The following is a 115,343-nucleotide window of genomic DNA, read 5'->3' on the forward strand; positions in this document are numbered from 1 at the left end:
GGTAGTGCAGAGTTAGTTTCAGATTTAGCGGCAACGGCACTAAGCGCTGAATTACTGGGGAAATTGTCAGGCCGTGCAGCGCAAGGGCTAAGTGCCGGTATTTTTACTGCGCGTATAGGGTATAAAGCGATGGAGCTTAGTCGCCCGTTACCTCGCTTAGAGCATAAGCGCAGCTTGCTAAAAGAAACCGCCAATAGTATTGCCCGAAAAATAGCCTCACGTACGAGCGACAAAGAGACCGAAAATACAAAATGACAACTTTTGTGTACAGTTAATAAAAACGGCTGAGTGATATTTAGCCATCTGAGCATCCGGCATGCTTGTGCATTGTGGGTATCTACGTTTTATTTATGAGTATGAAGTACTGATAATAAAAACGAGAACGCACAATGACTAAGCATCACTTACATACACAATGTATTCACGGTCCAGAAAAACCAAATGACCCACATGGCGCACTGAGTGCGCCACTTTACCAAACCTCTACCTTCTCTTTTGCTAATGCAGCCCAAGGTGCAGCCCGATTTGCTGGTGAAGAGCAGGGCTTTATCTATACCCGTTTAGGTAATCCGACAACCCAAGAGTTAGAACAAAAAGTGGCTCAGTTAGAAAACTGTGAAGCAGCGGCTGCCACAGCGACCGGTATGGGGGCTGTGTCTGCGTCTGTGCTTAGCTTTTTACAACAAGGTGACCACCTAGTGGCATCAAGCGCGTTATACGGTTGTACCTTTGCATTTTTTGCTCACATGTTGCCGCGCTTTGGTATCGAAGTTACTTTTGTTGATATGACCAACGAGGCTGAACTTCGCGGCGCGGTTAAAGCCAATTCAAAAATGATTTTTGCTGAAACGCCAATTAATCCGACCATGGCGGTGCTTGATCTAAGTTTAATTGCCGATGTTGCCAAGCAGCATCAACTGATAAGCGTTATCGACAATACCTTCTTAACGCCTCTGCTACAGCAACCTACCTCGTTTGGTATTGATATTGTGGTACACAGCGCAACTAAATACCTAAATGGCCATGGTGATGTGGTGGCAGGGCTTGTATGCGGCACAGAGGAGCATATCAACCTGATAAAAATGACGGTGCTAAAAGATATTGGTGCAACGATTAGCCCTCATGATGCATGGTTAATTAATCGCGGTTTAAAAACCCTTGCTGTACGCATGGAGCGCCACTGTGCAAGTGCCCAAGTAGTTGCTGAATATTTAGAGCAACACCCGTTGGTAAGCCAAGTTTATTACCCTGGGCTTAAATCACATCCGGGTCATCAATTTATTGGCTCACAGATGAAAGCCGCTGGTGGTGTTATTGCCTTTGAAATAAAAGGCAGCCTTGAAGATGGCGAAACATTTATAAATAACACCCAGCTTTGCACGCTTGCTGTGAGTTTAGGGGATGCTGAAACCCTCATTCAACATCCTGCATCGATGACACATTCGCCTTATACACCTGAAGAAAGAGCAGCTGCTGGGATCAGTGATGGCTTAATTCGATTATCAGTTGGTCTAGAAGATGTTAACGACATCATTAACGATCTTAAAACCGCATTTACATTCATTGGTTAGGTTGTAATTTTAGGTTTACGCTTGCGAATGCTTTTGCCCCTTTAAAAATATGGTGTGTAAACTTTTCGATCTTTTGGTGTAATTTTATCTTTACGTTAAAGCTGTTTCTGCAAACCTTAGAAACAGCCTTAACTATTAAAATTTCGCTTACTTTTACATAGTATCGGCTTAACAAGTTAATGAGATTCTGATCAATGCTGATCAAGATTTAACGAAGAAGGTTATTATGGCTAAAGCAAGTAATTACACCTCCAAGCAACCTGATGAAAATGGGGTTATCCATTGGAGCGAAGAAGAAAATAAAATATGGTCTGAGCTAGTTGCTCGCCAACTCGCTTGCATAGAAGGTAAAGCCTGTGATGAATATTTAGCAGGTCTTAAGAAAATTAATTTACCAACAGATCGTATTCCACAACTTAGTGAACTCAACGAAGTGTTACTCGAAACAACGGGCTGGCAAGTTGCGCCTGTTCCGGCACTGATCGATTTTGATGAGTTCTTTCGATTATTAGCAAACAAGCAGTTCCCAGTAGCGACCTTTATTCGCAGCCGTGAAGAGTTTGACTACTTACAAGAGCCAGATATCTTCCACGAGATTTTTGGTCATTGTGCGATGCTTACCAACCCAGCATTTGCTGAGTTTACACACAAATATGGTCAGTTAGGTTATGCCGCTGAAAAGAAAGATCGTGTTTATTTAGCACGCCTTTACTGGTTTACCGTTGAGTTCGGTTTAATGCAAACCGAACAAGGTCTGCGTATTTATGGTGGTGGTATTTTATCAAGCCCAGGCGAAACACAGTATGTGTATTCAGATAAGCCAGAAATCAATGCGATGAATGTGCTTGATGTATTACGTACACCTTATCGTATTGATATTATGCAGCCTGTGTACTACACCATTAACTCAATCAATGACTTATTTGATATTTCACAAATGGATATCATGTCGCTGGTGAGTAAAGCAAAAGAATTAGGGCTACATGAGCCAAAGTTTCCTCCTAAAGAAAAATTAGCAAGTTAAGGATTTATAATGTCTTCATTAAGCACACAAAAGTGTGAAGCGTGTCGTGCGGATGCGCCTAAAGTATCTGATGCTGAATTAGCAGAATTGATCAAAATGATCCCAGACTGGGTTCCTGAAGTGCGCGACGGCATTATGCAATTAGAGCGTGTTTACAAGTTTAAAAACTTCAAGCAAGCACTTGAGTTCACTAATAAAGTGGGCGATATGGCTGAAGAAGAAGGTCACCACCCAGGCCTGTTAACCGAGTGGGGCAAAGTAACCGTTACTTGGTGGAGCCACTCTATCAAAGGGTTACACAAAAATGATTTTATCTGTGCTGCTAAAACAGACGATGTATTCGCTGCACTGTAAATTTTAAGTTCTGCCCAGAACGATAAAAGGCGTAACCTCAGGTTGCGCCTTTTTGCTTTTTTAGAGCCCAAGAATTAACATTAGGCTCTTATCTATGCGAGAACACTAGAAAAGTAAATAATGAAAAACAAAGCGCTTATTCTGCCATTCCTACTCATTTTGCTGCCCTTAATTGATAGCTTGTTTATCCCGCAAACATTTGGCATTCAATGGCATAGCCCTAAGCTGATGTATCAAATAGGCGTAGCACTGATGATTGTAAAGCTCACTATGGTTGCCATTGGGCTTTGGTTATTACTCAAAGCAAAGCGCCTTTATATGGAAGCTAGTAAATCGACTCGTATTGTTAAATTTTCAGTATTTTTACTCGGCGGCTTACAAGTGGTGATAATGACAGCAATATGCTTTTGGTTTTTAGTAGCGGGCACGCAAGCGAAACATTTTATGCTGCAAGACAAAATTGCTGTATTTACCGCTGATTATGGCGTATTTGCTCCGGTACATCATGAGTTCTCATTTATATGCTTTGATGCCAATGGTTTTTACCACATGCAACCAATTGCTCAGCTTCCTTGGCTCGGAACCTTTACCTTTACTAGCCAAGATTCACGTTTGATCATTCAACATAAAAACCAAAGTGGCGCGAATACTCAAGAAATTTCATTAAAAGGGTTTAGCTGTTTGCAGTGAGAGGTGTTGGCTTTGTGAAAGGAGGCTGCAATTATAAGTGGTTTTCAGGAAGCTGAGATTGGCTTAGTACGGCAACAATCATTATAAAACCATCTTCTTTAATAAAATAAGCGGTATGTTTACCAACAGAAAAGTAAAAACCATTTGGATAAATGTCATACAGCTACGCCTAATTTCTGGATTTTTTGAAAGTGTTTTATAAAGTATCCAAGAAGTCTTTACCATCAACTACATTACCTTGAGCTAAGTCTCTTGTTGCGTTTTCAAAGCAATGCTTAATATAGTCGACTTTCTTATTTTTTAATTCTTCATAATCCTTTATAGACATAAACTCTACGGCGTCCTCGTTGTTTTTACTAATTTTAATAGGTTCACGCTGGGCGTTTAAAAGTCGCTCAGCAAAATTACGTTTTGCATCATTTGCTGTTAGTGTATTCATGGCTGACCTCTAAAATAAAGTGATAGGGGAATTATAGTAAAAAGCATGAAATGGTCGAAATAATTAAATCGCGCGATTAGTTTGGGTTCTGTAGTTTTACTTACAAGGCACTGATTATATAAGGCACGTAACATATATAAAAGAATTATGAAATTTATATTAGATGACATAGTAATCGAGCATATTGAAAACTCTGATCCTATTTCAATAAAAGTAGGAAAGGTTGGCTGTAGCCATGGTTATATTGACTTAGAAGTAAATATGCTATCTATCTCTCAAGCAAATGAAGCACTTACAACAGGTGGAAGGCCAAAAAGCTTAAAATTTGGTTCAGCCCTCAAAGGATGTAAGTTTAAATTTAGTAAGCAAGAGACAAAATTTTACACAGGTTCAATGCTTTGGTGGTGTTTGCCACTAAGCTTTCGCTGGGAACCTCTTTATTGCTATGAAATAAAAGAGGTTATTAGAATGATTCACTATTTTAAAGCATTATAAGGCGAGTATTTTAAACGCGAATCGTAGCTGTAAACTTAGTTCTGCGTTTTTCTTTCATAAGGCAGAAGCAAAATCTAACCCAATAGATTGAAAAAATTAAAGGTTATAGATAAATGTCAGGTACAAAGTTGTATACATTTTTAATGGATTGGAATGGCGGTACTTTCATATCTCAGTCTAGGGGTGACAATATTCAAGAAGCAACTAAGGGTTGGTTAAATCAATTAAGTATTGAAGAAATAAAAAAAACTGAAAGAAGTCTTTCTTTGTTTAAGAGTAGCTTACAGGACGATTTACAGCCAATTGCAATAGAGGGTAATACATCTGTTTGGTGTCTTTCTGAATTCATAAGTGGTGAGTTAGCAATCATTAATATAATCGCCACTCTCGAAAAATAAAATTACTCTACTGGTTAGAGCAAATGGAGGGTGGAGCTACCTTTCGGCTGCTAAAAAGTCAAAAAACATGACCTGACCCTTTTAGTTTCAATAGTTTTAAAATGCATTTCTATGGAATATTTTAGTGTTCAAGGTAAACACCACTGGCAGAATATAGGAGCATAGAACATTAATATCACGCCTCTCAATTTAATTAAAAATCTGCGCGAAACCGATTACTACATACAAGTTATTTTTACTCAGGGCGGATGTTACAAGTTTCATTTGTTCCTAAAATCCATTTATCCAAATGCAACCCCTCTAATCGATGAAGACAAAGGGCATATTGTCACTTTAATCGACGGCACAATGTATGACATTACGGGGAAAGTGAATGGCCAATTCCAGCCATTAAGCAATGAGGATATTAAGCTAGCGGAAACTTGGTCATTTGCAGAAAACAAGTACATTTCATTAGGCGAATGCCCTAATTGCGAAGAACCACTCTTAGTCGTTCAATAGAAACCAAAAAGCCTTGAACGTCTGTGATATTAAGAAGTGCGCGCTAAAAAGCACAAGGCCTGTTAAATAAGACTCCAACAGGCCTTAAAAACTTAACTAAGTCCTACAGCGCTGAAACATTAATAGTGCATTTTGCAACATCATTTTTCGTCACCCATTGCGCAATCGACACTCGACGATAGCTAAAGTTAAATGAATAATCGTCCTGATAGTGCCTATAAGGAAAATTACCGTAGAAAAATCCGTCCTCGAAAAGGTTGAACTGCTTATTCCAAGTCACCTTCATATTTCTGTCGTTTATCACCTCAACATGACCGCTATAATTACCGTTATAAGAGCAAACACTATCGCCAGGCAAGTAAGAATGGGTATGCCTGTCCCTCCAGTGGCCTTCAAACTCTTTCATTGTTTTACGGAAATGAGCGTATTTTTTCCTCTCTGCGTCTTCTTTTTGTTTTTGTTCTAACTGTTTTCTTTCGTACGCCTCCAACAAATAAGGAAGCTTCTTTTCATAAGACCCACCCAGATCCTTCATATAAGTCACTATCTGCTTATCATCAAAGTAAACAATAATTGAGTGGCGCTCATACTCATCACCTTGCTGCAAGACGGCAGAGCCAAAATATACCGCGCTTTCAATATCACCATCTACCAAGCAGAAATATGATTTTGTATGTCGAGGAGATTCAATCCGAATATACTTATCGCTTCCAATCGAATTTGACGTTAACCCCTCTAAACCACCAACAAACGCCGAATATTCTATTAGCGCTTTGTACTCTTTGTGAGACAACCCCATCTGCTCTCTTACGCTAGGAAACTCATGAGCAAGATCAGTAAACTCACTCCCCTCACTGAAAGCCTTAACCTCACCACTACAAGAACGCTTAAAGGCTGTATCCATGTTATAGCCAATCCTCACGTTATTACCACTAGAGGCCACTTTCCGCTTGAAGGACGCCCAACTGACATCACCGTATTCGGCCGAACCAGCGTATGTTTTTATTTCCTCATCGTGCGCTTTCACGACTTTCGAGAACATCTCAGATAGGTTTTCTTCACCAGAGTATGTAATATCATCATGAATTAATTTTCCACTCGAAGTGCAACCTGACAGCGCTAAGACACCCACTAGAATTGATAACTTTCTCATCATTTGTTTATTTATTATTCCATTGTAAGTTAATGATATACAGGCAATATATCACGCTAGAACGAATCGGCAAAAACAACCTGCAATTAAATATTTGCGCACAACAGAGTAATCTGAACAAGGCACTCTTAGCCAGATTGCTACCAGTGAAGGAACCACAGGTAACTTCATTTTTGACTGTTCTTCCTACCATGGAAGAAGAAATAAAGGGGTCAGGTCTTGCTTTTTGCTTCCTAGAAAGTCAAAAAACAAGCGCAACTCTTAATAATCATTACTACCCTTTATTAGAACTGCCAGCTCTTAAAATATTAAATAGCTGGCAGTCATCTCAAGCCTTGCAGTTATTGCTTTACCTGAACTTCGACTTCTTGCCCAGTTTGCAACTGCTCGGCGCCGCGTACTGCCACTTTATCGCCCGCATTTAAAGCGATGTTAGAAGTCGGGGTGACTTCAACAAGTTTATCTTTGCCATTACCTACTTTTACGGGAATTTGCAGGGCTTTGTTGTCGTTGTCGATTTTGACGATATGGGTGCCTTTTTTGCGTAAGATTAGTGCATCGCGACTCACCAGTAGTACATCCCCTTTGCTTTTTAGTGGCACGGCTACATCAACCAGTTGGCCAATTGCCCATGTTTGCTCAGCATCATTTGGCAGTAGGGCGCGTACTTCTACAGTTTGTGAACGCGGATCGGTTGATGGGATCACCGCTGTTACGGTGGCTGTTGTCATATCTGGGGCTGATAAGTCGCCGGCTTGAATCGGTAACTCTATGCCTTTGTGTAAAAACTTTAAGTATTTAACAGGCACGTACAAACGCACTTCTAAGTTATTAATATCGAGCAGGGTGACCAGTTCATCAGCACGATTTATTTCGCGACCAGCGCGTTTAAAACGCTCGCTGATCACGCCGTCAAATGGGGCGCGAACGGTTGCACGCGAAAGCTGATCGTCTATTACTTTTAATTCAACCTTAGCCAGTGCGATATCAGATAACGCAAGGTCATGCTTATTTTGCATATCATCGACTTGGCTTGCTGCAGCACTGCTGGCTTTGGCGAGTTTTTGTAAACGAGCGAGCTCTTGTTGATATAAGCGTAGGTTTATTTTGGCGCGATTGAGCATTTCTTGCTGGCGTGCTTTTTCAAGTTCAAGCGGTAAGGTGTCCATACGAACTAGGGTGTCGCCACTTTTAACCAGAGTACCTGGCTCAACAACATATAATAAACGGCCGCTAACGCCCGCTGTTAGGGTTACATCATCTTTGCCATACAAAGTGCCGCTTACTTCAATTTCGCTTGTTAGCGGGGCTTGTGTGACAGTTTCTACTGTAACCGGTACGACTGCAAAGGCGTTAAATGCGATAAGACTTAATAGCGCACAAAAGCGAGCGGTTAATTTACGAAAAGGTGTGTTCATTGTTTTAATACTCATTGATTCGATACCAAGCTTAAAGGCGTTTTTTCTGGTTGCTGTTTGTTATTAACGGGCGGCAGTTGTCTGCCAAGTTGCAATAAACTTGGCATTAATATCAGGGTGAATAGGGCGCTAATAGCCATGCCGCCGACAATCACAGTGGCAAGACCACGGTAAATTTCTGATCCTACCCCCGGCATTAGCATCAGTGGCAGCATGCCAAATAAGCTGGTTAAAGTACTTAAGTAAACGGGTCTTGCGCGCAGTAGTACAGCTTGACGAACTGCGTCTTCTCGACTGAGTCCTGCGGCCATCGCAACGCGGGTTTGGTCAACCAATAAAATGGCATTATTTACCACCAGACCCAGCAAGATAATAAAGCCAATCATGGTCAGTAAGTCGAGCGATTGAAAGGTAAATAAGTTAAGTACAAATAAAGCCAGTACACCGCCTGCAATTGCCAGTGGCATAACCAGTAAAACTAACGCGCTGTCTTTGGCTGACTTAAACAATGCGGTCATTAGCAAGAATAAAATAAACAGAGCCAAGATAAAGTTGATTGTCATTTCTTGCATGGCCGAATTCATCTTTTGTGCGTTACCCGCCAAAATCGCGCCAGAGCTGTCAGGCAAGCTTGCACGAACTTTTGGCATAACTTGCTCTGAGAGAATAGTTTGCGCTTGTTGCAAGCTCATGTCTGCTGGTGGCGTGACAACAATACTCACGGTACGGCGGCCATTAACACGTCGAAGCTGTGTTGGGCCTACGGTGCGCTCAATATTGGCAAGCTCACCTAAGGTTTGAATACCTGATTGCGGGGTCACAATGGGCAGTGCTTTAAGCTCCTCTGGAGTTTGCCACGGTATGCCGCGCAAAATCACGTTCATGCGTTCGTTGCCATCAAAGTATTCATTAACAAATAACCCACCTGTATAGGCTTGCACTGCTTGAGATACATCACGACGAGTTAGCCCAGCTTGGGTTATACGGCGGTCATTGGGTGTGAGCCTAAGTTCTGGCTCTGCCATATCGAGTCGTGGTTGTGGCCTTGCGGTGGCATTCGGCATTGCTTCGGTGACAGCTTGCAGCGCCACATTAGCACCGGCGATTAGCTCGTCCATATTCGGGCCAGTCAAATCGATATTGATATTGCGACCATCACCGCCATTAGCAACTTGGATCATCGACCCTCTAAAGAAAAATACTTGGGTGTCGGGCAAATCAATGAAGATTTCTTCTCGGGCTACCTTCATTAATTCTTCAACACGTTGTGGATCAGCAGAATAAATAAAGCCGCCAGCATTCGAACCAAAAGCATAAAAGTTAAAATCTTTTATCCCCGGCTCTTTTTCACCTGTGTAATAAGGCATTAAGCGCTTTTTGATGCGCATCAGCAGCTCTTCTTCCATAAACTGCACATTGCCGCCAGGCGGGGTGTTCAAGTTAAAGAAAAAGCCATCGGTTGGTGCGCGCGGCATAAAATCAGTTTTCGGGAGCATGGTCATGGTCGCGACGAGTGAGCCTCCTAATAACGACACTATCCATACTATTTGTTTTACGCGGGTATTGGTAAGCGCCATGATGAAGTTAGTCAGCTTCTGCCAATATTCACGATAAGGATCCGCTTTGAGCTCTTTGTCTGGCCAAAAGTGGTTAGCTAACGGAATAAGTGTAATTGCGCAAATCATAGAGGCAATTACAGCAATTGATAAGGTGAGCGCCAAGTCAGAGAATAACTGCCCCTCAATACCTGCCATAAATAAAATTGGCAAAAAGATAGCAACGCTGGTGGTGGTTGAGGCAAATAAAGCGCCTGTTACTTGAGCTGCACCTTTTAGCGCGGCTTTTTTACTATCAAAGCCTTCGCTTCTGAGCCTTGCGATGTTTTCTTGCACTATGATGGCGGCATCAAGTACTAAGCCAACCGCAAAGGCAAGGCCTGCCAGTGAAATAACATTTAAGCTGCGGTCAAAAATATTTAACGTTAAAAACGCGACTAACAAAGAGACAGGAATCGTCGCTGCAATCACAAATGTGGCCTTTAAACCTCTAAAGAACAGCCACAAGATTAAACACGATAGCAGAACACCTAGGCCTAAGTTACTTTTAACCAACGACAAGGCATTACGAATATGCACAGAGGCATCAAAACTTAATTCAATCGATAAGCCATTCTCAGCCAGCGGCCCTTCGTTTAGCTCTTTAATGGCAAGGTTAATTTCGTCGAGTAGGGCAACGGTATTGGCTTCGTTAGCGCGCGAAATACGAATGTAATACGCGGGTTTACCATTTCGACCACTCATCCCTAAACGGTCAGAAAAAGTGCGCTCTACACTTGCAATATCGCCAAGGTAAATGGGTCTATCGCCTGAATAACCAACGCGCATTTGTGCCATGCTCGATAAATCATATTGCCCAGTAAAACGTACGGTGTATTGACGACGGCCAACATTGGCAAGGCCACCAGAGGTATCGCGTGAGCTGGCTAATACGTTACTAATTTGGTCAAGGCTGACGCCAAGTGCAGCGGCTTTGTGAGGGTCAAAGGTAATACGTAATTCTTTTGGTCGCTCACTGGCTAAATCAACGCGGGCAACACCAGGAATACGTGCCAAACGGGGCTCAACAAATTCATCGATTTGTTTTTGGAACTGCGCCATGTCTAAATCTAGGCTGTCGCTATTAAAATCTTTTGGGGTGACCAGTAATGTTGCTGCGGCCTCCCCATTATTACCGCCAGCAAAAACCACAGGATCAAATGCATCTAACGGCAGAGGCGGCGCTTGGTTAAGGCTAGTTAACACATCAAGCATGGCCTGTTGCATGTTTTGCCCAACAGCAAAAGTCAACGTGATCGAGCCATTGCCACGGTTAATGTAAGTATTAACCTCTAGCGCACCCGGGGTGTTTTTTACTGCGTTCTCGAGCGGCTCAATGATCACCGATTCAATCTCTTCAGGTGCAGCTTGGCGCCAGCCAGAGAAAATAGTGATCTGTGGTTGCTCAATATCTGGTGTGAGCTGAATTGGCAGCTTAAAAATACTCAACATGCCAAACAACATAATCAACACCAAGATGACAATAACACTCGCAGGGTTTTTCAGCGAACTACGTGTCAGGTTCATTGTGTGTGTTCCAAAATCAGTTTGTGTGCATTGTAGTGCGATGTAAAAAAAGTGCCAGTGAGGTAAATGAAATGTGTTTCAGAAGTAACGCTGAATAGCCGTAATTAAGCGATAAAGTGTGTATTTGAAATAAGATGTAACAATTTAGCTGAGGCGCTTTAAGTTTTAAGCATTAAGTAATAGCGCCTGAAACTAGTGAGTAGTATCTTTTCGGCTAAGGGAAGCCACATTTTGCTCAAACACACGTTTTACTTCTGCACTGTAGTGATTGTGGTCGTTAATGGTGATAAACGGGTTCGTAAAACTAACATCACAGAAAACCGTATAACACTGGATTGTAACTGCAACTCGATCTGGGGTTGCAAGGCCATCTAAGGTTGTTTGCAATGCTTCAAAAACATAATCTTTATTAACGTGCGATGTTAAAGCAACTTCAAGTTCTTTAACTTCTATGCGATGTGAATTCATATCAGTTACAAAAAATTCGTATAGGTAACTACGTGATACAAACAGCAAGATTGCCACAAGGTAGAATAACCCTGTGTAATAAAATAACTCCGTGTGGGTAAAACTCCGAAAAGACTTAAACATTTTTACTATTATTTTTGTTTGTTTTTTATACTAAAACATATTTGTGAGTATATCTCAACAAACTAGCTAAAAATCATTGCATTACAGATAATAAAAAGCGCGAAACTAGTTAGCATCGCGCTTCTTATCTCAAACTTAAGCTGACGGCTGACGGCTGACGGCTGACGGCTGACGGCTGACGGCTTAAAGCTCCGCTTTATTATTCATCAATCGAGCGAAGTAGGGCATTAATACCTACTTTTTCGCGAGTTTGCTGGTCAACTTTTTTCACGATGATGGCAGCATATAGGCTGTGCGAACCGTCTTTTGACGGAAGTGAACCTGGAACAACGACTGCACCAGCTGGTACTCGGCCGTAATGGATTTCGCCAGTTTCACGGTCATAGATACGTGTGCTTTGGCTGATGTAAACACCCATCGAGATAACGGCGCCTTCTTCAACTACAACGCCTTCAACAATCTCAGAACGTGCGCCAATGAAGCAGTTGTCTTCGATAATAGTTGGGTTAGCTTGTAGTGGCTCAAGCACACCACCAATGCCTACACCGCCCGACAAGTGAACATTTTTACCAATTTGTGCACATGAGCCAACCGTTGCCCATGTATCAACCATGGTACCTTCATCAACGTAGGCGCCAATGTTGACATAAGATGGCATTAACACCACGTTTTTACCTACGAAGCTGCCTTTACGTGCCACAGCATTAGGCACAACACGCATGCCGCCTTGTTGGAATTGCTCTGGTGTATAGTCGCTAAATTTAAGTGGTACTTTGTCGTAAAACTGATTAACACCATCGCTCATTGGTTGGTTATCACGAATACGGAAAGACAGTAGCACCGCTTTTTTTAACCATTGATGTACAACCCACTCACCACTGATTTTTTCAGCAACACGTGCAGCGCCACTATCAAGTAATTCAAGCGCGTCGATAATAGCTTGTTTAACTTCACTTGATACCGTGCTTGGGCTGATGCTATCGCGGTTGTCCCAGGCGTTTTCGATCATGGTTTTTAAATCTGACATAAGATCCTCTTATTCGGTTTCTGCGTTGAGTTTTTTACGCAATGCTTGATGAATTTTAGCCTGTTCTTCGTCTGTTAATGCTTGGTATTCGTTATTTGATACCACGAAGAAATCTTCTGCACGTTCACCAACTGTGGTGATCCGTGCGGCATGAATATGTAATAAGTGCGCTTGAAATACTTCCGCAATTTTTGTTAATAGACCCGGAATATCCACCGCCTGAATTTCAATTAAGCTGCGGTCTTTACGGGCATGCGGTCTAAGCACAATTTTTGGTTTGATATTAAAGTCTTTGAAGCGCTGAGAGCGATTCTTTTTAAGGCGAATTTTCTTTTTCGGGTCGCTAATTGCAAGATCTAAAGCACGTTTAATGCCTTGCGAACGGTTACTCGCAATCGGGTCACCATTGACTTCTAAAATAACAAAGCTAAATAGCACGTAGCCATCTTTTGTGGTCAGTACCTGCGCATGTTGAATCTGTGCTTTTTTCGAACCAATCACACTAACTAAACGTGAGAATAAACTGCCCGAGTAAGGGCTATAAGCAAATACTTGTGTACCACCATGCATTGCGGTGTTAGACACGGCAACGCTAGGCTGGCTTAAATCGTCACAGCTTAGTAAGTGCTCTGTGTGCCACGAAATCTGTTGCTCGCTAAAAGCAGTAAAATAATTGGCTTTAAAGCGACTCCAAATTAAGTCGATTTGATCTTCGTTACAACCGTGATTCAGTAAGCGCTGTTTGGCTTGCTGTTTTTTATCACGTATTTGATCACGTTGGTCCATTGGGTTTTCAAGCCCTAAACGAAGCGCGCGCTGGGTGTGTAAATACAACTCACGTAGTAGGGTATTTTTCCAATCGTTCCACAGGTTATCGTTAGTTGCGCGAATATCGGCCAAGGTTAAGCAGTATAAGTAGTCAAGCTGGCGCTCATTTTTCACCTTACTTGCAAAGTCTTTAATCACATCTGGGTCATTAATATCTTTACGCTGCGCTGTAACCGACATAAGTAAGTGATTAGCCACTAACCACGAAATAAGCTTGCCATCTGAGGCTGGGAAGCGGTGTAGCTTAGCAAACGCGATTGCATCAACTGAGCCAAGCTCAGAGTGATCGCCACCACGGCCTTTAGCAATATCGTGGAAAATACCGGCTAAATAAAGTAACTCAGGCTTGTCCATGCGAGTGACAATTTCACTACATAACGGAAATTCGCTGACTTTTGATTTATCAAAGTACTTATAAATATTGTTGATGAGTTTATGGGTATGTTCATCCACGGTGTAGGCATGAAATAAATCAAACTGCATTTGCCCAAAAATATTACGCCACTGTGGTAAGTAGGCAGCAATAATGCCGTGCTTGTGCATCAGCGTAAATGCGCGGCCCATACCATTAGGGTGTTTGATTAAACGCAAAAATGCTTCGCGACAGGCGGCGTAATCTTGTAAATCCCCCAATAAACGACGGCGAACTTGGCGCATTGTACGTATGGTACTTGGGTAAATATGGGTGATCTCTGGGTTATCAGCAATATGCTCGAACAACACAAATAGCTGATCACGGCGGAAGAACACCGATGGATTCTTAACACGAATTTGATGACCAATACGCTCAAAGTTACGGTCAAGCTCAATCACAGGTAACTCACCGGCACCCGGTAAAATGCTTTGCTCAAAGTATGAAAGCAGCATCTGGTTAAGCTCACGTACGCGGCTCATGATCCTAAATAAGCGTTTCATCATGCGCTCGACCGAGGCTTTACCGTCACTACCAAAGCCGAGAATTTCTGCGGCATGAGGTTGATGATCGAACAATAAGCGGTTTTCAGAGCGACCCGCAGCGATGTGCAGCGCAAAACGAATGTTCCATAGGTTTTCTAAACACTCAGACAGCTCTTGGTATTCTTCGTGAGTAAGATAGCCGTGATTTATAAGTTCTTGTAATGTTTCGGCTCTAAAGTGTTTTTTAGCAACCCAAATAATGGTCTGTAGGTCGCGCAGGCCACCCGGATTTTCTTTGATATTGGGTTCAAGGTTATAAGCTGTACCATGGCATTTTTTATGGCGTAAGCTTTGTTCTTGTACTTTTGCCAAAAAGAATTCGTCTGAGCGCCAAATAGGCGTATCTATTAAATGATTTTTTAATTTTTCGAATTCGATATGGTTACCGAAAATTAATCGGCTTTCGAGTAAGCTGGTGGCAAATGTCACATCTTCGCGTTTTTGTTCTAATGCTTGTTCTATAGTGCGAACGCTGTGACCAATTTCTAAATTTAGATCCCAAAGCATGGTAACGAACTGGCCAATTTTTTCGCACACGGCTTCACTTGGCTGCTCGCTTACTAGCAACATAAAGTCGATATCGGAATAGGGGTGTAGTTCGCCACGACCATAACCACCCACAGCAATCAGGGCAAGATCACTTTCGTGAGCAAGGTCGTAATCGTGAAACAGTTTAATTAATAAGCGGTCGATAAACTCAGCGCGGGCATTAATTAAGTTGCTAACGGGTTGTTTTGAGAATTCGTTCTGTAGCCATTTATAAAAATAACTAGAACAGTCGCGATAATCGCTAAGTTGCTCAGCTTGGCTGAGCAACTTTTTTACTTTATTGGGTAATGCCACTGGGGCTGGCTCCTAGTGTTCGATGATCCTGTCAATAGTATCATCTGATCGGAGCGTTAAAATTTCAACACCATTTTCAGTCACTAACAGTGTATGTTCCCACTGTGCAGACAATGAACGGTCTTTAGTTACGACAGTCCAGTTGTCTTTAAGTAGCTTACATTGGCGTTTACCAGCATTAACCATAGGCTCGATTGTTAAGCACATACCTGCTTTTAATACTTCGCCAGTACCTGCTTTACCATAGTGCATTACTTGTGGCTCTTCGTGGAACTCAGCACCAATGCCGTGACCACAATATTCACGAACGATTGAATAGCTAAAGCTTTCTGCGTATTTTTGAATTGCAGCACCAATATCACCCAAGCGTACGCCTGGTTTTACCATTTTAATTGCAAGGTATAGGCTTTCTTGTGTGATATCAGCAAGGCGCTTGCCTTGAATGTTAGGTGTACCAACGTGGAACATCTTAGATGTATCACCGTGATAGCCATCTTTGATCACAGTCACGTCGATATTTACGCTATCGCCTTCTTTAAGTGGTTTGTCATTTGGAATACCGTGACAAATTACATGGTTCACTGAGGTGCAAATTGATTTTGGGAAACCGTGGTAATTAAGCGGTGCTGGAATAGCATCTTGAACATTAACAATATAATCATGACAAATTGTATTTAGTTCATCTGTGGTTACACCTGGCACCACATGCGGTTCTATCATTTCTAGTACCTCGGCGGCTAAGCGCCCGGCAACACGCATTTTTTCGATTTCTTCAGGGGTCTTGATCACAGCACTCATTGAGGCTCCAAAGTTGTTTTTCAGGTCAGTTTTCAGTGCACAAATTTTGCACTAGACGTTGAGTTTTCAATTTTAATATGGTATAAAGCGCGCCGTCTTTTTACAAATAAATTCTTAACTGATTTTTTGTATTTAAGGCAAACACAATTTTATTTTAACACACACACGTATCGTCACATACACTTGGGTGCACTTAAGTTACAAATTAACTGCGGTGTTGGTGCTATGGGATATGTGGAGGCCTAACCCTAAATTATAGAGGATTATACAAATGGCAAACGTTTCAATGCGCGATATGCTTCAAGCTGGTGTTCACTTTGGTCACCAGGCACGTTACTGGAACCCTAAGATGAAGCCTTTCATCTTCGGCGCTCGTAACCGTGTTCATATCATCAACCTAGAGCAAACTGTACCAATGTTCAACGAAGCACTTAAGTTCTTATCGAACGCAGCTTCTAACAAAGGTAAAGTACTTTTCGTTGGTACTAAGCGCGCAGCAAGCGAAGCAGTTAAAGAAGCAGCGATCCAAAGCGAGCAGTTCTACGTAAACCACCGTTGGTTAGGTGGTATGTTGACTAACTGGAAAACAGTTCGTCAATCAATCAAGCGTCTTAAAGACCTTGAAGCGCAAAGCCAAGACGGTACTTTCGAGAAATTAACTAAGAAAGAAGCGTTAATGCTTACTCGTGAAATGGAAAAGCTTGAAAAGAGCCTTGGTGGTATCAAAGACATGGGCGGTCTTCCAGACGCGCTTTTCGTTATCGATGCAGACCACGAGCACATCGCCATCCGTGAAGCTAACAACCTAGGTATTCCAGTTGTTGCTATCGTTGATACTAACTCTAACCCAGACGGTGTTGATTACATCGTACCTGGTAACGACGATGCGATCCGTGCTATCCAACTTTACACAGGCGCTGTATCAGCTGCGATCACTGAAGGTCGTGAGAACAACATCGTTGCTCAAGCTGAGAAAGACGACTTCGTAGAAGCTGAATAATTAGCTGTCATCAAGTCTTCATCTAATTAAGGTGAAGACTTGTTATTCTTGTTAAGCGGCCTATACCGCTTCCCTATAACAGAATTCAATTGAGGATATTCTAATGGCTGTAACTGCTGCCCTAGTTAAAGAATTACGCGAGCGTACTGGCGCTGGCATGATGGATTGTAAAAAAGCGTTAACTGAAACTAACGGTGACATCGAGTTAGCGATCGAAAACATGCGTAAGAGCGGTGCTGCAAAGGCTGCTAAAAAAGCAGGTAACATCGCTGCTGAAGGTACAATCTTAATCAAAGAAGGTAACGGTTTCGCTGCACTTCTTGAAGTTAACTGTCAAACTGACTTCGTTGCTAAAGACGCTAACTTCCTTGGTTTCGCTAACCAAGTTCTTGACGCTGCTGCAGAATCTAAAGCAGACATCGAAGCACTTAAAGCACAATTCGAAGAAACTCGTGTTGCTCTAGTTGCTAAAATCGGTGAAAACATCAACGTTCGTCGCGTTGAGTACATCGACGGTGACAAGCTTTCTTCTTACCGCCACGGCGACCGTATCGGTGTTGTTGTAGTTGGTGAAGCTGACGAAGAAACACTTAAGCAAGTTGCTATGCACGTAGCTGCGTCTAAGCCTGAGTTCGTAAACCCAGAAGACGTACCAGCTGACGTTGTTGAAAAAGAAAAAGCAGTTCAAATCGATATCGCGATGAACGAAGGCAAGCCTGCTGAAATCGCTGAGAAAATGGTTATCGGTCGTATGAAGAAATTCACTGGTGAGATCTCTCTTACTGGTCAAGCTTTCATCATGGAACCTAAAAAATCAGTTGGCGAAATTCTTAAAGAGAAAGGCGCAACTGTTTCTAACTTCATCCGTTTAGAAGTTGGTGAAGGTATCGAGCGTAAAGAAGAAGACTTTGCTGCTGAAGTAGCTGCTCAAATCGCTGCTGCAAAAGGCGAGTAATTTTCTAACTTAGTGACGTAGGGCAATAAGATGAAATTAATCTGCTATTAGCTTTTGCGTCACTGATGAAAATTCTTTAAAATAACCGCGTTTTATGTGTAACCATAGCGCGGTTATTTTTTATCTCATTACTAAGGCTGGCCCAAATATTATGACTATCAATCGTAAACCTATTTTTAGACGTGTTCTTCTTAAACTTAGCGGTGAAGCATTAATGGGAGACGAAGGCTTCGGCATCGACCCAAAAGTACTTGACCGTATGGCTCAAGAAATTAAAGAACTTGTAGAGCTCGACGTAGAAGTAGGTTTAGTTATCGGTGGCGGTAACTTCTTGCGTGGTGGTTCATTAGCAGAAGCGGGTATGAACCGCGTAGTTGGCGACCACATGGGTATGCTTGCGACTGTAATGAATGGTTTAGCAATGCGTGATGCACTGCACCGCGCATTTGTAAATTGTCGTTTAATGTCTGCTATCCCACTAAACGGTGTGTGTGATGCTTACAACTGGGCAGAAGCTATCAGCCTATTAAAATCTGGCCGCGTTGTAATTTTCTCAGCGGGTACAGGTAACCCATTCTTCACGACTGACTCAGCAGCGTGTTTACGTGGTATTGAAATTGAAGCAGATACTGTAATCAAAGCGACTAAAGTGGATGGTGTTTACTCTGATGATCCAGTGAAAAACCCAGACGCTACACTATATCGCCACTTAAGCTACAATGAAATCATTGATAAAGAGCTTAAGGTTATGGATTTAGCTGCATTTACGCTGGCGCGTGACCACAACATGCCATTAAGCGTATTTAACATGAATAAATCAGGCGCGCTTAAGCGTGTTATTATGGGCGAAGATGAAGGAACGCTTATCTCTTCACAAGCCTCAGATGAAACTAGCAAATAGATTAGGATTGAACCGTGATTAACGATATCAAAAAAGATGCGTCAGAACGTATGCAAAAAAGTGTTGCGGCACTAGGCAGTCAATTATCTAAAATTCGCACAGGCCGTGCGCACCCAGCATTACTTGACGGTATTCAAGTGTCTTACTACGGTGCTGACACGCCATTAAACCAAGTTGCTAACGTAACAATTGAAGACTCTCGTACACTTGCAATTAGCGTGTTCGATAAGTCACTAGCGCAAGCAGTAGAAAAAGCGATCATGGCTTCAGATTTAGGTTTAAACCCAATGTCTGCAGGTACTGTTATTCGTGTTCCACTTCCTCCACTTACAGAAGAGCGTCGTAAAGACCTTATCAAAATCGTACGTGGCGAAGTTGAAAGCGGTCGTGTTGCGGTACGTAACATCCGTCGTGATGCAAATGGCGACATTAAGAGCTTATTGAAAGAAAAAGATATTTCTGAAGATGAAGCACGTCAAGCAGAAGACGAGATCCAAAAGCTTACTGATAAGTTCATCAAAGAGATGGACGCGCAACTAGCTGCTAAAGAAGCTGAGCTAATGGAAATTTAATAACCGCTGTTTATCTTTCAGACATTGATTCTGCAAGTAAACAGGCGAAACTAAATTTATTAGTTTTGAAACGCCGTCTAGGGTATACTAGACGGCGTTTTTTTATGGAATACTCGATATTTATGGTTCTTAACGCTGATAAAATTTCCCAGCAAAGTTTGCCTAAGCATGTCGCTATAATCATGGATGGCAACGGACGTTGGGCACAAGCGAAAAATCGCCCACGTGTTTATGGGCACAAAAAAGGCGTTGATGCGGTTCGTCAATCAGTGCAATTTTGTACTCGCTTAGGTATACAGTCGTTAACACTATTCGCATTTAGTAGCGAAAATTGGCGACGTCCAGAGGACGAAGTAAATACGCTTATGGAGCTATTTTTATTCGTACTGGGCAAAGAAGTTAAAAAACTTCATAAAAATAATGTAAAGCTAAACATAATTGGTGATTTATCACGCTTTTCAGAAGGCCTGCGTGAGAAAGTTGATGCAGCCCATGAATTAACTCGTAATAATACGGGTCTACAGTTAAACGTGGCAGCTAATTATGGTGGTCGTTGGGATATTACTAACGCCGCAACAACGCTTGCGAAAAAAGTTGCAGCCGGTGAAATGGCCGCAGAAGATATTACTGAAGAGCTAATGGCTGAACAAGTGAGTATGGCCGACCAAGGTGAGCTTGATTTAATGATCCGCACCGGTGGAGATCTACGCATCAGTAACTTCCTTTTATGGCAAGCGGCTTATGCAGAGCTTTACTTTACCGATACGCTTTGGCCAGACTTCAATGAAGCTGCATTTGCTGACGCTATCGCATGTTACGTTGCCAGAGAGCGACGATTTGGTTGTACAGGCGAACAAATAAAACAATTACTCGCCGAGACCTAATTACTAGTTGAAGGTACACACATTGCTAAAACAACGAATTTTAACCTCGCTCGTGTTGGCACCACTTGCACTTATTTTGGTTTTTTATACCCCATTAACACTATTTAGTTATATCGCCGCCGGTATTGTTTTACTCGGTGCATGGGAATGGTCTGCATTTATGGGCCTATGCGATAAAGTTAAACGATTTGGATTTGTTGCAGCAACGGCTGCATTTTTGGCATTACTTAACTGGCATTGGCCAATTGAATCACTTTGGCAAAATGGTCAATTAGTTGGTGATGCAAACTACCTATTTACCTTATCATTTGCATGGTGGATTGTGGCAACTTACTTAGTTTGGCGCTACCCAGCTATGGCAAAGGCTTGGAATGAAGGCATTGTAATGCGTGCCATTGCTGGTTTTTTAACGTTAGTGCCACTTTGGCTTGCACTAAATACACTACGTAGCGCAGGGTATGGCGAATCTACTCACTTTGGTTCAATGTTAATTTTAGTTGTACTTGGTATTGTGTGGAGTGCAGATATTGGTGCTTACTTTACTGGTAAGAACTTAGGTAAACGTAAACTAATGCCAAAGGTAAGTCCTAATAAAACGATTGAAGGTTTATTAGGTGGTGTAGTGGCTTCGGTTGTTTTTGTTTTAGCATTTTGCCATTTCACTAATGTTGATATGAGTGTTTGGCCAATCTATGCCGTGATGACTGCATTTATCGCGTTATTCTCAGCTGTAGGCGATTTACTCGAAAGTATGTTTAAACGTGAAGTTGGCTTGAAAGACAGCGGTTCATGTTTACCAGGTCATGGCGGTATTTTAGATCGTATCGATAGCTTAACCGCAGCTGCGCCAATTTTTGTACTTTGCTACGCATGGACACTGAGTTTATGAGCAAAGTAGAGCAACTTGTCGTGCTGGGCGCAACTGGTTCAATTGGTTTAAGCACCTTAGATGTTGTTTCTAGAAACCCGGAGCGCTTTGCGGTTTTTGCATTAGCGGCGGGTAAAAATGCCGAGCAAATGGCTGAGTTGTGTATCGCACATCAGCCTAAATTTGCTGTTATGGCTGATCAACAAGCCGCTAGTGCGCTATCGAATTTACTTGCAAATAGCTCGTGTAACACACAGGTGCTAGCAGGTGTTGATGCGATGTGTGAGCTTGCTGCACACACAGATGTTGATGCAGTGATGTCGGCGATAGTAGGTGCAGCGGGTCTACTGCCGACTTTAAGTGCAGTTGAAGCTGGCAAAAAAGTGTTGCTAGCGAATAAAGAGTCGCTAGTTATGTCGGGTCAGTTGTTTATTGATAAAGTAAAACAACATGGCGCCACTTTACTGCCTATCGACAGCGAACATAATGCGATTTTCCAATGTATGCCAGCATCATTACAAAGTGCATCTGGCCTACTAGCTGATAATGGTGTAAGCAAGATCTTGCTTACAGGTTCTGGCGGTCCTTTCTTAAAGCGTGATTTAGCGACATTACCATCAGTGACTGTTGCAGAAGCAGTGGCACATCCAAACTGGTCAATGGGACAAAAGATTTCTGTTGATTCAGCAACAATGATGAACAAAGGCCTAGAGTTTATAGAAGCCAAGTGGCTGTTTAACTGCTGTGCCAGTGATATTGAAGTGGTGATCCACCCACAAAGTATTATTCACTCTATGGTGCAATATCAAGATGGCTCAGTGCTTGCGCAAATGGGTAATCCAGATATGCGCACACCAATTGCTCATGCTTTAGCTTTTCCTGAGCGTGTCGATGCGGGTGTAAAACCGCTCGATTTTTCACAAATGGCAGACTTTACCTTCACTAAGCCAGACTATGCTCGTTACCCTAATTTAAAACTTGCCATTGATGCGTGTGAAATGGGGCAAGGTGCAACCACCACAGTAAATGCGGCGAATGAAATAGCGGTTGCAGCATTTCTAAATGGTCAAATCGGCTTTACAGATATTTATCGAATTAACGCTGAAACGCTCAATGCAACACAAAACATCAACGTGCAGACCCTCGATGAGATTTTAGCTTGCGACCAAGCTGCACGTGTAAAAGCGACTGAGTTTGTAAAAAGAGGCATCAACTAGCATGTTTGATTTTTTCTGGAATCTTGGCTCATTTATTCTTGCTCTGGGTATTTTAGTGACTGTGCATGAATATGGTCATTTCTGGGTTGCGCGAAAAGCCGGCGTGAAAGTGCTGCGTTTTTCAATTGGCTTTGGTAAGCCATTAGTCAAGTGGTACGACAAACAGCAAACCGAATATGTGATTGCAGCAATCCCACTAGGTGGTTATGTCAAAATGCTTGACGAGCGTGTTGACGAAGTCCCGCCAGAGCAGCGACATTTATCATTTAATGCTAAATCAGTAAAAGCACGTATTGCGATTGTGGCTGCTGGCCCGATGGCAAACTTTTTATTCGCTATTTTTGCCCTTGCTGTAATGTATATGGTCGGCGTTCAGTCATTAAAACCTGTGGTGGGTGAAGTGACTCAAGGTAGCCGTGCTGCTGCGGCCAATATTGAGCCAAACCAGCAAATTATTAAAATTGGTGAAGACGACATTAACACTTGGCAAGATGCCACATTCTCGTTAATGAGCCGCTTAGGTGAGCAAAGTGTTGTGGTAACGCTTCGCGATCAGAATTATCAAAAGCATGTGCGTACTCTTAACTTAGATGGTTGGAAATTAGATCAACAAGACGTACCACCATTAACCTCGATAGGCATTGTGCCATTTCGTCCTAAAGCACTTTTAGAAGTAGCGATGATCAGCAAAGGCTCGGCGGCAGAAGCTGCAGGGTTACAGGTTAACGACAAAATTCTTGCTGTAAATGGTGAAAATATCAGCAGTTGGAGCCAGTTAGTTTCACTAATTCAGCAATCACCTAACAAATCCTTACAATTTAGTGTACAAAGGCAAGATAGTATAAAAGAGCTGTCAGTGACGCCACAAAGCAGAACCAATGATGCGGGCGTTGCTCAGGGCTTTTTAGGTGTGTCTCCGGTGGTTGAGCCATGGCCAGAAAACTATATTGAAACTAGACATTATGGCCCTGTCGATAGTATTGTGCTGGGCATACAAGAAACATGGCGTTTAATTACCCTTAGTTTTGACATGATTGGTAATTTAATTACCGGTCAGGTGTCGGTTAAAAATTTAAGTGGCCCGGTGGGCATTGCAGTTGGCGCGGGAACTAGCGTAAGCTATGGCTTGGTTGCATTTTTAAGCTTTTTAGCATTGATTAGTGTAAACCTTGGCGTATTTAACTTATTACCGCTGCCAGTGCTAGATGGTGGGCACTTAATGTATTACATAATTGAACTTTTTCGCAAAAAACCGGTCTCTGAAAAGACGCAAGAATTTGGTTTTAAAGTGGGGGCCTTGCTGCTTCTGTTTTTAACATGTTTCGCTTTGTTCAATGATGTATCGCGTTTATAACAAGTAAGCGAAAAATTCCAATTTGAACACGATTGTAAAACACCGCAAAAGTTAAATTTATAAGGTGTTGAGCGGTAATACAGTTGTAAAGGATAAAGATAACAAAATGGCTATAAAAAAACATTTGGCAGTTTCAAGTTTATTAGGTGCTAGCTTTGCAGCCCTAGGCCAAAACTCCTTTATTGTAGATGATTTAAAAGTTGAAGGTTTACAGCGTGTTGCACTGGGTGCAGCGTTAACGCATATCCCTATCAACGTGGGCGATAATATTGATGAGTACACAATTTCTAGAACCATAAAGGCTCTCTATCGTTCAGGTCACTTTGACAATATTAAAGCATTACGTGATGGCAACAGTGTTATCTTCCGAGTGACTGAACGCCCAACGATCAGCATGATCGAATTTGATGGCAATAAAGACATCAAAGATGAGCAACTTAATGAGTCGCTAGACCAGCAAGATATCCGTACTGGTGAGCCGCTTGATAAAACGGTTCTTGATAACATTGAAAAAGGCTTAGTTGAATTCTTCCACAGTATTGGTAAGTACAATGCAAAAGTGGATGTAAGCATTACTAAGTTACCGCGTAACCGTGTAAAACTTTTATTCACATTTGATGAAGGTGACGCAGCGTCAATTCGTCAAATCAACTTAGTTGGTAATGAACTTTTCTCTGATGAAGAGCTTCTTAAATTAGCTGAATCTCAACAAGATTTGCCGTGGTGGCAGTTCATGTCGAGCGACCGTTATCAAAAGCAAACCATCGAAGGTGATTTAGAGAAAATTCGTAGTTACTACTTAGACCGTGGTTACCTGCGTTTTAATATCGATTCGACACAGGTATCAGTCAGTCCTGAACGTGATTCTGTTTATGTAACAGCGAACATCACCGAAGGTGTTAAGTACAAAGTGAAAGGCTTTGACTTTATTGGTGACTTATTAGGCCGTGAAGAACTCATTAAGAGCGTTATTCCCCTAAAGACTGGCGAGCTTTATAACGGCTCTGTGGTGACATCATCTGAAGAGTTTATCAAAAGCTACTTAGCGCGTTTTGGTTATGCCAATGCTGAAGTTCGTACAATCCCAGAGATTGATGACGAAAACAAAGAAGTACAATTAACGCTTTCAGTTAATCCGGGCAAACGTGTTTATGTTCGTCGTATCATTGTGGGGGGTAACCAAAATACCTCTGATGAAGTGGTACGTCGTGAAATGACACAGCTTGAAGGTGCGTGGTTATCAAATCAAAGCCTTGAGCGCTCTAAGCTGCAAATTCAGCGTTTACCATACATGGAAAGCGTTGATTTTAATGTCGTGCCGGTACCAGGTGTAGATGACCAAGTTGATGTAGATTTTACTGTTAAAGAACAGTCTGCAGGTAGCTTTAACGCAGGTCTTGCTTATGGTTCTTACTTGGGTCTGCAATTTAACATTGGTGTTAGTGAGTCAAACTTCTTAGGTACCGGTAACCAAATTGGTTTTAACATCAATACGTCTCGTGGTTCTGAGCGTATTAGTGTGTCTTATACTGACCCTTACTTTACGCCAGATGGTGTATCGCAAGGTAGTAGCATTTTCTACAGTAACTATGATGCAAGTAAATTCAGCCTAATCGACTATAAATCTAAGAGTTATGGTCTTGGTACAAACATTGGTTTCCCAATCGATGCAGTAAACCGTATTAACTTTGGTGTTCGTTGGGTGCAAGAAGAACTGTCTGATATTGCAGAATATGAGCAAACACGTGTTATTCGTGAAACCTTCTTAGACCCAGATAACCCAGATGCAGGTTTTGACTTTACTAAGTACGAGCTAAGTGCGGGTTGGTCTCGTGTAACTGTTAACCGTGGTTTATTCCCAACAGCAGGTTCGCGCCAATCTCTTAACTTAACAGCGACAACGCCGAACTCAGATTTACAGTACTTTAAACTAAACTATGACTCGCGTTTCTACTGGCCAATCAGTAACGACCATAGCTGGGTGTTCTCAACGCGTGCTGCCCTTGCATATGGTAATGGTTATGGTACTACGAATGGATTTGACCAAACGTTACCATTCCAAGAGTTTTTCAGAATTACAGAGATGGAATTGCGAGGTTTTGATAGAAATACAATTCTACCACGAGCTGTTGCAAGGAGTCCTCAGACTATTCCAGGTACGCCGTCTGATGATGGAAATAGTACAGGGAATATTGGTGGCGCATCAGAATTTGACCAATTACAAACAGCAGGCCGAATTGGTGGTAATGCCAAAGCGGTAGCGGGGATGGAGCTTATTGTTCCAACACCTTTCTTAGATGAAGAAAACACCAGCTCTGTACGTACTAGCTTCTTCGTAGATGCTGCAAACGTATGGGATACAGAGTTTAATATTGACCGTTATCAAGATCTTCCTGCAGCGCAACGTGATAAGTTGGATGATTACTCAGATCCTATGCGTTTTAGGGTTTCAACCGGTCTTTCTCTACAATGGATCTCTCCGATGGGTCCAATGCTGATCAGTTTTGCGTATCCATTGCAAAAAGAAGAAGATGACGATACGAAGACCATCAGCTTTAACATTAGTAATACATTCTAAAGGAGTTTTTTCGTGAATAAATCAATTAAATCAACAGCTTTTGCACTGCTTGCTACTTTATCTATGGGCCTATCTACTAACGCATTCGCGCACAAAGTAGGTATCGTTGATATGCAAGAAATCTACAAGCAAATCCCACAAATGGCGAAAGTAGAGCAAACTTTAGAAGCTGAATTCTCTGAGCGTCGTCAAGAGCTAGAAAAACTTCAAGGTGATATCCGTTTTGAAGCTGAAAAGTTCAAGCGTGAAGCAACAACGATGAGCGACAAGCAAAAAGAAGAATTACGTACTAAGATCCAAGGTATGCAGCAACAACTTGCTGAAAAAGGTCGTCCTTTAGAGCAAGAAATCAAAATGCGTCAAAACCAAGAATTAGCAAAAGTTCAAAAGCTAATCTTAGGTGCAATCGAAGAAGTAGCGAAAGCTGGCAAATTCGATGAAGTTAAAGTTAAAGAAACAACGATTTATGTTAACCCTAAAACTGTCGATGACTTATCAAGCAAAGTTGTTGAAAAAGTAAGTAAGCAATAGAAATCATATATGCAAAACTACACGCTTTCGCAGATAGCGGATCTTCTGGGCGCTGACCTTCACGGTGACGGCGCCACAGAAGTTAAAAAAATATCTACACTTGCAAATGCCCAACATGGGCATATTGCATTTTTAGCGAACAAGAAATATCGCTCGCAATTAGATGATACTCAAGCAAGTGCAGTGATTTTATCACCAGCAGATGCTGAGTACTTTTCGGGTAATAAGCTCATTGTTGCTAATCCTTATGTTTGTTACGCCAAACTTGCTCAGCTAATGGATACCACACCGCGCTCAGCAGTGACCGGTATTCACCCAAGTGCAGTCATTCACGATTCAGCCTCTATTGGCGATAATGTCGCGATCGCCGCCAATGTGGTGATCGAAGCGGGCGCTGTAATTGCAAACGATGTGCAGATTGGCCCAGGCTGTTTTATTGGTGAGCACGCAAAAATTGGCCAAGGCACTAAGCTTTGGGCAAATGTAAGCGTTTACCATGAAGTAGAGATTGGCAGCGACTGTTTATTCCAAGCGAATACGGTAGTGGGCAGTGATGGTTTTGGTTACGCTAACGAGCGTGGCGAATGGGTGAAAATACCTCAACTTGGCCGAGTAATCATCGGTGATAAGGTTGAGGTAGGCGCGTCTACTACGATTGACCGTGGTGCGCTAGACGATACTATCATCCATAGTAATGTAATTATCGATAATCAATGTCAAATAGCGCATAATGTCGAGATCGGTTCGGGTACAGCGGTTGCTGGTTGCACGGTATTTGCTGGCAGCACAGTGATCGGTAAGAATTGTCAGATTGGCGGTATGGTTGCAATTAATGGTCACATTAGCGTATGCGATGGTGCTATAATCACCGGCATGAGTATGGTGACTAAGGCAATCACAGAACCTGGAATTTATTCTTCTGGCTTGCCACATCTAACCAACAAAGAATGGCGACGTAGTATTGCCCATATCCGTAACCTTGGCGATATGAAAGACCGCATTAAAGCACTTGAGTCACTGACTAAGTCACTCAATATTGAAGACAAATAAGGATGCTATTTTGGCAAATGAATTAAATAGTCTTGATATCCAGGATATCTTGAGTTTACTTCCGCATCGTTACCCGATGCTACTTGTTGATCGTGTACTTGATTACACGCCAGGCGAGTCGTTACATGCTATTAAAAATGTAACAGTGAACGAACCTATTTTTACGGGTCATTTTCCTAATCAACCTATCTTTCCAGGTGTGTTGATTTTAGAAGCAATGGCTCAAGCAACTGGCTTACTTGGTTTTAAGACAGTTGAAAATCGTAGCGATAACGAACTATATTTATTCGCAGCGATCGACAATGCGCGATTCAAACAGCCGGTATTACCTGGCGATACTATGCATTTGCATGTAGAGTTTGTAAAAGAGCGCCGCAATATATGGAAATTTGCAGCAGAAGCAAAAGTTGACGGCAAAGTAGTGTGTACTGCCGAAATCATGTGTGCGAGAAGAGAGTTTTAATAGTGATCCATCCTACGGCGATAATCGAACCAGGTGCAAAACTTGGAAATAACGTATCAGTTGGCCCTTACAGCTATATCGGTAACGATGTAACTATTGGTGATAACTGTATCATCGAATCTCATGTGGTTGTAAAAGGCCCATCGACGATTGGCTCTGGTAACCATATTTTCCAATTTGCTTCGGTCGGTGAAGCTTGCCAAGACAAAAAGTACGCGAATGAGCCAACGACTCTGATCATTGGTGACAACAACGTGATCCGTGAGTGTGCAACAATTCACCGTGGTACGATTCAAGACCAAGGTGTAACAAAAATTGGTAGCAATAACTTATTTATGGCTTACACACACGTTGCACATGATGCAGTAGTGGGCGATAACGTTATTTTTGCTAACAATGCCTCTGTTGCTGGCCACGTACACGTAGGTGATTGGGTGATCCTTGCAGGTAATTCAGGTGTTCACCAGTTTTGTAAAATTGGTTCACATGCCTTTGTAGGTATGTACTCAGGCGTTAATAAAGATGTACCGCCATTTGTAACTACCATTGGTACGCCGGCTGGCCCTGTAGCAATCAATACTGAAGGCATGAAACGCCGTGGCTTTGAAAGCGATGAAATCATGGCAACACGCCGTGCATACAAAACGCTTTATCGTAAGAGCTTAGGTGTTGAAGAAGCAATCGCTGAGCTAAGTGAAGATGCTGCGAAGTACCCAGCTGTTCAGCTGATGATAGACTTCGTGAAAAGCTCTGAGCGCGGAATTATTCGCTAATCATAAGCGAACTTCTATAAAAGCCACCGTAAGGTGGCTTTTTTGTTGTTATAGTTCAGGTTTTGCTAAGTTAGTGCTTGCTATCTTCACGGCAAAAAAGGATCTACTAATATGAACAAACTCATCATCTTTGCATTATTAAGCTTAATTATAACTGGTTGTAGTAGTGCGCCTTCAGTATCAAAAGGAGCAATAGAAAAAGGCAAAGCCAGTTATTACGCTGATAAATATCATGGCCGAACGACAGCAAGTGGTGAGGTGTTTAATCAACAGGCATTGAGCGCGGCTCATCAAACGCTTGGTTTTGGCAGCAGAGTAAAAGTTACTAATCTTAGTAATAATAAAAGCGTGATTGTTACCATTAATGACCGCGGCCCATTTATCCGCGGTCGTATTATCGACTTATCAAAAAAGGCGTTTTCACAAATTGCCTCAGTCAAGCAAGGTGTGATTGACGTCACCGTTGAGCAGCTCGATTAAAAACGGGTAATAAGCTCTACGTAGTCGGCTTCATTAGCCATTAATTCAGCATGACTTGCAAGGGCTCTTACTTGCCCTTGCTCAAGCCAAATAACCTTATCAACACGGCTTAGCATTGCTGGGTCGTGAGTAATGGTCAACATGGTTTTATCTGCCCATATTTTCTCAAGTGTAGTCAGCAAGTTTTGCTTAGTGTGATTATCTAGGCTCTCTGTTGGCTCGTCCAGAATAATTAAATTACCTTGCCTTAATAGAGCTTGGGCAATGGCAATACGACGTGACTGACCATGAGAAAGCTTTCTGCCTGCTGTTCCTAAGCGGGTATTAAGGCCTGCTTTTAAGTTCTTAAGCCAAGAGCCAAGTTCAGCTTGTTCACAGGCCTCAATAAGCATTTCATCTGTCGCATCAAAAGCTGCATAGCGAAGATTTTCACGTAGCGTGCCATCAAAAATATGATGCTGTTGGGCAACTATCGTTAGCTGCTTAAAGCGTGTTGCAGTGCTCAAGCTTTCAAGTTCAAAGTTATCTTGCTTGGTGGTGAGCTTTAATGAGCCTGATTGCAGCGGCCAAAGGCCCGTGAGTAAGTTAACTAGAGTGGTTTTGCCACTGCCACTGGCACCGACTAGGGCAACTTTACTGCCGGGTGTAATCGCAAAATTGATATTGCTAAGGGCTTTACTTTTTGCCCTCGAGTATTGGTAATTGACCTCGCTTAGCTCAAGACCAAGCCCTGGTTTGTCAGCTAATTGGTTTGCTAGCTGATCATCTAAGTTGTTTGGCTTTTCGGCTAAGCTGCTGTGTTTATCTTCAAGATCGAAGAGTCGCTTTGCGGCACTTAAAGTAAGCGGCAATTCAATAAATGCCGTAGGCAGGGTGAGCACGGTTTCAAAGCTTGCTAATACAAATAACGCGAGCATCGCCAGTTCAACGTTTTTCATAGTCCCCATTGCAACCAGTGGAATTATCATAAATACACTGGCCAGCATGGTGAGTTGGATCACCAAAGTGCTTAAACCATTACTGTTTGCCACGGCTTTGTGGCGATTATAGAGCTGGTTGTTGTATTGTTTACTGAGTGAGTCACAATGCGCTAATTGCGCCGCCTGTGCTTGATAGACAGCAAGCTCTCTGGCACCTGATAGTGTATCGGCAAGTTCAGCTCTTAACTCGGCTGAAAGTTGGGTTTCGGTATCCGCTTGTTGGTGTAGCTTATGGCTTAACAATGCGGGAAGCAGCACGCCAATAATCATCAGTGAAGTAAAGCAAACTAATGCAACCTCAGCGTTATACATGGCCATGAAGGCCATTACGATAGGAATGCTGATCAAGGCGACAATAATCGGCAGCAGCACATTGAGGTAGAATTTATCCAGCGCATCTACATCATTCTGTAGCCGGTTAAATAAATCGCTACTACGACTCATTGCCAAGTCAACGTTGTTTAGTTGGCTCAGAGTCTTGAACATGTTTACGCGAATTTCGCTCAGCAATAAAAAGGTAGCATTATGGGTTATCATCCGCTCACCGTAACGAGACGCTGTGCGCACGATAGCTAAAAAGCGGATCACCCCCGCAGGGGTAAAGTAATTCATCTGCACACCCGCAATGCCCGCCGCTGCCATGGCTGCTAAAAACCACCCAGATATAGCGAGCAAGCCCACATTAGCGAGTACCGTTAAGCTTGCTAAAAAAGCCCCTAAAAGCAACATGCCAGTATGAGGTTTGCACAGTTTTAATAGACGTATAAAGTTATGCATGGGCGTCACCTTGGCTCACAAGTTTAGCAAATAGGCCTGCTTGCTCAGTCAGTTGCTGGTACTGACCAGATTCAACAATGTGACCTTGCTGCATAACGTAAATATTATCGGCGTGTTTAACCGTATTCAGTCGGTGAGCAATAACCAGCACTAAATGGTCTTTTGCATACTCTCGGATAGCTTGATTGATTAAATGCTCTGTTTGGCTGTCTAAGTGAGCGGTAGGCTCATCTAACATCAGCACTGGGGCATTCTTCAAAAATGCACGGGCAAGGGCTATGCGCTGCTTTTGCCCTCCAGAGAGGCCTTCGCCTTGTTCACCTAGCAAGCTATCAAAGCCATCAGGTAAGGCAGTAATAAACTCAAGAGCTCCAGCTTTACTTGCTGCTCCATCGAGCTCTGTTTGGCTTGCATCTGGTTTTGCTAATCGTAGGTTATCTGCAACGGTTCGATAAAATAATGTGGCTTGTTGTGGGATCCATGCCAGCTGTGCTTGCCAATCAGCTAATACCGTATCACTCAGTGGTTGCCCGTTAATGCTAATGGCACTATTAGCCTGATGATGAAAACCTAATAGGCAATCAAACAAGGTACTTTTACCCGAGCCACTTTCACCCACAAAGGCAATTAAGCCTGTGCTTGGCAAGCTTAAGTTGATATCAGTTACCCCTTCGCTTGTTTCAGGGTAGTGAAAGGTAAGTGCTTTCAGTTGTATGTCTTTTAGCGGTAACTCAAGTTTAGATGAGCCTTCATGTTCATCAGCGTCGCTTTGATTGATTATGTCAACCATATCAGCAGCGGCGCTGATACCTTCAAGTTTTGCATGATAGTGAGTACCCATTTGTCGAAGTGGTAAGTAAAACTCAGGGGCCAGTAGTAACACCACAAATCCAGTGGCAAAATCGAGCGTACCAAAAAATAATCTAAAGCCAATGATCACAGCAATAAGGGCAACACTTATGGTGGCTAAAAACTCAAGGGCGAAAGACGATAAAAAGGCGACTTTTAACACTCCCATGGTTGCACCACGGTAATCATCAGAAATCTGACTGATGCTATCTAGCTCACGCTTGGTTGCATTAAAGAGCTTGAGTTGAGTCAGGCCTTGTAACCGGTCAAAAAAGTAATTACCAAGTACCGCCAGTTGTTGCCAGCGTTCTTGGTTTAATTGCTCAGCTTTATGGCCCACTAATATCATGAAAAAGGGGATAAGTGGCGCTGTTAAAAGGAAGATGAGGCCTGCTTTGTAATCGGTTGGAAAAATCACCACCAATATCGCTAATGGAATAAGCGCGCTGTAAGCCACACTCGGAATGTAGTTGGCGTAATACTGATGTAGAGCTTCCACCCCATTATGTAAGGTGTTAAGTGTTGCGCCGTGACCTTTTTGTTCACTGTAGGCTGGCCCAAGTTTGCTGAGCTTTTCTAGCAGTGTATTACGCATCACGTTTTTTATCTTTAACGCGGCGAGGTTACTCACCCGTTCACTTAGCGCAACCAACAAAGCACGAACTAAAATTAGCCCTGCCAGCGGCCATAATATTGGGCTTACGGCTTGCAAGTTTGCTTGTTCAAACATGACTTGATGAGCCGCGTTTGCAAGAAGATAACAAGAGGCAATCATTAATAGGGCGTTGAGTGTGCCCAGACTAATGCTTAATTTAAGAAGCCCTGAAGCGGACTGGCTATACTGCTTTAAAAAAGCGCGCAGCGTTTGCTGCTGCGCGCGATTTGGTCGGGGTTTAGTCGTCATCGGTGTTTTTGAGTCTCGCGTACAGCTCTAGCTCATCATCAGCAATCGAATCTTTATGTTGGTGAAATTCGTACCACATTACGTTGATCACCCCAAGTGTACAGGCTAATAGAACACCTAAAATCCAGGCAAAATACCACATATTTAAATCTCCTTAATAGCTACCGTGAGTGTTGTTTTCAATTTCACTAATCGTTACTTTGCGCCACATCTTCACATAACACCATGTTGTGTAGATAAGAATAAGTGGTACAAAAATAACCGCAGCGATAAACATCACGTTAAGTGTCATATGGCTCGAAACCGCATCCCACATAGTTAAACTAATATTTGGGTTGTTGCTCGAAGGCATCACAAACGGGAACATTGACATACCCGCTGTTAAAATCACACCTGCGAGCATTAAGCTTGACGCTATCAGGGCCATCGCTGGTTTTTGTAATTTAGATAATACAATTGCCAGTGCCGCCATCACGAATGCAAGGGCAGGAAACAGCATGGTTAATGGCATTTTTGTATAGTTATCAAGCCATGCCCCCGGTGCCTGCGTGACTGTTTTAGCCAGTGGGTTTGCAAAGCCTTGGGTATCTCCCATGCTAACGATTTTATAACCGTCAATTTGCGATACCCACACACCTGCTAAGGCAAACAATACAATAAACGCCATCAGTGCATATTGACCATATTGTGCTGAGCGTTTAGCAACCTCTGCATCAGTACGAAGTTGTAACCACATACCTGCGTGACCAACCAGCATCAGTACACTCACTAAGCCAACTACAATGGCAAATGGGTTTAATAACGCAAAGAATGAACCTTGATAACTGACACGCAGTAGGTCGTCGATATGATAAGGCACGCCCAGTAATAAGTTACCAAATGCTACACCAAATACTAAAGCGGGAATAAAGCTGCCAGCAAATAGGCCCCAATCCCAGTTGTTTCGCCAGCGCGGTGAATCTATTTTTGAGCGATAATCAAAACCAAGCGGTCTGAAAAATAACGCAAATAACACCAGCATCATAGCAAAGTAAAAGCCAGAGAAAGCGGCCGCGTATACCATAGGCCAAGCAGCAAACAGTGCACCCCCAGCGGTGATGAACCAAACTTGGTTACCATCCCAGTGAGCGCCAATGGTGTTAATAACTGTACGGCGCTCAACATCTGTTTTACCAACTAGGCGAAGCAAAATTGCCACACCCATATCCATACCATCGGTCACTGCAAAGCCAATCAGTAAGACACCAATTAACAGCCACCAGATTAGTTTTAGTGTTTCGTAATCAAAAATCATGACTGAGCTCCTTGGCTTGCAAGTGAATCCGCTTTAGCAAGTTCATGGTGATATTTACCGGTATGAAGTGAGCTTGGGCCTTGTTTAATAAAGCGCAGCATCAGCCAGCCTTCTACAGCAGCAAGACCTGTATAGAAAACTAAGAAACCAGTAATACTAATCAATAAGTCATTCACCGTGAGTGACGAGGTTGCCAAGAAGGTCGGTAAAATTTCCGAAATTGCCCACGGTTGGCGGCCGTACTCCGCAACAATCCAACCAAACTCAATGGCAATCCAAGGCAGAGGAATACTCCATACCGCAGCCCATAATAACCAGCGCTTTTGCTCAATAATGCGGTGTGCGTTGTAATAAAATGCGAGGACGAAAACACCAAGCATGATCACGCCACAGCCAACCATGATTCTAAATGACCAGAACATAGGGCCGACTTGGGGAATTGAGTCTTTCACTGCTTTTTGAATGTGCTCTTCAGTTGCATCTACCACGTTAGGGGTGTATCGCTTAAGTAGCAAGCCATAGCCAAGGTCGTCTTTTAAGGTATCGAACTTTGCAATGTTTTCTGGGGTGTCTTCACCACCGCGAAGCTTTTCTAAGTATTCGTATGCAATCATGCCATTGCGAATACGTACTTCGTGCTGCTCTTCAAGGTCTTTAATACCTGTTACTTGCTCGTCAATAGAGCGAGTAGCAATGATGCCAAGTGCATAAGGGATTTTTACAGCGGCATGGGTGACTTGCTCTTCTGAGTCAGGAATACCAACCAAAGTAAATGCGGCTGGGGCTTCTTCGGTGTGCCACTCAGCTTCAATTGTTGCGAGTTTGACTTTTTGCACTTCGCCAACTTCGTAGCCAGATTCATCACCAAGTAAAATAACACAAAGAATAGACGCTAAACCAAACCCTGAAGCAACCGAGAACGAACGCTTAGCAAAAGCAAGGTCGCGACCTTTTAAGATGTACCAGCTACTAATACCAAGTACAAACATAGATGCTGCAACATAACCTGCTGATACGGTATGAATAAACTTAACTTGTGCGACTGGGTTAAATACCAATTCAGCAAAGCTAGTCATTTCCATGCGCATGGTTTGGTAGTTAAATTCAGCACCTACTGGATTTTGCATCCAACCATTTGCTACTAAAATCCATAACGCGGATAAGTTAGTCCCTAATGCCATTAAGAAGGTAGCACCTAGATGCTGACGTTTACTCAAACGCTCCCAGCCTAAAAAGAACATACCGACAAAGGTTGATTCTAAGAAGAAAGCCATTAAGCCTTCAATCGCTAGCGGTGCGCCAAATATATCGCCCACATAGTGAGAGTAATAAGACCAGTTGGTACCAAACTCAAACTCCATGGTTAGACCTGTCGCCACACCAATCGCAAAGTTAATACCAAACAACTTACCCCAGAACTTAGTCATATCACGATAAATTTCGCGACCTGTCATCACGTAAACGGATTCCATGATCACTAAAATCCACGTCATACCTAAGGTAAGGGGAACAAATAGGAAGTGAAATAGGGCAGTGATTGCAAATTGCAATCGCGATAGATCCACAAATGTTTCATCTATCATTGTTTAGCTCCTTGTTAGCGGGTGCGGTAGACACGACAAATATTTATTATAAAGTTTCAGTAATTATTGAAACTTTGTGAATATTAAACCTGTATTCATTTTAGTCAATAGGAAAATACGAAATAAAGATGAATTAATCCTGCTCACCTTTTCTACAGATTAGAGATAAAGCTCTAAATTTTCAAATATTTAATCGTTATAAAAAACCGTTTTGCTATGGCTTATTTTATTCTTTTTTAAGCTCTTTTTAGATAGTAGCTAGTAAACCTGCAGGCTACACACGCAAATAAATGCTCAACCAATGAGCAAGTAGGCAGGCTAATTTCGATTTCTAGTATTTATTAACTCTGTGACATTTATCCGACTGCTAAAACACGGTAAACTCGTTTTTATTAGTGCCAAAAGTTGCGAATTATCAACGAATGAAAGAACAAACAAAGCCGTTACGTATTGCCTTGGTGGCAGGTGAGTTATCAGGTGATATTTTAGGTGAAGGGCTAGTAAAAGCACTTAAACGCCGTTTTCCAGATGCCATATTTGAGGGGATTGCAGGCCCGCGTATGCAAGCGGCTGGTTGTAAAACATTATTCGATATGGACGAATTATCTGTAATGGGCCTAGTTGAAGTACTTGGCCGATTACCGCGCCTACTAAAAATACGCAAACAATTGGTGCAGCATTTTATCGACAACCCACCAGATGTATTTATTGGTATCGATGCCCCTGACTTTAACTTACGTGTCGAAAAGCCGCTAAAAGAGGCGGGCATCAAAACAGTACAATATGTTAGCCCGTCAGTGTGGGCGTGGCGCGAAAAACGTATTCATAAAATCAGTGCCGCCACTAATTTAGTGCTGGCACTTTTACCGTTCGAAAAAGCCTTTTACGATAAGCACGATGTACCTTGTACCTTTGTGGGTCATACTTTGGCTGATGATATTGCCCTTGAGCACGACCAAACCGAGGCTCGTAACCAACTAGGTTTAGCACAAACTGATAAAGTACTTGCGTTGTTACCAGGCAGCCGAGGTTCTGAAGTAGGGCTTTTAAGCGAAACCTACATTGAAACAGCGGCAAAATTGCAAGCGCAAAACCCTGACCTTAAAATTTTGGTGCCATTAGTCAATGAAAAACGAAAAGCTCAGTTTTGTGAGATTTTAGAAAAAACAGCCCCTGAACTAAAACTGCAATTATTAGATGGTCAGTCAAATCTTGCAATGCAAGCCGCTGATGCCATTTTACTTGCCTCAGGAACCGCAACGCTTGAAGGTATGCTGTATAAAAAGCCGATGGTTGTGGGTTATAAAATTAAGCCACTGAGTTACTGGATTTTCAAAACCTTATTCACTTTTAACATTAAGTATTTCTCGTTGCCTAATTTATTAGCCGATGAAGAACTCGTTCCAGAATACTTACAAACTGAGTGTAATGTTGAAAACTTATCAGCAGCGCTAACGCCTATGCTTAATAGCGATAATAGCGAACTAAAAGCGCGCTTTTTAGCCATACATAAAAACATTAGATTAAATGCCAATGAACAAGCTGCAGCAGCAGTCGCGGAGTTACTAAATGCAAATTGAACGACCGAATGTTAATTATATTGCTGGTGTAGATGAAGTTGGCCGTGGCCCATTAGTGGGTGATGTTGTTACCGCTGCGGTAATACTTGATCCGAATAAGCCTATTGCAGGGTTAGCAGATTCTAAAAAGTTATCAGACAAAAAACGTCAATTATTAGCTGCAGAAATAAAAGAAAAAGCCCTTTGTTATGCTATTGGCCGTTGCAGCCCAACTGAAATTGACGAGTTAAATATTCTTCATGCCACTATGCTTGCAATGAGCCGCGCGGTTGAAGGCTTAAGCGTAAAGCCTGAGTTTGTCTTTATTGATGGTAACCGTGTGCCTAGTCAATTAACTGTGCCAGCACAGGCGGTAGTAAAAGGCGATAGCCTCGTTGAAGAGATTTCTGCGGCATCTATTTTAGCGAAAGTTGCTCGTGACGAAGAAATGATTGAGCTTGATAAGCGTTACCCTGACTATGGTTTTGCAGGCCATAAAGGCTATCCGACTAAGGCACACTTTGCAGCACTTGAACAATACGGTGCTATTGCAGAGCATCGTAAAAGCTTTAAACCTGTTCAGCGCATTTTGGCGTTAAAAGGAGAGCAACTGTAATGCCTGCGCCGCAATTTGTTCACTTACGTGTTCACTCAGATTTCTCAATGGTGGATGGCCTAGCTAAAACTAAGCCAATTGTCGCTAAAGCAGAAGAGCTGCAAATGCCTGCATTGGCTATCACCGATCAGATGAACTTATGTGGTTTGGTGCGTTTTTATGGCGCTGCCCATGGCGCTGGAATTAAGCCTATTGTTGGCGCAGACTTTTGGTTAAGAAGCCCTGAATTTGAAGATGAACCTAGCCGAATTACCATCTTAGCGAAAGATAACGAAGGTTATAAAAACCTTACTTTATTGATCTCTAAAGCGTACCAGCGTGGACATCTATTTCACCGCCCGGTGGTTGACCGTGAATGGCTGGTGGAGCACAAAAACGGCCTTATTTTATTATCTGGTGCTAAAGATGGCGACTTAGGTAAAGCCCTATTAAAAGGTAACCCCGGGCTTATTGAATCGGTTGTTAGTTTTTATAAGCAACATTTTAGCGATCATTATTACATTGAGCTTATTCGTACGGAACGTGCGTTAGAAGAAGACTATTTACACCTAGCTGTTGAGCTTGCTACAAAAGAGCAGTTACCTGTAGTGGCAACTAACGAAGTGGTGTTTTTAAAACCAGAAAACTTTGAAGCCCATGAAATCCGCGTGGCAATCCATGACGGTTACACCTTAGAAGATAAACGTAGACCAAAACGTTTTTCTGAGCAGCAATATCTTAAAACAGCAGAGCAAATGGCTGAGCTATTTAGCGATATTCCTGAAGCGTTAGAAAACACCGTTGAAATTGCTAAGCGTTGTAATGTGACCGTACAATTAGGAACTTACTTCTTACCAGATTACCCAACCGGTTCACTGAAAATTGAAGACTTCTTGGTTAAGGTTTCTGAAGATGGCCTTGAAGAGCGTTTACAGTTTTTATTCCCAGATGAGCAAGAGCGTAAAGAGAAACGTGGCGAGTATGATGAGCGTCTGAAAATCGAGCTCGACGTAATCAACCAAATGGGTTTCCCAGGTTACTTCTTGATCGTAATGGAGTTCATCCAGTGGAGTAAAGATAACAATATTCCGGTAGGTCCAGGGCGTGGTTCTGGTGCTGGTTCATTGGTTGCTTATGCACTGAAGATCACCGACCTCGATCCACTCGAATTTGACTTACTATTCGAACGTTTCTTGAACCCAGAACGTATCTCAATGCCCGATTTCGACGTCGATTTCTGTATGGATAGGCGTGATGAGGTAATTGATCACGTAGCGGCGCTTTATGGCCGTGATGCGGTATCTCAGATCATTACCTTTGGTACCATGGCTGCAAAAGCGGTTATCCGAGACGTAGGCCGTGTACTTGGTCACCCTTACGGCTTTGTTGATCGTATTTCTAAACTAGTACCGGGCGATCCGGGCATGACCTTGGCTAAAGCGTTTGATGTTGAGCCGCGTTTACAAGAAGCCTACGACGGTGATGAAGAGGTCAAAGAGCTTATTGATATGTGTCGCATCCTTGAAGGCTGTACACGTAACGCCGGTAAGCATGCTGGTGGTGTTGTAATATCACCAACCACCATCACTGACTTTGCTGCTCTTTATTGTGATGATGAGGGTAAATTCCCGGTAACGCAATTTGATAAAAACGACGTTGAGACGGCGGGTTTAGTTAAGTTTGACTTTCTAGGTCTTAGAACACTTACCATCTTGCAGTGGGCAATTGATATGACTAACGAGCGCTTAGCCCGAGAGGGTAAAGAGCCGATTGATATCAACGCTATTCCACTTGATGATAAGCCAAGTATTGAGTTACTGCTACGCGCCGAAACCACCGCGGTATTCCAGCTCGAATCTCGTGGTATGAAAGACCTTATTCGTCGTCTAAAACCCGATTGCTTCGAAGATATGATCGCACTGGTAGCACTATTCCGCCCTGGTCCATTGCAATCAGGCATGGTAGATAACTTTATCGACCGTAAGCATGGCCGCGAAGAGCTATCTTATCCTGATGTGCAGTGGCAACACGATAGCTTGATACCCATTCTAGAACCGACCTACGGTATCATTCTTTATCAAGAACAAGTAATGCAAATTGCGCAGGTACTGGCTGGTTATACGCTAGGTGGCGCTGACATGCTGCGTCGTGCGATGGGTAAGAAAAAGCCAGAGGAGATGGCAAAGCAACGTTCAACCTTCGAAGAGGGAGCTGTTAATAACGGAGTTGACGGCGAACTTGCAATGAAAATCTTCGACTTGGTAGAGAAATTCGCAGGTTATGGTTTTAACAAATCTCACTCAGCTGCTTATGCCTTAGTATCTTACCAAACGTTGTGGATGAAAACCCACTACCCAGCAGAGTTTATGGCTGCGGTAATGTCGGCGGATATGGATAACACCGATAAAATTGTTACCTTGGTAGATGAATGTGAAAACATGAAACTGACCTTGTTACCGCCGGATGTAAATGCCGGTGAGTACAAGTTTACGGTTAATCTACAAGGTGAAATTGTTTACGGTATCGGTGCCATTAAAGGGGTTGGTGAGGCGCCTGTTGAAGCTATTCTAGAAGCCCGTAGCGAAGGTGGCCCGTTTAAGGACTTATTTGATTTTTGTGCTCGTGTTGACTTAAAGCGTTTAAACAAGCGAGTTGTTGAAAAGCTTATTTATGCCGGAGCGCTCGATCAACTTGGTCCAGATAAAACACAGCCTGGCCGAGCAACTTTATTAGCAAGTTTAAAAGATGCCATGCGAGCAGCCGATCAGCATCATAAGGCTGAGTCATTAGGGCAGGCAGATTTATTTGGATTACTTGCTACAGAGCCAGATGAAGTTGAACAAGCATTTATCAAAGCCACAGATTTAACCGACAATGAGTGGCTAGATGGTGAGAAAGAAACTTTAGGTCTGTATTTAACTGGCCACCCAATTAATCAGTATCGTAAAGAGTTAAAGCATTATACATCAGGAAGGCTGGTCGATTTACAACCCACTAACCGCGATGTGCAGTCAACGGCCGCAGGCTTAGTAATTTCTGCCCGTACCTTAATAAACAAAAAGGGAAATCGATGGGGTCTTGTAACTTTAGATGACAAGAGTGCCCGTATTGATGTACGCTTATTCCCAGAACAGTTTGAAATGTACCAAGATTTGCTGCAAGTAAACAATATCTTGGTAATATCTGGACAGGTCAGCTTTGATAACTTCTCTGGTGGCATTACAATGACCGCTAGAGACATATGCACCATCGCTGAGGCGCGAGAAAAACGTATAAAAGCGATTAAAATGACCTTGAATATGGTGCAGATCGAGGCGAACTTCTTCGATAATTTACAAAAAGTACTGGAACCTTATAAGTTTGGTACTTGTCCTATTAAAGTATTCTATCAACGTCCGGATGCGTTGGCTGAGATTACCTTAGGAACCGAATGGTGTGTTACGCCGAGTGATGACTTGCTTCATAAGTTATCGCTGATGGCGGCGCAAGATGTAGAACTAGAATTTAATTAATTAGGTAGTTTAGAGCATGAGCCTCAATTATCTTGATTTTGAGCTTCCAATCGCAGAATTAGAAGCAAAAATTGAAGAATTACAAAATGTAAGCCGCGCTGGCGAATTAGACCTTGGATTAGAAGAGGAAGTCAGTCGATTAAAAGAGAAAAGTGCTGAAATGAAAGAGAAAATTTTCTCTGAATTAGGTGCTTGGCAGGTTTCTCAGTTAGCCCGTCATCCGTTGCGTCCTTATACTCGTGATTACATCGAGCGCATTTTCACGGAATTTGACGAACTAGCAGGCGACCGTACTTTTGCTAACGACCCAGCTATTTTAGGTGGTGTTGCACGTTTTGAAGGTCAACCAGTGATGGTTATCGGCCAACAAAAAGGGCGTGACACGGCTGAAAAAATTAAACGCAACTTTGGTATGCCAAAGCCAGAAGGTTACCGTAAAGCTTTACGCTTAATGGAAATGGCTGAGCGTTTCAAAATGCCGATCATGACATTTATCGACACCCCAGGTGCATACCCAGGTGTTGGCGCTGAAGAGCGTGGTCAAAGTGAAGCAATTGCGCGTAACCTTAAAGTTATGGCCGCGTTAAAAGTACCAACTATCTGTACTGTTATCGGTGAAGGTGGTTCTGGTGGTGCATTAGCAATTGGTGTGGGCGACCGCGTTAACATGTTGCAATACAGCACTTACTCTGTAATTTCGCCAGAAGGTTGTGCATCAATCTTATGGAAAAGTGCAGATAAAGCACCATTAGCAGCAGAAGCCATGGGTGTAACAGCTGCACGTGTTAAAGAGCTTGATTTAATCAACAACGTAATTGATGAGCCACTTGGTGGCGCACATCGTAATTACGATGCGATGGCGCGTAACCTTAAAAACCAACTTAAGCGTGACCTAGCTGACTTACAAGGCCTTTCACTAGATGAAATGCTTGATCAGCGTTACAAACGTTTAATGTCGTTTGGCTATTGCTAAACACAGCTTAAAATTGAAAAAAGCCGCTTTTGCGGCTTTTTTTGTTTTATAATGCCGATAACAAAGACGCTTGTATACTCATTGGTTTTAAATGCAAACATCAGATTTATACCACCATTTTTTAGCACAATTGCAGCCTTTACTGAACGCTCAGCAAAGTAGCTTTAGCGTTGCCTTATCTGGTGGTGTTGATTCGGTTGTATTGTTACATTTAATGAAGCAAGCTCAACAGCAACACTCAGAACTTAAACTTGAAGCTGTGTATGTTAATCATGGTTTGAGCAAGTATGCCGATGAGTGGCAAGGGTTTTGCCAATCGCTATGTGAAGAGCTCGATGTCGCATTTAAAGCGGTACACGTTGAAATTTATGAGCGCTCGCGTACATCACTTGAGGCACAAGCGCGAGAGGCGCGGTACCAAGCACTCGACGAAAACTGTATATCAGGTAGTGTGATAATGCTTGGTCAGCACTTAAATGATCAACTTGAGACCTTCTTACTTCGGCTAAAGCGGGGCTCTGGCTTGCAAGGCTTAGCATCAATGCCACAAACGCGATTGTTAGCGTCTAGGCGTGTATGTTTTAGACCGCTGATTAATATCACTCGTGAGCAAATTGAACAATTTGCCAGTGAATTTGCTATTACTCATATCACCGATGATTCAAATATTGATGAACGCTTTGACCGTAATTTTTTACGTCATCAGGTTCTACCCATTTTAACGGAGCGTTTTCAAGGGTTTGAAAAAAGTGCAGCGCGCAGTATTCGGCTGTTACAAAAGCAGCAATCGCTGCTCGATGAATATACTCAAAACGACCTTACACACTGTCAAAATAAGCAGGGTGGTTTAAGCTGCGAGGCAATTGCGGGGTTTAGTAAGCCCAGACAAGCAAACCTTATACGTGCGTGGCTGAATCAGTTTACCCATCAATTACCTTCAGAGAATCAGCTACAGCAAATTATTGAGCAAGGTTTAACGGCAAAAGCCGATGCCCAGATAAAAATTTGTTTGCAAAGCGGCGATGTTCGTCGACATCAGCAGCATTGGTATTTTGTGAAAGAGCAGGCAATACCTGAGGCGATGGATATTGCTTTGCAAAGCGTTGAACTGATTGGTGGCCGAAAACTAATACTGAAAGCGGGCAAGGGTATTAGAAAACCAAAGCCCGATGAGCAAGTAAGGGTTGAATTTAATAAGCCACAAGCGCGTATAAAGCCTTTGCATAAACCCGGTTCAAATACTTTAAAGCATTGGTTTAAAGATGCCAAAGTAGCTCCTTGGTTACGTGCGCAGACACCACTTATTTTTTATAACGATCAACTTGTGCAAGTAGTTGGCTACTTTATTAGTGAGCAGCACAGTGTTGAAGATGGAATTCTTTGGGAGACAATCTATGAGTGAACAACCACATGTTGGTTTATCACTAGTTAATAAGGCACCACTTGGCTTTGCGTTGTCGGTGCTAGTGGCTGTAATTGCTGGTTTTGCTTATGCAGAGCTGACAATAAATACACTTTTTTATGCACTAGCTGGCGGCTTAGTTTGCTCATTATTGCTGCTAGGTTACTGGTCAGGCAAAGGCGGTATTTTCTTTATTCTAGGCGTACTTACGCCACTGGCTTTAGTGATGGTATCGCCCCTTACCACCATGGCTGCCTTGCTTTACTTATTAAGCGGCTTCTTCGCTGGTTTTTGGTTAGTATTACTGGGTTATAAATTTATAAACAAAAAAGCCTAGCGGGGGATGCTAGGCTTTTACTCAATTAGTAAGCTCTTGCGCAGTTTCTTCCTGCAGCTTTTGCCTTATAAAGACCCTTGTCAGCACGGGCAAACACTTCGTTTTCGCAGTCTTGGTTATTGGCGAGTGTATAACCAATACTTGATGTTACATCATATTGAGCCATCAACCCTGAGCTAGCAACCAAACTCATAATACGATCAGCAATTACCTTATTAGTGGTGAATTCAGGGTCGTCGATTAATAATGCAAATTCATCTCCACCAAAGCGGAAAATTGAGTCAGTGCCACGCACGCTAGTGCGTAATACATTAGCAAATTCTTGCAGTACATCATCGCCAATTTTATGACCAAAGTTATCGTTCACTTGTTTAAAGTTATCTAAATCAAGCAGCATTAAACTAAATGGACGATGTTGACGGCGGCAACGTTCTAGCTTTTGTGCCAAGCTGTCATTAAATTGACTACGGTTGTTTAAGCCTGTTAGCGCATCTTTAGTCGCTAAACGTAATACGCGGGTGTACATAAGCGCATTACGCAATGGGTAAACGAGTGCTGTATGAAGTAGCTTTAATTTTGCTTCTATCGCTTTACCCATAGGGAACTGGCTAAAGTAAATTAGCTGCCCTAAGCGTTCACTTTCGATATCTAAATCAAAAGAGTACGGTGTTTGACTGGTATCGCTGCCAGCACTTTGTGACACTCCGAGTGCAGATTGGAACTGTAATCCAGATAAATTGATCAGTTGTTTTGCGTGTTCGGCAAAAATTGTCAAAATTTCTTCGATTGATAACGTAGTTTGTAACCTTGCGACCAAATCGTGTGGACTATTTGTTTCATTTATTCGGTAATGCTCTGCCGAAAACGGCAGAAACTCGCCTCGCGCAGACACCCGCTGCGTCAAAATATGGACATTTTCCATGATAATTCTCCCCCCGGAGTGTTTAGATACTCATACTTAGCGAGATTTGTGCCACATTTTTAAACTGGCTGAAAAACAGATGGTTGCTATATTTAAGGTAGGGTACAGCTTTATCATCAAGTAGAAGGGAGTTTATTGCTTGCAAAATGTGCTGATTCAAGTGTTTGGCTTGCTCGTCGCTGCCGTATTATTTGTTTGGTTCTTCAAACGAATTGGTTTACCACCTATTCTTGCTTATCTTGCCACCGGCGTGTTGGCGGGGAGTCATGGTATTGGCTGGATGGCGCAAAGCCACGAAATGCACTTTGTTGCCGAACTCGGCATTGTATTTTTACTGTTTAGTTTAGGGCTTGAGTTTTCATTGCCGCGTTTAATGGCAATGCGCAATATTGTATTTGGTCTTGGCTCCTTACAGGTCGTGGTGACTAGCATTGTATTTATGCTGATTTTACTGCTGTTAGAGCACAGCCTTTTAAATAGTTTTACCATCGCCAGTTTAATGGCACTGTCTTCTACGGCGGTGGTGGTCAAGTTACTTAAAGAGTCTGGAGATTTAAACCAGCGCCGCGGCCAGTTGGCAATAGGGGTGTTGCTATTTCAAGATATTGCTGTTGTCCCTCTACTCATTGTTTACCCTTTACTAGCACAAAGTGGCTCTGAAGAAATTGCTGGAGCATTGGCTTTTGCACTCACTAAAGGCGCTTTAGTGTGTATTTTATTGTTCGGCATAGGTAAATGGATTTTGCCTAAAGTGTTTAGCGAAATAGCGCTGGTAAGAACCGATGAGCTATTTATGCTAACGACTTTATTGGTTGCCTTGTTTGCCGCAGGCCTGACTTACCTATTTGGTTTATCGATGGCGTTAGGCGCCTTTTTAGCCGGCATGATGTTAGGAGAAAGCCATTATCGTCACCAACTAGAAGCCGATATTAGACCGTTTCGCGATATTTTGATGGGACTCTTTTTTGTTACCGTCGGTATGCAGTTAGATGTGCTCTATGTACTTAATAGTTGGTACTGGATCATCGCAGTATTAATTGGCTTATTGCTATTCAAAATTGCGGTGCTCGCAATTTCTGCGCAAGTGATAGGGGAGCGTAAGCAAGATGCGGTATCGGCGGGTATTATGCTTTGGCAAATGGGAGAATTTGGCTTTGTATTAATTGCACTTGCTTCGCAGCACTTGTTAATAAGCTCAGAGCAAGCTTCATTTTTAATTGCAGTTGGCGTGCTTTCAATGGCGCTAACGCCTTACCTTATTGAAAAAACACCGCTTATTCTTAAAAAACTTGGCCTTTTAAGCCATGCAGGGCAGTACTGGCAACAGCCCGCGACAAGTAGCCCTTTGTATCAAAATCATATTGTGATCTGTGGCTTTTCTCGTGTTGGGCAAACCGTTGCGCGTTTTTTAAAGCCCGAAGCAATTGAATACGTAGCGGTTGAGAGCAACCCCATCTTATTGCAAGAAGCAAAAGCGGCTGGTGAGCCAGTTATTTTTGGCCATGTAAATCAAAAAGATATTTTAAAATCAGCGGGTGTAGAGCGGGCAAGGCTAGTCATTATTACTTTTACTGATTTTGAGCAAACGCAAATTGTTGTTGATGCCATCAAGCAAATAGCTCCTGACGTGAAAATACTGGTACGAATGCGCGATGATACCGAAATGGAAACGCTTAAAGAGCTTGGTGTTACTGAGGTAGTGCCTGAAACACTCGAAGCAAGCCTAATGTTGGTTTCGCATGTGCTTTATATGTCTGGCGTGCCGATGACACGGATCATACGCCGAGTAAGTAAAGAGCGGCGTAATCGTTATAAGTTTTTAAATGGCTTTTTCACTGGCGATAAACTCGATGGCGAAGAGGCAAGTTCAGATAGGCTTGAGTATTTACATGTTATAGCTCTGCCAGAACACGCTTATGCGGTTAATCAGAAAATTAGTGAGCTTAAACTTGAGCAGCGGCGTGTGTCGGTTAGAGCGCTGCGCCGACAAGACCGAGAAATTGACGCACCTTCATCACAAACTATTTTATTGGCAGGTGATATTTTAGTGTTACAAGGCAAGCCTCGCCGAGTAGAGCGGGTAGAACGGTTTTTACTCGACGGTATGGAGTAGCTATTAACTACTCCAGCTCTAAGAATTTACGAATCTCAGGTAGCTTTTTAAGGCCATCTTGGTAGCCAATTTCAATAAGCTTTTGGGTATAACGTTTTTCAAACAGTAAGTAGCTCGTTAAACTCGATTGCGAACGTTTCTTCACGCCTATCATGCGTAGTAACAGTTTGATTGCCATAGGCATGTCATCATAAAACTGAGCTGCGATTGCATTAAAGTTTTGCGATGGGTTGATCACGCAAGTTTCGATTTGTTTAAGCTCTTGGTGTTTGTCGCGGGCAGGTAACAGGCTTAGCGTGCGATTGATACGCTGTAAACGCTCTAAATCAGACTGTAGCGTGTCGGTAAATACGCTATCGAGTAAGTGACCGGCAATATTAGAAAGACCCGGGTAATGAGGCTGGTAACCCGGTGGATGCAATTCTTTTGGCTCATCAACACCAATAATAAAGATTTTTTCAGCACCTAAGTGAACCGACGGACTCAGTGGCGAAAGTTGGTGAATAGAGCCGTCGCCAAAATAGTGGTTATAAACATTCACGCTCGGGAACACCATCGGAATAGCGCTCGATGCCATTAAGTGCTCAACATTAATGCGGGTTGCTTGCCCTTCACGCTTTGCTCTGCGCCACGGCTTTTGTGTAAGTGACTGAAAAAATGCGACAGAGTCACCCGTGGTGTAGCTCGAAGCAGTAATCGACACTGCATCTAGGTAGTTTTTATGTAAATTTCGTTCGATACGCGATAAATCGAGTATTTCGTGCAACAGTTTTCTCAGCGGTTTATTGTTCAGTAAACTCGCTGGTGGGTGGTTTATATGTTCAGATTGAAAACTCGTAAGCATGTTGCGAGTAATATGCAAAAACACACTTAAAAAGTCGCTTTTATAAACCTGAGAAGTCGAAAAATTCTTCCACACCCATTCAAGTTTTTTGCATGCTAAATGCGCACAGGATGCATAACATGCTAACGCTGCGGAATTAATTGCGCCAGCTGATGTCCCATTAATAATAGTAAAGGGCAGCGGTGCTGTACGAGGCATGCTTTGCGTTATCGACTTAAGCACACCAACTTGATAAGCCGCTCGCGCGCCACCACCTGTTAGTAATAAAGCGATTTTAGAGTGTTGTGTTTTTTTTAACTTACTGCTCATGGTTGCATTTAAATAGTTGTGCGTCTTTACTTTATTTATCAACTGTAAGTCTTTAAGCTAGAAGAAGCAAAGATTAGCTCAAGGCTAAATGGTTTTTTCGTATTTTTATCTGTTTTATTTTTAAGGGAGTGTCTATGTCAGAGCATTCGTCAGAACCTGAAGTGCAAAAGGGTTCATCAAATAACAACCTGATTTTTGCGGTGGTTGTGCTTATCCTTGTTGCTGGTGTGGCAGCGTTTATTTTATTGAAGCCTGAAGATAAACCAGTGCAAGTTGTTGAAGACATTGTTGCAGAAGAAGCGCCAGTTGTTGAGTATCAAGAGCCTGAACCAGAACCTGAAGTGACAGAGCCTGAGCCAGAACCAGTTGTAGTCGATACTGCACCAGAGCGCACTCCAGAGCCAGTTCCAGAAGTTGAGCCACTACCAACGTTAAATGAAAGCGATGAAGTGGTTGTTGCTCGTATGGATGAGTTACTAAGTGACCAAGTGATGAGCTTAATGGTGACCGATGACCTTATTCGCCGTGGTGTTGTGTATGTTGATAACATCGCCAAAGGTAAAGTGGCATTAAGCCACGCGCCAGTTGAACGCCCTAAAGAGTCGTTTAAAGTTATTGAGGGCGACATTTTAACAATCGACCCAAATAGCTATGAGCGCTACACGCCATACGTAAAACTATTTACCAGCCTTAGCGCTGCTCAAGTTATTCGTATGTACGATGAATACAAACCACTTATCAACGAAGCTTATGCAGAAATTGGCTACGAAGGTGATGCATTCACTGGCACGCTAGAAGAGGCAATTGACGTACTGCTTGATACGCCAGAGCCAAAAGGTGATATGCCACTCGTTCGCAACTCAGTTACGTATCAATATGCTTACTCTGAGTGGGAAAACCTACCTGATGCGCAAAAACAATTACTGCGTATGGGCCCAGAAAATATGAAAAAAGTGAAAGCTGCATTACGCAACATTAAAGCTGAACTTGAAAAGTAAGCGATAACCCCCTTAATGACAGTGCGATTGTATACCAAGTATGCAATCGCACTTTCTTTTTCGAATATCCCTTGAATAACAGGCTAAAAGTAGAGATAATCCTTCCCGCGCCAAACAAGGCCCTCAATGGTAGTCTTATTGGTCCTCTCGCAACACTAGCAGGTGAACCTGGTCAGGCCCGGAAGGGAGCAGCCACAGCTTGTGACGTGTGTGCCGAGATGCGGCTGGTAAGACTGCCACCCAAAATTCTATTTGGGTGACTTTCCTCATTTAAATTCCGTTTTAAAGCTTTCTTTAGAACTCTTTTTTATTCTGTATTAGTTAAACTCAACTTTAAGTATGTTTATTTTTTAAGTTATCGAGACATCCACTTTAGAGTTATCTAGACACCCATATTAAAAATGTGAACTTCGTTTTTATGTACATGATTGATTTGAAAGAGACACAGTTAGTCAGGTAGAGGTTATAAAAATTATTAAGACACCCACTATAGTAGGAGTTTTTAATAGCTAACTCTAAGAGCAACTAGTTTAGTAGCTCAAAATTAATTAACTAAATTAATCTATACATTAAAATGTTATGTTTACAAGATTTTGTAGGGCATTGCCTGACTAGAGCCTGATTTCGGGCAAGCTTAGTCCAAATGCAAGGCTACTTTAAATATTTTCGAGTTTCGGTTTAGGCAAATAGTGCGCGACTAGTGCTAATAGAGCTCCTTCGTTTTCGTTTCATGTGATTTGCATAAGTAGTTATAGCTTGCTCTTTACCCGCTGTATTTTTAAATGAGCGGGTAAAGGAAGTGGTGAGTTTGAGCCAGTTTTCAGTACAAATGTTTAACCTTTCAAGTATTGGTAATGCCTCTTCTGGGATTTTCCCTGGCTTATCTATTCGCATAGAGCGCCCCGTCCAATCTACAAGTTGCAGATATGTCTTGAGCTCAAATGGTAGTCCCTTAGGCATATGTTTACGTGTTTTACCTGCAAAGCGCATAAGTGATTTTGGTTGCTTATCATTATGAGATGCATTAATTCTAGATTTAATACTGGTGTAGTCAGATTGCTCAGGTAAATCAGCCGCTTTTGCTCTAACAGGGTTCAAATCAACATATGCAAGGCAAGCGGCAAGTGCTGCTTCATCAAGTAAAGCTTGTGATTTAAAGCGACCTTCCCAAAATCGTCCTTTACATTCATCCTCTAGATTCGCTTTTCGTGCAATACCCTCGTTAAGAACTCGCATAAACCAACTAATGCTGCTGAGCCGTTCTCGATATAAATTTACTCTGGCATTAACCGCAGCGAGCTCGGTTTGTGTTAGCAATTCGCCATTTAAGAATCGTTGGCAAAGGAATGTACTTTTGAATAATTTGTGCCATCTAATAAGAATCGCTTTATTATTTAGACGCTTAGCTTTTGCTATATCAATGTGAAGAACTAGATGAGTGTGATTACTCATAACCGCGTAGGCACAAATATCAATACAAAATATTCTGCCAAGTTGAAATAGTTTCTTTTCAACCCAATCGCGCCGGTGTTCATATGAACGACCCGTTAGTGGATCTTGTCCGCACAAATAGGCGCGACGAACGCAGCGTGATATGCAGTGATAGTAAGGTGTATTTGAAACGCTTATTAAGTTTCTACGGGGGGTTGCCATGCTCTTCTCCTCCATGAGTTGAACAATTTAAGTTTAGTCATAATTTTGAGAAGTGAGAAATTTTAAGTTGGGTGTCTAGTTAGAGGTTTTTTAGTAGGTTTAGCTCTGTGGAGTGATAGAAATTAATATGGGTGTCTTATTAGTAAATTAATTGATTATTTGATCCCATAGCTTTAGTTATGGGATCAAATTTGGTTATTTAGAGTAAGTAGAGTGAGGCTGTAAGTTATTTTACAAATACTCTAAACCCCCATGCTGGAATTGTAAGTTCTGTTGTTTGAGTAAATTCCATTGCCTGTTTTGAAAAAGCATCAGTGTATTTACCTAAAAACAATGGTTCTTTAAAGCTAACTGTTTGTGGCGCTTTTGATAGGTTGAATACGGCAAATACTTTATCGTTGCCTTTTGCACGAACAAAGCTTAGCACTTGTTTTGGTGCGCTGTTTGGTACATGTACCATGCGGCCGCCAAATTGGCCATTCCACAGAGCTTCATTACTATGTTTGAGTCCAAATAGTGATTGGTATAAATCACCAATGGGGTGCTTTTGCCATTTGATTGGGTCTCGTTCGAAAAAGGCGAGGCGTTTATCATTCCCCGCTTCTTGGCCGTTGTAAATCATAGGGAAGCCTTCGCCAACGACAGATAATGCAATAACGGCTTCAAGTGCATCGCCATAGTTTTCGAACATGGTGCCTTCCCATGCATTTGTGTCATGGTTGGCAACACCCACAAGGCGATAAGCTTCTGCTGGGAATGCACTTTCGTTCCATGAGTAATAAACGAAGAGGGCGCTGACATCTGCATGGCCATTTACGATTTTATGCATGTGCTCAGACCAAGACCACGCGTAAGTCATATCAAAGGCTTCGGCATGTAAATCGCGAGACTCCCACTCAGCCAGCATTAAAACAGGCTTTATGTTATCAAGCTCACGGCGGACGTTATTCCAAAAATCTACCGGCACAAAGCCAGCTACATCACAGCGATAGCCATCAATACCGACTTCTTTTACCCAGTATTTCATCGATTCTGTCATGTATTCACGTAGAGCAGGTTTTGAATAATCAAAATCAATAATGTCAGACCAATCCCACCACGGTGTTGGCCTAAATTGGCCTTTGTAGTCTCGGTCGTACCAATCGGGATGTTCAAATCGAAGCCTGTTATCCCATGCACTGTGGTTTGCTACCCAATCTAAAATGACGTACATCCCCATATCATGGGCTTTGTTCACAAAGGCTTTAAGGTCTTCTAATGTGCCAAACTCAGGGTTTACTTTACGGTAATCTTTTACAGAATAAGGGCTGCCTAAACTGCCTTTTCGGTTTTCTTCACCAATCGGGTTTATGGGCATAAGCCAAATAATATCAACGCCTAACTCTTTCAAGCGTGGCAATTGCTGCTGTGCTGCATTAAAGGTGCCTTCTTTAGTGAATTGACGCGTATTTAATTGATAAAGCACCGCATTTTTTGACCACTCAGGATGAGTTAGTTTTACGTAAGGCTTGGGCTCATAGGCAGTGTTTGTAGTTTTAGTGTGTGTACATGCAGTAATGAGGCTTAGTAATAAAATAAGCAAACTTTTGGTTAGCAATGAATTCATATCAGGCCTTGTTGTCGAATAAAGGTGTTGTATGAAAAAACAACACTTCGACTAAATATATACCCTGAGCTAATATTTACAATTAAATGCATACGTATTCACAATGTGGTTACATAATCGATTAAGTAGCAATATTACGCTTAATTATATTTGGATGGGGGCTAAATACTTAAATGATTAAATAGGGTGGGGAAATAGTAAAACGACAGCAAGAAAAAGCGAAGCTGTCGTTTAAATATGCCGAGCTAGGCTGAAATCATAAAAGTAGATTTACTGGCATCCCAGCTGATCAGTTTTTTAATTTCTAGCTCTTTTATAATGGTTAGTAATTCAGAGTCACTTAGGCAGCAGCCTTGTTTTAATGTATCGAGTGATATCTCTTTATTACGGCTATGAAGCTTAGAGGCCAACATAATACGGTAGATTAATTTTGACTTACGGTTCATAACGCATCTCCTCCACATTTTTGTGATAGCATTTTAGTTGCTACTTGGTTTTATAATTTGGTCTAATGTGTACTGATGATTTTTTCGACTATGAGGGATCTTTTTAGCCAAGTCAATCAATATTGGATGAAAATTACACGATCTTGAATCAGCAGGAGAAACGTAGAAGTAAAGATGTAAGTCATTGAAAATAAAGTGAAGGTAAAAATTTTCTGCTTGGGAAGCCTAGTCTATGAGCTCGTCACGGCTAATTGCAATGACATCATGCAGCGCTTTAAATAGTAAATGCTTTTCAATGGGTTTGCCTACGTGGCCATTAAAACCACAATTCATGTATTCGATGATATTTTCTTTCATCACGTTGGCAGTCAAGGCAATAACAGGCACCTCTTTATCAATACTACGAATATGTGAGCAGGCTTCGATCCCCCCCATTGTGGGCATTTGTATATCCATTAAAACTAAAATGGGGTTGAGTTGTTTAAATAGCTCGACTGCTTCAGCACCATCTTTTGCAAAGTGAAGGTCTGCGTTGGTTTCTGCAAGCATTGACTTGATGATCATGGTGTTGAGTGGGTTATCTTCAGCAATTAGTATTGTTTTGGCCGATAAGTCAGGTGCGGTTACATCGGTAAAGCTATCATGTAAGTGCTGCTTTTCAGATACTTTGAGCGGTAAATAAACGGTGAAATGGGTGCCTTTACCGAGCGCGCTGTCAACATCAATACTGCCGTTCATGCGGTTAATAAGATTCGAGGTGATCGACATTCCTAATCCAGTCCCGCCAAAACGCCGCGTTATACTGTTATCGGCTTGCTGAAAACGGTTAAACAGATGTATTAAACCTTCTTTATTCATACCAATGCCAGTATCAATCACTTCTATCTCAACACCTTGCTTTTGGCTTTGCGAAGATTTATTAATTTTTACTTGCACGCCACCTTGCTCGGTAAATTTAACGGCGTTAGAAACCAGATTTAAAATAATTTGTCGAACCCGAACTGGGTCTCCTATCCATAAATCTTCAACGTCATCGTCTATATCTATGTTTAATTCAATTGCTTTTTCGTTACAAAGTGGCAGAAAATCAGAATTGATCGACTCAACAACCTTCGACATCGAAAAGTCCACTTGTTCAATTGAAAGCTCGTTCGCCTCCATTTTCGAAAAGTCTAAAATATCGTTGATGATGGTAAGGAGTGATCGACAAGAAAACAGTGCCTTAGACACAACTTCTATATTTTTCGGTTTTTGAATGTTCGGCTGCAAAATTTGTAAAAGCCCCATAATGCCATTAAGTGGAGTGCGTATTTCATGACTCATATTGGCTAAAAATTCTGATTTTATTCTCGCGCCTTCTAAAGCTCTCTCAGTAAGCTCAATTTGTTGTTTATAAGAGTTTGAGAGCTTTCTAAAGTAAATAAGCAATATGCTGGTGAGCAATATGATTGTTAACACATGCACGATGTAAGCAATTTGGAAGTTTTCATCAATGGCGATGCTTTTATCTTTAAGCATAAAGTTTACATGTTGCTCGAACGCGGCAAGTGCCTTCAACGCATCTGTATCATCTACTTTTACAGTGGTATCTATCTGCTCGCTAGCCGCGCTGTTAGCAATCATCTTTAAAACAATATCGACTTTACTTTCATACTCAATAACCGTTTTTTTAACGTCAGTAAGTGCCGTTTTGTCGTATTCTTTTATTGCGCTAAGCTTGGCAAGGATCTCTTTTATTTCGATGAGTTCCTTTTCAATGGGCGGAAGATACAGTTCTGTATTTTTTCTGAGCACTAGGTTTTTAAAATGGTGAATAAAGCCACCATAACCGAGTTTTTGAATTAGCTTGTCGTGAAGTACATAAACGTTAGCGGCGGTTTTTGAATAGTCATGCCATTGTGAGTCGACATTTTTGTAAAAGAATAACGAGGTAACAGTAAGCGATGTTACTAATGCAATCACGATAATTGCATTCACTTTCAACTTGTTTTTAGTTTGCTGCAGTGCTTTTGTCATCAGTTTTCGGCACCTATCCTGTTGTTATTTTAAGCATAGCGCATTTTTATTTGTTCACATAAGAAAGGGGTCAATTCAGAATGACTTTTTATGAGGGTAATAAAAAATCTTAATAACTAAGGTAAAAGTAACTTAAAGCGAATAATTAAGTTTTTTATAAAAATATTTTAAATCAATAGCACTGTACTTTTTTCGTACTTATTGTATCTTAAGTTGGTACGCAATTTTTATGATTTAATTGAGTGTAAGCCACACTCATTTGTTAAGTGGAGTAAAGGATATGCACGCGCAAACAGTCAAAGAATCAATAGCAACTATTCAATCGGGTGTCGCAAAAGCGGATGGTAAGCTTTTAGTGACTGAACAAGAGATTGTTTTTGAACCGTTTAATAAAGAGTTAGGCTTAGGTCCATACACACTTTCACGAGCGCACATCAATAACGTTGATAAGTGTTCGGGTAAAGGCGCGGGTATTCTACCAATTACAGCAGATGGAATTCGCATTACTTTAAATAACAACGATGTATTTGAGTTCATTCTAGCAAACCCAGATGAGTGGCTAAGCGTACTTGCTCACTAAGCAAATCTTCAAAAAGACGGCATATAATGGCAACTTGCTATAATATGCCGTGTTAGCCTTTTATTAATTAATTTCCTTTCTTCGCAACACATTGATCTCAAACAATACTAAGGCGAACTTCTTAGGTTATTTTACACATCTAAACTATTAAATTGCTCGTTGCTTATTAACGGAGGCTCTTGGGCAAATGATCAACTTAGATGAACAACGCCTAGTTTCACTTGAACGCGGTTTTCATATTCCACCAAAACCTGAACTATTGAGCCAAATTGCCGATGAAATGCAAAAGTCGGATGCAAGCCTAGATAAAATAGCTCAGCTAATATCAAGAGACATCAGTCTTTCAGCTTTATTATTAAAAACAATAAATAGTCCGGTGTTTGGTTTACAACGCACCATTAGTGATATACGCCAAGCGGCGATGTTTTTAGGCTTAGATCAGCTTAACCGGCTAGTAACCTTAGCCTTGCTTAAGCAAAATTTTAAAGGCAATGCCTGTATTAGCTTAGAGCGCTTTTGGGACGAGTCGGTTGAAGTTGCGAATGCCTGTGTACTGCTAGGTAATAGTTATAAGTCATTAATGCCGGTGGATGAGCTTTATTCATTAGGGCTTTTTCATAATGTCGGTATTGCTGCTATGGCATTAAAATTCAGAGATTATGTCGAGGTTCTTAAACAAGCAAACCTAGCTAAAGAGTATGCGATTACTGACCTAGAGCAGGCTCGTTATCAGTGCGACCATGCGGTGATTGGCTACTTTATCTCGGTATCTTGGCACCTACCTAAGCCACTTTGTCACGTTATTTTAAATCATCATAACACGCACTTTTTAGAGCAAAACAATGATGAGCAACAACGTATGGCGTATGCCATCTTAAAATGTGCAGAAAGTGCTGTGGACTATGCCCGCCACCAACAGTATTCAAGTGAGTGGTTTAAAATTAAAGAGCAGTGCTTTGCAGAGCTGGGTATTGTTGATCAAGATTTTGCCGATATGGTCGAAGATTACGTCGACAATGCGATGGCAAGTTAAAGCCAATTAGCGTTTATTTCCTATCATCTTAACTTCGATGAGTTTGCGAGTGGTGAGTTATCATCACTCGCTTTTTTACATCGAAAGAAAGTATGCATTACTATACTTTCCTGCTGTAGCAAGGCATCATAACTTTTTCTAGGGAGAGGTTACGATGCTTAAATTACTGTTACCATTAGTTTTATGTTCAAGTTCTGCGATGGCTGCAACAAGTCTGCCGGATAATCGTCATATTGTTGTTAAAGGTGAGGCAGTTGTGCGTACCGCCCCCGACAGGGCTGATATCACGTTAGAGTTTGAAGCTGTAAAAGCTGAAAGCGTGCAGGCTAAGCAGCAAGTCGATGCGCAAGTTAATGAACTCCTGGCGGGCTTAAATAATTTCTCAATAGACGAAAAAAGTATCTCTGCGGGTCGAATTTTCGTAGAGCCGAACATGCGTTATGACGAAAATGATAACCAAGTTAAAGATGGTTTTCGAGCCTCGCGTAAGGTTAAAGTCAGCCTTAAAAAACTCTCCCTTTTGGACGGCTTTTTAAATTTTTCGCTTAAAGTGGGTGTCAATCAAATCGATCAAATTCAACTTTTATCAACCAAAGCCTCAGATTACGAGCAAGCCGCTCTTGATAAAGCAGTTGCGAATGCCAAACAGCAGGGAAGTAGCCTTGCAAGCGCATTCGAAGCGAAACTTGGTCGAGTGTATAGTATTCAATCGCAAGAAATAGGTAGTCACTTTGGCTATGGTAGCAATACAAATATTGAACGAATCATGGTCACGGGCTCACGTATTAATACAGTCCCAGAAGGTAAGTATTTACAAGAATCGATTACCTTCAGAGCAAGTGTCAATGTTGTGTTTGATTTGGTGGTCGAGTAATTAATGAGATTTTTTAAGTACAGCGTTTATCTATTCCTTTTGTTGATGGCATTCAGTGGTCTTGCCGCAACAAAGCACATAAATATTGTCAAACCTGTGGTTGCGGCATTTAAGGCAGGTGATAAAGCTGCCATTGCTAAGCGAGTGCATTATCCACTGCAGCGCAAAGAGCCGCTGCAAGCAATTGAAAATGAGCAAATGCTTATAGAAAACTTTGAGCAAATTTTTGATAAAGAGTTTGTCGAAAAAATCGTGAACTCAAATATTCGCCATGATTGGGAAATGATGGGGTGGCGCGGCATCATGTTTGATTCAGGCAAATTGTGGTTAGACTTTGATGGCTCTATTTGGGCTGTGCCTTATGAATCAGAGGCAGAAAAAGCACGACGTGAAGCACTGATTGACGAGCAAAAACAAGCATTACACAAAAGCCTTCGTGAATTTATAAAGCCGATATTAACGTGGCAAACAAAACAGCATTTAATTCGTATCGATGAACTGGCTGATAATCAGTACCGCTATGCAGCATGGGGGATTGATCAATCTATGAAAGATGAGCCAAGCCTTGTGATCAGCGGCGGTACGTTAAGTTTTGATGGCAGTGGGGGCAATCATTTTTATACCTTTACTAACAACGGTTATCGTTACGTTTGTCATGTAACAGTGCTTGGTACTGAACACTCATCGCCGGGGCTTTTAGAGGTATTCAAAAATAATGTACAAATATTGTCTGAGCCCGCTTCGAGTTTTTAGGGGATTTTTCTTATTTTGAACTACACTTATTCTTTCAAAGGAGTCTCGCTTAAAGGGGCCTCATTTAAAGGAGTAAGTTGTGGGTACAAAATTTTGGATATTAAGAACCACTAAAGTTTTTACGCTGGTGGCAATTTTGTTATTTATGGTGGAAATTCTAAAAGGTCACGAGACAATGAGCGCATTAGGCTTTGCGCTACTTTGGTCATTTATTGCAACGGCCATTTTTATCGCAACCCGTTTATATCATTCATCAAAAGGGCGCCACTGTGCACTTTGTAATGACACCCCAGATGATAAAAAAGCGAGTTAGCTTAGGTTATTAACAAACACGCCGCCCCATACCAACGCACAAATCGATAGAGCAATCAGTACGGCTGCAGATCCTAAGTCTTTAGCTAGGCCTGATAATGGATGAATTTCAAGGCCTATTCGGTCTATGGCGGCTTCAATTGCCGTATTGACGACTTCAGCAAACATCACAAATAGCACTGATACAAGCAGCATAATTTTCTCATACAGACTAATCTGCCATACAAAAACCACCGCTATGGCAAGTACCAACAGTATCAGCTCTTGTTTAAAAGCAGACTCATGCTTTGCCAACCACGTGAATGCTCGTTGGGAGTTTTTGAATGCAAGGCGAATACGTTTAATGCCAATGGGTTTGTTAGTGCTATCAAATTGCATAGTATGAAATCTCTATTTCGTTAGCTTTGTGTTGAGCAAGCATTAAAGATATCTTGCTTTGGGTGATATTCAGTGCTTTGTACATGGGTTAAGCCTAGTAGGGTGTCAAAAATGTTATCGTGCGAAAAAGCATGGTTACGCTGCTGTTCGATACATTGATTAAAGCGGGTATCGGCCAGTTTATTACTCCAAAACAGCATCGGCACTTGGGTTTGCTCTTTAGGCGCTAACGCATACGGGAAGCCATGTAAGTACAAGCCATTTTCACCCAGTGATTCACCGTGATCTGAAACATACAGCAGGGCTTTGTCATCCGCCTGACTGTTTTGCAGTAAATTAATAAGTTTACTCAGCACTAGGTCGGTATAAGCAATGGTATTATCATAGGTATTTGTGAGTTGCTCACTGCTACAGTTTTGGATATCGCTACGTGGGCAATCAGGCAAAAATTTACTGTCTTTTTCTGGATAGCGTCGATAGTAGGTTGGCCCGTGTGAACCAATCATATGTAACACCACTAGTTGGTGCTTCGCATGACTTTTGGCAAGCTTTGCAGCTAATTCTTCAACCAGGACTTCATCAAAACAATAGCGTCCGTCACAAAGTGGGTTGCTCTTTGTTGGTTCTACCGTTTCTGAGTTTACCCGCACACAAACCCCTTTACAGCTGCTATTGTTATCAATCCACGTTACTTCGACACCACTTCGTTGAATGATATCTAGGGCATTTTCTTGGCTTTGCGCGATGCGCGAATCATAGTGATTGCGATCTAAGCGCGAGAACATACAAGGTACAGAAATGGCCGTTGCGGTGCCACATGAACTAACATCACTGAAATATTTAATGCCAAGTTTAGGGGTATATTGATTAGTTGGCTTGTCGTAACCTTGCAGTGAGAAATTTGCTGCGCGTGCTGTTTCGCCTACCACCATAATCGTCAGTGAACTTTGTTGCTTAGCTAATAGGTGCGGTGTTTTATCTAAGACTTTAAATGGTAAAGGTGGATAAAAATAATTATCGCGCAGGTACTTATAGCCCGCAGTATAAAATGCAAAGGGGGTAATGTAGCTGGTTAATTGACGATTATTACGCCCTACAGAGGCGTAATCTTTATAAAAAGGAACGGCAATAACAGCTACAGCAATAAACGCTGTAACGTTAAGAAGCGCAAAGCTTTTAAGACGAACACGAAAGTTTCCGACAATTTTAAAGCGAGAAAACAAGTAAGCAGGCAGTACGCCTAGCACAGTAATAAAAGCGATAACTTGTACATTAAGGTATGAAAAAGCCTCACCTGAATTTGTCTCTAAGATATTTTGCAGCATGCTTTTATCAAAGATAACACCGTAATTTAAGGTTGCATAAAACAACAACGATGAAACCACGACGCTTGTTAAAAGCACGGGTTTAACAAAGGTGATTAACGATAACCAACTTAACACCATTGCCGTCAGTGCTAATAAGAAAAACGGTACGCTTGCTATAAATAACCAATTGACATGTTCAGGTTTGCTGGCTGCTTCAAGCATGTTAAATAAAAACAGGCCATTAAATGCAATAACCAAGTACAACGACACCAGCCAGACAAATTGGCTGTAGCTAACGTGCCATTTTTTAGTAAGGAGTTGTTTAATTTGCATGCTCATAATCATTCCTCATCGCTACGATTTATTTGGTAAGCGATACAACTGTTCGGTATAAGCTAAATTGCTAAATAAGACGTGTGCTAAGGCTTTTTTGGCAAGTTCAACGCTGCTATCTGTGTTATCGATGGCAACTTGCGTTTTACTTGTAGAGTCATAGCGCCAATAGCTCACTTTTTGGTTTGGCATCAGGATCACGGCTTCACCATTTTCTACGTAAGCAAAGTTGTCGTAGTACTGCATCATGGCGCGCTCAACAGGGTATTGTTGAGTTAAATCATAACCAAGCATGGGGGTTGCTTGCTCAACGCCTAATAACGACAACAAAGTAACAGGTAAATCAATTTGGCTGACTAAGCGTGTATCGCGCTTTGCATCCATATCACTATTTAGGATCACAGCAGGGATGTGGAAAGATTTAAGCGGCACAGGCTCAGAACCAAACACGCGCACATCATGATCTGCAACCACTAAAAAGACGGTGTCTTGCCAGTAATCTTGCGTTTTTGCCTTTGCGATGAATTTACCAAGAGCATAGTCTGCATATTTGATTGCTAGATCGCGTTTGTAGTTTTCTGGGTCGTGGCTTTCAGGCAGTGTTACTTTACCCTCTGGAATATCGAATGGGTCGTGGTTACTTGAGGTAAACACAAGGCTGAAAAATGGTTTGCCTGATTTATTTAGCTCACTTAGCTCTATATCAGCTTGATTGAACAAGTCTTCGTCGCTTGCTCCCCATGACGAAATAAACTCAGGGTTTTGCATGTCATTAATATCGACAATATCGCTAAAGCCATTGCCTAAGAAAAAGCTTTTCATATTATCGAAATGACTTTCACCACCATAAATAAATTGGGTGGTATAGCCTGTGCGGCTTAATACATCAGCAAGTGAGAAAAAGTTACGCTGAGATTTAGAAAGTTTGACCACCGAGCGCGAAGGTGATGGGGTAAACCCAGTTGTTACCGCTTCGATACCTCGAACAGAGCGTGTGCCAGTGGCGTATAAGTTATCAAAGCCCCAGCCTTGTTGATAAAGCTTATCGAGCTCAGGAGTCACACCAATGCCACCTAGTTCGCCAACAAAGCGTGCGCCTAAGCTTTCTTCTAAAATGATCACTAAATTCTTTTGTTTGCCTGTGTTAAAAGGTGTGTTGTTGGCAAGGGTAGGGATACTCTCTGTGATAAACTGCTGTTTATAGGCTGCTTGCTTTACTGTTTGTAAAATCTCATCACGTGGCATAGTACCGTATAAACTACTGGCATTTTTTTCATTGCCCATATTCTTAATAGCAAATGCGACACTGTAAGTTGAATTAAGTGCCAAGGAGTTAACTAGTGAGTCACTTGAAAAGTACACCAATGCAGGGTTTAACGGGCGATGGCTTACAGTGCCTCTTGCGCTAATTAAGCAAACTAATAATGTAGTAACGAGTATCACCACTTGGCTAACCGTTTTAGCATTTTGCTGTTTGCTAAATGCAGCATTAATATAACGATACGTAAACACACAACTAAGCGTTGCAATAATTAAGGTGCTTATCATGGCAAATAGGTGGCCATGTAATAGCATAGAAAAGACTTCTTGAGGGTAGTCTAGGTATTCGACAAATAAACGATTTGGTCGTACATCGTACTGGGTAATAAACGCGGGAGTAGAAGCCTCTACAACCACGATTAAAGTTATAACTATACTGCTATAAAAAGTAAAAACATGCTGAAATAAAGCGGTTTTGCTGCGCAAAAGTACATTAGCGAGTAACATTAAAACAGCCAAGGCTGACAAGTAGCCTAAGCTGCTTAAGTCGACTCTTAAGCCTCCTAATAAAACGGCTAGGCTATCGCCATCAGCTAACCTTTGGTGTTGCCATACAAGCAAGGTAATTCTCGACAGTATAAATACTGACATTAAAATTAATGAAAAACGGAATAAAGGTTTTAAAACAGAAAGTTTTGTTGTCATAGTCGTACTTACTTAATCGAAACTACGGCAATACTAGGAATCGAAACTTAAGAAATCCTTATGGTAATCTTAATATTTTCTAAACTAGAAAAACTTCAGTAAATCTTAAGTGGATCTTAAGATTCAAAGCGTAAGCTGATGACGCTAAAGCGCTTTTTACCTAAATGAGTAACATATGAAATTGTTGATTATAGAAGATTCGGTGTCATTAAGACGTAGTCTACGAATTGGTCTTGAGAACCTAGGTTTTACTATTGATGAAACCGGCGATGGCGCTGAAGGTTTGAGTATGGCAATGACAGGTGAGTACGAATTAATCATACTCGACATTATGTTACCCAGTATTGATGGCATTACGTTATTACAAACCATAAGAGCAAAGCAGCTCGACGTTCGTGTGCTTATTTTATCTGCCAAGCAAGAACCAGAAGATAGAGTGAAAGGACTACTCACCGGGGCCGATGACTACCTGACCAAACCATTTTCGTTTGATGAGCTGCATGCAAGGTTATTAAATTTAATGCGTCGCGGCGGCCTGAAAACAATCAGCGATGTGATCCGCATCGATAACTTGGCTTTAAATTTACAATTAAAACTTTTGCAAGTTAACGACACTGTCATCGATTTCACCCCCAACGAATATAAAATAGTCGAGTGCTTGTTTAGTAATCAAAACAAAGTGATCACAGCCGAAAAGTTAAGTACCTATATTGCTGGGCAATATGACTTAGTTTCAAAAAACTCCATTGAAGCGCACTTATCATCGGCGCGTAAAAAGGTGAGGGCAGCAGGTGGCGAGTTACCTATTCAAACTAAGCGTGGTTTTGGTTATATCATTCAAGGAAAATAATGAAATCAATTCGCAGTAAGTTAGTAACCACATTATCGATTACTATAGCTGGGCTAGTGCTGAGTATTTTAGTTGCTACCGATATCGCCGTTGATAGTTGGATTGATAACGAATTTAATCGTGGTTTGAAATCAAAAGCCGGCATGCTTATGTCATTGATTGATATTGACGAAGAAGAAATTGATTTTGATTTTTCAGGGCAATTCATGCCTGAGTTTTCTGGCAGTACAGAAACTGAGTATTTTCAAATTTGGTCGCAGTCTGGCGTGTTTGCGCGTTCAGAAAGCTTGCATCTTTTCTCACAAAAGAATCTACCTCTAGAGAAAATAAAGCTTGGCGAGACAAAAATCATCAATACTGAGTTACCTGATGGTCGCAATGGCCGTGTTATTTACACTCGCTTTATACCGCCTTTAGACCTAGACGATGATGAAGACTTTATTGAGGGCGTTAACACCTCTTTGCAACAACCCATAACCTTAGCTTATGCGGCTTCATCAGAAGAAGTTGACTTTGTTTTATGGCTCATCGACGTTATTTTTGTTGTTTCTACTGTGTCAGTAATCGTATTTATTCGTCTATTTGTGCGTAAATCGGTCGACAGCTCTTTGGCGCCGCTGAATAAACTAAACCGGGATATTAGCCGGCTCAGTATCGCTGATAAAAATGCCGTGATAACAATAAAAGAGCCTGTTAAAGAGCTGCAACCCATTGTTGATAGCTTAAATGCCTTTATACGGGAAAACCGCCAGCTTTATTTTCGTGAAAGACGCTTAACCTCGGATATTGCTCATGAGTTAAAAACGCCTATAGCTGAGCTTATTAATATGGCTGAAGTGGCCATTCGTTTTCCAAATGAAAAAGAGTTTGAGGCAGATTTTAAACCCGAAGTGCTAAAAATCAGCCAGCGTTTAAAGAGTATTGTGTCGAACTTATTATTACTGCATAAGTACAGTGATGAAGCACTTCCAAAGCAAGATGCATGTGATTTAAACCAGGTTATTTTACGTACCTTAGAAAAATATGATTTAGAGCGAATTAAGTTTGAGTTTCAAGATGATATTCCTGCCATTGTCAGTAATTTATTTGCCCTTGAATCAATCATCACCAACCTTGTAAATAACGCCAAGCAATATAGCCCTGACAAGAGTGATGTAACTATAAGCACGCTACTGAATAAAGAGAATAAGTTGCAATTCTCTGTTATGAATGAGTTACAAGTACCCTTAACAGAAGAAGATATAAGCCAGTTATTTGATCCGCTTTGGCAAAAAGACAGTGCCAGAACCTCTAATGATAATTTTGGGTTAGGCTTATCTATTGCCAAAGCGTTAAGTAAAGCAATTGATGCTGAACTTCAGGTGTCGTTAAGTGGGCAAAACATAACCTTTTGTTTGATTATTTCTTAAGGCTTTGCAGGCGTTTAATATGTGTGCAACACTGAGGTTATCAAAAAGAAATTAATAACAATAAGGAACAACACGATGGGAAAAATTATAGGTATTGCTTTAATCGTTATTGGTGTGGCGCTAGCTGTATGGGGATATAACGTGTATGACTCTGCAAGTGCGCAAATTAGCCGCACGTTTAGTGGTGATACACCAATTGAAGCTTGGCTCGGTATGGTCGGGGGCGCAATTTGCGCAATTGTGGGTATTTTAAAAGTTAAATAACCGCAAACATTGAAATCAATTAGCTAATACCTGATACTGTATTTATATACAGTGTCGGGTTTGGCTATGAAAACACAACTACCAGCAAAATATTATTTAAGTCACTTCTTTGAGCTTGCTGAATTTATTCAAGCTCAGTGCAGGCATCTGCTTTTAGAAGAGCAGCAGTTATTTCTTGAAAAACTCCTTCAGCTTGATGAGCAAAGTTTATGTACTTTGCTGCGTATTTATTCTCGAAAGCCAAAAATCATCGCGTTGTCATCATTAAATTATGAAGAGATCCCTAATCTGCACGGTGCTATTTTTAAGCTAAAGCAGCAAGGGCTGGTGGCACATCCTAGCAGCGACGAATTAGATCTATTACTTGAGCATTTAACCAAACCAACCCTGTTAACCTTATTAGCAAATGATGAGCTAATGGCGACTCAACCTGATTACAAAAAGTCAGCCAGTAAACAGCGCTTAACCCAACTGTGTAAAGAGCATATTGATCGCAACCACAGTGAATTAGAGTCGTTGTTTAGTCAGTTCGTGGTCAATAGCCGTAGTCAGTATTATGAATACTTCGAGTTTTTACATAGCGGCCGACTAAGTGGCGGTGATATCAACCATCAAAATCGTTTTGTGATGCGTGATTTAGGAATTGCAAAAGTACGTGGTGATGTTAATGAGAGCATCTCTCGTTTTCAAACACTGGCCGAAGCACAAACGCATTATCAATTAAATAAGCTGCGAATGCAGTTCAAAGAAAGTGAGTCACACACAGAGTATCAGAACTTAGCCCAAGCACTTTTAGCCATTAGATCTGAAGATGAATTAGCCCAGAGTATCAAAAACAAATTACTGATCCGCTTATATAAGCAGCTTAAAGAGCATGACTTAGCATTTGCATTTGAATTACTTGAGCACTGTGAAGGTAGCAGTGAAGCGCAAGAGCTAGCAATTCGCCAGCGTTACAAACAAGGTGATAAAACCTGGGTTGAGCAAAAGCTTGAGCAAGTTATTCAAGACCCGCTTGATGATGGCATTTTGTATTTTGCAGAGGACTTTTTACAGCGTAAATATAATAAGCAACAACGCTCACGCCTAACACAAATGCTCATTGATACAGAGCATCAATTAGAGGTTGATGACATTTATCGTGGCGATGTAGAGCAAGGAGTGTGTGAGCATTATCAACAGCTTGGTAATACGGTATTTTTTACCGAGAATAATCTTTGGTTGAGTCTTTTTACGTTAACGTTTTGGCAAGAACTTTTTATAGAGACGCCGCACCCGCCGTGTAATGAATTTGATCTTTATCCAAAGGTGTTACTGGCTGATTGTTTTTATACAGTGCAACAAACACAAATTGAGCAAAAGCTTGCAAAATTCACTAGCAATGAAGCCTTATATAAATATGTTTGTAAAAACGTAGGGCAGTTTTATGAAGCGCCTAACGCTATGTTTATGTGGCACAGCGATATGTTAGAGCCGCTAGAGGTATTAATAAAACACAGCCCGCTTGCAAATTTAAAAGCGCATTTATTGCAAATGACAAAAACCTTTAAGCAGCTCAAAGATGGCTACCCAGATTTGATGGTGCTTAAAGGGGATAAGCTCACCTTTGAGGAAGTGAAAGCCCCAGGCGATAAACTAAGGCGCAACCAACTTGTCAGTATTGAGGTGTTAAAGCAACATGGCTTTGCAGTGAATATCGTTGCGGTAAATTGGTTTAATGATCCGAATCGAATTTACAGTGTGGTCGATATAGAAACCACCGGTGGCGTACAAGGTAATAATAAAATTACTGAAATAGCCGTTGTGCAGTTACAAGCGGGCGAAGTAATTAAACAATGGGCGAGTTTAATCAACCCTGAGCGCAGTATTCCTGCTTTTATCACCAAGTTAACCGGGATAAACGCCACTATGGTTCGTGATGCGCCACGCTTTGAAGAGGTTGCTGATACCCTGCGCTCACTATTAAAAGGTAGCGTATTTGTTGCCCATAATGTGAATTTTGACTACAGCTTTATTCGCAAAGAATACAGTGCAATCGGGCAGAGCTTTAAAATGCCAAAGCTATGTACCGTAGTTGAATCACGAAAAGCATTTCCTAAGCTTAAGTCATATTCGCTCGGTAACTTAGCAGCACATTTTGAATTGAATTTAACGAATCATCATAGAGCGTTAGCTGATGCAACTGCCACAGCAGAACTGTTAAACCTGATTCAACAAACACAATCAAAAAAGGCGAGTTAACCTCGCCTTTTAAGTGGTTATTTACCAGGGAACTGGTGAATATGGACATCCCTTTGCGGGAATGGAATCGTGATATCAGCGGCGTCAAAGGCAATTTTAACGCGTTCGTATAAGCCAAAATACACTGGCCAGTAGTTATCAGACTCAACCCACGCCCATACCAACATGCCAATATGGCTTTCGCCGTGCTGGCTAACATGAACCGATGGTTTTTTATCTTCTATATCTTTTAGTATCAAATCATAGTCATTAAGCACGCTCATAAGCACATCACGGGCTTTATGAACATTATCGCCATAACTAATGCCAAATTCGATTGCAACGCGGTGTGTTGGCTCTGAAAACTTATTCTTAACGCAGCCATTTGAGAGCGTGCCATTTGGGATAATGATTTTTTCATTGTCGTAGGTGAGTAAAACAGTGACAAAAATTTGTATCTCAACCACTGTACCCATGTAACCCTGTGCTTCGATTACATCGCCTACTTTAAAGGGCTTAAAGAACAAAATAAGCACGCCACCTGCAAAGTTAGCAAGGCTACCTTGAAGAGCCATGCCCACCGCAAGGCCTGCAGCACCTAGCATTGCGATAAACGACGTGGTTTCTATACCAATCATAGAAGCAACAGATATCAGCAACAGCACTTTTAAAATGACCGAGATAAAGGAGACTAAAAAGTGCGTAAGGCCAACTTCGAACTTGACCTTATTCATTGATTTTTCGGCCATATTGGCAATTCTACCAATTAACCACCAACCTATAATTAAAACCAGTATTGCTAGAATAAACTTTGGCCCGTAAAGCATCAGCAATTCGATAGCTTGGTTATAGATTTTCTCGATTGATATTTCGTCCATTATTTTCCCTTTTATATCTATATCAATATATGCAAAAGGAAATAATAGTAGAGGAATTCGTGTTTGGTTGTGCGGGATAGCTAATAAAATGTGAATCTTCAGAGGTAATTCAGCTATAAGTAACAAAAAAGGAGTAGCAAGCTACTCCTTTTGTTTAGATTGTGTAGAAAATTATTCTGTGCGTTTACTTGGAATAACTTTAACTAACTTAACCATATTTTCTTTTATCTCGATAACTTCAATAGGGTAGCCGGCAATACGCAAACTTAGGTTTGAGTCTGGGATGTCCTCTAAGTATTCAACAATTAAACCACTTAGCGTTTTCGGGCCATCAATCGGTAGCTCCCAACCCATTTCTTTATTTAAATCACGAATATTGGCACCGCCATCAACAAGTACTGAGCCATCATCTTGCTCTGTTACTTCTTCACTAGGTGTACGCGTTTGCGTTGTAGTGAAATCACCCACCACTTCTTCAAGAATATCTTCAAGTGTTACTAGACCTTGAATATCACCATACTCATCAACAACTAAGCCAATACGCTCTTTTGATTGCTGGAACTTAAGCAGTTGCGTGTTCAGTGATGTGCCTTCAGGAATAAAGTAGATTTCACGTACCGCACGCAGTAGTGATGGTTTATCAAACTGCTCTTTAGTTAATAGGCGCAGTGCATCACGTGAGTGAATAAAGCCAACAGCATCATCAATTTGGTCACGATATAACAGTACGCGGGTATGCTGTGCATGAGTAAGTTGGCGGCTGATAAGCTTCCAATCGTCATTGATATCAATAGCAACAATTTCGTTGCGTGGGATCATGATATCTTCAACAGTGACTTGCTCTAAATCTAAAATTGAAGTCAGCATGCTTTGGTGGCGAGCAGGTAATAGTGCACCTGATTCGTTCACCACAGTTTTTAATTCTTCTTTACTTAAGCTGTGCTCTTCAATTTGTGCGGTGGTAATACCAAACAAGCGTAACATGCCGTTGGTCATCCAGTTTACGATAACCACAAACGGGAAAAGGATTTTCAATAGGCCTTTGAGCACAATTGAGCTTGGAAAAGCAACCTTCTCTGGGTATAGCGCAGCAAGTGTTTTTGGCGTTACTTCGGCAAAGATTAAAACAACCAGCGTTAGCGCGCCGGTTGCAATAGCGATACCGAGATCACCATACAAACGAATACCAATAATCGTTGCAACCTGTGCTGCAGCGATATTTACAAGGTTATTACCAATTAAGATCAGACCAATGAGTCTGTCAGGGCGACTTAATAGTTTGCTGACGCGCTTCGCTGCACGGTGATCTTCTTTAGCAAGATGACGCAGTCGAATACGGTTGATTGACATAATTCCAGTTTCAGAACCAGAAAAATAAGCAGAAATAAGTATCAATAATCCCAATATAATAAACAGGGTACTAGTCGATATGTCGTCCAAGGATGGATCCTTTTTTTATAAATCAGTGCATATTAAGCTAGAGACAGCTTGCTGAGTCAAGTTAAAACTTATTTAGAACCACTTCTTGGATGAAACGGCTGCCAAAATAAGCAAGTGACAAGATAAAAGCGGCTATCATGATCGAAAATACCACAGGCTTACCACGCCAGCCTTGGCGTAAGTGACCTACAGTGACCACAGTGAAAATTAGCCAAGCAATTAACGATAAAACCGTTTTGTGGATAAACTCACTGGCAAACATTCCCTCTAAGAAGATGAATCCAGAAAGGAGAGCAAAGGTCAGTAAGATAGTACCCAGCGTGAGTAATTGATAAAGCTGACGCTCAACCACCATTAAAGGAGGGAGGTGGCTGTGAACAATTGCCAAGTCTTTGCGTTTGAGGCGCTTATCAATAAAGTAGAACTGGACTGCATAGAGTGTTGAGATTATCAAAACACAATAGGCTAGCAGTGATAACGATATGTGAGTAACTAAACCAAGTTCAACATCGATTGATTGCAAAATCACATGATGCGGTATAAACAAGCTGGCAAGGGTCAGTAAGGCTGCAAAACCATAAACAACTGGCAACAATAAAGTTGCGGGGAATTTGAGAGACACAGCAGTTACCGACACCACAATGACCCAACAGGTTAATAAAGCAACGTTGACGATACTTAAATCTTGGCCGTCAGCACGAAAAACTGAATTAACCAGTAATAACATATGAGCAAGGATAGCCACAGTGCTAAGAATGACTGTGAGTTTTTGGCTTGGACCTTGTTTGTGAAAAAGGCGTGATAGCACATGTGACGTTGCTAACACATAAAACAAACTAGCAATAATAGTTAAACTAATAATCATCGTGTTTTGGCCACTTAATTTATATCGATAAATCCTTGTCTCTTTGATGCCATTGTATTTTATAGCAAGGCAAAAGCATAGAGTTTGTAAAAAGAAACTCAAACTACACACTTGAACACTGTATTGTCGACCACCATTTACGGTATACTGCTAGGAATTAAATTTTAATATTGCCTGTATTGTCGCCAAACTTGTTTGATTTATGTACATTGCAGGTGCAACACGTTTTATCGGAACCTTTACATGTTTGAGAATCTCCAAGAACGCTTAGGTAAAACCTTAAAAAATATCAGTGGCCGCGGACGCCTAACTGAAGACAATATAAAAGATACATTACGCGAAGTCCGCATGGCATTTTTGGAAGCGGACGTTGCCTTACCTGTTGTTCGTGAATTCGTTAAGCAAGTTAAAGAACGTGCCGTAGGTGTTGAAGTAACAAAAAGCTTAAGCCCTGGCCAAGTCTTTATTAAGATTGTTCGTGAAGAACTTGAAAAAGCCATGGGTGAAGCTAACGAAGAGCTAAGCCTTAATGCACAGCCGCCAGCGGTCGTGATGATGGCGGGTTTACAAGGTGCTGGTAAAACGACCAGTGTTGGTAAACTAGCTAAATTCTTAAAAGAGCGTAAAAAGAAATCTGTATTAGTTGTGAGTGCCGACGTTTACCGTCCGGCAGCAATCAAACAGCTTGAAACACTGGCTGATGAAGTGGGTGTTGAGTTCTTCCCAAGTGACATTTCACAAAAGCCTGTTGATATCGCAAACAATGCGATTTCGCACGCGAAGAAGAAATTCATTGATGTGGTATTAGTTGATACCGCAGGTCGTCTACACGTCGATAACGACATGATGGACGAGATCAAAGCACTTCACAGTGCGATTAACCCAATCGAAACCTTATTCGTTGTTGATGCGATGACAGGTCAAGATGCGGCAAACACTGCAAAAGCATTTGATGAGGCGCTTCCTTTAAGTGGTGTGATCTTAACTAAGACCGATGGTGATGCCCGTGGTGGTGCTGCATTATCGATTCGTCATATTACCGGTAAGCCAATTAAGTTTATGGGTGTGGGTGAGCGCACTGATGCTCTTGAACCATTCCACCCTGACCGTATTGCTTCTCGTATCCTAGGTATGGGTGATGTACTTTCATTAATCGAAGAAGTCGAAATGAAAGTAGATAAAGAGAAAGCTGCTAAAGTTGCCGAAAAAGTATTTAAAGGTGATGGTTTCACATTAGATGATTTTGCTGAGCAACTTCGTCAGATGAAGAACATGGGCGGTATGATGTCGATGCTTGATAAGCTGCCAGGCATGCAAAACCTGCCAGACGCTGTAAAAGGCCAGATGGGTGATAAAACTTTCGTACAAATGGAAGCTATCATCAACTCTATGACGCCAAAAGAGCGTGCTCGCCCAGAAATCATCAAAGGCTCGCGTAAAAAACGTATTGCTGCAGGCTCTGGCACTCAGGTGCAAGAAATCAACAAACTGCTTAAGCAATTTACGCAAATGCAGAAGATGATGAAGAAGATGAAAGGCAAAGGTGGCATGAAGAAAATGATGCGCGGCATGAAAGGCATGTTACCACCAGGTATGATGGGTGGCGGCCCTAAATTTTAATAGTGCTGTTTATTAAGTGTATAAAAAGGAGCATATAGCTCCTTTTTTTGTAGATAATTTATGCGTAGTTGTTAGCTGCATGTAAGATTTAAAGCCCAGATCAGTGTTTAATCAACTAAACTTACATTTTGCAGCAGTTCTTACTTGCAATGTTGCAAAAAACTCGTACAATTCCCCAGCTTCCCGTATTGGGGAGTAAATCTTATTAATGAAAACAGTCAATCTAATGTAGAGGACGGTATGGTAACTATTCGTTTGCAACGTGGTGGCGCTAAAAAACGCCCTTTCTATCAAATTGTGGTTGCGGATAGCCGTTTCTCGCGTGACGGTCGCTTCATCGAGAAAGTAGGTTTCTTTAACCCAATCGCTTCTGGTCAGGAAGAAAAAGTACGTTTAGATTTATCTCGTGTTGATCACTGGGTAGGTCAAGGCGCATCTCTTTCAGATCGCGTAGCTAAGTTAGTTAAAGACGCTCGTAAAGCGGCTTAATAGGCGTAAGAGTAACCATGAGTCAAGAGAACACCTCGTATATTACAGTAGGAAAGCTCGGTGCCCCGTATGGTATAAAGGGCTGGCTTAAGGTGCATTCATTTACTGATGATCCCGAAGGGATCTTCGATTTCAGCCCATGGTTGATAGGGCAACAAGGTAAATGGCAGACCTTAGAAGTGGTCGACTGGCGTCGCCACAACAAAGGCTTTATCGCTAAAGTTGCGCAAGTAAACGACCGAGACGAAGCAATGGCTTTAACCAATGCAGAAATCTCAGTAGATGCAGCGCAGCTACCAGAATTACCGCAAGGTGAATTCTATTGGCGAGATCTGATCGGCATGTCTGTTGTAACTGATAAAGGTTATAACTTAGGCACTGTTGATGACCTAATGGAGACAGGGTCAAATGACGTTTTGGTTGTGAAAGCAAACAAAAAAGATGCATTTGGCCAAGCAGAGCGTTTAATTCCTTTCTTAACAGATTCTGTTATTAAAGAAGTTAAACATGATGCAAGAGAAATTACCGTAGACTGGGACCCAGGGTTTTAATGTCACAAACGAGTTCGCTATGGGTAGGGGTGATAAGCCTTTTCCCGGACATGTTTGATGCGATTACCACCCAAGGGGTAACAGGTCGCGCAGTTAAAAATGGTCTAATCGACTTTAACTGTTGGAACCCACGTGACTATGCCACTGATAAGCATAGAACTGTGGATGATCGTCCTTACGGGGGCGGTCCTGGCATGTTAATGATGGTTGAACCATTGAAACAAGCTATCCTTGACGCTAAAAAAGCGGCAGGTGATGGTGCAAAAGTAATTTATATGTCCCCGCAAGGGCGCAAATTAGATCAGCAAGGTGCAAGCGAGCTTGCACAATCAGAAAAGCTGATTTTAATTGCAGGTCGCTATGAAGGTATAGATGAGCGAATTATAGAATCATACGTTGACGAAGAATGGTCAATTGGTGATTTTATTTTAAGTGGTGGTGAGCTACCCGCGATGACGCTAATTGATGCAGTAGCACGATTAGTACCAGGGGTGTTAGGTCATAACCAGTCAGCTGAGCAGGATTCATTTTCGAATGGCTTGCTTGATTGTCCTCACTATACACGGCCAGAGACATTGGATGATAAACAGGTGCCTGCTGTATTACTCAGCGGAAACCACCAAGAAATCGCTAAGTGGCGCACAAAGCAATCACTTGGTAGAACTTGGCTTCGTCGTCCTGACTTGTTGCATAACCTAGCTCTGACTGAGGAGCAAGCGGCACTCCTTGCTGAATTTCAGCAAGAGTACCAACAAGCTTGTGGCTAGAAGACAGTTACACCTAGGAAAGTGAGAAATATAATGGCAAAAGTAAACCAAAATATTATTAAAGCGCTTGAAGAAGAGCAGCTTAAAACAGACGTACCAGCATTCGGCGCTGGTGATACAGTAGTTGTACAGGTACGTGTAAAAGAAGGTAACAAAGAGCGTCTACAGGCCTTTGAAGGTGTTGTAATCGCTAAGCGTAATCGTGGTCTTCACTCAGCATTCACAGTTCGTAAAATCTCGAGCGGTGAAGGTGTTGAGCGTGTATTCCAAACGCACAGCCCTCTTATCGATAGTATCTCAGTTAAACGTCGCGGTGCAGTTCGCCGTGCGAAACTTTACTATCTACGTGAGCGTTCTGGTAAATCTGCACGTATTAGAGAAAAACTTAACTAATACGCGCTGTTTTACAACGCAAAATAAAACGGGTTGCAGCCTTAGGTTGCAACCCGTTTTGGTTTTTATACCACAAAAAAATTTTCCTTCCCTGAGAAATACCGAAATACTCCCTTCTAAATTATCTATTATCCCTTCATAAGCTATGCTACATGCACGTTAGGGCTTTGTGCTTTGGCTGTTATCCTGTTACTATAATTTGTATTAAAAGCTTTACTTTTTTGTATATAAATATTTACGTTTTTAGGGTTTGAGGTGTAGTAACGTGGTAACAGTGAATGATCTAGCTGATTTAAGAGCAGGAATAGATGAATGTGATGCGCAATTGGTGGCATTACTGGCAAAGCGTAATGGGATTACAGAAAAAATAGGCGCAATTAAGCAACAAATCGGTGCACCATTACATGCCCCAGATCGCGAGGCTGATTTACTCGCGGCACGTCGTCAAGAAGCAGTTGCACAAGGGGTTAACCCTGAATTAGTTGAAGATATCCTGCGTCGTATGATGCGTGAAGCCTATCAGAATCAGCAAGGTAGCCTTGCTTGTGTTGCGCCTCAGTTATCACCCATTGTAATTGTTGGTGGTGAAGGTGCAATGGGTCAGCTATTTGCACAACAGTTTACTCGTTCAGGTTATGAAGTGCGTATTTTAGATAAAGCACAGCAAGCACAAAGTGAAACGATATTAAAAGGGGCAAAATTGGTTCTTGTCAGTGTGCCAATTAATGCGCTTGAACAAGTCGTCGCAGCGTTACCAACACTTGATGATGACTGTTTACTGGTTGATATTACCTCTGTTAAGCAAAAACCTTTAAAAGCACTTATGGCGGCTCATAGCGGCCCTGTAGTCGGCTTACACCCCATGTTTGGCCCTGATATTTCACACTGGGTAAAACAAACGGTTGTGGTGTGTGAAGGGCGAGATCATGAAGTGGCTAAAGGGTTAATGGCGCAACTACAAGTTTGGGGCTGCCAAGTGGTTGAGATGGATGCTAAAAAACACGATGAAGCAATGCAGATCATTCAGGTTATGCGCCACTTAACAACCTTTGTATACGGCCAGTTTCTTGCCAAGCAAAGCCATACTCTTGCAGAGCTTCGAAGCTGCTCATCACCCATTTATCAATTAGAGTTAATGATGGTAGGGCGCTTATTTGCTCAATCTCCAGAGCTTTACTCTGACATCATGCTTGCGCAATTCGACGATGTAGAAGCACTGCTTGCCAACTACCAAGATACTTTTGCAGACACGCTCGAAAAGCTAAAAGCTGGGGATAAAGCATCATTGATTGCCGCATTTGCTGATGCGAAAGAATACTTCTCAGATGCGACAGCACATTTCTTAACGCAAAGCCGCAGCTTACTTAATAAAGCAAACGACGCGAAAGTGCTAGATTAAACAGCTCTAATCTAGCAAAAAAACTCTATCAAAAAAGCCCGCATCAAGCGGGCTTTTTAGTTTTAAATAATCGTTCTAGTGACCACCTAATGAGCCAGGTAACGCACCGCTGTGGTGATTGATTAAGCCCCATTGATACAGTAAGTCAGTCATATCTGAAAGGCTGAATAAGGTCATGCTCAAGCCAACAATCGTCAACACTATGGTATAAGGTAGCGCCATGTATACCATGCGTCCATAAGATAGTCTTAACACAGGGGCTAATGTTGATGTAAGCAAGAACAAGAAGGCAGCTTGTCCATTAGGCGTTGCAACACTTGGTAAATTAGTACCTGTGTTAATTGCCACAGCTAATAGGTCAAATTGATCACGGGTAATTTGACCTGCCTGTAACGCAGCAGCCACTTCATTGATATACACAGTACCCACGAAAACGTTATCGCTGACCATCGACAGAATACCGTTGGCAATAAAGAACATCACTAGTTGCAGCTGACCTTCAAAGGTAAGTACCCATGCGATCACAGGTGTAAATAAATGCTGGTCGATAATAACTGCGACAATTGAGAAGAATACGCAAAGTAATGCTGTGAATGGTAGGGCTTCTTCAAATGCTTTACCTAACTGGTGTTCTTCAATAATACCGGCACTGGCTGTGGCAAAAATAATTACAGACAAACCAATTAAACCAACAGTGGCTAAGTGAAGGGCTAAGCCTATGATTAACCAAACAGCAATGAAAGCTTGAATCGCTAGGTTCACTTTGTCGCGTGCGGTGCGTTTTTTCTCAAGCTTTTTAGCATGATCCGATAAAATCGTGTGGATGGGGGCTGGGAGTTTTGCGCCGTAACCAAAGGCTTTGGTTTTTTCGAGTAAGAAAGTAGTAGCAATACCGGCAATCATAACTGGTAAAGTAATAGGCAACATTCGGAAGAAAAATTCGCCAAATAACCAGCCAGCACGCTCAGCAATGATCAAGTTCTGTGGCTCGCCTACCATGGTACAAACACCGCCTAAGGCAGTACCAATTGATGCATGCATTAATAAGTTACGGAGAAAAGCACGAAACTCTTCAAGCTCTTGACGATTGACAGGGCGAACTTGGTTATCGTCATTAATATCATGCTCGCTGCTAGAGTCTTTTCCTGATGCTACCTTGTGGTAAATACTGTAAAAGCCCATCGCAACGGCAATAACCACCGCCATCACCGTTAACGCATCTAAGAAAGCAGATAAAAAAGCCGCAGCAATCGTGAACGATAGTGACAATACTGTTTTACTTCGCACCGAAACAACCAGCTTTGTGAAGATATATAAAAGCAAGTCTTTCATAAAATAGATACCGGCAACCATAAAGATAAGTAACAGGATCACATCGATATTCTGTACTATTTCATGTTCAACTTGGCCGGCGGTTGTCATGCCGATAAATAAGGCCTCAATTGCTAATAAGCCTCCCGGTTGTAGCGGGTAACATTTAAGTGCCATGGCGAGTGTAAAAATAAACTCTAGCACTAATACCCATCCTGCCAAGTAAGGGTTAAGTTGAAATAACACCGGGTTGATTAGTAAAAACGCAATAATGGTGTATTTATACCACTGTGGTGAAGTCCCCAAAAAATTTTTAAATATTGCTGGTAAAACGCGCTGCTGCATGGCCGTACCTTTTAATAGTGCTGGTTGTTATTGTTAATATTTGGAAATTGAATATACCGAAAGTATTGTTATTTGGTGTACTTTTAATCCAAAAGGTTATTTATTTATCGAGATTTTACAGATTTTTATGCACTGCGGAGTTAGTTTACTTGTTAGTTGCTGATCATCTGGTACAATCAGTGAGTTGAACACCAAATGCGGTAAAGTAGTTGCTAACTCAAGTGGAAATTGGATGAGAATTTTTAAAGCGAAAAGCCCAGCAGGTTTTGCTGAAGAATACATTGTTGAATCTATTTGGAATGGTGACTTTCCGCCTGGCTCAATTCTTCCTGCTGAACGTGAATTGTCAGAGCTGATTGGTGTAACACGTACAACCTTACGTGAAGTACTTCAGCGTCTAGCCCGTGATGGCTGGCTAACGATTCAACACGGTAAACCTACCCGTGTAAATAACTTCTGGGAAACCTCGGGTCTTAACATTCTAGAGACGCTAGCACGTCTTGATGAAGACAAAATGCCAGAGCTCACAGATCAATTACTTTCTGCTCGCACTAATATCAGTGCAATTTATACCCGTGCGGCTATTAAGCTTGCCCCAGAGCGTGTAATTGAAATTTTATCGCAAAGTGAAGAGCTTGAAGACAGTGCTCAAGCATTTGCTGATTACGATTATAAAGTTCACCATGAATTAGCAGTAGCAGGTAATAATCGTATCTATGTGCTTATCTTAAATGGTTTTAAAGGTTTCTACTCAAAAATTGGCTGCCATTACTTCTCTGATTCACGTACACGTGAATTAGCACGTCAGTTTTATAAAGATTTAACAGAACTGGCTGAGCGTCGTGAACATGACGGTGCGATTTCTATGATGCGTAAATACGGTCATCAAACAGGTGAAATCTGGCAGCAAATACGTGGTGATATGCCAGAAGATATCATGGACTAAGCGTCTGTATTGATATTCATTTAAGAACCCAGCTAAAAGCTGGGTTTTTTGTGTTCTGTGGGTCAATTTGCACACTAATATAGAGTTATCTCAAACCCCGTTTATTGAGAATCAATTTTTCCGATTAAGCATATCGTTTTTTTCGATTGTTCATTTGTCTGTAACCTCATTAAACTATCTTGCAAATTATCAATACTTACTCTTGGTTTTTGATTTTTAGTAACCATATCTAAGTGAGTATTGCATAGGCAATTGGAAATAAACTCAAATATTTGGAGATAAAAATGGGTGTATTAGTTGGCCGTCAGGCACCAGACTTTACTGCAGCAGCTGTTCTTGGTAACGGTGAAATCGTTGAAAACTTCAACCTAAAAGAAACTATCAAAGGTAAAAAAGCAGTTATCTTCTTTTACCCGTTAGACTTCACTTTCGTTTGTCCTTCAGAGCTAATCGCTTTCGACAAGCGTTTTGAAGAGTTCCAAAAGCGTGGCGTTGAAGTAATCGGTGTTTCTATCGATTCACAATTCTCACACAATGCATGGCGTAACACTGCCGTTGCTGACGGTGGTATTGGTCAAGTTAAATATGCACTAGTTGCAGACGTTAAACACGAAATCTGTCAAGCATACGACGTTGAGCACCCAGAAGCAGGTGTTGCTTTCCGTGGTTCTTTTCTAATCGATGAAGAAGGTAACGTACGTCACCAAGTAGTTAACGACCTTCCACTAGGCCGTAACATCGACGAAATGATCCGCATGGTTGACGCGCTAGCGTTCCACAGCGAGCACGGTGAAGTATGTCCAGCTGGTTGGACTGAAGGTAAAAAAGGTATGGACGCAAGCCCTGCAGGTGTTGCTAAGTTCCTTTCTGAAAACGAAGGCGACCTATAATCTAGGCCTTAGTTAAAGAATTAAAAAACCCGCCAATTGGCGGGTTTTTGTTTTTAAGCTCAACGAGATTAGTTAAAGCGCATTGTTAGCTTAGTATAGAAATAACGACCACGTGGGTTATGTACGCTTGATACATAGCCATATAAGTCGCCATCACCATCACCGATTGCAAACGGAGGATCTTCATCAAACACGTTATTCACACCCACAGAAAGTTTGATTTTCTCTGAGAAGTTATACGCAGTCTGTAAATCAACCAGCGTTTGTGAATCAACCATACGTGATGTGTTGCTATCAAAGTCTAAATTACCATCGAAGTCGATATCTGGCGTATCTTCAAACTCGCCAGTGTAACTAACGTTCACATTAGTGTTGAAGTCACCCATTTCCCAGTTTGTTGAGAAAATCCAACGGTTTTCAGGATAACGATACTCGCCAGTGTAATCACGGCCATCTTTCTTAAATTCGTTTTGGTAAGCCCATTCTAAATTGAATTTTAAGAAGCCGTAATCGTTCATCGCATGTGTGTAGTTAGCCGATACATCGACACCCGATACTTCTTGCGATGAGACGTTTTCAAAGGTGCTGTAAACTTTTTGGATTACACCTAAACTCTGACCATTTTGTGGAGCTAAACGCACACACACAGTGCTGTTTTGGTCATTACAGTTGTTATCATAGATAGGGCCGAACTCTTGTTCGTCAATCTTATTATCTTGGGTAATGCTCCATACATCGATTCCGAAACCAAATTCAGCGGTTGGTGCCCAGATGAAACCCACATTCCATGACTCTGATTCTTCAGCTTCAAGGTTCGGGTTACCCGCAAATTGGATATTGTAATCTAGAGCGTTACAATCCTGTCCTGTTGCCTGACAGCGATAAGTATCTACAAAGAATTGACTTTCTTCCGACGGACCTAAACCAATTTGTGCCAGTGAAGGCGCGCGGAAACCTTGAGCCCACGAACCACGAACAGTGATTGAATCAGTTGGTGCCCAGCGAACAGCTACTTTAGGGTTTGTTGTTGAGCCAAAATCGCTGTAGTCATCGTATCGACCCGCTAATTGCAGTTCTAGGTTATCTGCTAAAGGAATTGAAAACTCAATATAAGCTGCGTATTGGTCGCGTTCTGCAGCGGCTGATACAGACTCAGTACCAAAGATTAAACCACGTTGGAATTGGTCGTCTGGAATATCGCTCACATCTTCTTCACGGTATTCAATACCAGCAGCCATCATTACTACATCATCGCCAAAGCTGAATGCTTCACCACTGATATTTGCATCAAATGAAGTCATATGAGACTCACCACGGCGCACTAAGCTTGTCGTGATACGGTCAATAACTGCTTGGTCATTATAGGTGCCACCAAATGGGTTATAGTTACCTGCATCGATTTCTTGTTGTAAGAAATCAGTGCGCACCCAACCTTGGCTTCTGTCACCGGTTTGCATTGATTTACTGCGACCTTTTTGAACTGCTGCTTCCCAGCTCCAGTCGCTGATCTCACCTTTTAGGCCCGCAACAAATCGCAGCGTATCTGATTCAATATCCCATTGGCGAGGGCCGGCATCTACCGTTCTGTAGCGACCAATTTCGATGTCTTGGCCAAACGGGTTGTTAGGATGGCTTGCTGGCACTGTAAGGCCTGCATCTTCATCAAGAGGAGTCGGTGCACCTGCAGCTTGCGACGTATTATGTTGTACTGCAACTTCTAAGAAAGCTGAAATACCATTGTCGAAGTTGTATTCAAATTGTGAGATAGCACCAACACGCTCAGATGCTGGGGTTACATAACCAAATGGGCCGTAGTCAAATAAGCAGCTGCCACTGGCAGTTGCATTTTCTGCCGGACAGGCTGGATCAATGGTTTTTTCGCCATCTACATAAAAGTAGCCTGGGAAGCCACGGGATGAGCGAAAATCCATACCACCGTATGGTTCTTGGTTTGCTGTGCCTAAACGTCCCATCTCATCAGAAGAGAGTGCAGTGTTGTTAAAGTAATCAATAATAATTGATGCGCTGCTTTTTTCTGTACTGGTACCCCAGACTAGGCTTGCTGTTTTTTCTTCGTAGTTAGGACCGTCAGTGCCACCATATCCAAGGTTTACTTCTAGGCCGTTAATATCTTTTTTTAAGATAATATTAACTACACCTGCAACTGCATCAGAGCCATAAATAGCTGATGCGCCATCCTTTAAAATATCGATACGCTCAATTGCAGAGACAGGAATTGAGTTGATATCAACAAACGAATTGGTAATGCTCTCAGCAAAGGCGCTAATAGATACACGACGGCCATTAATAAGTACCAATGTAGCGTCTGAGCCTAAGCCTCGAAGGCTAACTGCAGCAGCACCATTGGCTGTAGAGTCTTGGTTATTACCACGAGTAGAAAAAGTACCATTACCGGCAACAGGCATACGCTCTAATAGTTGTTGTAGATTGTCGTAGCCCATGTTATCGATGTCTGCACGACTGATTGATTGAACCGGTGATGGCCCTTCAATATCCGAGCGCTTGATGCGAGAACCTGTAACTTCAATACGCTCGACCTTTTCAGCTCCGTCTGACTCTGCAGCAGCAGACATAAAACTTGTGCCTGTTAATGCTGCAACTGTAAATGCATAGAGAGGTCGTTGTATAAAGCGATGGGTGTTCTTCATATATTTCAATCCTTGTATAATTGTGAAAGTATTGTGAATTAATCACAACAAAGATTGATACCATGTAAATGGTGGTGAATGAAATAGCAAAAAAGTATGGGTTTATTAAAGGGCTAAAGTTCTTAAGTGGGAAGGGTCAGGACTGGTAGGGGGTACGAGCCTAACAAAAAGGTTAGGCTCATTTCATAAATTAAGCTTTATGTTTCATCAGGCGTTCTTTTTCACGCGCCCAATCTTTATTTTTTCCGTCTTCACGTTTGTCGTGCATCTTTTTACCTTTAGCAAGGTGGAACTCCAACTTCACCCAGCATTTTTTCCAGTACATTGCAGTCGCGATTAATGAAAAACCTTCGCGTTCTGTAGCACCGATAAGACGATCGATTTCACGCTTATTTAAAAGTAACTTACGGTACCTTAAAGGATCGCAAATTACGTGAGTAGAAGCACTGTTGAGAGGCTGAATTTGACTGCCAAGTAAAAATGCTTCGCCGTTTTTAATGTGAATATAAGTCTCAGAGATGTTTACTTTACCAGCTCGGATACTTTTTACTTCCCAGCCCTGTAGTTCAACCCCTGCTTCGAACTTATCGTGTAAAAAATACTCATGACGCGCTTTTTTGTTAAGCGCGATGGTATTACTTGTCGATTTAGATGATTTTTTCTTAGCCATAGTGGCTCATATTATACGGAAAAACAGCGTTTTTACATCGCTTTTTTAAGGCTTTGCAGATATTTTCGTGTTACTAAAATTTGGGGAAATAGCTAAAGCTTGCTAAAATTCGCCGACAAAGTTGGGAGTGAATATGCCGCAAATAGAAAAAAGTGCGCTGGTAATGTACAGCAGCAAAGAAATGTTTGATTTAGTGAATGATGTTGATGCTTATCCAGAGTTTTTACCACATTGCTCTGATGCTAAAATCGTCACACAACAAGCCAGTGGCATGACGGCCAGTTTAGAGATCTCAAAAGCGGGTTTAAAAAAGTGGTTCACTACCGAAAATACCTTTATTGATGAGCAAACTGTTGCACTACGCTTGGTCGATGGCCCATTTAAAAAGCTGCAAGGTAAATGGCACTTTTTACCGCTGGACGATAAAGCATGTAAAGTTCAGCTTCACCTTGAGTTTGAATTTGCTAGTAAACTTATTGAGATGGCTTTCGGTAAAGTATTTAACGAAGTCGCTAAGAACATGGTTAATGCATTTACACAACGCGCTAAAACTGTATATGGAGTTCGCCCATGATCACTGTTGAAGTGGTTTTTGCCTTACCAACAACGGCAACCAGTTTGCTGGTAGAAGTGCCAGTAGGTACTACAGCTGAGCAAGCGGTGATTAAGTCGGGTATTATTGATAAGTGCCCAGAAATAGACGCAAATAATCTAACGCTTGGGATTTGGAATCGTACTTGTAAACTGCATCAAGAAGTAAAAGATGGCGATCGCATAGAAATCTATCGACCGCTTATTGCTGATCCAAAGGATGCACGCAGACGCCGGGCTGAAAAAGCCAAAGAAGAGGGCCGAGCCAACAAAGTGACGGGCGGTCGCCCTTTAAATAAAGCATAAAAAAGGGTAGCTTAGGCTACCCTTAATAATTTGCGCTGCTATTACTCTTGTTCAAGCGGCGTATTAAATTCGCTAGGTTGTTCATAGTCTCCCGACAACGAAACAAGCTTATCGTTTTCAAAGTTAATAGTGAGTGACTTACGTTGCTCGTTGCTACGACCAAGGTTGAATACGTACAGGTAGTGCCAGGTATTTTTATCAAATGAGTCTTCAGCTACTGGCTTGCCTAGTACATACAGTACTTGCTCGCGAGTCATATTTACACGAAGCTTATCTACATCTGATTGCTCTAAGAAGTTACCTTGAGGAATGTTGATTCGGTAAACCCAGCTTGAACACCCTGCTGTAGCACTTAAAGTAAGGGTAAGTACTAACCAAAAAGAAAAAGTTTTAAACGACTGCATTATTTGTTTGAATCCTTATTTTTTATACACTGCATGATACCGATTAGTCACAGAAGGTAAAACCCTTTTCAGTAATTGTTTTTACTGAAATGCGATTAACAATCACGAGGCACAGATTTGACCACAGCAAACCCAGAAAGTTTACAGCAGCCTATAAAAAACAACGAAAATTCAGAGACTCTGTGGCATTTGTATATAGTGCAAACACGTTTAGGTCATTGGTACACTGGGATCAGCACTAATGTTGAAAAGCGTTTTATGCAGCATCAAGCGGGAAAAGGGGCTAAAAACCTTAAAGGCAAGGGACCTTTAACACTTATCTATCAACAGCAGGTAGGTAATCGTAGTGAAGCAACTAAACTTGAAATAAGCGTAAAAAAGCTCAGCAAAGCACAAAAAAGGCAGTTTGTTTTAACCTCTGAACTACCCAAATAACTAACTTGGAAGCTTTTCAATAAATAGGGCTATTTTCGCCATGGCATATTCGAACAATGTAAAGTCGATGTGCGCCGTCGTGTCGGTGCTTTGATGATGATGTTTATCGTGTCCGATGCCAAAGTAAATATAAGGGATCCCCGCTTTAGCAAACGAATAATGGTCACTTGCTCTGCGCCAATCAACTTTGAGATCAAATAATCGATTCAGCCTTGCTGACGAGCTAGTTGCCATAAAGGTTAGCTGCTTATCAGATAGGGTTTTAATGTCAGTTTGATATTGCGCTAGTGATTGCTTATCTAAAAACGCATAGATACGCGGTTTTCGTGGGTTCACAACGAGCATATCTAAATTAATATTAAGTTTGATTTCGTCTTTATTAAGTGTCGATACTAAGTACTCGCTACCGTGCAGACCATTCTCTTCCGCGTCGGTTGCAACAAAAACTAATTGATAGGGCTGGGTGCTTTGTGCAAAGTGTTTAGCTAAATAAAGTAAAGCGGCAACGCCGCTGGCATTGTCATTAGCACCAGGATAAAGCCGACTGCCTTTTTGCCCTAGGTGATCATAGTGGGCAGTAAAAATAACTTTTTTACAGTTTTCACAGCGGCTATTTTGGGACGCAATAATGTTCCGCCCAGTAGCCTTGCTAAAGAATCCTGGTTGATAAGTAAAACTTTGTTCATTAACAGAATAGCCAAGAGCTATAAAGCGCTCTACTATGAAGTCGGCGGCTAATTTCGCGCCCTCGGTATTCGTTTTTCGCCCTGCCAATTGAGGCGATGTTAGCGTTATGATGTCTTGTTCTAAGTCTGTATTGGCAAATGCTTGCCCAGTGCTTATCAGTAAAGCACTAGCGGTAATCAATAAGCTTTGCAGTATGCGAGCGAAGCGCTTGTAATTTACTTTCGTAACGCTGTTTATCATGATCAAAGTCTGCTTTATTGTTTGCCATAGTTAAATACTTTTTAGCCAGTTTTAAGTCCCCCAATTGATAGTAGGTTCTCGCTAAACCAAAATCAGTATCATGCAGGGTTGGATTTAAGTCACGGGCTTTTTTGTAGTGCTTTAAGGCATCTTGATAACGGGCGGTTGTATAGGCGTCATTTCCTAAAGAAATATGATAATACGGGTTTGCTTGGCGCTTTTTATCAAGCTTGGCTAATATAGCTTGACCTTGCTCTTTACGATCGGTCAGATTGTAAAGTCTTGCTAAATTGCCTAATGCGGTGTTGTTGTCAGGATCTAAACTAATCGCGTATTGGTAGGCTGTTTCAGCATTTTGATAGTCACTTGTTAATCTGAATAATACCCCAAGGTTGCCCCATGCACCTGAGTAGTTGCTATCAATATCAACTGCCGCCTTGTAATAGCTAAAAGCAGTATCATAATCATGTTTTAGCATCGCAGCTGCACCTTTATTGTTATAAAACATTGCTGTGATGCGGGCTTTATTGATGTTGCTAGTTTTAAACGCTTCTTGGCGGCTGTTAGGGTCAAAGTCTATTACTAAAGAGCGCTCTTCTGGGTAAATGACTTTTCTATTTACCACAAGTTTTTGAGCTTCACTTACTTTTAAGTTGATATGGCCTGTGAGTAAATTAAAGCCATTATCAAGTGCCCAATATTCTGGGATATGCACTTTTTGAAATTGTCCTACAAGGCCAAGGTAGTCAGCAAGACTATAGGCTAAAATCGATAACGATAAACAGTTGGCGTTTAAATTTGAGTAGGCTTGATTAGCGGTTAAGGTCGCACCAGATTGATAAGATAAAGACGCATCGCCATTTTGCAACAGGAACTTCATCAAACGTTTAGTGCTTTGCAATGAACGGCTGTCTTTTGGAAAAGCACTATCAAGTTGCTCTTTAACATGTTCGCTTAATGCAAAAATCTCTTGTTGAGTTTCAACTGGGGTTTGAGTAAACGTATTACTTTGCGTCAAAGCAAATGGTGGGGGAGCGGTGTTATTTTCTGTACTACTACACGCTGTTAATAAGCAAAAGCTTGAGGCTAAAACAATGCTAGATAATTTCATCTGACCCTCTTAAATCATGGCCTAATACCATTTAAGTATAGGCCGTGAATGAAAAAGGGTCAGGGTTAACTGTTACAAAACGTGTCAGCGTTTATCAAATGTCGCAACAAGGTCATCAAGGGTTTGCGCACTGTTCGCTAAGTCTTTGATTGCTTGTTCACTGTCAATTTGTTCACGCATGACGTTGTCACTAATGTCACTTATTTGTTCAATATTGCGACCGACATCTGCCACAACATTACTTTGCTCTTCGGTCGCAGTTGCTATTAAGGTTGCCATATCGTTTATTTCATTGGCAGCATCGTTAATGGCATTAAGTAATTCAACAGAGCTCTGCATTGCATCAACGCTTAATTGAGCTTGTGATTTTGAGTGATTAATATGATTAACCACTAAATCAGAGGTACTGGTAAGTTCACTGATCATAGTTTGAATTTCAGTTGTTGATTGTGAAGTGCGATTTGCAAGTGCTCTTACTTCATCTGCTACAACAGCAAAGCCTCGGCCGTGCTCACCCGCACGAGCAGACTCAATCGCCGCATTAAGTGCTAACAAGTTAGTTTGCTCAGAAATACCCCTGATAGAGTCAACAATACTGGCAATGGCTTGCGTTTTGTTGGCCAGCTCGTTTACTTGCTCGGTGATATTATCGATATCACATGCCAGCTCTATTATCGCTTCTTTACTTTGCGTTACCTGAGTATGGCTTTGTTCAGTGTTCTGCTTACTATTCTCAGTAAGCTTAGCCGTGTTCGCTGCGCTTGAGGCAATTTCTTGCACTGTCGCACCCATTTCATTAATCGCCGCAGCAACCGAGATAGTTTGCTCTTTTTGATTATCAAGCGCTTCTGAGTTCTTCTGTGCTTGCTGAAATACATGATCAGCGCTTTGTCTGATTTCACTACTCTCTTGAGCTACTTGGCTAATTGCAGTTTCAATCTTAGAGATAAATTGGTTAAAGCCTGCAGATAAGTTAGCAAGTTCTGGCTGCTCAGAATCAGGAAGTCTATATGCTAAGTTAGCATCACCAGAGCCTAAACGGGTGAATAACTCAGCCATTTTCGACAGCGGCGATGAAAGCGTGCGTGCAAGCACTAAACCAGCAAAACTTGCAATTAGCGCAATGACTATTGCAAAGCTGATGATTTGCCATTGTAAAACCTGAATACTCGAAAATACCTCGTGCTTAGGCACTTGGGCAATAACAAATAAATCGGTGTTTTTAATTGGACTTGCAGCCACTAAGGTTGCTTCACCGTTGAGAACAATCTCTTGTAAATTGAAGTCGCTTTGCGTTTGCAGAGTACGCGTGATACCCGTTTTATAAACGTCATCCAACTTAGCTTTAGCGACTTTGTTCTCATCTTTATGCAGCTGAATGAGGCCGTTTTTATCGGCAACAAATACAAAACCGGTTTCTTCGATTTGGAAGCGCTGCAGCATAGCCTGCATATCGTCAATGCTTTTAGCAAGACCTGCTAAACCAATGCCGTTGGTTTGCTGGTGGTTTACAAACATTTTCACATCAGTCGGTGACTCTTGATAGATGCTGATAGAAAAAGGCTGTGCGGTGTTTGTAAACGCAAAAAACCAACCATCTTGTTCTTGCGTTAAAACGCGCAAGAAGCCGTCTTGGTTCCAATATTGTGCAGTTTCACGATTAGCCCACGAAGCGGTTGCTAAATCGTATTGCTTAACAAGGCGGTTAAGTTCTTTTAGCAGTGTTTTATCATCAGTATTACCTGAACGCGCCCACTCTAATACAAATTCGTTACTAGAGAGTTGCTCAGCTGCACTGATCATTTGATTTATATCGTGAGTAATATAGTTATCAATTGCTTGAAGTTTGCTAGGTAATTCAGATTCAATCATTCGTTGTTCGATGATTTGTTTTGCACTGTATATCGCTGTTGCGCCGATTAACGCAGCAACAATGAGGGCAATTGAACTGCCAAGCAGAGTAATTTTTTTAGTAATGGTGAGTTGATTTAACGCCATGAAAGTGTCTTAGTTTACAACATTTAAGTCAGTAATTTTAGCATACACTTTACAGATGACGAATCAATGTAGGGACAAAAAAAAAGCCCAAAGCATATAAGCAATTGGGCTTGGTTTCTAACAAGCGAAACTTACTTTCCAGGGTTAAACAATTTTCTTCATTGCTGACATGTAACCACGTAGCTTGCTACCAATGATTTCAACCGGGTGCTCGCGTAGTGCTTTATTCACGGCAATTAAGGTTTGGTTATCAACTTGGTTGCTAGCACTATCAAGTCCTTTACCAATCACATCAGTGTCGATGTCTTTCATAAAGTCTTGTAGCAGCGGTAAACACGCGTGGTTGTATAGGTAACAGCCATACTCTGCAGTATCTGAAATAGTTCGGTTCATTTCGAAAAGCTTCTTACGAGCAATGGTGTTTGCGATAAGCGGCGTTTCGTGTAGTGATTCATAATAAGCAGATTCAGCGATGATACCTGCCGCAGTCATGGTTTCGAATGCAAGTTCAACACCTGCTTTAACCATTGCAACCATTAAAATACCTTGGTCGAAGAATGCTTGCTCGCTGATCTCTTGGTCGGTATTTTGTTGCTTTTCGAATGCAGTTTCGGCAGTTTCTGCGCGCCATGCTAGTAATTTTGCGTCATCTTCAGCCCAGTCAGCCATCATACCGCGAGAGAATTCGCCGCTGATGATATCGTCCATGTGCTTGTTATAAAGTGGACGCATAATTGTTTTAAGCTCTTCACTTAATTCAAATGCTTTCACTTTTGCTGGGTTTGATAAACGGTCAAGCATGTTTGTCACGCCACCATACTTAAGCGCTTCAGTGATCACTTCCCAACCGTATTGGATTAGTTTTGATGCGTAACTTGCATCAATGCCTTTTTCCACCATTTTGTCGAAGCAAAGTAGTGAGCCTGTTTGTAACATGCCACATAGAATCGTTTGCTCACCCATTAAGTCAGATTTAACTTCTGCAATGAATGATGACTTTAGTACACCCGCACGATGACCACCGGTACCTGCTGCATATGCTTTAGCTTGCGCTAAACCATGGCCTTGAGGGTCGTTTTCTGGGTGAACGGCAATTAATGTTGGTACACCAAAGCCACGTTTGTATTCTTCACGTACTTCTGAACCAGGGCACTTAGGTGCAACCATGATTACTGTTAAGTCTTCACGGATTTGCATGCCTTCTTCAACAATGTTGAAGCCGTGTGAATAAGCAAGTGTTGCACCTTGTTTCATTAGCGGCATGATGGCAGTTACAACAGCCGTATGTTGTTTATCAGGCGTTAGGTTTAATACAACATCTGCTGTTGGGATAAGCTCTTCATAAGTGCCTACAGTAAAACCATTTTCAGATGCGTTTAAGAAAGATTGACGACGCTCAGCAATCGCTGATTCACGAAGTGTATAAGAAACATCTAAACCTGAATCACGTAAATTTAAACCTTGGTTAAGGCCTTGTGCGCCACAACCGACAATAACGAGTTTTTTCCCTTTTAAAGCGTCTACACCATCAGCAAACTCTGCTGGGTCCATAAATTCACACTGCGCTAATTGCGCTAACTGCTCTCTTAAAGGAAGAGTATTAAAATAATTCGCCATTGTTAGTGTCCTATAAATACAATTTTGTTAGAAAATCAAAGAACCGACGTAGTGTTCTTTGTATGTGTTAACACTATGCAATTTTTTACCTTGCGTAAAATGATATATTTGAATTAAAGTGTTTCATAAAATGAAATGGTAGCGATATGGATCACAAACATCTTAATTACTTTTTGGCGTTAGCTAAGACGCTGCACTTTGCCAGAGCCAGTGAGCTTTGTCATATCAGTGCGCCAACTTTGAGCCGCAACATCAAGCAACTTGAAGAAGAGGTTGGGGTAGTGCTGTTTAATCGGGACAATCGCACCGTCAAATTAACCCGCGAGGGTGAGTCATTTATTGAGTACGCTAATGCGACGCTGGCTAACTGGCATCGTTTTAAGGCTAATGTGCAAGAGCCGCAACAGCATGTTTATGGCAATGTCAGTATTTATTGCTCGGTAACCGCCTCATATAGTTTTTTACACCAAATACTTGAGCAACTGCGAATGCAACATCCATATATTGAAATTACCCTCAATACAGGTGATCCCGCTCTTGCAATTAATCGTGTTTTAGATGGCCATGAAGATATGGCAATTGCTGCAAAACCTATGAAGTTACCGGGGCAAATAGCCTTTACCAGCGTTGGTTACTCACCATTAGTACTGATTGCACCAAAAATAGCATGCCCGATCAGCGAAAAGCTTTCTGCTAATGAACAAATTGATTGGTCAGATTTAGAGTTTATCGTTGCTGAGCAGGGGTTATCAAGGCAACGTCTTGAACAGTGGTGGCGTAAAAAAAATATTCATGGCCGTATATACGCGCAGGTTGCAGGCCACGAAGCCATGGTTTCTATGGTGAGCTTAGGTTTAGGTATTGCCATGGTGCCCAAAATTGTATTGGATAACAGCCCACTTAAAGATAAAGTACAAATAGTGAGTGATGCGGAGCAGACTATTGCTGGATTTGAAATTGGCCTAGCTGTTTTAAATAAAGAGCGCCATGATCCGGCACTCAACGCCATTTGGAGTATTGCTCAATCGCTTACTCAGCAAGCAATTTAGCTTACTTTCTCGTAATTGCTACTTTATAGTCAACAATATTATGTTGATACAAATGGTCTATTCTTTATAGTTATTTAGTATTGGTTTTTGTAAAAAAGTTTCGTGTTTTTTACTGGTTTTACACTGCTAAAATCCTTTTTCATTGATTTTTCTTTTTGTGTTGTTAACTTAATTAAAATAATAAAATTTTCATGGCCTAGACTCATGATACTTTCAGCGCAAGCCGAACATTCTTTAAGCTACTCGAGCCATTGTTTGAAGCTCGCAATTCCCTTAATGGTAAAATACAAAATGCCAATTTCACCGCTTAATTATGCGCTTTGGTATTGCTATGTTAGTGAAAAGAATCAAGACTTAAATAAAGAGCTTGATAGTATTATTAAAAAATACAATACCTGCAGTCATGAGCAGGCAAAAAAACTTTTCAACAAATACTTATCTAGAGATGATTTAGCTCTTTTTTATCAGCTTTCGAGTGGCTTTAATGATGTTGTTGGTAAGGTGCATCAAGATATCAATGAAGCACTTAGTTATTCAGCAGATTTTAACGAAGCCCTACAAGAATGCCGAGAAAAGCTAAATACAGCTGATATAAGCCAAGAAAGTGGTTTTGATGATGTACTTGATTGTGTAGAGCGTTTAAGTGATGAATCAGCAGCTTTACAAAGCCGTGCACAAGATTTTCAAAATCAGCTTGCGCTGGCTTACTCTGAAATTACAGAATTGAAACAAGAGCTTGTTAGGTCTAGAAGTAAAGCCGAAAAAGATCCACTTACAGGGCTATATAATCGCGGTAAATTTGATGAAGATATCACGAGGTTTTGTCAAACCAATAACCTAGCCGAAGTCGCCGTTCTTACTATGGTCGATATCGATCACTTTAAACAATTTAACGACACCTTTGGCCATCAAAAAGGGGATCAAGTTTTGCGTGCAGTTTCAGCAAAACTACTTAAACATGTATCTAGTGTTGGTCAGGCCTATCGTTATGGTGGTGAAGAGTTTTGCTTCACCGCACAGTTTGCCAGTATCAGTGACATGACTAACTTTACCCAGCAACTTCGTCAAGCTGTAACCAAATTACAAATCAAAGACCCTAAATCTAATAAGGTGTTAAGCCAAGTCACTGCCAGTTTTGGTATTGCTATAAAAGCTAAAACTAGTAACCCAGAAAAACTCATAGCAAAAGCTGATAAAGCACTCTATTTAGCCAAAGAGCACGGTCGTAATCGCATCGAAATCGTCGAAGAGTAACAAACTTAATCGATATATGTATCAAATTTGTGAATAGTTGTAACCTTGCAACGACAGTTTGTTCACATCTTGATATTATGGTCTTATTGCAAAAACCTCTTTGGTCGTAAAATAACAATGAAATCTCAAACGATCAGGATGTGCGCAGCGGTGTATGCCTTGTTTGGCATGTTATTGAGTCAAGCAAGCGCTGATGATTCAACGCGCACTGAACGTGAAAGCCGTGTGGCAAATCAACAGATTGATACCCAGCAGTGGCACCTAAGTATTAATACGGGAGCTGGGGTGATCACGAACCCGCTTCATGGTGGTGATAACTTACCATTAATTGTGATGCCTGAAATCGCATTTTATGGTGAAAAATGGTTCTTTGATAATGGCCGTTTAGGTTATTCATTCCAAGAAAGCGATACTCATGTTGTTAATTTTGTTACCGAGTTCAACCCTGAGACTCGCTTCTTTATAGATTTTCACCCAAGCAATGTTTTTGCACTGCAAACATCGAATAGCTTTATTGTTGAATCGACTACCAGTAATGAACTGGCAGAAAAGTCAGTATCTACGAACGATATTAAAAAAAGACGCTGGGCCCTAGATGCAGGTATCAGTTATCACTATATTCAGAATAATCATGTGATTTCTTTACAAGCACTAGCCGATGTTTCAGGTGTTTATAAAGGTCTGCGTAGTGCCTTACAATGGCAGTCACATCACCGAATAGGAAACCTATCTGTCGCACCTAGCCTTGGGGTTTGGTACAAATCAGCCAGACTAAATGATTATTTTTATGGTTTATCGGCTAAAGAGTCCTCATATGGGGAAATTGATGTTGGCAGTAGCTGGCAACCTTATGCTAAAATCGACGCCCGTTGGCCCCTGAGTGAGACCAACTCTCTTCGTTTTCATTTAGCATATTATGACTACTCAGCCGTGGATGACAGTCCGCTTTTTGAACACACGTATTCGATGACTGCATTTATAGGATTCAATCATATTTTTTAATATGAAGTATTTTGTTTTTAGTCTGTGTGTGTTTGCTGCTGTTATTTGGGCTACCCCAAGCCATGCGCAAGCGACTCAGTTCGACATTTCGCCAAAAGTGTGTGTTGTATTACAACAGCACGAATTTTGTGATCTTGAATTAAAAATCAGCTGGCAAACTAAACAACCTCAAGATCTGTGTTTGTTTCAAAATAACCAACAAATTCAATGCTGGAACAACAGCAAGAAAGGGCTATTTAGCCATAAAGCGCGGGTTCAGGTTGAAACAATATACTCCTTAGTCAATTCGCACACGGGGAGCAAAATCGCGACCGCAAAAGTCGAAGTGCAAAGCACCGAAGCAAAAACAACGAGGCGTAGGTTACGCTCACCGTGGAGCTTTTTTTAATTCAGGAGCAACCAATGGCAAAGATTTTACTTGTTGAAGATGATCTCGGCTTACAGCAGTTAACACGTGATTACCTTCAACATAATGGGTTGGATGTTGCGGTCCTTGAACGCGGCGACGAAGTATTTGAATACCTAGAAAACAACCCAGTTGATTTAATGATTTTAGATGTCATGTTACCGGGTAAAGATGGCTTTAGCGTATGCCGTCAGGTACGTGATAAATTTAGCTTACCTATCTTAATGCTGACAGCTAAAGGTGAAGACTTTGACCAAGTGATTGGCCTTGAACTTGGCGCAGATGATTATGTAATTAAGCCTGCAGAACCTCGTGTATTGTTAGCACGTATCAATGCCTTGTTACGTCGCGGTCAAGCTGCAAACAAAGCGCCAGAAGAGCTTAGCTTTGGCGATTTAACCATTGATAAAACTAGCCGCATTGTTACACTTAAAGGCAGTGAAATTACACTGACTTCTCATGAATTTGAGCTGCTTTGGTTGCTTGCGTCAAATGCAGGTGAAGTGCTAAGTCGTGAGCATGTCCATCAACATATGATTGGTCGTCAATATGATGGTTTAGACCGAACCGTTGACGTACGTGTATCGCGTATCCGTAAGAAATTAGGTGATAACAGTGATAAACCATACCGAATTAAAACAGTTTGGGGACAGGGTTACCTTTTCGTATCTGACGCTTGGGATATGTAATAATTAATGGGGAAACTATTTGCAAGCTTATATCTTTACATAATAGTTTCTCTGTTTCTAGTTAGTGGGGTCATAGAGCAGTTATGGCCCTACGAAGAAACGCAACAGCAAATAGCCTTAGACCAAGAGTTTGGTAAATCTCTTTGGTTATTAAGCCAAACTGAAAATGGCTTAGCGACACTCCAACAAGAATTCGAAAGCGAGATAATTAACCTCACCGACCTTGCTTTACCAAGTGACCTAAAAACGCAGCTGCAAACTGACCACTACCTATATTTGTTTAACCAAGAGCAAAAAGTCGTTTGGTACATAGCCCTCAATAACACTCAGCTTTTGCAAGTAGGCCCACTTTCTATTGAAAACCCCAACTTTAGCTCCGTTTGGCCTTACTTTTTATTACTGACCGTGATTGGCCTGCCAATTGGACTTTGGAGCCTGTTACTTTGGCGAGACTTTAATAAATTGACGCTCGCCTGTGAAGCTGTAGGAGGGGCGCAAGACTTTGAGCTTCACGATGCTTCTAAATCTTTTTTTCTGCCGATTACTGATACTTTAAACGCGATGCAAGAGCGTATTCAGTATCTACTGGCTGCGCAGCAAGAGCTAACTTCTTCCGTTTCTCATGAGTTTAGAACACCCCTTGCGCGTTTAAAGTTTGCTGTTGCTATGCTCGAAGAGCAAATCGAGAATGAAAAGTCGTATACATACATTGATAACATGCAGGCTGATATTGCAGAGCTTGAAGCACTGGTGTCAGAAATGCTTGAATACGCACGACTTGATTCACACCAACCAAGCTTAAAGCCCCGTTCCTGTGACCTAACAGCGCTTACCAATAGTGTGGTGAATAAACTCGAGTTTGCTACTGATATAGAGGTAGCAGTTACTGCACCTAAGCAGCTTTACTACGAGTGTGACGAGCATTTTATGGCGCGTTGTATTCAAAACCTATTAGGCAATGCACAAAAATACGCCAACCATAAAATTCATGTAAGTCTAGAAGAGTTGGATGATTCGATACAAATAAGTGTTGAAGACGATGGTCCTGGGATCGCTAAATCTGAGTGGCAAAGTATATTTAAGCCATTTACTCGTTTAGATAAAAGCCGAGACAAGAAAACCGGCGGCTTTGGGTTAGGGCTTGCCATTGTTGCTAAAATTGTTAGTTGGCATCAAGGGCAGTCTGAGGTGTGTGATTCACCTTTAGGTGGAGCTAAATTTACTATTCATTTGTTTAAAAGTAACTCGCTTTAAATTGCAGGCATAAAAAAAGCGCCTAGGGCGCTTTTTAAAGATTAAAACCAAAAATAAACAAGTAGCAAAGTAATAGACCGCACTTAATTATAAAAGTTCGAAAAAAGTTTAATTATTTTTCATCTAATAATGGCATTAGCATTTTTTCAAGGCCATTGAGCTTCACTTCATACATCATTGCTAGCTGTGCACCTAACTGGGAATCAGGAAATCCTTGCTGTTTAAACCACACTAAGTAAGGCTCTGGCAGCAACAATAAAGGGCGACCAGCATACTTTCCAAATGGCATTTTAGTATTTATGGCGCGTTTTAATTGAGCTGTATCCATCTTTATCTCAAAGAAATTTTAAAGTTAGATGATACGGTAAAAAGAGGAGAGAAAATAGGCTGTGACGGGCAAGAAACAGCCTATTTAGTGAGGGATGTAGGCCCTCAGAATAACAACCACTAATTAATTACGGCTATTAGTGTAGCTGGTGACGACGCTTTTTCGTGAAGCCAAGTTTATTTAGCTTAACGACAATAGCTGGGTCGTCGATTCGTTCTGGTGTTTCACCATCACGAAGAAAATGATCGCTTGGTACTTGATATACATCGAGCATCTTGTTGAATAGCACTGTTCTGATATCCATTGCAGTCATGCCATTATTTTGTAACTCATCAAGTTGCTGCTGAATATCTGAAAGTTTCCCAGCACGTGCGTCATCCGTGTTTGCTAAAAATTCGTTGGTAAACTTATTTTTCATTTAAACAACCTCAATCCATCTAACAGTGCTGAATTAAAAAACAGCGGTACTACACCACACTGTTAAACTTTTTTGTGTTAAAAATAGATACTTAGCTAAGTACCTTGAAATTAATTCTACTCTTTTTTTTAGCCTGATTGCTAATCTGGATGTAAAGCTTTGTAAATAAGCTTGACCCAATAGAGGGACTGATTTGGCTTGTCGTGAAAACTAGTTAGCCAACTAACTGAATACAGTGAAAATAATTCTCAGTACCATGAAAAGGTACCGAGAATTATTTTTTACATTAAGAGAAAAGTTTTTGTTTTACATGCTCTGCGAAGCCGCTACCAGCTTCTAAATAGAAGTTATAAGTAGAGTCGACCCCCATATCTTCTAGTTCTTTTTGCTGATCTGGATAGTTTGCAATCGCCGTAACTTGACCTTCATAACCAGAAGCTCGGAGTTGTTCTAAGGCAAAAATATTTTGCATGTGTTTTGGCATTGCAAGCATCACCATACCTACATGTGAGTGGTTTACCCGCTGCCAAAAGTCAGGGTCAGTGGCATCAGCAAGTAACACCCGGCGGCCTCGGCTAATATGTTTGTCAACAACATCTGGCTTAATATCAATACCAGCGACAAGGTTTGGGTGAGTTTGACTGATTGTTTCATAGGCACCTGTACCAATTCGGCCCATACCAAAGATCACGATTTTAGTGTCATTTAGATTTACTGGCAGCTCTTCTGAAAGACGGCTGTCGCTTTCAAATTTAAGTAGCCAATGTTCTATTTTTACATACACTTCATTCGAGCGTTTATTTAATGGTGATGCGAGTATAAAGGTGATTGACACAGCGATAGCCATCACGGCTAGCCATTCAGATGTAATCATATTGCTGGTGGCTGCAACGGCGCAGACTATCAAGCCAAATTCACTGTAATTAGCTAAGCTAAACGCGCTTAATAATGAAGTACGAGCACGTAATTTAAACGCGTTTGTTAGCACATAATAAAGTGCAACTTTTAAAGGCAGAACTAAAATAATGATGAGTGCAACAATCACGGCATGGCTGGTCAGCTCAGCATTCAAACCAATGTTTAAGAAAAAGCCAACCAGCAACACGTCTTTTAAATTAAGAAGTGACTTTGATAATTCACCAGCTTTTTTATGCGATGCGAACATCATACCGATAATCAACGCACCTAAATCACCTTTAAGACCTGCAAATTCGAATGCCTGGTAACCAATAATCAGCGCAAAGAAAAAGCCGAACAGGGGTAATAACTCACCGTGTTTTGAGCGATTTAATACCCAAAACATCACTGGGCGTAAAATAGGTAAACCCACTAATAATGCCAAAGCCCAAATGTTAGGGGCTTTACCTGTGCTGATGGCTAAGAAGATAACGGCAAAGATATCTTGCATAACCAAAATACCAATGGCGATTTTACCATGGAGGCTAGCCATTTCACCGCGTTCTTCAAGTACTTTTACGGCAAACACGGTGCTAGAGAAGCTAAAAGCAAAGCCGACTAATAATGCACTTTGCCAAGTAAGCTCGTTAAATAGTGGCAGTGCAAGGGCACCAAGCAACAACATAAAACCACTAAATAACGTACTGCTCAAAACAATATGCATTGAGGCGGGCGCCCAAACTTGTGGTTTCATTAAGTTTGATACTTTGAGCTTAAGACCAATGCTAAACAATAATAAAGTAACACCCAAGCTTGCCAACGTATTCAGCAGCTCGGTTGTCTTATATCCATATAGGTTGAGTGCAAAACCCGCTAATAAAAAGCCGATAAGAGGAGGCAGCTTTAACTGATAAACAGCAAAGCCACAAACGAACGCGGTAGCAAAGTAGATTAGTTCCATAGTTTTTCTTTTGACTTCATTTGTTAGAAGTGTAGCGAAATATTTGTAGTTGGAAAACAATATCAGACAGTAAGAGTTCAAAAAATAAGCACTTATACATGATTTATTGATTAATCCGCCAAAAGCATCATTTTTTCGCTGACATTAGCTTTTAATTGTGGTTAAGATGCATTAACAAAGGAATTTAAGCCATAGGTTAGAAGCTGGCTTAAGGAGAAAAGATGTTTAAGAAAATCCTTGCATCAGTAGGTATTGGTGCAGCAAAAGTTGACACTGTACTTGAGACAGAGCATTTACAACCGGGTCAAAAATTTAATGCCGTTATTGTTATTAAAGGCGGCGATGTTGATCAAGACATATCGGGTTTAGACTTAGCGCTGATGACACGTGTTAAAGTCGAAGGTGAAGATGGTGAGTACTTTACAAACCATGTAATTGAAAAGTGGCGAATTACAGATATCGGCACGATTGCAGCAGGTGCTGAAAAACATATTCCATTTGAAGCACGCCTGCACTCAGAAACACCAATCACAGAAATTAACGCTGGTTATAACCAATCACATGTGTGGCTAGAAACAGGCCTAGATATTGATTTAGCGCTTGATCCAACTGATCGTGATGCACTTCACATTTATCCTAATGATGCCGTGAGCACGTTAATGGAAGCGATGGATAGACTTGGTTTTAGCCTAGTGAAAGCGGATGTTGAAAAAGGCTTTTTAAGAGCACCTACATTCCAATCACATTCGGGATGCTATCAAGAGCTAGAGTATCGACCAAACAGCCGAAGCCTATTTGGTCTTCAAGAGATAGAGTTGTCGTTTGTCCCTGAAGCGCACAAAACTCATGTACTGATTGAACTTGACCGTGCCTTTAGAGGGGATGGTTATGTCGATTTAACTATAGAGCATGATCATGTAAATCTGTCGCAGCTGTGTGATCAGCTAGAACGATTATTTGCTTAGGCTAACTGCTATTAAGTTAGTTAAAACCCAGCTACGGTTGGGTTTTTTTTAGTCTTCAAAAAGGAGAATTATGTTTTCTGTTAAGAGTTATAGTGAACTCAGTAAAGATGAATTATTTGCCATTTTACGGGCGCGGGTTGATGTATTTGTGGTAGAACAAACTTGCCCTTACCCAGAAATTGACGAAGTAGATAACAATGAACTGACCCAGCACGTGTTCTTGTTTAAAGATCAACAAGTGGCAGCCTATGCACGATGCTATAAAAAGAATGAGCAATTTAGCGCATTTGGTCGTGTGCTGGTAGCAGAGCAATTTCGTGGTGAAGGTTTGGCGAGTAAGCTTGTGCAAACTGCGATAGACACATGTAAAGAGCATTGGCCTGACAAAGCGATTATGATTGGTGCTCAGTGTTATTTAACTGGGTTTTATCAGCAATTTGGTTTTGAAAATGTGGGCGATGATTACCTAGAAGATGGCATTCCACATCAAGATATGTGTTTGAAGTAGCCTAAATGGCCACTTCAAACATAATCATTTGTTAGCTTAACAGAGAGTTAGCAAATACGAGCGAAATGGCTAGTGGGCAAATAAACTTGATATACCATGGCCATACTTTCCAGAAGAAGCTATTGGCAGCTTCAGGGCATCCTTGTTGAATTTCTTTTAGCAGTGACGCGCGATGCCAAATCCAACCAACAAAAATACAACACATTAAGCCTAGAATAGGTTGGCCAATCTTAGTGGTTAAGGTGATCACAAAGCCAAACAAGGTGCCTAAGTTAAAGACAATTGTAAAACTAATGAGCGCAATAATACCGCCAATGATCCATGTAGCTTGCACACGCTTTAGCGCAAAGCGTTCAACAGCATAAGAAACCGGTGCTTCTAGCATCGAAATCGATGAGGTTAACGCTGCAATACTCATTAACGCAAAAAATGCAAAGCCAACAAAAATACCCACATCACCCATGCTGGTGAATAGCGCCGGCAGCACTTGGAATACTAAGGTATCTTCTGAAAGTAGTGCGCCTTCAGCAGAGAAAATTTGTACGCCTTGAGCTTGAGCCACATACATAGCTGGAATAATGAGTAAACCGGCTACAAAGGCAATGAACACATCGATTAAAGTCACATAAGCGCCTAACGATACTAAGTTCTCTTTTTTGCTAATGTATGAGCCGTAAATGATCATTACGCTGGTACCAAGCGACAATGAGAAAAATGCTTGTCCAAGTGCATTCACTAATAACTCAGGGTTTAAAATCGATGAAAAGTCTGGCACTAAGTATGCTTTTAGACCTTCCATTGCGCCATCTTGCGTCATTACATAGATGATTAGCATAAACAAAATACCTAACAGGGCAGGCATTAAGCGCTTAGACCATTTTTCGATGCCGTTTTCTACGCCCTTAGAGATAATAGAGACGGTTAAAATAATAAATGCGGCAGTAAATATGAGGTTTCTTGATAGTGATTGCTCACTAAGCCAGGTGCCAGTTTGCTCTTGCCCGGCTAATTGCGCAACAGGTTCAAGGGTCGCACTCAGCATCCAGCCTGCGACGATAGCATAGAAGCTTAAAATTAGACCCGCACAAATAATACCGCCAAAACCTACCATGAAGGCAAACTTCTTTTGCCATGCTTGATTTGTTACTTTTCGAAGTGAAGTGACGGCATTAGCTTGACCGTGACGACCAATCACTAACTCAGCCATTAAAGCAGGATAAGCAAGACAAAATGCTAACACTAAATAAGCCACTAAAAACGCGGCACCGCCATTACTTGCAGTTTGTGTTGGGAAACCCCAAATATTTCCTAAGCCAACAGCAGAGCCTGCTGCAGCCATAATAAATCCAAAGCGGGAGCTGAACTCCCCACGTGATGCGCTCATATTATTGTTACTTCTCTATTTGTGACGGCGCTGACAATCTACTCGAATTAACACTAAATAAAAAGGGTTAATCATCCGCATTTTCGTTGTTCTTCGTTATGTGCGAGCTGTCAGCGTAGAATTCGTGCAATTGCGCATTACAATACGAAACAATTAACACAAATGAAACATGTTTATTGGCTTTTATTTTGAATTCGTAAGGTGAAACAGGCGCCACCTAGTTGCTTACTTTTTGATACTTCGACCGTCCCGTGGTGCCAATCAACAACTTTCGCTACGATTGCAAGGCCAAGCCCGTAGCTTTCTCCATCCCGGTTACGATGTGTTTGTTCTTGGAAAAATGGACTAAATACTTTTTGCCAGTTTTGTTCGCTGACACCCGGGCCGTCATCTTCAATTTTTATGGTAACGGATTCATTGGTACTCGTAGCACTGAGTAAAATTTCTGATTCAGCAAAGTCGCAAGCATTACTTAATAAGTTAACAATGGCGCGAGCTAACCAGTGTAAATCAGCACAAATATCACCGCCTTCAACTCGGTGATTAATGTGCAAGCTTTGTTGTTCAAGCTTAGGCTCAATTTGATGAATTAAAGTAAGAATATAGGTTTCTAGATCAGAATGATTAAAGGTCAACTGATTCGCTTTTTGCTCAAGGGTTGCAAATGCCAAGTAACTTTTTAGCATAGACTCCATTTGGTCTAAGTCGTTTTCCATCCGAGCAAGATACTCAAGGCGCTTTTCGTCATTAGGGCAGTCTTGCGCTGCTTCGAGACCAAATCGCAAGCAGGCGATAGGTGTGCGAATATCGTGAGATAAACTTGATGCCATTAACTTATTCTCATCAAGAAGTTTTTCAATTTGACTCGCCATACGGTTAAATGTCAGCTCAACATCTTTGATATAGGTAAAGTGAGATAAGTGAATACGGCTTTTTAAATCACCTTTAGCAAAGCGTTGTGCCGCTTCGTTTAATACGGTTAAACGCTTGGCCAGTGGCGCAATGATAAAGCCCATAAATACGCATAACCCAGCGTAGAACAACAAGGTGAGTAATACATCGTTGCCTTGATCGTGTGTTAAGTCTTTATCTAAACGCATTTTTAAGTGGTGTGTGCCTAAAGCTGCTTCACTATAAAGTAAATAGTAGCCTTGCTGATCTTCGAGGATAAGGCCACTAGGTTGGGTCATTTGTGTTAACAATGAATGAGGTAGCGCAAGCGACTGTGTAGGGCGATACTCTAGTTGCACAGCAAAGTTTTGGTTAATTTCTGTAATAGCCTGCTCACGATCTTTAGCATCATGCTTAGCAAGTTGCTTTGCAAAGCCTTTAATCATTTGTGTTTCGCTAGAAAACACATCCTGAGGTGTTTGGGTTTGTTGGCTAAAAGCATCAATTAGCCAACCCAACACGATGATTGAAAGCAGGGCACTGCCAAGGAGTGAGATATAAAACTTTTTCACAGGCGCGAGTCGTTATTGCCAAGCGTTGGCAACAAGTAAATAGCCTTTGCCCCAGATAGTTTTAATTTTTTCTGGGTGCTGAGGGTCATCATTAAATTTTTTACGTAATGATGAAATCAGCACATCCACACTTCTGTCTAAGCCATCATATTCGCGCCCTTTTGTTGCCTTAAATACTGCGTCACGGGATACTACCTGGCCTGCATTACTGGCTAGATAGTTTAGTAAAAGGTACTCAGCACTTGAAATATGCACTTCTTCGTTTGCTAAATATACAGTACGTGACTCAGTATTGATTGATAATTTACCCACATTGATAAGTTCTGAGTTTGCTGTAGATTCTTGAGTATCTGATTTAGAGCGAAGTGCCGCTTTTATACGTGCTAATAAAGCGCGAGGGCGAACGGGTTTCATCATGTAATCACTGGCACCTACTTCAAGGCCAATTACTTCATCCATTTCATCATCACGCGCTGTTAGCATAATAATCGGGGCCTGATAAAACTGTCTTAAATCACGGCACACACTTATACCGTCTTGACCCGGAAGCATAATATCTAACAAAACTAAGTCAGGGGTTGTTTTACGTACCTGCTCAACGACTTGGTCGCCACGTTGGCATATGGTTGTTTGGTAGCCTTGTTCAATTAAATATTCCGCAACCCAATTGGCGAGAGAAATATCATCTTCTACTAATAAGATAGTTCCGTAATGTTCCATTATTTACTCCTGCTTAGAACAGCCGCCAACGACGTTTCTTCTGACGATTTTGATAGACCCACTGTAATTGTATTTCAGTGCTTGCGACAACCTTACCGTTATCACTGCTTATAAGTTCAAAACCTATGGTTTGTGCTGAATCAAATTGGTATCTAAATAAGCCTTTTTGTTGCATCAACCAGCACTGAATAATGTGCTTGCTTTGTGCGTTACGTAAGCAGTAATTGCCAACTTGCTCTTGATGCCATGTTAAATCAACTTCTGCGAAGCAATTTCTACCTTCACGCAGCGCTACGCAAGTGTCGGGCAGGGCAACTAACGCATTTTCAATATCTTTCTTACCTGCAGACTGTTGCTCAGCGAGTAATGGCCCCGACAGTAATAAGGTAAAGCACAAGTAATACTTAGAAAACATAACGCACGCCTACCTTGGCTTTATGCTGATACTCTTGAGAAATTATAGGGCTTTGGTGAATATCGTTTGAAAACCAAGTCGATAACCAACCAGTTAGAAACACCCAATGCCTGTTAATTGGGTATTCTGCATGAAATTCAAAAATAAGGCTGTAAGAGGTATCTGGGTTATATACAGGGCGATTTTCTAGCGCTTCAGCTTCTGAAATGCCAAAGTAGTAATTTGTAAAATCTTCTGAGTAGGCACTTAAGCCAACGCCAGAGCGAAATTCCCAATTTCGCCAAGGGATGATCTGGCTAAAAAAGGAATTCATCACCCAGCCATTATGTGCTCCTGAAATATCATGTAAGTACTCAAATGATATTTGCGAATTTTCAAATCGACGTGATAGGCGAAGGCCTACATCAAAGTCGTAGTCGCGTGTTCTGATCCCTTCAAGCTCTTCGATAACATCGTTACCATAAATATTTAAGCCTGTTTCATCAAAGCCAGATTGAACGTTGGTGCCGACAATATCTAAGCCCCATTCAAATTTATCGATAACGCTGTAACCTAGGGTTAAACCGCCGCTAAGTTGGCTTTGGTCGTAATCGAGGTAAAAGCTGTTGTAAGAAACGGCGAGGTGTACGTCAGGCTCTATACCATCATTGTAAGAGTCCATGCCTATAAGGTAAGAATCTTCAATGTAGTAACCTAAACCAATGCCCCAGTCCCATGCAAAGCCTTGGCTTGGCTCTAAAGTATTGTCTGCATAATAGCGGTTACTTGCTTGGCTTGTGGTACTAAGCAAGGTTAAACATATCAATAATAGGGCACTGTAAGCTCGCAATGTTGCTTCCTTGTCTGTTAGAAAGGGTAATAGCTTATAGTATATTGTTAAGGAGTTCCTGTAATCTGTAAAAAAATGTACTAGCAGGAATTAGAAATGTAAGAAAGTGTTGCAAATTCAAGAAGGAAGCTGTTTGCCTATGGGCAGACAAACAGCAAAAGCTAGTTACTGAACCTTAATTTTATCGATTAAAATACTGCTCAGGTAGTACTGCATCATAGGTGTAAGCGCGCTAATTTCAGTGCGGTTACACGGGCCTTGCTCTTTTTTTAAGGCGGTCATTTGCGTGATTGTTTGATAAGCAGGAACCGTCACTTCTTGATTAATTCGCGCCATGCGAGCTTGTTCCGAGTTTTGTTCGTGCACAAAGCTCGCTACTTCAAGCTCATTCTTGATTACTTGCTGTTGCACAAAGCTATAAATTAGTGGTTCACGATGAAAGCTTGCGCTATCAATCGATGATTTTGCGAACCACACAACATCACCAGTTCGCTTGTGAGTTAAGCGCATGCTTACTTGGCCTAAAATAGTCGCACATTGCTGAACGGGAAACTGTTTTGCAACTTCATCAAATAAAGGCAGAGGCTTTTCTGGTTTGACTAATTGATATTCTGTGTCTTCAATCAGTTCAAGATCAAGCTGGTGAATAGATAGGGTATAATCTGCTTGAGTAGCCTCTTTAACTACATTTAATTGTTTGGCTGCAAGTGCTTCAGTAAGCTGACCATACAGGGTATCAGTCACACTGGTTTTGTCGGCAACTATCACCACAGTTTGGTTTTTACTCACTGCATGTGCAGGCAACTGTACTGACTTCACTTTAGGAGCAGCATGCTCTGTTTGGTACTCAACTTGAAAACGCTGGCTTTGTAAGCTTGGTTTCTTTGGCATCGAAAGTAATGGAGCTGGTTCAGGTTTTAGGGCACAACCAGCTGAAATTAAAGTAAAAAACAAAACTACAAGTAAGCGCATGAAAAATAGTCTACCCATAAAAATTTAAGATTGAACGTATTGTACGTTAGTCGAGACAAAAGTTCATGATATTATGTTATGAGAAACTTCCAAAACAGGCATAAAAAAAATAAATAATGAAGTACAGCTTATCTTTAATTCCTTTTCTTTTTTCTTTAACACTGCTTTTAGTTAGCGGTGAAGCTGCTTCGAGTGATAAGCAATGGCAAACATTCGTTGCTGATTATAATAAACACCTCACCCGAAAATTAAAAAGTAAAGGGATCCCGGGTGGCTCATTAGCGATTGTAAATATTGGTCATGATGATTTTATTAATGGTATTGGTCGAACAAAAATAGAAAAAGGCCGCAAAGTCGATAAACATACCCGCTTTCGATTGGCATCAGTCTCTAAAACCTTTGCAGGCTCATTAACCGCTAAACTTGCAGCGCAAGGGGAGTTTAATATTGATGACCCAATAAGTAAGTTTATTCCTGCTTTTTCTAATACTGCTTACAAAGATGACTTAAAAATTTATCATATCCTTAGTCATTCTAGTGGCCTAGTACCTAATGCATACGATAACCTAATTGAGTCGCGTATGAGTTACCCAGATATTGTCGAGCGGCTATTGACGGTTGAGCCTATCTGCAAACCAAGCGAGTGCTACGGCTATCAAAATGTGATGTTTAGTTTGATTGACTCAGTGATTTATCAATCAACACAGATGGATTACACACATTGGATTTCAGAATATATCTTTGCGCCTTTAAAAATGGTGGATGCCAGTGTTGGTTTTGAGGGGATGGTTAAAGACAATAACTATGCACACCCTCATGTACGCGGCCGAAAACGTTGGTATACATCACGATTAAAGAAGAATTACTATAAAGTGCCTGCGGCTGCAGGTGTGAACGCCAGCGCAAATGACATGGCTATTTGGTTAAATGCGCAGCTAGGGCAATACCCTGACGTATTACCACTCGAAGCATTGATCAAACAAACCCGTCCTTATACACACACCAAAAAAGAAACTCGTCGCCGAGTTTGGCGAAGTCATGTTAAAGATGCTTATTATGGACTAGGTTGGCGTGTTTACAATTATGATGATGAAGTACTTTATTACCACAGTGGTTGGGTACAAGGTTATCGCAGCGATATCGTAGTATTCCCGCATCTAAACATAGGGTTTAGCTTAGTTCTAAATGCTGAAACAGGGTTAATTAATGAATTAACTACCGAGTTTATTAATCGGGTCCTTAAATACACGCGAGAGCAAAAATAGCCTAGTTAAAAAAGTTTAGTTACAAATTAATGCAAAATTATTTTTGCCTACAAAAAAGCCAGCATATTTGCTGGCTTTTTCTGATTCGAAATTTCACAAGGCAGGATTAACCGCGTGGTAATTGAATCTTTTTCTCTTCGCTTTGGCGATACAATACAATTGTATGGCCAATTGTTTGTAGTTTCGTTGCGCCTGTCTCGCGAACAATTGCATCAAAAATCAATGTTTTAGTTTCACGTTCATCTGTAGGAACTTTAACTTTGATTAGTTCATGAATTTCTAGAGCGCTTTGGATTTCAACTAAAACGCCTTCGGTTAATCCGTTTGCACCAAGTAATACAACAGGTTTTAAACTGTGCGCTTGGCCTTTTAAAAACTGCTTTTGTTTGTTCGATAATTTCATCATGTTACAAATTTTGCTGAATATGGCTTGAATTAAGGGTATTCTAACGCCATCTAGAGAATATTACTAATTAGTTACGTATTAATTTTATGGCAAATAAAAAACATTCAGCCAGTTCTAAGCGTTGGCTGAAAGAACATTTCGACGATCCTTATGTTCACGAAGCGCAAAAGAAAGGTTGGCGTTCTCGTGCGGTATTCAAATTAGACGAAATTCAAAATAAAGATAAATTAATCAAACCATCGATGACGGTGGTTGATTTAGGTGCTGCGCCAGGTAGTTGGTCGCAATATCTAGCAGAAAAAGTAGGTGATAAAGGCCAAGTAATTGCTTGTGATATCTTACCTATGGACTCGCTTGCAGGTGTTGACTTCTTACAAGGCGACTTTCGTGAAGAAGCGGTGCTTGATGCTCTTTTAACGCGTATTGATGGAAAAAATGTTGATGTAGTTTTTTCTGATATGGCACCCAATATGAGTGGCAATACATCTGTTGACCAAGCTGGTAGTATGTACTTAGTTGAGTTGGCATTAGATATGTGCCACCAAGTTTTAAAGAAAAATGGCGCATTTTGTGTCAAAGTCTTCCAAGGCGAAGGATTTGATCAATACTTGCAGGAAGTACGTAATAGCTTTAAAGCGGTTAAAATTAGAAAGCCCGATGCATCACGCGCCCGTTCTCGGGAAGTTTATATAGTGGCGACAGGCTATAAACTGTAGTACAGTTGTGCTGCGTTAAGTTGAATTTAAATTAATTGGATACAAGAGGTTAACTCCTTGAGCGATATGGCGAAAAATCTAATACTCTGGCTGGTCATTGCAGTTGTGCTAATGTCAGTGTTTCAGAGCTTTAATGGTGGTGATCAGGCAGATCGCCAAACAAGTTACACTCAATTTGTTAGCGACGCTCGTAGTGGCGCTATCCAAGAAGTCTCAATTGAAAGCACCACAGGTACGATTACTGGTACTAAAACAAATGGTGAGCGCTTTCAAACCATCATGCCAATGTATGATAAAGACATCTTGAATGATCTTTTAAAAAGCAACGTTAATGTAAAAGGCGTTAAGCCAGAAGAGCAGTCATTCCTCGCCAGCATTTTAATCTCCTGGTTCCCGATGTTACTGCTTATTGGTGTGTGGATTTTCTTCATGCGTCAAATGCAAGGTGGTGGCGGTAAAGGCGCGATGTCTTTCGGTAAGAGTAAAGCGCGTCTGATGAGTGAAGACCAAGTTAAAACGACGTTTGCTGATGTTGCTGGTTGTGACGAAGCGAAAGAAGATGTAACTGAACTTGTAGACTTCTTACGTGACCCATCAAAATTCCAGAAGCTAGGTGGTAGCATCCCGAAAGGTGTGTTGATGGTTGGTCCTCCTGGTACAGGTAAAACATTACTAGCTAAAGCGGTAGCTGGTGAAGCTAAAGTGCCGTTTTTCACAATTTCAGGTTCTGATTTCGTAGAAATGTTTGTAGGTGTTGGTGCATCACGTGTACGTGACATGTTCGAGCAAGCGAAAAAAGCAGCACCTTGTATCATCTTTATTGATGAAATCGATGCAGTAGGCCGTAAGCGTGGCGCTGGTATGGGTGGTGGTCACGATGAGCGTGAGCAAACACTTAACCAAATGCTTGTTGAAATGGATGGCTTTGAAGGTAACGAAGGTATTATCGTTATCGCTGCAACCAACCGCCCAGATGTATTAGACCCTGCGTTATTACGTCCTGGCCGTTTTGACCGCCAAGTTGTTGTTGGTCTTCCTGATATTCGTGGCCGTGAGCAAATCCTTAAAGTTCACATGCGTAAGGTGCCACTAGGCGACAACGTAGAAGCCGCAGTTATTGCACGTGGTACGCCAGGTTTCTCTGGTGCTGACCTTGCAAACTTAGTTAACGAAGCCGCGTTATATGCAGCTCGTGGTAACAAACGCGTAGTAAGCATGGCAGAGTTTGACGCTGCAAAAGATAAAATCATGATGGGTGCAGAGCGCAAGACCATGGTGATGAGCGAGCAGGAAAAAGAAATGACTGCTTACCATGAAGCGGGTCACGCGATTGTTGGTCGCATGGTACCTGAACATGATCCAGTTTATAAAGTGTCTATCATTCCTCGTGGACGTGCGTTAGGTGTTACTATGTACTTGCCTGAGCAAGACCGTGTGAGCCACTCAAAAGAGCTTTTAGAGTCAATGATCTCTAGCCTTTACGGTGGTCGTATTGCTGAAGCACTGATCTACGGTGAAGATAAAGTGACAACTGGTGCAAGTAACGATATTGAGCGTGCGACCGATATTGCTCGTAAAATGGTTACCCAATGGGGTCTAAGTGAAAAGCTAGGTCCATTACTTTACGCTGAAGACCAAAACGAAATGTACATGGGTGGCGGCGGTAGCCGTGCTATGAGCATGTCTGATGAAACTGCAAAAGTGATCGACACAGAAGTTCGTTTATTCTCAGATCGTAACTACCAACGTGCAGAGCAAATCCTTAAAGATAACATTGATATCTTACATGCGATGAAAGATGCACTAATGAAGTACGAGACGATTGATGCGGGTCAAATTGATGACTTAATGGCACGTCAGCCTGTACGTGAGCCACGTGATGTTCATGACCGTCGCTCAGATGATAAAAAGCCTAGTGCGAAGGCTGAGCCTGTTGTTAATGAGACAAAAGCGGATGATTCAGTAAAAAAGGATGAAACAAGCCTTGATGACAAACCTGAATAGTCGTTAAAATATAATAAGCAAAAGCCCCGGATGCCGGGGCTTTTTTGTAGCATAAAATTGGCTCACTATCGTTGTTGAGCAAATGCATGGAAGTTTGAAGGTAAAAATGACCGCTCTTAAATTACCCCGAGGTCGTATTTTACACCTCGACTCCCCAGTGGTGATGGGGATTCTAAATGTCACTCCTGATTCATTTTCTGATGGCGGAAGTTACTGCCAACTAGACAGCGCTGTCAAACAAGCTCATACGTTATTAAATCAAGGTGCAAAAATAATTGATATAGGTGGTGAGTCAACTCGCCCAGGGGCACCTGATGTATCTCTTGAAGATGAACTTGAACGCGTTATTCCTTTAGTTAAAGCGCTTAGAGCAAGCAGTGATTGTATTATTTCCATTGATACCAGCAAGAGTGAAGTAATGCACCAAGCTATAATTGCAGGGGCTGACATAATCAATGATGTTAGAGCGTTACAGGAGCCTGGTGCGATAGAGGTATTGGCACAATACCCAGAGGTGGCAATTTGCTTAATGCATATGCAAGGTCAGCCCCGCACTATGCAAAGTAACCCACATTATGATGATTTATTTGCTGACATTAACGAATTCTTTGCAGAGCGTTTAGCCGCGTGTGAGCAAGCGGGCATTCAGCAACAACGTATTATTTTAGACCCAGGTTTTGGCTTTGGTAAAACACTGGCTCATAATTACGAAATTTTAAATAAGTTTGATGTATTTAACCAATTCAAGTTACCGGTTCTTGCGGGGTTATCTCGTAAATCAATGATCGGTAATTTATTAAATAGAGACACACATGAACGCTTAGCGGGAAGCCTTGCCGGCGCGCTGATTGCAGCACAAAATGGTGCTAAAATCATTCGCGTTCATGACGTACAAGAAACAGTTGATGTGCTTAACGTTTGGCAAGCATGTACTAAAGGAATTACAAATGAGTAAAACAAGAAAATATTTTGGCACGGACGGTGTACGAGGCATGGTTGGTGAGTACCCAATCACTCCAGAATTTGCGCTAAAGCTTGGTTGGGCTGCAGGTCGTGTTTTATCAAAAATTGGCACTAAAAAGGTCATTATTGGTAAAGATACCCGCATTTCTGGCTATATGCTTGAAACATCACTTGAGGCAGGTTTGATTGCTGCTGGTATTGATGTTGTTTTGTTAGGGCCAATGCCAACACCAGCAGTTGCATATCTTACGCAAACTTTCCGTGCTGAAGCGGGTATTGTAATTAGTGCATCTCATAATCCTTACCATGATAACGGTATTAAATTCTTTTCAAGCAGGGGCTTAAAGCTACCTGATGAAGTTGAGCTTGAAATCGAAGCTATGATGGATGAGCCAATGACCTGCGTTGCCTCTGACAAGCTTGGTAAAGCGCGTCGTTTAGAAACTGCTGATGGGCGCTACATTGAGTTTTGTAAAAGCCAATTCCCACAAGGTCTATCGCTAGAAGGTCTAAAAATTGTACTCGATTGCGCAAATGGTGCTACATACCATATTGCACCGTCAGTAATGCGTGAGTTAGGTGCTGAAGTAATCTGTCACGCCTGCGAGCCAAACGGGGTAAATATCAACCTTGAGTGTGGTGCAACCCATGTTGAAACGCTTAAACGCAAAGTATTAGAGCATAATGCTGATGTTGGTATTGCCTACGATGGTGATGGTGACCGAGTAATGATGGTTGACCACAATGGTCGTGTATTTGATGGTGATGACATTGTCTATATTATTGCTTGCCAAGCTGCAAATGACGATATTTTAGGTGGTGGTGTCGTTGGCACTGTTATGTCAAACATGGGTCTAGAAAATGCCTTAAAAGCGCGCGGTATTGGTTTCGCTCGCAGTAAAGTAGGCGATCGTTACGTGATGGAACTACTGCAAGAAAATGGCTGGAAAATAGGCGGTGAAAGTTCAGGTCACGTATTAAATCTTGATTTAATCAGCACGGGTGATGGCATTATCTCAAGCTTGCAAGTATTAGCAGCAATGGTTGCACAGAATAAAACGTTGCAAGACTTAGGGGCTGGTTTTACAAAATACCCAATGAAAATGATCAATGTTCGTTACCCACAAGGTACCGATCCGACGCAAGATCAAGCTGTAGTTGACATGGTAGCCCATGTTGAAGAGCAATTAGGTGATACTGGCCGAGTATTACTTCGTAAATCAGGAACTGAGCCTGTTGTGCGAGTAATGGTTGAAGCTGAGCAGGAAAAAGTTGTGCTTGATAGTGCACGTAAAATAGCTGAAGTTGTCGAAACTGTGAGCAAACAAACCCAGGCATAACAATAACCTCTTGTAACTTTGGGCAAGTCGAGTTAGTATCTTGCCCGCTTTCTAATGTGGAGTGGAATAATGGCAACACGTAAGCCGATGGTCGCAGGTAATTGGAAAATGAACGGCTCTCTAGAGCTTGTTGAACAGTTATCAACTGCTATCAAAAATGTTCAATCGGATGAACTGGATATAGTGGTGTTTCCACCATTCCCATTGTTGAGTTCTTTGCAGCAACAAAACGTCACGTTTGGTTCGCAAACAGTCTCTGAAAACCAAGCTGGTGCTTTTACTGGTGAAGTAGATGCTCAGTTAGTAAAAGACTTAGGGGCAACTTACACCTTGGTTGGTCACTCTGAACGTCGTAGCATTTACGGTGAGTCAGATGAAGTTGTTGCAGATAAGTTTGCGCGAGCGCAGCAAGTTGGCTTAACTCCTATCCTATGTGTGGGTGAAAGCGAGCAGCAACGTGAAGCAAACGAAACTGAATTAGTGGTTGCAGCTCAAATTGATGCTGTAATTAGCAAATTAGGTGTAGCAGCACTGAAGAATTCTGTGGTAGCATACGAGCCCGTTTGGGCCATTGGCACAGGTAAGACTGCCTCTCCTGAGCAAGCGCAAGCCGTGCACAAGTTTATCCGCGAGAAGGTTGCTTCTTCAGATAGCGATGTAGCACAGCAATTAACCATCTTATATGGTGGTAGCGTGAATGAAAAAAATAGCGAATTATTATTTGCACAACCAGATATAGACGGCGGCCTTATTGGTGGCGCGAGTCTTAAAGCAGATTCTTTTACTGCTATCTGTGAAAGTGCAAAAGGGACCGTATAAGATGTACGAAATTTTATTAGTAGTTTATTTAATTGTTGCTTTAGCATTAGTTGGTATGGTTTTAATCCAACAAGGTAAAGGCGCAGATATGGGTTCATCATTTGGTGCTGGCGCTTCTGGTACCGTGTTTGGCTCATCAGGTGCTGGTAACTTCATGACTAAAACAACAACAATCTTAGCAACGATCTTCTTCGTACTAAGTATTGTTCTAGGTAACCTTACTGCAGGTCAAATCAAAAAGACTGATGAGTGGGAAAACTTAGAAGCTGCGCCAGCTGTTGAAACTGTAACGCCAGCACAATCTGATGTGCCTGTGACAGAAGATAAAACGTCTGACGTACCTAACTAATTAGCTTTGCTAATTATCGTTAAGCTGTTTTCATTCCTCAAGTAAACGTAAAGCTTAACAACATACAGAATTGTATGCGGATGTGGTGGAATTGGTAGACACGCCATCTTGAGGGGGTGGTGGCTTCGGCCGTGGGGGTTCAAGTCCCCCCATCCGCACCAAAATTAAAAAGCTGTAACTCACTGAGTTACAGCTTTTTTCGTTTTAGTGCTTAATAAAACAAAATGCGCACCTTTATAGTGCTTTTATTCTAATGCCATTCCCCTGAACGAAATTAACTCATTGATTATTAAGTGAAATAAAACTTGGAGTCTTCCTTGCTTAACTAGAGTTAGTATCTCTACTACTTTGAGGAAGCAAGATGGCAAGAATGAGTTATTTAAGTGCTATAGAACGCTATGAAGAGCAACAACAGCTTATTCATGAACTGCTTCTTTCTATACTTGCCAGTGTTCAGGCATCGTTGACTAACAAGCAAGCGTATCAGCAGCTTGTCAATCAATACCCATTTCTAGAATTACAATATTGTTTGAATGAGCAAGGCATTCAGCAAGGTGATAATGTTTGTTTTAAGCGTCAGTACAAAAAGAAACTAGGTAATGTTGGAGCTGGGCAAGATTTAAGCGCTCGACCTTATTTTTTAGTCGCCTCTGCTGCGCCTGTTCCGCACTTTACTTCGCCATATATTTCGACAGCGACTAAACACCTTTGTATCTCAGTGATCAAAACAATCCCTTCAGGCAACGATGAACAGCAGTTTTTGGTTATCGATGTGTGTTTAACAGAGCTGATTGAATTTATTATGGGAGACACCAAGCGAGCCAGAATGACTCCTTACTTTAAGGTAGGTTATGGCCTGATTGTAGCTTGCTTATTCTGTTTGGTATTTTACCTGTTATATAAAGTGTTTGCCGGTATGGTGGACTTAGTCATAAGCGAAGATACCCAGTCAGACCCGCTTAAGCCTTTTACCATTATTATCTTTGTTACTTTAGCGTTGGCCATTTTTGATCTAGGCAAAACAATTCTAGAAGAAGAAATCCTCATGCATAAGGATATTTTTCGCCACAGCTCAACAAGACGTACGATCACACGTTTTATCTCAACAATTTTGATTGCTGTATCGATAGAAGCCTTACTTACCATGTTTAAAGCAGCACTCGGGCAAACTGAGTATGTTATACCTGCTGTATTGATGATGTTTGCTGTGGTAGGTCTGTTGATTGCACTGGCAATTTACGTTTACCTAGGCGCCAAGGCTGAAGATGTATTGACCCAGGTGCAACGCTTAAAAGTAAAACATTAATGAATAGGGCGCTTGTGTAAAACGCAGCGCCCTGAAATTGATTAAAGTGTACCGCCAATACCAATACTTGGGTTAACGTACACAGGGCCTACTTTAAACGGCGCATTAATATCTAGGCTTGCATAGGGCGTGCAGGCATTTAAAACTAAAACTGCAGCCGCAAGAGCAGCTAAGCGAATCATTTTTTTATTCATTACATTTGCTCCTGAATTACAATACCAGCGCCTGCTGGATCACGAATAATTGCGACGCTG

Annotated in this window: 111 protein-coding genes, 1 tRNA gene and 1 other RNA gene (2 of these 113 running past the window's edge); 68 read left to right on the forward strand and 45 right to left on the reverse strand. The window is 41.6% G+C overall.

All coding sequences use genetic code 11. The features are described 5' to 3' along the window. The 5 genes from NFU46_RS13780 to NFU46_RS13800 form a co-directional block, all read left to right on the forward strand. Window positions 1–255, forward strand: partial view of a TIGR01620 family protein gene (locus tag NFU46_RS13780; protein WP_251602589.1) — the final stretch only. 780 nt of this gene lie to the left of the window's left edge; only the last 255 of its 1,035 coding nucleotides appear in the window; the start codon falls outside the window, past its left edge; it ends in the stop codon at window positions 253–255. Window positions 256–389: 134 nt separating this feature from the next. Next, on the forward strand, window positions 390–1,571 hold the full coding sequence (megL, locus tag NFU46_RS13785) for a methionine gamma-lyase (RefSeq protein ID WP_063529998.1): 1,182 nt from the start codon (window positions 390–392) through the stop codon (window positions 1,569–1,571). 226 nt (window positions 1,572–1,797) lie between these two features. Further along, on the forward strand, window positions 1,798–2,595 hold the full coding sequence (phhA, locus tag NFU46_RS13790) for a phenylalanine 4-monooxygenase (RefSeq protein WP_054553132.1): 798 nt from the start codon (window positions 1,798–1,800) through the stop codon (window positions 2,593–2,595). Between the two features lie 9 nt (window positions 2,596–2,604). Then, on the forward strand, window positions 2,605–2,949 hold the full coding sequence (locus NFU46_RS13795) for a 4a-hydroxytetrahydrobiopterin dehydratase (protein WP_036969771.1): 345 nt from the start codon (window positions 2,605–2,607) through the stop codon (window positions 2,947–2,949). Window positions 2,950–3,069: 120 nt separating this feature from the next. Further along, a complete protein-coding gene (locus NFU46_RS13800; protein ID WP_251602591.1) occupies window positions 3,070–3,639 on the forward strand; it encodes a hypothetical protein in 570 nt (189 codons plus the stop codon). 196 nt (window positions 3,640–3,835) lie between these two features. Here NFU46_RS13800 and NFU46_RS13810 read toward each other — a convergent pair whose 3' ends face one another. Next, entirely contained in the window at window positions 3,836–4,078 is a 243-nt protein-coding gene (locus NFU46_RS13810) for a type II toxin-antitoxin system prevent-host-death family antitoxin (protein ID WP_063530000.1), read from the reverse strand. Between the two features lie 147 nt (window positions 4,079–4,225). Between NFU46_RS13810 and NFU46_RS13815 the strand changes: the two genes are divergently transcribed. The 3 genes from NFU46_RS13815 (at window position 4,226) to NFU46_RS13825 (ending at window position 5,472) form a co-directional block, all read left to right on the forward strand. Further along, a complete protein-coding gene (locus tag NFU46_RS13815; RefSeq protein WP_175082832.1) occupies window positions 4,226–4,573 on the forward strand; it encodes a hypothetical protein in 348 nt (115 codons plus the stop codon). 113 nt (window positions 4,574–4,686) lie between these two features. Further along, complete coding sequence (locus tag NFU46_RS13820) at window positions 4,687–4,971, forward strand: hypothetical protein (RefSeq protein ID WP_251602593.1); 285 nt, start codon at window positions 4,687–4,689, stop codon at window positions 4,969–4,971. Window positions 4,972–5,235: 264 nt separating this feature from the next. Then, window positions 5,236–5,472: a hypothetical protein gene (locus tag NFU46_RS13825; RefSeq protein ID WP_251602595.1), complete on the forward strand. Its 237-nt coding sequence runs from the start codon at window positions 5,236–5,238 to the stop codon at window positions 5,470–5,472. 103 nt (window positions 5,473–5,575) lie between these two features. On the opposite strand, the gene NFU46_RS13830 is transcribed toward NFU46_RS13825, so the two are convergent. The 7 genes from NFU46_RS13830 to map form a co-directional block, all read right to left on the reverse strand. Further along, window positions 5,576–6,628, reverse strand: coding sequence for a hypothetical protein (locus NFU46_RS13830; protein ID WP_251602597.1), 1,053 nt, complete (start codon window positions 6,626–6,628; stop codon window positions 5,576–5,578). Between the two features lie 338 nt (window positions 6,629–6,966). Further along, the gene (locus tag NFU46_RS13835) at window positions 6,967–8,058 is read right to left on the reverse strand and encodes an efflux RND transporter periplasmic adaptor subunit (RefSeq protein ID WP_405030668.1); all 1,092 of its coding nucleotides are present in this window, start codon (window positions 8,056–8,058) and stop codon (window positions 6,967–6,969) included. Further along, on the reverse strand, window positions 8,055–11,165 hold the full coding sequence (locus tag NFU46_RS13840) for an efflux RND transporter permease subunit (RefSeq protein WP_054562051.1): 3,111 nt from the start codon (window positions 11,163–11,165) through the stop codon (window positions 8,055–8,057). Before NFU46_RS13840 ends, NFU46_RS13835 begins: the two co-directional genes overlap by 4 nt. A gap of 192 nt (window positions 11,166–11,357) precedes the next feature. Then, window positions 11,358–11,756, reverse strand: a complete 399-nt coding sequence (locus NFU46_RS13845; RefSeq protein WP_175082822.1) for a hypothetical protein — start codon at window positions 11,754–11,756, stop codon at window positions 11,358–11,360. A 199-nt stretch (window positions 11,757–11,955) separates the two neighbouring features. After that, complete coding sequence (gene dapD / locus NFU46_RS13850) at window positions 11,956–12,783, reverse strand: 2,3,4,5-tetrahydropyridine-2,6-dicarboxylate N-succinyltransferase (RefSeq protein ID WP_054553126.1); 828 nt, start codon at window positions 12,781–12,783, stop codon at window positions 11,956–11,958. Between the two features lie 9 nt (window positions 12,784–12,792). Continuing rightward, complete coding sequence (gene glnD / locus NFU46_RS13855; RefSeq protein WP_062566881.1) at window positions 12,793–15,411, reverse strand: [protein-PII] uridylyltransferase; 2,619 nt, start codon at window positions 15,409–15,411, stop codon at window positions 12,793–12,795. Between the two features lie 12 nt (window positions 15,412–15,423). Further along, window positions 15,424–16,233, reverse strand: coding sequence for a type I methionyl aminopeptidase (gene map / locus NFU46_RS13860; protein WP_258536709.1), 810 nt, complete (start codon window positions 16,231–16,233; stop codon window positions 15,424–15,426). 247 nt (window positions 16,234–16,480) lie between these two features. Between map and rpsB the strand changes: the two genes are divergently transcribed. The 14 genes from rpsB to NFU46_RS13930 all read left to right on the forward strand — a co-directional run bounded on the left by rpsB (window position 16,481) and on the right by NFU46_RS13930 (window position 29,835). Next, on the forward strand, window positions 16,481–17,209 hold the full coding sequence (gene rpsB, locus NFU46_RS13865) for a 30S ribosomal protein S2 (RefSeq protein ID WP_054562046.1): 729 nt from the start codon (window positions 16,481–16,483) through the stop codon (window positions 17,207–17,209). A 103-nt stretch (window positions 17,210–17,312) separates the two neighbouring features. Beyond that, window positions 17,313–18,164 (forward strand): translation elongation factor Ts, encoded by an 852-nt coding sequence (gene tsf / locus NFU46_RS13870; RefSeq protein WP_062566883.1) that lies wholly within the window; start codon window positions 17,313–17,315, stop codon window positions 18,162–18,164. Between the two features lie 151 nt (window positions 18,165–18,315). Then, window positions 18,316–19,065 carry a UMP kinase gene (gene pyrH, locus NFU46_RS13875; RefSeq protein WP_054553317.1) on the forward strand — a complete coding sequence of 250 codons (750 nt, stop codon included), beginning with the start codon at window positions 18,316–18,318 and terminating at the stop codon, window positions 19,063–19,065. A gap of 14 nt (window positions 19,066–19,079) precedes the next feature. Further along, complete coding sequence (frr, locus tag NFU46_RS13880; protein WP_054553121.1) at window positions 19,080–19,637, forward strand: ribosome recycling factor; 558 nt, start codon at window positions 19,080–19,082, stop codon at window positions 19,635–19,637. Window positions 19,638–19,741: 104 nt separating this feature from the next. After that, entirely contained in the window at window positions 19,742–20,521 is a 780-nt protein-coding gene (locus tag NFU46_RS13885) for an isoprenyl transferase (RefSeq protein WP_251602599.1), read from the forward strand. Window positions 20,522–20,543: 22 nt separating this feature from the next. Then, window positions 20,544–21,410, forward strand: coding sequence for a phosphatidate cytidylyltransferase (locus tag NFU46_RS13890; protein ID WP_054553119.1), 867 nt, complete (start codon window positions 20,544–20,546; stop codon window positions 21,408–21,410). After that, a complete protein-coding gene (gene ispC / locus NFU46_RS13895; RefSeq protein ID WP_251602601.1) occupies window positions 21,407–22,606 on the forward strand; it encodes a 1-deoxy-D-xylulose-5-phosphate reductoisomerase in 1,200 nt (399 codons plus the stop codon). Before NFU46_RS13890 ends, ispC begins: the two co-directional genes overlap by 4 nt. Before the next feature lies 1 nt (window position 22,607). After that, a complete protein-coding gene (rseP, locus tag NFU46_RS13900) occupies window positions 22,608–23,960 on the forward strand; it encodes a sigma E protease regulator RseP (protein ID WP_251602603.1) in 1,353 nt (450 codons plus the stop codon). A 106-nt stretch (window positions 23,961–24,066) separates the two neighbouring features. After that, complete coding sequence (bamA, locus tag NFU46_RS13905; RefSeq protein WP_251602605.1) at window positions 24,067–26,538, forward strand: outer membrane protein assembly factor BamA; 2,472 nt, start codon at window positions 24,067–24,069, stop codon at window positions 26,536–26,538. A gap of 12 nt (window positions 26,539–26,550) precedes the next feature. Further along, a complete protein-coding gene (locus NFU46_RS13910) occupies window positions 26,551–27,069 on the forward strand; it encodes an OmpH family outer membrane protein (RefSeq protein ID WP_251602607.1) in 519 nt (172 codons plus the stop codon). A gap of 9 nt (window positions 27,070–27,078) precedes the next feature. Then, window positions 27,079–28,119, forward strand: coding sequence for a UDP-3-O-(3-hydroxymyristoyl)glucosamine N-acyltransferase (gene lpxD / locus NFU46_RS13915; protein ID WP_251602610.1), 1,041 nt, complete (start codon window positions 27,079–27,081; stop codon window positions 28,117–28,119). Between the two features lie 10 nt (window positions 28,120–28,129). Continuing rightward, window positions 28,130–28,582: a 3-hydroxyacyl-ACP dehydratase FabZ gene (fabZ, locus tag NFU46_RS13920; protein ID WP_054562040.1), complete on the forward strand. Its 453-nt coding sequence runs from the start codon at window positions 28,130–28,132 to the stop codon at window positions 28,580–28,582. A 2-nt stretch (window positions 28,583–28,584) separates the two neighbouring features. Continuing rightward, window positions 28,585–29,355 carry an acyl-ACP--UDP-N-acetylglucosamine O-acyltransferase gene (lpxA, locus tag NFU46_RS13925; protein WP_054553112.1) on the forward strand — a complete coding sequence of 257 codons (771 nt, stop codon included), beginning with the start codon at window positions 28,585–28,587 and terminating at the stop codon, window positions 29,353–29,355. 111 nt (window positions 29,356–29,466) lie between these two features. After that, window positions 29,467–29,835: a septal ring lytic transglycosylase RlpA family protein gene (locus NFU46_RS13930; RefSeq protein ID WP_175082818.1), complete on the forward strand. Its 369-nt coding sequence runs from the start codon at window positions 29,467–29,469 to the stop codon at window positions 29,833–29,835. Here NFU46_RS13930 and cydC read toward each other — a convergent pair. The 5 genes from cydC to NFU46_RS13955 are packed head-to-tail and all read right to left on the reverse strand — an operon-like array spanning window position 29,832 to window position 36,222. Further along, entirely contained in the window at window positions 29,832–31,592 is a 1,761-nt protein-coding gene (cydC, locus tag NFU46_RS13935; protein WP_251602612.1) for a thiol reductant ABC exporter subunit CydC, read from the reverse strand. The genes NFU46_RS13930 and cydC overlap by 4 nt on opposite strands. Next, window positions 31,585–33,345, reverse strand: a complete 1,761-nt coding sequence (gene cydD / locus NFU46_RS13940; protein ID WP_251602614.1) for a thiol reductant ABC exporter subunit CydD — start codon at window positions 33,343–33,345, stop codon at window positions 31,585–31,587. The genes cydC and cydD overlap by 8 nt, the downstream gene beginning before the upstream one ends. Next, entirely contained in the window at window positions 33,335–33,487 is a 153-nt protein-coding gene (gene cydX / locus NFU46_RS13945; RefSeq protein ID WP_175078524.1) for a cytochrome bd-I oxidase subunit CydX, read from the reverse strand. Before cydX ends, cydD begins: the two co-directional genes overlap by 11 nt. Before the next feature lie 12 nt (window positions 33,488–33,499). After that, on the reverse strand, window positions 33,500–34,639 hold the full coding sequence (cydB, locus tag NFU46_RS13950; protein ID WP_063530294.1) for a cytochrome d ubiquinol oxidase subunit II: 1,140 nt from the start codon (window positions 34,637–34,639) through the stop codon (window positions 33,500–33,502). Then, a complete protein-coding gene (locus tag NFU46_RS13955) occupies window positions 34,636–36,222 on the reverse strand; it encodes a cytochrome ubiquinol oxidase subunit I (protein ID WP_054562035.1) in 1,587 nt (528 codons plus the stop codon). The genes cydB and NFU46_RS13955 overlap by 4 nt, the downstream gene beginning before the upstream one ends. A 422-nt stretch (window positions 36,223–36,644) precedes the next feature. Between NFU46_RS13955 and lpxB the strand changes: the two genes are divergently transcribed. The 6 genes from lpxB to NFU46_RS13985 all read left to right on the forward strand — a co-directional run bounded on the left by lpxB (window position 36,645) and on the right by NFU46_RS13985 (window position 44,600). After that, window positions 36,645–37,802, forward strand: a complete 1,158-nt coding sequence (lpxB, locus tag NFU46_RS13960; RefSeq protein ID WP_251602616.1) for a lipid-A-disaccharide synthase — start codon at window positions 36,645–36,647, stop codon at window positions 37,800–37,802. Then, window positions 37,792–38,397, forward strand: coding sequence for a ribonuclease HII (gene rnhB, locus NFU46_RS13965; protein ID WP_187491219.1), 606 nt, complete (start codon window positions 37,792–37,794; stop codon window positions 38,395–38,397). The genes lpxB and rnhB overlap by 11 nt, the downstream gene beginning before the upstream one ends. Then, on the forward strand, window positions 38,397–41,888 hold the full coding sequence (gene dnaE, locus NFU46_RS13970; RefSeq protein ID WP_251602618.1) for a DNA polymerase III subunit alpha: 3,492 nt from the start codon (window positions 38,397–38,399) through the stop codon (window positions 41,886–41,888). The genes rnhB and dnaE overlap by 1 nt, the downstream gene beginning before the upstream one ends. 16 nt (window positions 41,889–41,904) lie before the next feature. Beyond that, a complete protein-coding gene (accA, locus tag NFU46_RS13975) occupies window positions 41,905–42,861 on the forward strand; it encodes an acetyl-CoA carboxylase carboxyl transferase subunit alpha (RefSeq protein WP_054553102.1) in 957 nt (318 codons plus the stop codon). Window positions 42,862–42,952: 91 nt separating this feature from the next. Next, window positions 42,953–44,263, forward strand: coding sequence for a tRNA lysidine(34) synthetase TilS (gene tilS, locus NFU46_RS13980; RefSeq protein ID WP_251602620.1), 1,311 nt, complete (start codon window positions 42,953–42,955; stop codon window positions 44,261–44,263). Next, window positions 44,256–44,600 carry a hypothetical protein gene (locus NFU46_RS13985; RefSeq protein WP_062566895.1) on the forward strand — a complete coding sequence of 115 codons (345 nt, stop codon included), beginning with the start codon at window positions 44,256–44,258 and terminating at the stop codon, window positions 44,598–44,600. The genes tilS and NFU46_RS13985 overlap by 8 nt, the downstream gene beginning before the upstream one ends. 25 nt (window positions 44,601–44,625) lie before the next feature. Here NFU46_RS13985 and NFU46_RS13990 read toward each other — a convergent pair whose 3' ends face one another. Continuing rightward, the gene (locus tag NFU46_RS13990; protein WP_058586265.1) at window positions 44,626–45,522 is read right to left on the reverse strand and encodes a GGDEF domain-containing protein; all 897 of its coding nucleotides are present in this window, start codon (window positions 45,520–45,522) and stop codon (window positions 44,626–44,628) included. Between the two features lie 139 nt (window positions 45,523–45,661). Here NFU46_RS13990 and NFU46_RS13995 point away from each other — a divergent pair, with 139 nt between their 5' ends. Next, window positions 45,662–47,635, forward strand: a complete 1,974-nt coding sequence (locus tag NFU46_RS13995) for a monovalent cation:proton antiporter family protein (protein ID WP_251602622.1) — start codon at window positions 45,662–45,664, stop codon at window positions 47,633–47,635. A 7-nt stretch (window positions 47,636–47,642) separates the two neighbouring features. Here the strand turns inward: NFU46_RS13995 and NFU46_RS14000 are convergent, their stop codons facing one another. After that, entirely contained in the window at window positions 47,643–48,788 is a 1,146-nt protein-coding gene (locus tag NFU46_RS14000) for a patatin-like phospholipase family protein (RefSeq protein WP_251602624.1), read from the reverse strand. 134 nt (window positions 48,789–48,922) lie between these two features. Between NFU46_RS14000 and NFU46_RS14005 the strand changes: the two genes are divergently transcribed. After that, window positions 48,923–49,786: a DUF3014 domain-containing protein gene (locus NFU46_RS14005; RefSeq protein WP_248529332.1), complete on the forward strand. Its 864-nt coding sequence runs from the start codon at window positions 48,923–48,925 to the stop codon at window positions 49,784–49,786. A gap of 136 nt (window positions 49,787–49,922) precedes the next feature. Continuing rightward, an RNA gene (gene ffs / locus NFU46_RS14010) (signal recognition particle sRNA small type) lies at window positions 49,923–50,019 on the forward strand. A gap of 445 nt (window positions 50,020–50,464) precedes the next feature. On the opposite strand, the gene NFU46_RS14015 is transcribed toward ffs, so the two are convergent. From NFU46_RS14015 to NFU46_RS14030, 4 genes are all read right to left on the reverse strand, one after another. After that, complete coding sequence (locus NFU46_RS14015; protein WP_251602626.1) at window positions 50,465–51,439, reverse strand: transposase; 975 nt, start codon at window positions 51,437–51,439, stop codon at window positions 50,465–50,467. Window positions 51,440–51,665: 226 nt separating this feature from the next. Next, entirely contained in the window at window positions 51,666–53,045 is a 1,380-nt protein-coding gene (locus tag NFU46_RS14020; protein ID WP_251602628.1) for an alpha-amylase family glycosyl hydrolase, read from the reverse strand. 245 nt (window positions 53,046–53,290) lie between these two features. Then, entirely contained in the window at window positions 53,291–53,491 is a 201-nt protein-coding gene (locus tag NFU46_RS14025; protein ID WP_058586260.1) for a hypothetical protein, read from the reverse strand. A gap of 225 nt (window positions 53,492–53,716) precedes the next feature. Beyond that, window positions 53,717–55,507, reverse strand: a complete 1,791-nt coding sequence (locus NFU46_RS14030; protein WP_251602630.1) for an ATP-binding protein — start codon at window positions 55,505–55,507, stop codon at window positions 53,717–53,719. A 280-nt stretch (window positions 55,508–55,787) separates the two neighbouring features. Between NFU46_RS14030 and NFU46_RS14035 the strand changes: the two genes are divergently transcribed. The 5 genes from NFU46_RS14035 (at window position 55,788) to NFU46_RS14055 (ending at window position 59,060) form a co-directional block, all read left to right on the forward strand. Further along, entirely contained in the window at window positions 55,788–56,087 is a 300-nt protein-coding gene (locus NFU46_RS14035; protein ID WP_251602632.1) for a hypothetical protein, read from the forward strand. 187 nt (window positions 56,088–56,274) lie between these two features. Then, window positions 56,275–57,120 (forward strand): HDOD domain-containing protein, encoded by an 846-nt coding sequence (locus NFU46_RS14040; RefSeq protein ID WP_251602634.1) that lies wholly within the window; start codon window positions 56,275–56,277, stop codon window positions 57,118–57,120. A 154-nt stretch (window positions 57,121–57,274) separates the two neighbouring features. Next, the gene (locus NFU46_RS14045) at window positions 57,275–57,994 is read left to right on the forward strand and encodes an SIMPL domain-containing protein (protein ID WP_251602636.1); all 720 of its coding nucleotides are present in this window, start codon (window positions 57,275–57,277) and stop codon (window positions 57,992–57,994) included. A 3-nt stretch (window positions 57,995–57,997) separates the two neighbouring features. Continuing rightward, window positions 57,998–58,747 carry a hypothetical protein gene (locus NFU46_RS14050; RefSeq protein WP_251602638.1) on the forward strand — a complete coding sequence of 250 codons (750 nt, stop codon included), beginning with the start codon at window positions 57,998–58,000 and terminating at the stop codon, window positions 58,745–58,747. 79 nt (window positions 58,748–58,826) lie between these two features. After that, window positions 58,827–59,060: a hypothetical protein gene (locus NFU46_RS14055; protein WP_054564076.1), complete on the forward strand. Its 234-nt coding sequence runs from the start codon at window positions 58,827–58,829 to the stop codon at window positions 59,058–59,060. Here NFU46_RS14055 and NFU46_RS14060 read toward each other — a convergent pair. Genes NFU46_RS14060 through NFU46_RS14070 form a run of 3 tightly spaced genes read right to left on the reverse strand, consistent with a single transcriptional unit; the run spans window position 59,057 to window position 63,042 of the window. Then, window positions 59,057–59,437 (reverse strand): diacylglycerol kinase, encoded by a 381-nt coding sequence (locus NFU46_RS14060; RefSeq protein ID WP_175082805.1) that lies wholly within the window; start codon window positions 59,435–59,437, stop codon window positions 59,057–59,059. The two genes, NFU46_RS14055 and NFU46_RS14060, sit on opposite strands and share 4 nt — an antisense overlap. 20 nt (window positions 59,438–59,457) lie before the next feature. Next, window positions 59,458–61,083, reverse strand: a complete 1,626-nt coding sequence (locus NFU46_RS14065; protein WP_251602640.1) for a phosphoethanolamine transferase — start codon at window positions 61,081–61,083, stop codon at window positions 59,458–59,460. 15 nt (window positions 61,084–61,098) lie between these two features. After that, window positions 61,099–63,042, reverse strand: a complete 1,944-nt coding sequence (locus NFU46_RS14070) for an LTA synthase family protein (RefSeq protein ID WP_251602642.1) — start codon at window positions 63,040–63,042, stop codon at window positions 61,099–61,101. Window positions 63,043–63,217: 175 nt separating this feature from the next. Between NFU46_RS14070 and NFU46_RS14075 the strand changes: the two genes are divergently transcribed. The 4 genes from NFU46_RS14075 (at window position 63,218) to NFU46_RS14090 (ending at window position 67,806) form a co-directional block, all read left to right on the forward strand. Beyond that, window positions 63,218–63,892 carry a response regulator transcription factor gene (locus NFU46_RS14075; protein WP_175082803.1) on the forward strand — a complete coding sequence of 225 codons (675 nt, stop codon included), beginning with the start codon at window positions 63,218–63,220 and terminating at the stop codon, window positions 63,890–63,892. Then, window positions 63,892–65,301, forward strand: a complete 1,410-nt coding sequence (locus NFU46_RS14080) for a HAMP domain-containing sensor histidine kinase (RefSeq protein WP_251602644.1) — start codon at window positions 63,892–63,894, stop codon at window positions 65,299–65,301. Before NFU46_RS14075 ends, NFU46_RS14080 begins: the two co-directional genes overlap by 1 nt. 75 nt (window positions 65,302–65,376) lie before the next feature. Beyond that, window positions 65,377–65,565 (forward strand): DUF3185 family protein, encoded by a 189-nt coding sequence (locus NFU46_RS14085; RefSeq protein ID WP_054553751.1) that lies wholly within the window; start codon window positions 65,377–65,379, stop codon window positions 65,563–65,565. A 66-nt stretch (window positions 65,566–65,631) separates the two neighbouring features. Continuing rightward, the gene (locus NFU46_RS14090) at window positions 65,632–67,806 is read left to right on the forward strand and encodes an exonuclease domain-containing protein (RefSeq protein ID WP_251602646.1); all 2,175 of its coding nucleotides are present in this window, start codon (window positions 65,632–65,634) and stop codon (window positions 67,804–67,806) included. A gap of 17 nt (window positions 67,807–67,823) precedes the next feature. On the opposite strand, the gene NFU46_RS14095 is transcribed toward NFU46_RS14090, so the two are convergent. The 3 genes from NFU46_RS14095 to NFU46_RS14105 form a co-directional block, all read right to left on the reverse strand. Beyond that, window positions 67,824–68,663, reverse strand: coding sequence for a mechanosensitive ion channel family protein (locus NFU46_RS14095; RefSeq protein ID WP_054561892.1), 840 nt, complete (start codon window positions 68,661–68,663; stop codon window positions 67,824–67,826). Between the two features lie 171 nt (window positions 68,664–68,834). After that, on the reverse strand, window positions 68,835–70,103 hold the full coding sequence (locus NFU46_RS14100) for an HlyC/CorC family transporter (protein WP_130051057.1): 1,269 nt from the start codon (window positions 70,101–70,103) through the stop codon (window positions 68,835–68,837). A 61-nt stretch (window positions 70,104–70,164) separates the two neighbouring features. Next, window positions 70,165–70,968, reverse strand: a complete 804-nt coding sequence (locus NFU46_RS14105; protein WP_054551738.1) for an inner membrane protein YpjD — start codon at window positions 70,966–70,968, stop codon at window positions 70,165–70,167. A 243-nt stretch (window positions 70,969–71,211) separates the two neighbouring features. Here NFU46_RS14105 and ffh point away from each other — a divergent pair, with 243 nt between their 5' ends. The 6 genes from ffh to tyrA all read left to right on the forward strand — a co-directional run bounded on the left by ffh (window position 71,212) and on the right by tyrA (window position 76,187). Further along, entirely contained in the window at window positions 71,212–72,588 is a 1,377-nt protein-coding gene (gene ffh / locus NFU46_RS14110) for a signal recognition particle protein (protein ID WP_054551737.1), read from the forward strand. 240 nt (window positions 72,589–72,828) lie between these two features. Next, window positions 72,829–73,077 carry a 30S ribosomal protein S16 gene (gene rpsP / locus NFU46_RS14115; protein WP_054551736.1) on the forward strand — a complete coding sequence of 83 codons (249 nt, stop codon included), beginning with the start codon at window positions 72,829–72,831 and terminating at the stop codon, window positions 73,075–73,077. A gap of 17 nt (window positions 73,078–73,094) precedes the next feature. Next, window positions 73,095–73,628: a ribosome maturation factor RimM gene (rimM, locus tag NFU46_RS14120; RefSeq protein WP_054561890.1), complete on the forward strand. Its 534-nt coding sequence runs from the start codon at window positions 73,095–73,097 to the stop codon at window positions 73,626–73,628. After that, the gene (gene trmD, locus NFU46_RS14125; protein ID WP_054551734.1) at window positions 73,628–74,395 is read left to right on the forward strand and encodes a tRNA (guanosine(37)-N1)-methyltransferase TrmD; all 768 of its coding nucleotides are present in this window, start codon (window positions 73,628–73,630) and stop codon (window positions 74,393–74,395) included. Before rimM ends, trmD begins: the two co-directional genes overlap by 1 nt. Window positions 74,396–74,428: 33 nt before the next feature. Next, complete coding sequence (gene rplS / locus NFU46_RS14130) at window positions 74,429–74,788, forward strand: 50S ribosomal protein L19 (protein ID WP_054551733.1); 360 nt, start codon at window positions 74,429–74,431, stop codon at window positions 74,786–74,788. Between the two features lie 265 nt (window positions 74,789–75,053). Next, entirely contained in the window at window positions 75,054–76,187 is a 1,134-nt protein-coding gene (gene tyrA / locus NFU46_RS14135) for a bifunctional chorismate mutase/prephenate dehydrogenase (protein WP_062564297.1), read from the forward strand. A gap of 75 nt (window positions 76,188–76,262) precedes the next feature. Here the strand turns inward: tyrA and nhaB are convergent, their stop codons facing one another. Further along, window positions 76,263–77,843, reverse strand: coding sequence for a sodium/proton antiporter NhaB (gene nhaB / locus NFU46_RS14140; RefSeq protein ID WP_251602648.1), 1,581 nt, complete (start codon window positions 77,841–77,843; stop codon window positions 76,263–76,265). A gap of 232 nt (window positions 77,844–78,075) precedes the next feature. On the opposite strand from nhaB, the gene fadR reads away from it, so the two are divergent. Next, a complete protein-coding gene (fadR, locus tag NFU46_RS14145; RefSeq protein WP_054561887.1) occupies window positions 78,076–78,789 on the forward strand; it encodes a fatty acid metabolism transcriptional regulator FadR in 714 nt (237 codons plus the stop codon). Window positions 78,790–79,073: 284 nt separating this feature from the next. Further along, complete coding sequence (locus NFU46_RS14150; RefSeq protein ID WP_054561886.1) at window positions 79,074–79,679, forward strand: peroxiredoxin C; 606 nt, start codon at window positions 79,074–79,076, stop codon at window positions 79,677–79,679. Between the two features lie 68 nt (window positions 79,680–79,747). Here NFU46_RS14150 and NFU46_RS14155 read toward each other — a convergent pair whose 3' ends face one another. Together NFU46_RS14155 and smpB are read right to left on the reverse strand one after the other, a co-directional pair. Beyond that, window positions 79,748–82,273 carry a TonB-dependent receptor gene (locus NFU46_RS14155; RefSeq protein ID WP_251602726.1) on the reverse strand — a complete coding sequence of 842 codons (2,526 nt, stop codon included), beginning with the start codon at window positions 82,271–82,273 and terminating at the stop codon, window positions 79,748–79,750. Between the two features lie 265 nt (window positions 82,274–82,538). After that, window positions 82,539–83,018, reverse strand: coding sequence for an SsrA-binding protein SmpB (smpB, locus tag NFU46_RS14160; RefSeq protein ID WP_054551727.1), 480 nt, complete (start codon window positions 83,016–83,018; stop codon window positions 82,539–82,541). Window positions 83,019–83,151: 133 nt separating this feature from the next. On the opposite strand from smpB, the gene NFU46_RS14165 reads away from it, so the two are divergent. Together NFU46_RS14165 and NFU46_RS14170 are read left to right on the forward strand one after the other, a co-directional pair. Further along, window positions 83,152–83,592, forward strand: a complete 441-nt coding sequence (locus tag NFU46_RS14165; protein WP_054561884.1) for a type II toxin-antitoxin system RatA family toxin — start codon at window positions 83,152–83,154, stop codon at window positions 83,590–83,592. Then, entirely contained in the window at window positions 83,589–83,915 is a 327-nt protein-coding gene (locus NFU46_RS14170) for an RnfH family protein (RefSeq protein WP_055197025.1), read from the forward strand. Before NFU46_RS14165 ends, NFU46_RS14170 begins: the two co-directional genes overlap by 4 nt. Before the next feature lie 41 nt (window positions 83,916–83,956). On the opposite strand, the gene NFU46_RS14175 is transcribed toward NFU46_RS14170, so the two are convergent. Next, the gene (locus NFU46_RS14175; RefSeq protein ID WP_054551724.1) at window positions 83,957–84,319 is read right to left on the reverse strand and encodes an outer membrane protein assembly factor BamE; all 363 of its coding nucleotides are present in this window, start codon (window positions 84,317–84,319) and stop codon (window positions 83,957–83,959) included. A 117-nt stretch (window positions 84,320–84,436) separates the two neighbouring features. On the opposite strand from NFU46_RS14175, the gene NFU46_RS14180 reads away from it, so the two are divergent. Further along, complete coding sequence (locus tag NFU46_RS14180) at window positions 84,437–84,754, forward strand: GIY-YIG nuclease family protein (RefSeq protein ID WP_248527481.1); 318 nt, start codon at window positions 84,437–84,439, stop codon at window positions 84,752–84,754. On the opposite strand, the gene NFU46_RS14185 is transcribed toward NFU46_RS14180, so the two are convergent. The 4 genes from NFU46_RS14185 to ilvC form a co-directional block, all read right to left on the reverse strand. Further along, window positions 84,755–85,621, reverse strand: a complete 867-nt coding sequence (locus NFU46_RS14185) for a M20/M25/M40 family metallo-hydrolase (RefSeq protein WP_251602650.1) — start codon at window positions 85,619–85,621, stop codon at window positions 84,755–84,757. Further along, a complete protein-coding gene (locus NFU46_RS14190; RefSeq protein WP_251602652.1) occupies window positions 85,608–86,792 on the reverse strand; it encodes a tetratricopeptide repeat protein in 1,185 nt (394 codons plus the stop codon). Before NFU46_RS14190 ends, NFU46_RS14185 begins: the two co-directional genes overlap by 14 nt. An 84-nt stretch (window positions 86,793–86,876) precedes the next feature. Beyond that, window positions 86,877–88,790 (reverse strand): methyl-accepting chemotaxis protein, encoded by a 1,914-nt coding sequence (locus NFU46_RS14195; protein WP_251602654.1) that lies wholly within the window; start codon window positions 88,788–88,790, stop codon window positions 86,877–86,879. 144 nt (window positions 88,791–88,934) lie between these two features. Further along, complete coding sequence (gene ilvC, locus NFU46_RS14200; protein ID WP_062564305.1) at window positions 88,935–90,407, reverse strand: ketol-acid reductoisomerase; 1,473 nt, start codon at window positions 90,405–90,407, stop codon at window positions 88,935–88,937. Between the two features lie 146 nt (window positions 90,408–90,553). On the opposite strand from ilvC, the gene ilvY reads away from it, so the two are divergent. From ilvY to NFU46_RS14230, 6 genes are all read left to right on the forward strand, one after another. Then, window positions 90,554–91,456: an HTH-type transcriptional activator IlvY gene (gene ilvY, locus NFU46_RS14205; RefSeq protein ID WP_175078966.1), complete on the forward strand. Its 903-nt coding sequence runs from the start codon at window positions 90,554–90,556 to the stop codon at window positions 91,454–91,456. 276 nt (window positions 91,457–91,732) lie between these two features. Further along, window positions 91,733–92,710: a GGDEF domain-containing protein gene (locus NFU46_RS14210; RefSeq protein ID WP_251602656.1), complete on the forward strand. Its 978-nt coding sequence runs from the start codon at window positions 91,733–91,735 to the stop codon at window positions 92,708–92,710. 168 nt (window positions 92,711–92,878) lie between these two features. After that, window positions 92,879–93,712: a MipA/OmpV family protein gene (locus NFU46_RS14215; protein ID WP_251602728.1), complete on the forward strand. Its 834-nt coding sequence runs from the start codon at window positions 92,879–92,881 to the stop codon at window positions 93,710–93,712. A 1-nt stretch (window position 93,713) separates the two neighbouring features. Beyond that, window positions 93,714–94,100, forward strand: coding sequence for a DUF3019 domain-containing protein (locus tag NFU46_RS14220; protein WP_251602658.1), 387 nt, complete (start codon window positions 93,714–93,716; stop codon window positions 94,098–94,100). Between the two features lie 14 nt (window positions 94,101–94,114). Continuing rightward, a complete protein-coding gene (locus tag NFU46_RS14225; protein ID WP_251602660.1) occupies window positions 94,115–94,807 on the forward strand; it encodes a response regulator in 693 nt (230 codons plus the stop codon). Between the two features lie 6 nt (window positions 94,808–94,813). Then, on the forward strand, window positions 94,814–96,061 hold the full coding sequence (locus NFU46_RS14230; RefSeq protein WP_251602662.1) for an ATP-binding protein: 1,248 nt from the start codon (window positions 94,814–94,816) through the stop codon (window positions 96,059–96,061). A gap of 112 nt (window positions 96,062–96,173) precedes the next feature. Here NFU46_RS14230 and NFU46_RS14235 read toward each other — a convergent pair whose 3' ends face one another. From NFU46_RS14235 to NFU46_RS14245, 3 genes are all read right to left on the reverse strand, one after another. Further along, a complete protein-coding gene (locus NFU46_RS14235; protein ID WP_062564309.1) occupies window positions 96,174–96,389 on the reverse strand; it encodes a DUF3820 family protein in 216 nt (71 codons plus the stop codon). A 136-nt stretch (window positions 96,390–96,525) separates the two neighbouring features. Further along, the gene (locus tag NFU46_RS14240) at window positions 96,526–96,807 is read right to left on the reverse strand and encodes a hypothetical protein (protein ID WP_054561872.1); all 282 of its coding nucleotides are present in this window, start codon (window positions 96,805–96,807) and stop codon (window positions 96,526–96,528) included. A gap of 286 nt (window positions 96,808–97,093) precedes the next feature. Further along, the gene (locus NFU46_RS14245; protein ID WP_251602664.1) at window positions 97,094–98,665 is read right to left on the reverse strand and encodes a cation:proton antiporter family protein; all 1,572 of its coding nucleotides are present in this window, start codon (window positions 98,663–98,665) and stop codon (window positions 97,094–97,096) included. Between the two features lie 221 nt (window positions 98,666–98,886). Here NFU46_RS14245 and NFU46_RS14250 point away from each other — a divergent pair, with 221 nt between their 5' ends. Further along, the gene (locus NFU46_RS14250) at window positions 98,887–99,630 is read left to right on the forward strand and encodes a sporulation protein (protein WP_054561870.1); all 744 of its coding nucleotides are present in this window, start codon (window positions 98,887–98,889) and stop codon (window positions 99,628–99,630) included. A 67-nt stretch (window positions 99,631–99,697) separates the two neighbouring features. Then, a complete protein-coding gene (locus tag NFU46_RS14255) occupies window positions 99,698–100,138 on the forward strand; it encodes a GNAT family N-acetyltransferase (RefSeq protein WP_405030673.1) in 441 nt (146 codons plus the stop codon). A 31-nt stretch (window positions 100,139–100,169) separates the two neighbouring features. Here NFU46_RS14255 and NFU46_RS14260 read toward each other — a convergent pair whose 3' ends face one another. From NFU46_RS14260 to NFU46_RS14285, 6 genes are all read right to left on the reverse strand, one after another. Continuing rightward, a complete protein-coding gene (locus NFU46_RS14260; RefSeq protein WP_251602666.1) occupies window positions 100,170–101,522 on the reverse strand; it encodes a sodium-dependent transporter in 1,353 nt (450 codons plus the stop codon). 173 nt (window positions 101,523–101,695) lie between these two features. Next, on the reverse strand, window positions 101,696–102,985 hold the full coding sequence (locus NFU46_RS14265) for an ATP-binding protein (protein ID WP_251602668.1): 1,290 nt from the start codon (window positions 102,983–102,985) through the stop codon (window positions 101,696–101,698). A 12-nt stretch (window positions 102,986–102,997) separates the two neighbouring features. Further along, window positions 102,998–103,705 carry a response regulator transcription factor gene (locus tag NFU46_RS14270; RefSeq protein WP_251602670.1) on the reverse strand — a complete coding sequence of 236 codons (708 nt, stop codon included), beginning with the start codon at window positions 103,703–103,705 and terminating at the stop codon, window positions 102,998–103,000. A 13-nt stretch (window positions 103,706–103,718) separates the two neighbouring features. Continuing rightward, window positions 103,719–104,120: a DUF3019 domain-containing protein gene (locus tag NFU46_RS14275; protein WP_175078974.1), complete on the reverse strand. Its 402-nt coding sequence runs from the start codon at window positions 104,118–104,120 to the stop codon at window positions 103,719–103,721. Continuing rightward, on the reverse strand, window positions 104,110–104,949 hold the full coding sequence (locus NFU46_RS14280) for a MipA/OmpV family protein (RefSeq protein ID WP_251602672.1): 840 nt from the start codon (window positions 104,947–104,949) through the stop codon (window positions 104,110–104,112). Before NFU46_RS14280 ends, NFU46_RS14275 begins: the two co-directional genes overlap by 11 nt. Window positions 104,950–105,114: 165 nt before the next feature. Further along, the gene (locus NFU46_RS14285) at window positions 105,115–105,921 is read right to left on the reverse strand and encodes a hypothetical protein (protein WP_251602674.1); all 807 of its coding nucleotides are present in this window, start codon (window positions 105,919–105,921) and stop codon (window positions 105,115–105,117) included. 116 nt (window positions 105,922–106,037) lie between these two features. Here NFU46_RS14285 and NFU46_RS14290 point away from each other — a divergent pair, with 116 nt between their 5' ends. Further along, window positions 106,038–107,186 (forward strand): serine hydrolase, encoded by a 1,149-nt coding sequence (locus tag NFU46_RS14290; protein ID WP_175082073.1) that lies wholly within the window; start codon window positions 106,038–106,040, stop codon window positions 107,184–107,186. 106 nt (window positions 107,187–107,292) lie between these two features. On the opposite strand, the gene yhbY is transcribed toward NFU46_RS14290, so the two are convergent. After that, window positions 107,293–107,589, reverse strand: coding sequence for a ribosome assembly RNA-binding protein YhbY (yhbY, locus tag NFU46_RS14295; protein WP_175082263.1), 297 nt, complete (start codon window positions 107,587–107,589; stop codon window positions 107,293–107,295). Window positions 107,590–107,678: 89 nt separating this feature from the next. Between yhbY and rlmE the strand changes: the two genes are divergently transcribed. From rlmE to NFU46_RS14335, 8 genes are all read left to right on the forward strand, one after another. Then, the gene (gene rlmE / locus NFU46_RS14300) at window positions 107,679–108,308 is read left to right on the forward strand and encodes a 23S rRNA (uridine(2552)-2'-O)-methyltransferase RlmE (RefSeq protein WP_054551703.1); all 630 of its coding nucleotides are present in this window, start codon (window positions 107,679–107,681) and stop codon (window positions 108,306–108,308) included. Between the two features lie 66 nt (window positions 108,309–108,374). Beyond that, window positions 108,375–110,312, forward strand: coding sequence for an ATP-dependent zinc metalloprotease FtsH (ftsH, locus tag NFU46_RS14305; RefSeq protein ID WP_251602676.1), 1,938 nt, complete (start codon window positions 108,375–108,377; stop codon window positions 110,310–110,312). Between the two features lie 106 nt (window positions 110,313–110,418). Next, complete coding sequence (folP, locus tag NFU46_RS14310; protein ID WP_251602678.1) at window positions 110,419–111,267, forward strand: dihydropteroate synthase; 849 nt, start codon at window positions 110,419–110,421, stop codon at window positions 111,265–111,267. Then, the gene (glmM, locus tag NFU46_RS14315; protein ID WP_055196995.1) at window positions 111,260–112,615 is read left to right on the forward strand and encodes a phosphoglucosamine mutase; all 1,356 of its coding nucleotides are present in this window, start codon (window positions 111,260–111,262) and stop codon (window positions 112,613–112,615) included. The genes folP and glmM overlap by 8 nt, the downstream gene beginning before the upstream one ends. Before the next feature lie 69 nt (window positions 112,616–112,684). Continuing rightward, window positions 112,685–113,434, forward strand: coding sequence for a triose-phosphate isomerase (gene tpiA / locus NFU46_RS14320; protein WP_251602680.1), 750 nt, complete (start codon window positions 112,685–112,687; stop codon window positions 113,432–113,434). A 1-nt stretch (window position 113,435) separates the two neighbouring features. Beyond that, the gene (secG, locus tag NFU46_RS14325; protein ID WP_187490104.1) at window positions 113,436–113,783 is read left to right on the forward strand and encodes a preprotein translocase subunit SecG; all 348 of its coding nucleotides are present in this window, start codon (window positions 113,436–113,438) and stop codon (window positions 113,781–113,783) included. Window positions 113,784–113,859: 76 nt separating this feature from the next. Further along, a tRNA-Leu gene (locus tag NFU46_RS14330) sits at window positions 113,860–113,944 on the forward strand. A gap of 200 nt (window positions 113,945–114,144) precedes the next feature. Further along, window positions 114,145–115,089 (forward strand): general glycosylation pathway protein, encoded by a 945-nt coding sequence (locus NFU46_RS14335; RefSeq protein WP_175078980.1) that lies wholly within the window; start codon window positions 114,145–114,147, stop codon window positions 115,087–115,089. 41 nt (window positions 115,090–115,130) lie between these two features. Here NFU46_RS14335 and NFU46_RS14340 read toward each other — a convergent pair whose 3' ends face one another. Both NFU46_RS14340 and NFU46_RS14345 read right to left on the reverse strand, forming a co-directional pair. Further along, the gene (locus tag NFU46_RS14340; protein ID WP_165385100.1) at window positions 115,131–115,283 is read right to left on the reverse strand and encodes a hypothetical protein; all 153 of its coding nucleotides are present in this window, start codon (window positions 115,281–115,283) and stop codon (window positions 115,131–115,133) included. Next, window positions 115,283–115,343, reverse strand: partial view of a VOC family protein gene (locus NFU46_RS14345; RefSeq protein ID WP_251602681.1) — the 3' portion only. 782 nt of this gene lie beyond the right edge of the window; only the last 61 of its 843 coding nucleotides appear in the window; the start codon falls outside the window, past its right edge; it ends in the stop codon at window positions 115,283–115,285. Before NFU46_RS14345 ends, NFU46_RS14340 begins: the two co-directional genes overlap by 1 nt.

This window comes from Pseudoalteromonas sp. NCCP-2140 (genome assembly GCF_023708065.1).
In the GTDB taxonomy this organism is placed as follows: Bacteria; Pseudomonadota; Gammaproteobacteria; order Enterobacterales; family Alteromonadaceae; genus Pseudoalteromonas.

What these genes read in the sequence shown, in the direction of transcription:
- megL (WP_063529998.1), top strand. Translation starts at nt 390, where the DNA reads ATGACTAAGCATCACTTACATACACAATGTATTCACGGTCCAGAAAAA.
- phhA (WP_054553132.1), top strand. Translation starts at nt 1,798, where the DNA reads ATGGCTAAAGCAAGTAATTACACCTCCAAGCAACCTGATGAAAATGGG.
- NFU46_RS13795 (WP_036969771.1), top strand. Translation starts at nt 2,605, where the DNA reads ATGTCTTCATTAAGCACACAAAAGTGTGAAGCGTGTCGTGCGGATGCG.
- NFU46_RS13800 (WP_251602591.1), top strand. Translation starts at nt 3,070, where the DNA reads ATGAAAAACAAAGCGCTTATTCTGCCATTCCTACTCATTTTGCTGCCC.
- NFU46_RS13810 (WP_063530000.1), bottom strand. Translation starts at nt 4,078, where the DNA reads ATGAATACACTAACAGCAAATGATGCAAAACGTAATTTTGCTGAGCGA.
- NFU46_RS13815 (WP_175082832.1), top strand. Translation starts at nt 4,226, where the DNA reads ATGAAATTTATATTAGATGACATAGTAATCGAGCATATTGAAAACTCT.
- NFU46_RS13820 (WP_251602593.1), top strand. Translation starts at nt 4,687, where the DNA reads ATGTCAGGTACAAAGTTGTATACATTTTTAATGGATTGGAATGGCGGT.
- NFU46_RS13830 (WP_251602597.1), bottom strand. Translation starts at nt 6,628, where the DNA reads ATGATGAGAAAGTTATCAATTCTAGTGGGTGTCTTAGCGCTGTCAGGT.
- NFU46_RS13835 (WP_405030668.1), bottom strand. Translation starts at nt 8,058, where the DNA reads ATGAGTATTAAAACAATGAACACACCTTTTCGTAAATTAACCGCTCGC.
- NFU46_RS13840 (WP_054562051.1), bottom strand. Translation starts at nt 11,165, where the DNA reads ATGAACCTGACACGTAGTTCGCTGAAAAACCCTGCGAGTGTTATTGTC.
- NFU46_RS13845 (WP_175082822.1), bottom strand. Translation starts at nt 11,756, where the DNA reads ATGTTTAAGTCTTTTCGGAGTTTTACCCACACGGAGTTATTTTATTAC.
- dapD (WP_054553126.1), bottom strand. Translation starts at nt 12,783, where the DNA reads ATGTCAGATTTAAAAACCATGATCGAAAACGCCTGGGACAACCGCGAT.
- rpsB (WP_054562046.1), top strand. Translation starts at nt 16,481, where the DNA reads ATGGCAAACGTTTCAATGCGCGATATGCTTCAAGCTGGTGTTCACTTT.
- tsf (WP_062566883.1), top strand. Translation starts at nt 17,313, where the DNA reads ATGGCTGTAACTGCTGCCCTAGTTAAAGAATTACGCGAGCGTACTGGC.
- pyrH (WP_054553317.1), top strand. Translation starts at nt 18,316, where the DNA reads ATGACTATCAATCGTAAACCTATTTTTAGACGTGTTCTTCTTAAACTT.
- NFU46_RS13885 (WP_251602599.1), top strand. Translation starts at nt 19,742, where the DNA reads ATGGAATACTCGATATTTATGGTTCTTAACGCTGATAAAATTTCCCAG.
- ispC (WP_251602601.1), top strand. Translation starts at nt 21,407, where the DNA reads ATGAGCAAAGTAGAGCAACTTGTCGTGCTGGGCGCAACTGGTTCAATT.
- rseP (WP_251602603.1), top strand. Translation starts at nt 22,608, where the DNA reads ATGTTTGATTTTTTCTGGAATCTTGGCTCATTTATTCTTGCTCTGGGT.
- bamA (WP_251602605.1), top strand. Translation starts at nt 24,067, where the DNA reads ATGGCTATAAAAAAACATTTGGCAGTTTCAAGTTTATTAGGTGCTAGC.
- lpxD (WP_251602610.1), top strand. Translation starts at nt 27,079, where the DNA reads ATGCAAAACTACACGCTTTCGCAGATAGCGGATCTTCTGGGCGCTGAC.
- NFU46_RS13930 (WP_175082818.1), top strand. Translation starts at nt 29,467, where the DNA reads ATGAACAAACTCATCATCTTTGCATTATTAAGCTTAATTATAACTGGT.
- cydC (WP_251602612.1), bottom strand. Translation starts at nt 31,592, where the DNA reads ATGCATAACTTTATACGTCTATTAAAACTGTGCAAACCTCATACTGGC.
- cydD (WP_251602614.1), bottom strand. Translation starts at nt 33,345, where the DNA reads ATGACGACTAAACCCCGACCAAATCGCGCGCAGCAGCAAACGCTGCGC.
- cydX (WP_175078524.1), bottom strand. Translation starts at nt 33,487, where the DNA reads ATGTGGTATTTTGCCTGGATTTTAGGTGTTCTATTAGCCTGTACACTT.
- cydB (WP_063530294.1), bottom strand. Translation starts at nt 34,639, where the DNA reads ATGATTTTTGATTACGAAACACTAAAACTAATCTGGTGGCTGTTAATT.
- NFU46_RS13955 (WP_054562035.1), bottom strand. Translation starts at nt 36,222, where the DNA reads ATGATAGATGAAACATTTGTGGATCTATCGCGATTGCAATTTGCAATC.
- lpxB (WP_251602616.1), top strand. Translation starts at nt 36,645, where the DNA reads ATGAAAGAACAAACAAAGCCGTTACGTATTGCCTTGGTGGCAGGTGAG.
- rnhB (WP_187491219.1), top strand. Translation starts at nt 37,792, where the DNA reads ATGCAAATTGAACGACCGAATGTTAATTATATTGCTGGTGTAGATGAA.
- dnaE (WP_251602618.1), top strand. Translation starts at nt 38,397, where the DNA reads ATGCCTGCGCCGCAATTTGTTCACTTACGTGTTCACTCAGATTTCTCA.
- accA (WP_054553102.1), top strand. Translation starts at nt 41,905, where the DNA reads ATGAGCCTCAATTATCTTGATTTTGAGCTTCCAATCGCAGAATTAGAA.
- tilS (WP_251602620.1), top strand. Translation starts at nt 42,953, where the DNA reads ATGCAAACATCAGATTTATACCACCATTTTTTAGCACAATTGCAGCCT.
- NFU46_RS13985 (WP_062566895.1), top strand. Translation starts at nt 44,256, where the DNA reads ATGAGTGAACAACCACATGTTGGTTTATCACTAGTTAATAAGGCACCA.
- NFU46_RS13990 (WP_058586265.1), bottom strand. Translation starts at nt 45,522, where the DNA reads ATGGAAAATGTCCATATTTTGACGCAGCGGGTGTCTGCGCGAGGCGAG.
- NFU46_RS14000 (WP_251602624.1), bottom strand. Translation starts at nt 48,788, where the DNA reads ATGAGCAGTAAGTTAAAAAAAACACAACACTCTAAAATCGCTTTATTA.
- NFU46_RS14005 (WP_248529332.1), top strand. Translation starts at nt 48,923, where the DNA reads ATGTCAGAGCATTCGTCAGAACCTGAAGTGCAAAAGGGTTCATCAAAT.
- NFU46_RS14015 (WP_251602626.1), bottom strand. Translation starts at nt 51,439, where the DNA reads ATGGCAACCCCCCGTAGAAACTTAATAAGCGTTTCAAATACACCTTAC.
- NFU46_RS14020 (WP_251602628.1), bottom strand. Translation starts at nt 53,045, where the DNA reads ATGAATTCATTGCTAACCAAAAGTTTGCTTATTTTATTACTAAGCCTC.
- NFU46_RS14025 (WP_058586260.1), bottom strand. Translation starts at nt 53,491, where the DNA reads ATGAACCGTAAGTCAAAATTAATCTACCGTATTATGTTGGCCTCTAAG.
- NFU46_RS14030 (WP_251602630.1), bottom strand. Translation starts at nt 55,507, where the DNA reads ATGACAAAAGCACTGCAGCAAACTAAAAACAAGTTGAAAGTGAATGCA.
- NFU46_RS14035 (WP_251602632.1), top strand. Translation starts at nt 55,788, where the DNA reads ATGCACGCGCAAACAGTCAAAGAATCAATAGCAACTATTCAATCGGGT.
- NFU46_RS14040 (WP_251602634.1), top strand. Translation starts at nt 56,275, where the DNA reads ATGATCAACTTAGATGAACAACGCCTAGTTTCACTTGAACGCGGTTTT.
- NFU46_RS14045 (WP_251602636.1), top strand. Translation starts at nt 57,275, where the DNA reads ATGCTTAAATTACTGTTACCATTAGTTTTATGTTCAAGTTCTGCGATG.
- NFU46_RS14050 (WP_251602638.1), top strand. Translation starts at nt 57,998, where the DNA reads ATGAGATTTTTTAAGTACAGCGTTTATCTATTCCTTTTGTTGATGGCA.
- NFU46_RS14060 (WP_175082805.1), bottom strand. Translation starts at nt 59,437, where the DNA reads ATGCAATTTGATAGCACTAACAAACCCATTGGCATTAAACGTATTCGC.
- NFU46_RS14065 (WP_251602640.1), bottom strand. Translation starts at nt 61,083, where the DNA reads ATGAGCATGCAAATTAAACAACTCCTTACTAAAAAATGGCACGTTAGC.
- NFU46_RS14070 (WP_251602642.1), bottom strand. Translation starts at nt 63,042, where the DNA reads ATGACAACAAAACTTTCTGTTTTAAAACCTTTATTCCGTTTTTCATTA.
- NFU46_RS14075 (WP_175082803.1), top strand. Translation starts at nt 63,218, where the DNA reads ATGAAATTGTTGATTATAGAAGATTCGGTGTCATTAAGACGTAGTCTA.
- NFU46_RS14080 (WP_251602644.1), top strand. Translation starts at nt 63,892, where the DNA reads ATGAAATCAATTCGCAGTAAGTTAGTAACCACATTATCGATTACTATA.
- NFU46_RS14085 (WP_054553751.1), top strand. Translation starts at nt 65,377, where the DNA reads ATGGGAAAAATTATAGGTATTGCTTTAATCGTTATTGGTGTGGCGCTA.
- NFU46_RS14090 (WP_251602646.1), top strand. Translation starts at nt 65,632, where the DNA reads ATGAAAACACAACTACCAGCAAAATATTATTTAAGTCACTTCTTTGAG.
- NFU46_RS14095 (WP_054561892.1), bottom strand. Translation starts at nt 68,663, where the DNA reads ATGGACGAAATATCAATCGAGAAAATCTATAACCAAGCTATCGAATTG.
- NFU46_RS14105 (WP_054551738.1), bottom strand. Translation starts at nt 70,968, where the DNA reads ATGATTATTAGTTTAACTATTATTGCTAGTTTGTTTTATGTGTTAGCA.
- ffh (WP_054551737.1), top strand. Translation starts at nt 71,212, where the DNA reads ATGTTTGAGAATCTCCAAGAACGCTTAGGTAAAACCTTAAAAAATATC.
- rpsP (WP_054551736.1), top strand. Translation starts at nt 72,829, where the DNA reads ATGGTAACTATTCGTTTGCAACGTGGTGGCGCTAAAAAACGCCCTTTC.
- rimM (WP_054561890.1), top strand. Translation starts at nt 73,095, where the DNA reads ATGAGTCAAGAGAACACCTCGTATATTACAGTAGGAAAGCTCGGTGCC.
- trmD (WP_054551734.1), top strand. Translation starts at nt 73,628, where the DNA reads ATGTCACAAACGAGTTCGCTATGGGTAGGGGTGATAAGCCTTTTCCCG.
- rplS (WP_054551733.1), top strand. Translation starts at nt 74,429, where the DNA reads ATGGCAAAAGTAAACCAAAATATTATTAAAGCGCTTGAAGAAGAGCAG.
- nhaB (WP_251602648.1), bottom strand. Translation starts at nt 77,843, where the DNA reads ATGCAGCAGCGCGTTTTACCAGCAATATTTAAAAATTTTTTGGGGACT.
- fadR (WP_054561887.1), top strand. Translation starts at nt 78,076, where the DNA reads ATGAGAATTTTTAAAGCGAAAAGCCCAGCAGGTTTTGCTGAAGAATAC.
- NFU46_RS14150 (WP_054561886.1), top strand. Translation starts at nt 79,074, where the DNA reads ATGGGTGTATTAGTTGGCCGTCAGGCACCAGACTTTACTGCAGCAGCT.
- NFU46_RS14155 (WP_251602726.1), bottom strand. Translation starts at nt 82,273, where the DNA reads ATGTCTGCTGCTGCAGAGTCAGACGGAGCTGAAAAGGTCGAGCGTATT.
- smpB (WP_054551727.1), bottom strand. Translation starts at nt 83,018, where the DNA reads ATGGCTAAGAAAAAATCATCTAAATCGACAAGTAATACCATCGCGCTT.
- NFU46_RS14165 (WP_054561884.1), top strand. Translation starts at nt 83,152, where the DNA reads ATGCCGCAAATAGAAAAAAGTGCGCTGGTAATGTACAGCAGCAAAGAA.
- NFU46_RS14170 (WP_055197025.1), top strand. Translation starts at nt 83,589, where the DNA reads ATGATCACTGTTGAAGTGGTTTTTGCCTTACCAACAACGGCAACCAGT.
- NFU46_RS14175 (WP_054551724.1), bottom strand. Translation starts at nt 84,319, where the DNA reads ATGCAGTCGTTTAAAACTTTTTCTTTTTGGTTAGTACTTACCCTTACT.
- NFU46_RS14190 (WP_251602652.1), bottom strand. Translation starts at nt 86,792, where the DNA reads ATGAAATTATCTAGCATTGTTTTAGCCTCAAGCTTTTGCTTATTAACA.
- NFU46_RS14195 (WP_251602654.1), bottom strand. Translation starts at nt 88,790, where the DNA reads ATGGCGTTAAATCAACTCACCATTACTAAAAAAATTACTCTGCTTGGC.
- ilvC (WP_062564305.1), bottom strand. Translation starts at nt 90,407, where the DNA reads ATGGCGAATTATTTTAATACTCTTCCTTTAAGAGAGCAGTTAGCGCAA.
- ilvY (WP_175078966.1), top strand. Translation starts at nt 90,554, where the DNA reads ATGGATCACAAACATCTTAATTACTTTTTGGCGTTAGCTAAGACGCTG.
- NFU46_RS14210 (WP_251602656.1), top strand. Translation starts at nt 91,733, where the DNA reads ATGGTAAAATACAAAATGCCAATTTCACCGCTTAATTATGCGCTTTGG.
- NFU46_RS14215 (WP_251602728.1), top strand. Translation starts at nt 92,879, where the DNA reads ATGTTATTGAGTCAAGCAAGCGCTGATGATTCAACGCGCACTGAACGT.
- NFU46_RS14220 (WP_251602658.1), top strand. Translation starts at nt 93,714, where the DNA reads ATGAAGTATTTTGTTTTTAGTCTGTGTGTGTTTGCTGCTGTTATTTGG.
- NFU46_RS14225 (WP_251602660.1), top strand. Translation starts at nt 94,115, where the DNA reads ATGGCAAAGATTTTACTTGTTGAAGATGATCTCGGCTTACAGCAGTTA.
- NFU46_RS14230 (WP_251602662.1), top strand. Translation starts at nt 94,814, where the DNA reads ATGGGGAAACTATTTGCAAGCTTATATCTTTACATAATAGTTTCTCTG.
- NFU46_RS14235 (WP_062564309.1), bottom strand. Translation starts at nt 96,389, where the DNA reads ATGGATACAGCTCAATTAAAACGCGCCATAAATACTAAAATGCCATTT.
- NFU46_RS14240 (WP_054561872.1), bottom strand. Translation starts at nt 96,807, where the DNA reads ATGAAAAATAAGTTTACCAACGAATTTTTAGCAAACACGGATGACGCA.
- NFU46_RS14245 (WP_251602664.1), bottom strand. Translation starts at nt 98,665, where the DNA reads ATGGAACTAATCTACTTTGCTACCGCGTTCGTTTGTGGCTTTGCTGTT.
- NFU46_RS14250 (WP_054561870.1), top strand. Translation starts at nt 98,887, where the DNA reads ATGTTTAAGAAAATCCTTGCATCAGTAGGTATTGGTGCAGCAAAAGTT.
- NFU46_RS14260 (WP_251602666.1), bottom strand. Translation starts at nt 101,522, where the DNA reads ATGAGCGCATCACGTGGGGAGTTCAGCTCCCGCTTTGGATTTATTATG.
- NFU46_RS14270 (WP_251602670.1), bottom strand. Translation starts at nt 103,705, where the DNA reads ATGGAACATTACGGAACTATCTTATTAGTAGAAGATGATATTTCTCTC.
- NFU46_RS14275 (WP_175078974.1), bottom strand. Translation starts at nt 104,120, where the DNA reads ATGTTTTCTAAGTATTACTTGTGCTTTACCTTATTACTGTCGGGGCCA.
- NFU46_RS14285 (WP_251602674.1), bottom strand. Translation starts at nt 105,921, where the DNA reads ATGCGCTTACTTGTAGTTTTGTTTTTTACTTTAATTTCAGCTGGTTGT.
- NFU46_RS14290 (WP_175082073.1), top strand. Translation starts at nt 106,038, where the DNA reads ATGAAGTACAGCTTATCTTTAATTCCTTTTCTTTTTTCTTTAACACTG.
- yhbY (WP_175082263.1), bottom strand. Translation starts at nt 107,589, where the DNA reads ATGAAATTATCGAACAAACAAAAGCAGTTTTTAAAAGGCCAAGCGCAC.
- rlmE (WP_054551703.1), top strand. Translation starts at nt 107,679, where the DNA reads ATGGCAAATAAAAAACATTCAGCCAGTTCTAAGCGTTGGCTGAAAGAA.
- ftsH (WP_251602676.1), top strand. Translation starts at nt 108,375, where the DNA reads ATGGCGAAAAATCTAATACTCTGGCTGGTCATTGCAGTTGTGCTAATG.
- folP (WP_251602678.1), top strand. Translation starts at nt 110,419, where the DNA reads ATGACCGCTCTTAAATTACCCCGAGGTCGTATTTTACACCTCGACTCC.
- glmM (WP_055196995.1), top strand. Translation starts at nt 111,260, where the DNA reads ATGAGTAAAACAAGAAAATATTTTGGCACGGACGGTGTACGAGGCATG.
- tpiA (WP_251602680.1), top strand. Translation starts at nt 112,685, where the DNA reads ATGGCAACACGTAAGCCGATGGTCGCAGGTAATTGGAAAATGAACGGC.
- secG (WP_187490104.1), top strand. Translation starts at nt 113,436, where the DNA reads ATGTACGAAATTTTATTAGTAGTTTATTTAATTGTTGCTTTAGCATTA.
- NFU46_RS14335 (WP_175078980.1), top strand. Translation starts at nt 114,145, where the DNA reads ATGGCAAGAATGAGTTATTTAAGTGCTATAGAACGCTATGAAGAGCAA.
- NFU46_RS14340 (WP_165385100.1), bottom strand. Translation starts at nt 115,283, where the DNA reads ATGAATAAAAAAATGATTCGCTTAGCTGCTCTTGCGGCTGCAGTTTTA.